This window comes from Acinetobacter sp. MYb191, assembly GCF_037572605.1.
Lineage (GTDB): Bacteria > Pseudomonadota > Gammaproteobacteria > Pseudomonadales > Moraxellaceae > Acinetobacter > Acinetobacter johnsonii.
This window is the reverse complement of record NZ_JBBGZP010000005.1, coordinates 229,396-338,615: the sequence shown is the minus strand read 5'-3', so window position 1 is coordinate 338,615 and position 109,220 is coordinate 229,396. Positions and strand designations below refer to the sequence as shown.

The 109,220-nt window shown below is 43.1% G+C and carries 92 protein-coding genes and 6 tRNA genes (1 of these 98 running past the window's edge); 54 read left to right on the top strand and 44 right to left on the bottom strand.

The features are described 5' to 3' along the window. From WH214_RS01645 to WH214_RS01585, 13 genes are all read left to right on the top strand, one after another. Positions 1 to 746: EF-Tu C-terminal domain-related protein (locus WH214_RS01645; RefSeq protein ID WP_339992740.1), on the top strand; the 746-nt coding region annotated here is incomplete at its 5' end. A gap of 48 nt (positions 747 to 794) precedes the next feature. Then, positions 795 to 870: transfer RNA gene (locus WH214_RS01640), tRNA-Trp, on the top strand. Positions 871 to 946: 76 nt separating this feature from the next. Continuing rightward, positions 947 to 1,387, top strand: coding sequence for a preprotein translocase subunit SecE (gene secE / locus WH214_RS01635; protein WP_004692774.1), 441 nt, complete (start codon positions 947 to 949; stop codon positions 1,385 to 1,387). A 7-nt stretch (positions 1,388 to 1,394) separates the two neighbouring features. Then, entirely contained in the window at positions 1,395 to 1,928 is a 534-nt protein-coding gene (nusG, locus tag WH214_RS01630; RefSeq protein WP_004692772.1) for a transcription termination/antitermination protein NusG, read from the top strand. A gap of 118 nt (positions 1,929 to 2,046) precedes the next feature. After that, complete coding sequence (gene rplK, locus WH214_RS01625) at positions 2,047 to 2,475, top strand: 50S ribosomal protein L11 (RefSeq protein WP_004668262.1); 429 nt, start codon at positions 2,047 to 2,049, stop codon at positions 2,473 to 2,475. Between the two features lie 3 nt (positions 2,476 to 2,478). Next, positions 2,479 to 3,174 (top strand): 50S ribosomal protein L1, encoded by a 696-nt coding sequence (gene rplA, locus WH214_RS01620; protein ID WP_004692770.1) that lies wholly within the window; start codon positions 2,479 to 2,481, stop codon positions 3,172 to 3,174. A 301-nt stretch (positions 3,175 to 3,475) separates the two neighbouring features. Continuing rightward, entirely contained in the window at positions 3,476 to 3,982 is a 507-nt protein-coding gene (gene rplJ / locus WH214_RS01615; RefSeq protein WP_004692769.1) for a 50S ribosomal protein L10, read from the top strand. Between the two features lie 48 nt (positions 3,983 to 4,030). Then, positions 4,031 to 4,396 (top strand): 50S ribosomal protein L7/L12, encoded by a 366-nt coding sequence (rplL, locus tag WH214_RS01610; RefSeq protein WP_004692767.1) that lies wholly within the window; start codon positions 4,031 to 4,033, stop codon positions 4,394 to 4,396. Between the two features lie 301 nt (positions 4,397 to 4,697). Continuing rightward, positions 4,698 to 8,786 (top strand): DNA-directed RNA polymerase subunit beta, encoded by a 4,089-nt coding sequence (rpoB, locus tag WH214_RS01605; RefSeq protein ID WP_062035236.1) that lies wholly within the window; start codon positions 4,698 to 4,700, stop codon positions 8,784 to 8,786. 141 nt (positions 8,787 to 8,927) lie between these two features. Continuing rightward, positions 8,928 to 13,127, top strand: coding sequence for a DNA-directed RNA polymerase subunit beta' (gene rpoC, locus WH214_RS01600; RefSeq protein WP_010325734.1), 4,200 nt, complete (start codon positions 8,928 to 8,930; stop codon positions 13,125 to 13,127). An 88-nt stretch (positions 13,128 to 13,215) separates the two neighbouring features. Next, the gene (locus WH214_RS01595; RefSeq protein WP_339421824.1) at positions 13,216 to 15,396 is read left to right on the top strand and encodes a tetratricopeptide repeat protein; all 2,181 of its coding nucleotides are present in this window, start codon (positions 13,216 to 13,218) and stop codon (positions 15,394 to 15,396) included. 388 nt (positions 15,397 to 15,784) lie between these two features. Then, positions 15,785 to 16,324, top strand: coding sequence for a hypothetical protein (locus WH214_RS01590; RefSeq protein ID WP_339421823.1), 540 nt, complete (start codon positions 15,785 to 15,787; stop codon positions 16,322 to 16,324). Positions 16,325 to 16,475: 151 nt separating this feature from the next. Then, complete coding sequence (locus WH214_RS01585) at positions 16,476 to 16,832, top strand: DNA transfer protein p32 (RefSeq protein ID WP_176537023.1); 357 nt, start codon at positions 16,476 to 16,478, stop codon at positions 16,830 to 16,832. A 49-nt stretch (positions 16,833 to 16,881) separates the two neighbouring features. On the opposite strand, the gene WH214_RS01580 is transcribed toward WH214_RS01585, so the two are convergent. Continuing rightward, positions 16,882 to 17,367, bottom strand: coding sequence for a DUF4442 domain-containing protein (locus tag WH214_RS01580; protein WP_004978660.1), 486 nt, complete (start codon positions 17,365 to 17,367; stop codon positions 16,882 to 16,884). 116 nt (positions 17,368 to 17,483) lie between these two features. On the opposite strand from WH214_RS01580, the gene WH214_RS01575 reads away from it, so the two are divergent. The 5 genes from WH214_RS01575 (at position 17,484) to htpG (ending at position 23,375) form a co-directional block, all read left to right on the top strand. Then, positions 17,484 to 18,347 carry an alpha/beta fold hydrolase gene (locus WH214_RS01575; protein WP_339421822.1) on the top strand — a complete coding sequence of 288 codons (864 nt, stop codon included), beginning with the start codon at positions 17,484 to 17,486 and terminating at the stop codon, positions 18,345 to 18,347. Positions 18,348 to 18,519: 172 nt separating this feature from the next. Further along, positions 18,520 to 19,932 carry a Na+/H+ antiporter family protein gene (locus tag WH214_RS01570; protein WP_087011145.1) on the top strand — a complete coding sequence of 471 codons (1,413 nt, stop codon included), beginning with the start codon at positions 18,520 to 18,522 and terminating at the stop codon, positions 19,930 to 19,932. Between the two features lie 316 nt (positions 19,933 to 20,248). Continuing rightward, positions 20,249 to 20,851: an OmpW/AlkL family protein gene (locus WH214_RS01565; RefSeq protein WP_201953338.1), complete on the top strand. Its 603-nt coding sequence runs from the start codon at positions 20,249 to 20,251 to the stop codon at positions 20,849 to 20,851. 161 nt (positions 20,852 to 21,012) lie between these two features. Continuing rightward, the gene (locus tag WH214_RS01560) at positions 21,013 to 21,357 is read left to right on the top strand and encodes a lysozyme inhibitor LprI family protein (protein WP_339421821.1); all 345 of its coding nucleotides are present in this window, start codon (positions 21,013 to 21,015) and stop codon (positions 21,355 to 21,357) included. Positions 21,358 to 21,455: 98 nt separating this feature from the next. After that, positions 21,456 to 23,375, top strand: coding sequence for a molecular chaperone HtpG (gene htpG / locus WH214_RS01555; RefSeq protein WP_339421820.1), 1,920 nt, complete (start codon positions 21,456 to 21,458; stop codon positions 23,373 to 23,375). Between the two features lie 180 nt (positions 23,376 to 23,555). Here the strand turns inward: htpG and WH214_RS01550 are convergent, their stop codons facing one another. The 4 genes from WH214_RS01550 to WH214_RS01535 all read right to left on the bottom strand — a co-directional run bounded on the left by WH214_RS01550 (position 23,556) and on the right by WH214_RS01535 (position 27,452). After that, positions 23,556 to 24,707, bottom strand: coding sequence for a hypothetical protein (locus WH214_RS01550; RefSeq protein ID WP_339421819.1), 1,152 nt, complete (start codon positions 24,705 to 24,707; stop codon positions 23,556 to 23,558). Positions 24,708 to 24,784: 77 nt separating this feature from the next. Then, a complete protein-coding gene (locus WH214_RS01545) occupies positions 24,785 to 26,827 on the bottom strand; it encodes a hypothetical protein (RefSeq protein ID WP_339992735.1) in 2,043 nt (680 codons plus the stop codon). A gap of 10 nt (positions 26,828 to 26,837) precedes the next feature. Continuing rightward, the gene (locus tag WH214_RS01540; RefSeq protein ID WP_339421817.1) at positions 26,838 to 27,017 is read right to left on the bottom strand and encodes a hypothetical protein; all 180 of its coding nucleotides are present in this window, start codon (positions 27,015 to 27,017) and stop codon (positions 26,838 to 26,840) included. A gap of 273 nt (positions 27,018 to 27,290) precedes the next feature. Further along, complete coding sequence (locus tag WH214_RS01535) at positions 27,291 to 27,452, bottom strand: hypothetical protein (RefSeq protein WP_004692748.1); 162 nt, start codon at positions 27,450 to 27,452, stop codon at positions 27,291 to 27,293. 459 nt (positions 27,453 to 27,911) lie between these two features. On the opposite strand from WH214_RS01535, the gene WH214_RS01530 reads away from it, so the two are divergent. Next, the gene (locus WH214_RS01530; RefSeq protein ID WP_339421816.1) at positions 27,912 to 28,112 is read left to right on the top strand and encodes a dodecin family protein; all 201 of its coding nucleotides are present in this window, start codon (positions 27,912 to 27,914) and stop codon (positions 28,110 to 28,112) included. A gap of 96 nt (positions 28,113 to 28,208) precedes the next feature. On the opposite strand, the gene WH214_RS01525 is transcribed toward WH214_RS01530, so the two are convergent. Continuing rightward, the gene (locus WH214_RS01525) at positions 28,209 to 28,901 is read right to left on the bottom strand and encodes a DsbA family oxidoreductase (RefSeq protein WP_339421815.1); all 693 of its coding nucleotides are present in this window, start codon (positions 28,899 to 28,901) and stop codon (positions 28,209 to 28,211) included. A 235-nt stretch (positions 28,902 to 29,136) separates the two neighbouring features. Between WH214_RS01525 and WH214_RS01520 the strand changes: the two genes are divergently transcribed. From WH214_RS01520 to WH214_RS01510, 3 genes are all read left to right on the top strand, one after another. Next, complete coding sequence (locus WH214_RS01520; protein ID WP_339421814.1) at positions 29,137 to 29,652, top strand: hypothetical protein; 516 nt, start codon at positions 29,137 to 29,139, stop codon at positions 29,650 to 29,652. A 147-nt stretch (positions 29,653 to 29,799) separates the two neighbouring features. Beyond that, the gene (locus WH214_RS01515) at positions 29,800 to 30,549 is read left to right on the top strand and encodes a hypothetical protein (protein ID WP_339421813.1); all 750 of its coding nucleotides are present in this window, start codon (positions 29,800 to 29,802) and stop codon (positions 30,547 to 30,549) included. Positions 30,550 to 30,661: 112 nt separating this feature from the next. Beyond that, positions 30,662 to 30,934 (top strand): hypothetical protein, encoded by a 273-nt coding sequence (locus WH214_RS01510; RefSeq protein WP_126038546.1) that lies wholly within the window; start codon positions 30,662 to 30,664, stop codon positions 30,932 to 30,934. A 57-nt stretch (positions 30,935 to 30,991) separates the two neighbouring features. On the opposite strand, the gene WH214_RS01505 is transcribed toward WH214_RS01510, so the two are convergent. Then, positions 30,992 to 31,690, bottom strand: a complete 699-nt coding sequence (locus tag WH214_RS01505) for a hypothetical protein (protein WP_339421812.1) — start codon at positions 31,688 to 31,690, stop codon at positions 30,992 to 30,994. 283 nt (positions 31,691 to 31,973) lie between these two features. On the opposite strand from WH214_RS01505, the gene tehB reads away from it, so the two are divergent. After that, on the top strand, positions 31,974 to 32,837 hold the full coding sequence (gene tehB, locus WH214_RS01500; protein WP_339421811.1) for an SAM-dependent methyltransferase TehB: 864 nt from the start codon (positions 31,974 to 31,976) through the stop codon (positions 32,835 to 32,837). Positions 32,838 to 32,983: 146 nt separating this feature from the next. On the opposite strand, the gene WH214_RS01495 is transcribed toward tehB, so the two are convergent. From WH214_RS01495 to fadB, 4 genes are all read right to left on the bottom strand, one after another. Then, entirely contained in the window at positions 32,984 to 33,151 is a 168-nt protein-coding gene (locus tag WH214_RS01495; protein ID WP_224467646.1) for a hypothetical protein, read from the bottom strand. Then, positions 33,141 to 33,854, bottom strand: a complete 714-nt coding sequence (locus WH214_RS01490) for a hypothetical protein (RefSeq protein ID WP_339992731.1) — start codon at positions 33,852 to 33,854, stop codon at positions 33,141 to 33,143. Before WH214_RS01490 ends, WH214_RS01495 begins: the two co-directional genes overlap by 11 nt. A 398-nt stretch (positions 33,855 to 34,252) precedes the next feature. Continuing rightward, positions 34,253 to 35,425 carry an acetyl-CoA C-acyltransferase FadA gene (fadA, locus tag WH214_RS01485; protein ID WP_004692736.1) on the bottom strand — a complete coding sequence of 391 codons (1,173 nt, stop codon included), beginning with the start codon at positions 35,423 to 35,425 and terminating at the stop codon, positions 34,253 to 34,255. A 12-nt stretch (positions 35,426 to 35,437) separates the two neighbouring features. Beyond that, positions 35,438 to 37,591 carry a fatty acid oxidation complex subunit alpha FadB gene (gene fadB / locus WH214_RS01480; RefSeq protein WP_004978714.1) on the bottom strand — a complete coding sequence of 718 codons (2,154 nt, stop codon included), beginning with the start codon at positions 37,589 to 37,591 and terminating at the stop codon, positions 35,438 to 35,440. Positions 37,592 to 38,070: 479 nt separating this feature from the next. Here fadB and lpxO point away from each other — a divergent pair, with 479 nt between their 5' ends. The 6 genes from lpxO (at position 38,071) to pgsA (ending at position 43,672) form a co-directional block, all read left to right on the top strand. Then, positions 38,071 to 38,985 carry a lipid A hydroxylase LpxO gene (gene lpxO, locus WH214_RS01475; protein ID WP_339421809.1) on the top strand — a complete coding sequence of 305 codons (915 nt, stop codon included), beginning with the start codon at positions 38,071 to 38,073 and terminating at the stop codon, positions 38,983 to 38,985. Positions 38,986 to 39,202: 217 nt separating this feature from the next. Further along, positions 39,203 to 39,610, top strand: a complete 408-nt coding sequence (locus tag WH214_RS01470; RefSeq protein WP_087011168.1) for a PH domain-containing protein — start codon at positions 39,203 to 39,205, stop codon at positions 39,608 to 39,610. A gap of 156 nt (positions 39,611 to 39,766) precedes the next feature. Next, positions 39,767 to 40,111 (top strand): DUF2185 domain-containing protein, encoded by a 345-nt coding sequence (locus WH214_RS01465; RefSeq protein ID WP_078425760.1) that lies wholly within the window; start codon positions 39,767 to 39,769, stop codon positions 40,109 to 40,111. 159 nt (positions 40,112 to 40,270) lie between these two features. Continuing rightward, the gene (uvrC, locus tag WH214_RS01460) at positions 40,271 to 42,070 is read left to right on the top strand and encodes an excinuclease ABC subunit UvrC (RefSeq protein WP_339421808.1); all 1,800 of its coding nucleotides are present in this window, start codon (positions 40,271 to 40,273) and stop codon (positions 42,068 to 42,070) included. Positions 42,071 to 42,183: 113 nt separating this feature from the next. After that, the gene (locus WH214_RS01455; protein ID WP_339421807.1) at positions 42,184 to 42,978 is read left to right on the top strand and encodes a thioesterase family protein; all 795 of its coding nucleotides are present in this window, start codon (positions 42,184 to 42,186) and stop codon (positions 42,976 to 42,978) included. A gap of 106 nt (positions 42,979 to 43,084) precedes the next feature. Beyond that, positions 43,085 to 43,672 (top strand): CDP-diacylglycerol--glycerol-3-phosphate 3-phosphatidyltransferase, encoded by a 588-nt coding sequence (pgsA, locus tag WH214_RS01450; RefSeq protein ID WP_004692729.1) that lies wholly within the window; start codon positions 43,085 to 43,087, stop codon positions 43,670 to 43,672. Between the two features lie 53 nt (positions 43,673 to 43,725). On the opposite strand, the gene WH214_RS01445 is transcribed toward pgsA, so the two are convergent. Beyond that, a complete protein-coding gene (locus WH214_RS01445) occupies positions 43,726 to 45,528 on the bottom strand; it encodes an ABC transporter ATP-binding protein (protein WP_339421806.1) in 1,803 nt (600 codons plus the stop codon). Positions 45,529 to 45,656: 128 nt separating this feature from the next. On the opposite strand from WH214_RS01445, the gene WH214_RS01440 reads away from it, so the two are divergent. Continuing rightward, on the top strand, positions 45,657 to 46,289 hold the full coding sequence (locus WH214_RS01440) for an alpha-ketoglutarate-dependent dioxygenase AlkB family protein (RefSeq protein WP_339421805.1): 633 nt from the start codon (positions 45,657 to 45,659) through the stop codon (positions 46,287 to 46,289). Positions 46,290 to 46,295: 6 nt separating this feature from the next. Here the strand turns inward: WH214_RS01440 and WH214_RS01435 are convergent, their stop codons facing one another. Continuing rightward, positions 46,296 to 47,066 (bottom strand): IclR family transcriptional regulator, encoded by a 771-nt coding sequence (locus WH214_RS01435; protein ID WP_004692725.1) that lies wholly within the window; start codon positions 47,064 to 47,066, stop codon positions 46,296 to 46,298. A 448-nt stretch (positions 47,067 to 47,514) separates the two neighbouring features. Here WH214_RS01435 and WH214_RS01430 point away from each other — a divergent pair, with 448 nt between their 5' ends. Genes WH214_RS01430 through WH214_RS01420 form a run of 3 tightly spaced genes read left to right on the top strand, consistent with a single transcriptional unit; the run spans position 47,515 to position 50,848 of the window. Next, positions 47,515 to 49,596, top strand: a complete 2,082-nt coding sequence (locus tag WH214_RS01430) for an FUSC family protein (protein WP_339422956.1) — start codon at positions 47,515 to 47,517, stop codon at positions 49,594 to 49,596. A gap of 2 nt (positions 49,597 to 49,598) precedes the next feature. Beyond that, a complete protein-coding gene (locus WH214_RS01425) occupies positions 49,599 to 49,805 on the top strand; it encodes a DUF1656 domain-containing protein (protein ID WP_004692723.1) in 207 nt (68 codons plus the stop codon). 35 nt (positions 49,806 to 49,840) lie between these two features. Continuing rightward, positions 49,841 to 50,848: an HlyD family secretion protein gene (locus tag WH214_RS01420; RefSeq protein WP_339421804.1), complete on the top strand. Its 1,008-nt coding sequence runs from the start codon at positions 49,841 to 49,843 to the stop codon at positions 50,846 to 50,848. Between the two features lie 124 nt (positions 50,849 to 50,972). On the opposite strand, the gene ruvX is transcribed toward WH214_RS01420, so the two are convergent. From ruvX to recN, 3 genes are all read right to left on the bottom strand, one after another. After that, positions 50,973 to 51,416, bottom strand: a complete 444-nt coding sequence (gene ruvX, locus WH214_RS01415) for a Holliday junction resolvase RuvX (RefSeq protein WP_004978741.1) — start codon at positions 51,414 to 51,416, stop codon at positions 50,973 to 50,975. After that, positions 51,409 to 51,963 carry a YqgE/AlgH family protein gene (locus WH214_RS01410; protein ID WP_004692720.1) on the bottom strand — a complete coding sequence of 185 codons (555 nt, stop codon included), beginning with the start codon at positions 51,961 to 51,963 and terminating at the stop codon, positions 51,409 to 51,411. The genes ruvX and WH214_RS01410 overlap by 8 nt, the downstream gene beginning before the upstream one ends. A gap of 112 nt (positions 51,964 to 52,075) precedes the next feature. Beyond that, positions 52,076 to 53,737 (bottom strand): DNA repair protein RecN, encoded by a 1,662-nt coding sequence (gene recN, locus WH214_RS01405; RefSeq protein ID WP_339421803.1) that lies wholly within the window; start codon positions 53,735 to 53,737, stop codon positions 52,076 to 52,078. A 392-nt stretch (positions 53,738 to 54,129) separates the two neighbouring features. Between recN and ppnP the strand changes: the two genes are divergently transcribed. From ppnP to WH214_RS01390, 3 genes are all read left to right on the top strand, one after another. After that, on the top strand, positions 54,130 to 54,453 hold the full coding sequence (gene ppnP / locus WH214_RS01400; protein WP_004692718.1) for a pyrimidine/purine nucleoside phosphorylase: 324 nt from the start codon (positions 54,130 to 54,132) through the stop codon (positions 54,451 to 54,453). Positions 54,454 to 54,595: 142 nt separating this feature from the next. Then, the gene (rlmB, locus tag WH214_RS01395; protein ID WP_004978746.1) at positions 54,596 to 55,345 is read left to right on the top strand and encodes a 23S rRNA (guanosine(2251)-2'-O)-methyltransferase RlmB; all 750 of its coding nucleotides are present in this window, start codon (positions 54,596 to 54,598) and stop codon (positions 55,343 to 55,345) included. A gap of 32 nt (positions 55,346 to 55,377) precedes the next feature. Continuing rightward, positions 55,378 to 56,295 carry a DMT family transporter gene (locus WH214_RS01390; protein ID WP_339421802.1) on the top strand — a complete coding sequence of 306 codons (918 nt, stop codon included), beginning with the start codon at positions 55,378 to 55,380 and terminating at the stop codon, positions 56,293 to 56,295. A 13-nt stretch (positions 56,296 to 56,308) separates the two neighbouring features. Here WH214_RS01390 and coaE read toward each other — a convergent pair whose 3' ends face one another. From coaE to pilB, 4 genes are read right to left on the bottom strand one after another with little or no spacing between them, the layout of a single operon-like run. Beyond that, positions 56,309 to 56,908: a dephospho-CoA kinase gene (gene coaE, locus WH214_RS01385; RefSeq protein WP_259234669.1), complete on the bottom strand. Its 600-nt coding sequence runs from the start codon at positions 56,906 to 56,908 to the stop codon at positions 56,309 to 56,311. Positions 56,909 to 56,914: 6 nt separating this feature from the next. Continuing rightward, entirely contained in the window at positions 56,915 to 57,775 is an 861-nt protein-coding gene (locus WH214_RS01380) for a prepilin peptidase (RefSeq protein WP_339421801.1), read from the bottom strand. Further along, positions 57,775 to 59,001, bottom strand: a complete 1,227-nt coding sequence (locus WH214_RS01375; protein WP_339992723.1) for a type II secretion system F family protein — start codon at positions 58,999 to 59,001, stop codon at positions 57,775 to 57,777. Before WH214_RS01375 ends, WH214_RS01380 begins: the two co-directional genes overlap by 1 nt. 30 nt (positions 59,002 to 59,031) lie before the next feature. Beyond that, complete coding sequence (gene pilB / locus WH214_RS01370; RefSeq protein ID WP_234965190.1) at positions 59,032 to 60,744, bottom strand: type IV-A pilus assembly ATPase PilB; 1,713 nt, start codon at positions 60,742 to 60,744, stop codon at positions 59,032 to 59,034. 279 nt (positions 60,745 to 61,023) lie between these two features. Here pilB and tpiA point away from each other — a divergent pair, with 279 nt between their 5' ends. The 11 genes from tpiA (at position 61,024) to WH214_RS01315 (ending at position 68,271) form a co-directional block, all read left to right on the top strand. Then, on the top strand, positions 61,024 to 61,815 hold the full coding sequence (gene tpiA, locus WH214_RS01365; RefSeq protein ID WP_339421800.1) for a triose-phosphate isomerase: 792 nt from the start codon (positions 61,024 to 61,026) through the stop codon (positions 61,813 to 61,815). A 13-nt stretch (positions 61,816 to 61,828) separates the two neighbouring features. Beyond that, entirely contained in the window at positions 61,829 to 62,158 is a 330-nt protein-coding gene (gene secG / locus WH214_RS01360) for a preprotein translocase subunit SecG (RefSeq protein ID WP_004692710.1), read from the top strand. Positions 62,159 to 62,211: 53 nt separating this feature from the next. Then, positions 62,212 to 62,296, top strand: a tRNA-Leu gene (locus WH214_RS01355). Positions 62,297 to 62,345: 49 nt separating this feature from the next. Next, positions 62,346 to 62,422: transfer RNA gene (locus tag WH214_RS01350), tRNA-Met, on the top strand. A gap of 73 nt (positions 62,423 to 62,495) precedes the next feature. Continuing rightward, a tRNA-Met gene (locus WH214_RS01345) sits at positions 62,496 to 62,572 on the top strand. A 66-nt stretch (positions 62,573 to 62,638) separates the two neighbouring features. Continuing rightward, positions 62,639 to 62,715, top strand: a tRNA-Met gene (locus tag WH214_RS01340). 89 nt (positions 62,716 to 62,804) lie between these two features. After that, a tRNA-Met gene (locus tag WH214_RS01335) sits at positions 62,805 to 62,881 on the top strand. Positions 62,882 to 63,109: 228 nt separating this feature from the next. Beyond that, the gene (gene rimP / locus WH214_RS01330; protein WP_004692708.1) at positions 63,110 to 63,634 is read left to right on the top strand and encodes a ribosome maturation factor RimP; all 525 of its coding nucleotides are present in this window, start codon (positions 63,110 to 63,112) and stop codon (positions 63,632 to 63,634) included. A gap of 39 nt (positions 63,635 to 63,673) precedes the next feature. Further along, complete coding sequence (gene nusA, locus WH214_RS01325) at positions 63,674 to 65,158, top strand: transcription termination factor NusA (protein WP_339421799.1); 1,485 nt, start codon at positions 63,674 to 63,676, stop codon at positions 65,156 to 65,158. 9 nt (positions 65,159 to 65,167) lie between these two features. Next, complete coding sequence (gene infB / locus WH214_RS01320; RefSeq protein WP_010325772.1) at positions 65,168 to 67,867, top strand: translation initiation factor IF-2; 2,700 nt, start codon at positions 65,168 to 65,170, stop codon at positions 67,865 to 67,867. Beyond that, positions 67,867 to 68,271, top strand: a complete 405-nt coding sequence (locus WH214_RS01315; RefSeq protein ID WP_004978763.1) for a ribosome-binding factor A — start codon at positions 67,867 to 67,869, stop codon at positions 68,269 to 68,271. Before infB ends, WH214_RS01315 begins: the two co-directional genes overlap by 1 nt. Positions 68,272 to 68,663: 392 nt before the next feature. On the opposite strand, the gene WH214_RS01310 is transcribed toward WH214_RS01315, so the two are convergent. From WH214_RS01310 to WH214_RS01235, 16 genes are all read right to left on the bottom strand, one after another. Continuing rightward, complete coding sequence (locus WH214_RS01310; protein ID WP_004692702.1) at positions 68,664 to 69,062, bottom strand: Na+/H+ antiporter subunit G; 399 nt, start codon at positions 69,060 to 69,062, stop codon at positions 68,664 to 68,666. Between the two features lie 11 nt (positions 69,063 to 69,073). Then, positions 69,074 to 69,349 (bottom strand): monovalent cation/H+ antiporter subunit F, encoded by a 276-nt coding sequence (locus tag WH214_RS01305; protein ID WP_004692700.1) that lies wholly within the window; start codon positions 69,347 to 69,349, stop codon positions 69,074 to 69,076. Further along, entirely contained in the window at positions 69,346 to 69,867 is a 522-nt protein-coding gene (locus tag WH214_RS01300) for a Na+/H+ antiporter subunit E (RefSeq protein WP_005400935.1), read from the bottom strand. The genes WH214_RS01305 and WH214_RS01300 overlap by 4 nt, the downstream gene beginning before the upstream one ends. Before the next feature lie 2 nt (positions 69,868 to 69,869). Continuing rightward, positions 69,870 to 71,678 (bottom strand): monovalent cation/H+ antiporter subunit D, encoded by a 1,809-nt coding sequence (locus tag WH214_RS01295; RefSeq protein ID WP_259233736.1) that lies wholly within the window; start codon positions 71,676 to 71,678, stop codon positions 69,870 to 69,872. Next, on the bottom strand, positions 71,678 to 72,043 hold the full coding sequence (locus WH214_RS01290; protein WP_004692695.1) for a Na+/H+ antiporter subunit C: 366 nt from the start codon (positions 72,041 to 72,043) through the stop codon (positions 71,678 to 71,680). The genes WH214_RS01295 and WH214_RS01290 overlap by 1 nt, the downstream gene beginning before the upstream one ends. Position 72,044: 1 nt before the next feature. Then, entirely contained in the window at positions 72,045 to 74,885 is a 2,841-nt protein-coding gene (locus WH214_RS01285; protein ID WP_259233735.1) for a monovalent cation/H+ antiporter subunit A, read from the bottom strand. 361 nt (positions 74,886 to 75,246) lie between these two features. Further along, positions 75,247 to 76,611 carry an ATP-binding protein gene (locus WH214_RS01280; protein WP_339421798.1) on the bottom strand — a complete coding sequence of 455 codons (1,365 nt, stop codon included), beginning with the start codon at positions 76,609 to 76,611 and terminating at the stop codon, positions 75,247 to 75,249. A gap of 38 nt (positions 76,612 to 76,649) precedes the next feature. Then, complete coding sequence (locus WH214_RS01275) at positions 76,650 to 78,152, bottom strand: AAA family ATPase (protein WP_339421797.1); 1,503 nt, start codon at positions 78,150 to 78,152, stop codon at positions 76,650 to 76,652. Between the two features lie 11 nt (positions 78,153 to 78,163). Next, a complete protein-coding gene (hisIE, locus tag WH214_RS01270) occupies positions 78,164 to 78,946 on the bottom strand; it encodes a bifunctional phosphoribosyl-AMP cyclohydrolase/phosphoribosyl-ATP diphosphatase HisIE (protein ID WP_339421796.1) in 783 nt (260 codons plus the stop codon). A gap of 189 nt (positions 78,947 to 79,135) precedes the next feature. Then, positions 79,136 to 80,422, bottom strand: coding sequence for an FAD-dependent oxidoreductase (locus tag WH214_RS01265; protein ID WP_339421795.1), 1,287 nt, complete (start codon positions 80,420 to 80,422; stop codon positions 79,136 to 79,138). Between the two features lie 12 nt (positions 80,423 to 80,434). Beyond that, positions 80,435 to 80,611 carry a hypothetical protein gene (locus WH214_RS01260; protein WP_339421794.1) on the bottom strand — a complete coding sequence of 59 codons (177 nt, stop codon included), beginning with the start codon at positions 80,609 to 80,611 and terminating at the stop codon, positions 80,435 to 80,437. A 72-nt stretch (positions 80,612 to 80,683) separates the two neighbouring features. Continuing rightward, positions 80,684 to 81,760, bottom strand: coding sequence for a patatin-like phospholipase family protein (locus WH214_RS01255; RefSeq protein ID WP_339421793.1), 1,077 nt, complete (start codon positions 81,758 to 81,760; stop codon positions 80,684 to 80,686). Between the two features lie 217 nt (positions 81,761 to 81,977). Further along, positions 81,978 to 83,543: an ABC1 kinase family protein gene (locus WH214_RS01250; RefSeq protein WP_339992721.1), complete on the bottom strand. Its 1,566-nt coding sequence runs from the start codon at positions 83,541 to 83,543 to the stop codon at positions 81,978 to 81,980. A 12-nt stretch (positions 83,544 to 83,555) separates the two neighbouring features. After that, positions 83,556 to 84,245: a ubiquinone biosynthesis accessory factor UbiJ gene (locus tag WH214_RS01245; protein WP_339421792.1), complete on the bottom strand. Its 690-nt coding sequence runs from the start codon at positions 84,243 to 84,245 to the stop codon at positions 83,556 to 83,558. 23 nt (positions 84,246 to 84,268) lie between these two features. After that, positions 84,269 to 85,213 (bottom strand): bifunctional demethylmenaquinone methyltransferase/2-methoxy-6-polyprenyl-1,4-benzoquinol methylase UbiE, encoded by a 945-nt coding sequence (gene ubiE, locus WH214_RS01240; RefSeq protein ID WP_039890287.1) that lies wholly within the window; start codon positions 85,211 to 85,213, stop codon positions 84,269 to 84,271. A gap of 167 nt (positions 85,214 to 85,380) precedes the next feature. Then, positions 85,381 to 86,085: an FFLEELY motif protein gene (locus WH214_RS01235; RefSeq protein ID WP_004978789.1), complete on the bottom strand. Its 705-nt coding sequence runs from the start codon at positions 86,083 to 86,085 to the stop codon at positions 85,381 to 85,383. 195 nt (positions 86,086 to 86,280) lie between these two features. On the opposite strand from WH214_RS01235, the gene pap reads away from it, so the two are divergent. After that, a complete protein-coding gene (pap, locus tag WH214_RS01230) occupies positions 86,281 to 87,708 on the top strand; it encodes a polyphosphate:AMP phosphotransferase (protein WP_336956512.1) in 1,428 nt (475 codons plus the stop codon). 637 nt (positions 87,709 to 88,345) lie between these two features. On the opposite strand, the gene WH214_RS01225 is transcribed toward pap, so the two are convergent. Next, complete coding sequence (locus tag WH214_RS01225; protein WP_234963127.1) at positions 88,346 to 88,888, bottom strand: hypothetical protein; 543 nt, start codon at positions 88,886 to 88,888, stop codon at positions 88,346 to 88,348. A 178-nt stretch (positions 88,889 to 89,066) separates the two neighbouring features. Between WH214_RS01225 and WH214_RS01220 the strand changes: the two genes are divergently transcribed. From WH214_RS01220 to recD, 3 genes are read left to right on the top strand one after another with little or no spacing between them, the layout of a single operon-like run. Next, a complete protein-coding gene (locus WH214_RS01220; protein ID WP_339421791.1) occupies positions 89,067 to 92,747 on the top strand; it encodes an exodeoxyribonuclease V subunit gamma in 3,681 nt (1,226 codons plus the stop codon). A 3-nt stretch (positions 92,748 to 92,750) separates the two neighbouring features. Continuing rightward, positions 92,751 to 96,503, top strand: a complete 3,753-nt coding sequence (locus WH214_RS01215) for a UvrD-helicase domain-containing protein (protein ID WP_339421790.1) — start codon at positions 92,751 to 92,753, stop codon at positions 96,501 to 96,503. Between the two features lie 39 nt (positions 96,504 to 96,542). After that, positions 96,543 to 98,327: an exodeoxyribonuclease V subunit alpha gene (gene recD, locus WH214_RS01210; RefSeq protein ID WP_339421789.1), complete on the top strand. Its 1,785-nt coding sequence runs from the start codon at positions 96,543 to 96,545 to the stop codon at positions 98,325 to 98,327. 698 nt (positions 98,328 to 99,025) lie between these two features. On the opposite strand, the gene WH214_RS01205 is transcribed toward recD, so the two are convergent. Next, positions 99,026 to 100,324: a serine hydrolase domain-containing protein gene (locus WH214_RS01205; RefSeq protein WP_339421788.1), complete on the bottom strand. Its 1,299-nt coding sequence runs from the start codon at positions 100,322 to 100,324 to the stop codon at positions 99,026 to 99,028. 251 nt (positions 100,325 to 100,575) lie between these two features. Here WH214_RS01205 and rpsO point away from each other — a divergent pair, with 251 nt between their 5' ends. The 3 genes from rpsO (at position 100,576) to WH214_RS01190 (ending at position 104,570) form a co-directional block, all read left to right on the top strand. After that, positions 100,576 to 100,845 carry a 30S ribosomal protein S15 gene (gene rpsO, locus WH214_RS01200; protein WP_004692669.1) on the top strand — a complete coding sequence of 90 codons (270 nt, stop codon included), beginning with the start codon at positions 100,576 to 100,578 and terminating at the stop codon, positions 100,843 to 100,845. A 260-nt stretch (positions 100,846 to 101,105) separates the two neighbouring features. Next, a complete protein-coding gene (pnp, locus tag WH214_RS01195; protein WP_171054252.1) occupies positions 101,106 to 103,193 on the top strand; it encodes a polyribonucleotide nucleotidyltransferase in 2,088 nt (695 codons plus the stop codon). Between the two features lie 141 nt (positions 103,194 to 103,334). Further along, on the top strand, positions 103,335 to 104,570 hold the full coding sequence (locus WH214_RS01190) for a magnesium transporter CorA family protein (RefSeq protein WP_004692666.1): 1,236 nt from the start codon (positions 103,335 to 103,337) through the stop codon (positions 104,568 to 104,570). A 120-nt stretch (positions 104,571 to 104,690) separates the two neighbouring features. On the opposite strand, the gene WH214_RS01185 is transcribed toward WH214_RS01190, so the two are convergent. The 6 genes from WH214_RS01185 to WH214_RS01160 all read right to left on the bottom strand — a co-directional run. Continuing rightward, positions 104,691 to 104,951: a YdcH family protein gene (locus WH214_RS01185; protein WP_004692664.1), complete on the bottom strand. Its 261-nt coding sequence runs from the start codon at positions 104,949 to 104,951 to the stop codon at positions 104,691 to 104,693. Positions 104,952 to 105,023: 72 nt separating this feature from the next. Continuing rightward, complete coding sequence (locus WH214_RS01180) at positions 105,024 to 105,380, bottom strand: chaperone modulator CbpM (RefSeq protein WP_004978810.1); 357 nt, start codon at positions 105,378 to 105,380, stop codon at positions 105,024 to 105,026. Between the two features lie 10 nt (positions 105,381 to 105,390). Next, positions 105,391 to 106,344 carry a DnaJ C-terminal domain-containing protein gene (locus WH214_RS01175; protein ID WP_339421787.1) on the bottom strand — a complete coding sequence of 318 codons (954 nt, stop codon included), beginning with the start codon at positions 106,342 to 106,344 and terminating at the stop codon, positions 105,391 to 105,393. Positions 106,345 to 106,487: 143 nt separating this feature from the next. Next, a complete protein-coding gene (locus WH214_RS01170; RefSeq protein WP_126038458.1) occupies positions 106,488 to 106,940 on the bottom strand; it encodes a DUF2147 domain-containing protein in 453 nt (150 codons plus the stop codon). A gap of 199 nt (positions 106,941 to 107,139) precedes the next feature. Continuing rightward, entirely contained in the window at positions 107,140 to 108,015 is an 876-nt protein-coding gene (hslO, locus tag WH214_RS01165; protein WP_339421786.1) for an Hsp33 family molecular chaperone HslO, read from the bottom strand. Positions 108,016 to 108,065: 50 nt separating this feature from the next. Beyond that, on the bottom strand, positions 108,066 to 109,220 hold the 3' portion of the coding sequence (locus tag WH214_RS01160) for a monovalent cation:proton antiporter-2 (CPA2) family protein (RefSeq protein WP_339421785.1). The gene runs 687 nt beyond the window's last position; the window shows 1,155 of its 1,842 coding nt (coding positions 688-1,842); its start codon lies off the right edge, out of view; it ends in the stop codon at positions 108,066 to 108,068.

Here is a 109,220-nt window from a genome sequence, read left to right as displayed (position 1 = left end):
TAGTAGAAATGGAAGTTCGTGAACTTCTTTCTACTTATGACTTCCCAGGTGATGACACTCCAGTTATCCGTGGTTCAGCTCTTCTTGCACTTAACGGTGACGCTGGTCAGTATGGCGAAGAAGCAGTTGTTGCTCTTGTTGACGCACTTGACACTTACATTCCAGAGCCAGTACGTGCAATCGACCAAGCATTCTTAATGCCAATCGAAGACGTATTCTCTATTTCTGGTCGTGGTACAGTAGTAACTGGCCGTGTAGAAACTGGTATTGTGAAAGTAGGCGAATCAGTTGAAATCGTTGGTATCCGTGATACTCAAGTAACTACAGTTACTGGCGTAGAAATGTTCCGTAAACTTCTAGACGAAGGTCGTGCGGGCGAGAACTGTGGTGTTCTTCTACGTGGTACTAAGCGTGAAGACGTACAACGTGGTCAAGTACTTGCTAAACCAGGTGCAATCAAGCCGCACACTAAATTCGATGCAGAAGTATACGTACTTTCTAAAGAAGAAGGTGGTCGTCACACTCCATTCCTTAACGGTTACCGTCCACAGTTCTACTTCCGTACAACTGACGTAACTGGCGCGATCAAATTACAAGATGGCGTTGAAATGGTTATGCCTGGTGACAACGTAGAAATGTCAGTAGAATTAATCCACCCAATCGCAATGGACCCAGGTCTACGTTTTGCGATCCGTGAAGGTGGTCGTACAGTTGGTGCTGGTGTAGTTGCTAAAGTAACTGCATAATTATAAAATAAAATTACAAATTGGGGTTTCGGCTCCAATTTGTTTTGCAGGTCAGTAGTTCAATTGGTAGAGCGTCGGTCTCCAAAACCGAATGTTGGGGGTTCGAGTCCCTCCTGGCCTGCCAACTTTTTTATAAAAGACGCTTGATGTCGGCAAAACTGGTCATATAATAAGTCGCGAAACCTACGACGAGTACAAAAATGTCGAATGAAAAATTACGCGACGCACAAAGCGACGCGGCAATCCCTCAAAGAAATAATTCTGCTGAAGTAGTTAAATCTGGTTCTCCCCTAGACGTCGTCTTATGGATTATCGCATTGATTTTATTAATTGGTGCGACCATGGTGAATCAACACCTACCAGCGTATTGGGCACCAGCCAACGATATCTGGGTGCGCGTTGGGGTAATTTTGGCTTGTATCATCGTGGCATTCGGTTTATTATACGCCACCCATCAAGGCAAAGGCTTTGCTCGTTTGTTGAAAGACTCACGAATTGAGCTGCGTCGAGTGACTTGGCCAACGAAGCAAGAGACCATGACCACATCTTGGCAGGTGCTTGCGGTTGTAGTTGTTGCATCCATTTTATTATGGTGTTTTGACTACATTTTGGGCTGGTTAATGAAGTTTATTATCGGGTAAGAGAGCTATGAAACGTTGGTACATTATTCATGCCTATTCAGGCTATGAAAAACAAGTGATGCGTTCACTTAATGATCGAATCCAGCGTAGCGCTGTAGCCGATAGCTTTGGTGAAGTCCTTGTTCCTACCGAAGAAGTGGTAGAAATGAAGGATGGTAAGAAACGTAAATCTGAACGTAAGTTCTTTCCAGGCTATGTATTGGTCGAAATGGAAATGAATGATGAAACTTGGCACATTGTTAAAGAATGTCCAAAAGTTTTAGGTTTTATTGGTGGTACGGCTGAGAAACCGGCGCCAATTACCCAACGTGAAGCAGATGCGATTCTTGCTCGTGTACGCAATACTGGTGAAGCACCACGTCCGAAGACGATGTTTGAACCAGGCGAAGAATTACTCGTAATTGACGGTCCATTCACAGACTTTAAAGGTGTGGTGGAAGAAGTTCTATACGAAAAGTCACGTTTAACGTTGACCATTAATGTATTTAATCGACCAACTCAGGTTGAGCTGGAATTTCGCCAAGTCGAAAAATCAGTTTAATTGGATATGGTTGAAAAACGCCTGGCTTATTTATAAGTCAGGCATTGTTGTTGTAACGGTATCGTTACTTAGAAATTGGGGAGCCTTCATCGGCGTTTGTACCCAGAGGTAATTTGAAATGGCTAAGAAGATTGACGGCTATATCAAGCTGCAAGTTCCAGCTGGTAAAGCGAATCCATCTCCACCGATTGGTCCTGCATTGGGTCAACGTGGTGTTAACATCATGGCATTCTGTAAAGAATTCAATGCTGCGACACAAAAACTTGAAGTTGGTTTACCAATTCCAGTCGTGATCACTGTGTACAACGACAAGTCGTTCACATTCATCATGAAAACTCCTCCTGCATCTATTCTTCTTAAGAAAGCTGCTGGTATCCAAAAGGGTTCTGCTGTACCTAACAAAACTAAAGTTGGTAAGTTGACTCGTGCTCAATTGGAAGAAATCGCGACTACTAAAGAACCAGATTTAACTGGTGCTGATTTAGACGCACGTGTTCGTACCATCGCTGGTTCTGCACGTTCTATGGGCTTGGAAGTGGAGCTATAAGACATGGCAAAGTTAACTAAACGTCAAAAAGCCATTGCTGCTGCTATTGAAGCAAACAAAGTTTACACTTTAGAAGAAGCAGTAGCTGTTCTTGCTGGTCTTCCTGCTGCGAAATTCAAAGAATCTTTGGATGTTGCGGTAAACCTAGGTGTTGACCCTCGTAAATCTGACCAAGTTGTTCGTGGCGCGACTACACTTCCTGCAGGTACTGGTAAAACTGTACGTGTAGCTGTGTTTGCTCAAGGCGCTGCTGCTGAAGCTGCTAAAGCTGAAGGCGCGGACATCGTTGGTTTTGATGACCTTGCTGAAAGCATCCAAGCGGGTAATCTTGACTTTGACGTAGTGATTGCTGCTCCTGATGCAATGCGCGTTGTTGGTAAGTTGGGTACGATTCTTGGTCCACGTGGCTTAATGCCAAACCCTAAAGTGGGTACTGTAACTCCTGACGTAGCTGGTGCAGTTAAAAATGCAAAAGCTGGTCAAGCACGTTACCGTGTAGACAAAGCGGGTATTATCCACGCTGCGATCGGTCAAGTAGATTTCTCTGCTGAAGCTGTTCGTCAAAACGTTGAAACTTTGATTGCAGACTTGAAAAAGTTAAAGCCTGCGACATCTAAAGGTGTATACATCAAAAAGATCACTTTGAGCTCAACTATGGGTCCTGGTCTTGTTGTTGATGTAAGCAACGTTTCTAACTAAGTTTTACTTAGACAGAATTTTAAAGCCCTGAGTAATATTTGAAGCGCTGCTTCAAATATTACGCAAGAGAAACCAGTTTCGGACTACTTGCAAACTTAGGCAAACTTTGAATTGGTAAATGTAGATTTATCAGCGTCAAAGACCTCAGGCGAGAGTAATTTCGATTACTTTCTTAATTTCCCAGCCTGAGTAGACGCGGTGGTGTGATTTGTTCATCCTCCGCGTGTAAGTTCAGTGATGAACTTGCGAATTGGGAGTGTACTTCGCGTAAGTACATAAATCACCGTTAGGAGGTTTTACAATGGCTCTTCTTATCGAAGGCAAAAAACAGATCGTTGCTGAAGTAACTGAAGTTGCTTCTACTGCGTTTGCTGCTGTTGTTGCTGACTACCAAGGTTTAACTGTTGAGCAATTAACTGCTCTTCGTGTTGAAGCTCGTAAGTTAGGTGTTGCTACACGTGTTGTACGTAATACTTTGGCTAAACGCGCTCTTCAAGATACTCCATTCAATATCTTGAACGACAACCTTGTTGGCCCAACAATTTTAGCTTTCTCAACTTCTGCAGATGATATGGGTGCTGCGGCACGCTTATTCGAAGAATTTGCGAAAACTAACAAAGCATTTGAACTTAAAGCTGCTGCATTTGAAGGCAAACTTTATCAAGGCGAAGAAGTTAGCGTTATCGCGAATCTTCCAAACCAAGAGAAAGCGCTTACTATGCTTGCAAGCGTTCTTCAAGCTCCTATTTCGAAATTGGGTCGCTTACTTACAGCGCTTCAAGAGAAAAACGAGTCAGAAGCTGCATAAGCTCAAACTTAAACACACATCATTCAATACCCATTTGGAGTTACTCTCATGGCTTTAACAAACGAAGAAATCTTAAACGCAGTTGCTGAAAAAACTGTTCTTGAACTTGTTGAACTTATTTCTGCTTTCGAAGAAAAATTCAACGTATCTGCTGCTGCTGTAGCTGTAGCTGCAGGTCCTGCTGCTGCTGCTGCTGAAGAGCAATCAGAATTCAACGTTGAGTTGACTTCTTTCGGCGCGAACAAAGTAGCTGTGATTAAAGCAGTTCGTGAAATCACTGGTCTTGGCTTGAAAGAAGCTAAAGACATGGTTGAAGGCGCTCCTTCAGTTCTTAAAGAAGCAGTTTCTAAAGAAGAAGCTGAAGAACTTAAGAAAAAACTTGAAGAAACTGGTGCTACTATTACTATTAAGTAATGTTACCAGGGGGGGAATATTAATTTCACCCCAAAAATTGGCTGATGGCTCTTGGGTCATCAGCCTTTTTGCGTTACAATAATCGGCTCGATTTTTGTTTGCTTGGTGGAAAATCCATCAAATTAAAATAAAGAAAAGAATCAAACGCTTACCAATATTTTTCAAATTTAAAAATATTGGTAAGCGTTTCAATACCACTGAAAATTGCAGCATTTGTAAAAAGTGGTGGCCATATCGGCCTGCGTAATTCCTTCTGAGCCCGTTCTGCAGGCGGGCTCGGTTTACTTTCCGAGGACTCCAGATGGCATACTCATATACCGAAAAGAAACGGATCCGTAAGAATTTTGGTAAATTGCCTAGTGTTATGGATGCTCCGTACTTGCTCGCGATTCAAGTCGACTCGTACAGAACATTTTTACAAGATGGCAAATCACCAAAAAACCGCGAAGATATCGGTCTGCAAGCCGCGTTTCGTTCAGTTTTTCCTATAGAAAGTTATTCTGGCAATGCTGCTTTAGAATTTGTTGAGTATAGTCTTGGTAAGCCTGAGTTTGATGTACGCGAATGTATTCTTCGTGGCTCAACTTATGCAGCACCAATGCGCGTAAAAATTCGTTTGATCTTAAAAGATCGCGAAACTAAATCAATTAAAGACGTGCGCGAGCAAGAAGTGTACATGGGTGAAATGCCACTCATGACCGATAACGGTACATTCGTTATTAATGGTACTGAGCGTGTAATCGTATCTCAATTACACCGTTCACCAGGCGTGTTCTTTGACCACGATAAAGGCAAAACCCACTCTAGTGGTAAAGTGCTTTATTCTGCACGTATTATTCCTTACCGTGGTTCATGGTTAGACTTCGAATTTGACGCAAAAGACCTTGTGTTTGTGCGTATTGACCGTCGTCGTAAGTTACTCGCGACTGTGGTTCTTCGTGCTTTGGGTTATAACAATGCGCAAATCTTAGACTTATTCTATGAAAAAGTGCCTGTATACCTAGACATGGGTAGCTACCAGATTGACCTTGTTCCAGAACGCTTACGTGGTGAAATGGCACAATTTGACATCGTAGACAATGATGGCAAAACCATTGTTGAGCAAGGCAAGCGTATCAACGCGCGTCATGTGCGTCAAATGGAAGCTGCTGGCCTAGAAAAGCTTTCTGTGCCTGATGAGTACTTATACGAGCGTATTACTGCAGAAGACATTCCACTTAAAGATGGTGATGTGATTGCAGCAAACACCTTGTTAAGCCATGAAATTATGGTGAAATTGGCTGAAGGTGGTGTTAAACAATTTAACATTCTATTCACCAACGATATCGACCGTGGTTCATTCGTTGCAGATACTCTACGTGCAGATACCACGACAGGTCGTGAAGAAGCATTGGTAGAAATCTACAAAGTAATGCGTCCAGGCGAGCCACCAACGAAAGAAGCGGCTGAAAACTTATTCAATAACTTGTTCTTCTCTTCTGAACGTTATGACCTCTCTCCAGTCGGTCGTATGAAGTTCAACCGTCGCTTGGGTCGTCCTTACGAAGTGGGTACGGACCAGAAGTCTCGTGAAGTTGAAGGCATTTTGTCGAACGAAGATATCACTGATGTACTCAAAACATTGGTTGAAATCCGTAACGGTAAAGGTGAAGTCGATGATATCGACCACTTGGGTAACCGTCGCGTGCGTTCAGTAGGTGAAATGACTGAAAACCAATTCCGTGTTGGTCTAGTTCGTGTAGAACGTGCTGTTAAAGAACGTTTAAGCCAAGCTGAAACAGATAACTTGTCTCCGCAAGATTTGATCAATGCGAAACCAGTGGCTGCTGCAATCAAAGAATTCTTTGGTTCAAGCCAGTTATCTCAGTTCATGGACCAAAACAACCCATTGTCTGAGATTACGCACAAACGTCGTGTATCGGCGCTTGGTCCCGGTGGTTTGACACGTGAACGTGCAGGCTTTGAGGTACGTGACGTACACCAAACTCACTACGGTCGTGTATGTCCAATTGAAACGCCGGAAGGTCCAAACATTGGTTTGATCAACTCGCTTTCTGTTTATGCGAAATGTAACAATTTCGGTTTCTTAGAAACACCATACCGTAAAGTGGTTGATGGTCGTGTAACGGATGAAGTTGAGTATTTATCTGCAATTGAAGAAGTAGGTACTGTGATTGCACAGGCCGATTCTGGCGTAGATAAAGACGGTAACTTAACAGAAGAATTTGTTTCTGTACGTCACCAAGGTGATTTCGTACGTATGCCGCCTGAAAAAGTGACGCATATGGACGTTTCTGCACAGCAGGTTGTTTCTGTTGCTGCATCACTAATTCCATTCCTTGAACACGATGACGCCAACCGTGCATTGATGGGTTCAAACATGCAGCGTCAAGCTGTGCCTACATTGATTGCTGACAAACCGCTTGTAGGTACAGGCATGGAAGCAAATGTAGCGCATGACTCTGGTGTGTGTGTGATTGCGGGTCGTGGTGGTCGTATCGAGTTTGTCGATGCTTCACGTGTCGTGATTCGTGTCAACGAAGACGAAATGGTTGCAGGCGAGGCAGGTGTAGATATCTATAACCTGATCAAATATACACGTTCGAACCAAAACACTTGTATTAACCAAAAAGTTCTTGTGAAACTTGGTGATAAAGTGGGTCGTGGCGATGTATTGGCTGATGGTCCATCAACAGATGGCGGTGAGCTTGCACTCGGTCAAAACATGCGCGTTGCGTTCATGACGTGGAATGGTTACAACTATGAAGACTCGATCTTACTTTCAGAGCGCGTACTTCAAGAAGATCGTTTAACCTCAATTCACATTCAAGAATTATCATGTGTTGCACGTGATACGAAATTGGGTGCGGAAGAGATCACAGCGGATATCCCGAATGTGGGTGAAGCTGCACTGTCTAAGCTTGATGAATCAGGTATCGTATATATCGGTGCTGAAGTGACTGCTGGCGATATCCTTGTAGGTAAAGTAACGCCTAAAGGTGAAACACAGTTAACACCAGAAGAAAAATTGCTTCGTGCAATCTTCGGTGAAAAAGCAGCTGACGTAAAAGACTCATCTTTACGTGTTCCATCAGGTACCAAAGGTACAGTGATTGACGTTCAAGTGTTTACACGTGATGGTCTTGAAAAAGACGAACGTGCTCAAGCAATTGAAAAAGCTCAGCTTGATTCATACCGTAAAGACTTGAAAGAAGAATACAAAATCTTCGAAGAAGCAGCACGTGAACGTATTGTTCGTTTGTTGACAGGTCAAGAGTCTAACGGTGGTGGTACAACCAAGCGCGGCGATAAGCTTTCTGCTGACGTATTGTCTGGTTTAGAGTTGGTTGATTTACTTGAAATCCAACCGACTGATGAAGCTATTGCAGAGCGTTTAACTCAAATTCAAGTATTCTTGAAAGAGAAGAGTTTTGAAATTGATGAGAAATTTGCAGAGAAAAAACGCAAACTTTCTACAGGTGATGAATTAACAACAGGTGTATTGAAAGTTGTTAAGGTTTACTTGGCTGTTAAACGTCGCATCCAACCGGGTGATAAGATGGCGGGTCGTCACGGTAACAAGGGTGTTGTTTCTAACATCTTACCTGTTGAAGACATGCCGCACGATGCCAATGGTGTTCCAGTCGACATCGTATTGAACCCACTGGGTGTACCGTCACGTATGAACGTGGGTCAGATTCTAGAGACTCACTTAGGTATGGCAGCGAAAGGTCTTGGCGAAGAAATCGACAAGATGTTAAAAGCGCAACGTACTGTACTTGAGCTTCGTGGATTCTTAGACAAGATTTATAACAAAGTTGGTGGCGAGCAAGAAGATCTTGATAGCTTAACTGATGATGAAATTTTGGTGCTTTCGGGTAACTTACGTGCGGGTGTTCCACTTGCAACGCCAGTATTCGATGGTGCTGAAGAATCACAAATTAAAGACTTGTTAGAGCTTGCGAACATTTCACGTACTGGTCAAACAGTATTGTATGATGGTCGTACAGGTGAACAGTTTGACCGTCCTGTAACTGTAGGTTACATGTATATGTTGAAACTGAACCACTTGGTAGATGACAAGATGCACGCGCGTTCTACTGGTTCTTACTCATTAGTAACTCAACAGCCGCTTGGTGGTAAAGCACAATTCGGTGGTCAGCGTTTCGGTGAGATGGAAGTCTGGGCGCTTGAAGCATATGGCGCAGCTTACACGCTTCAAGAAATGCTTACTGTTAAGTCGGATGACGTTGAAGGTCGTACCCGTATCTATAAGAACATTGTAGATGGTAACCATTATATGGACCCAGGTATGCCTGAATCGTTCAACGTATTGACCAAAGAGATCCGTTCTTTAGGTATCAACATTGAACTGAAAAATGGTGACTAAGTTTCTCCATTGAATCTCCCCAATCTCTCTTGTTCAAAGAGAGGCTTCCTCGAAAGGGAAGCGGGGAGATTTCTCAGTTAAAAAACAATATTTGTGACCCAGTTGTGTAGTGAAAGTCTCCACAACACACGGAGAAAAAAATTGAAAGACTTGCTCGATATCATGCGCAAAAAGACGGATTCAGATGGTCATGCTCCAGTTGAGTTTGATCGCATCCGTATTGGTCTTGCGTCACCAGAAATGATTAAGTCATGGTCTCATGGTGAAGTTAAAAAGCCTGAAACCATTAACTATCGTACGTTCAAACCAGAACGTGATGGTTTATTCTGTGCCAAAATTTTTGGCCCAGTCAAAGATTACGAATGCTTGTGTGGTAAATACAAGCGTATGAAATACAAAGGCGTCATTTGTGAAAAATGTGGCGTTGAAGTAACAACTGCGAAAGTTCGTCGTGAGCGTATGGGTCACATCGAGCTGGCTTCTCCAGTTGCACATATTTGGTTCTTAAAATCACTTCCGAGCCGTATTGGTCTATTATTAGACATGACTTTACGTGATATCGAACGTGTATTGTATTTCGAATCTTACGTAGTAACTGACCCAGGTATGACTCCATTTGAGAAATACCAACTTTTAAACGATGAAGAATACTTCAACGCTTTAGAAGAACACGGTGATGAATTCACTGCGAAAATGGGTGCAGAAGCTGTTCAAGACTTGTTAAAAGACATCGATCTTGAAAACGAAATTTCACGTTTACGTGAAGAAATTCCAAACACAACGTCTGAGACTAAGCTTAAAAAAGCATCGAAACGTTTGAAGTTGATGGAAGCGTTTAAAGAGTCAAACAACAAGCCAGAATGGATGGTGATGAATGTACTTCCAGTACTTCCACCAGATCTTCGTCCGTTAGTACCACTTGAAGGTGGTCGTTTCGCGACTTCTGATTTGAACGACCTTTACCGTCGTGTGATCAACCGTAACAACCGTTTAAAGCGTCTTCTTGACCTTGCAGCGCCAGACATTATCGTACGTAATGAAAAACGTATGTTACAAGAGTCTGTCGATGCATTGTTAGACAACGGTCGTCGTGGTCGTGCAATCACGGGTTCGAACAAGCGTCCATTGAAATCTTTGGCTGACATGATCAAAGGTAAACAAGGTCGTTTCCGTCAAAACTTACTTGGTAAGCGTGTTGACTATTCGGGTCGTTCGGTAATTACTGTAGGTCCTACTTTACGTTTGCACCAATGTGGTCTTCCGAAGAAAATGGCACTTGAATTATTCAAGCCATTCATTTTCGCGAAACTACAAGCATCTGGCCAAGCAACAACCATTAAAGCTGCGAAGAAAATGGTTGAGCGCGAAACGCCAGAAGTTTGGGACGTTCTTGCTCACGTGATTCGTCAACACCCTGTGATGTTGAACCGTGCGCCTACACTTCACCGTTTGGGTCTTCAAGCATTTGAACCGATCCTGATTGAAGGTAAAGCGATCCGTCTTCACCCACTCGTTTGTGCTGCGTTTAACGCCGACTTCGACGGTGACCAAATGGCGGTACACGTACCATTAACGCTTGAAGCGCAGTTAGAAGCGCGTGCGTTAATGATGTCGACCAACAACATCTTGTCTCCAGCGAACGGTGAGCCAATCATCGTACCGTCTCAGGACGTTGTCTTAGGCTTGTATTACATCACTCGTGATGCGATCAATGCCAAAGGTGAAGGCATGGTGTTTGCAGATACTCACGAAGTTAACCGTGCACTTGCAACAGGTCAGGTAAATTTACACGCTCGCGTAAAAGCACGTGTACACCAGACTGTGATTGATGAAAATGGTAACCGTGAACAGCAAACAATTGTTGTGGATACAACACCAGGTCGCTGCTTACTTTGGGAAGTTGTGCCAGAAGGTATGGATTTCCAACAAATCAACGTTGAGATGACCAAGAAAAACATCTCTAAATTGATTAACTCTTGCTACCGTAAATTGGGTCTTAAAGATACCGTGATCTTTGCTGACCAATTGATGTACTTAGGTTTCCGTCAAGCGACACGTTCAGGCGTATCGGTAGGTATGGAAGACATGGTTATTCCACCTGCGAAGTACTCAATTATTGAAAAAGCGGAAGTTGAAGTTCGTGAAATTGAGCAACAGTTCGAACAAGGTTTCGTAACTGCTGGTGAGCGTTATAACAAAGTTGTCGATATTTGGGCACGTACCAACGACCAAGTAGCGAAAGCGATGATGGACAACTTGTCTTTTACCACTGTTAAAAACAAACAGGGTGAAGATGAGAAGCAAAAATCATTCAACTCGATCTATATGATGTCTGACTCAGGTGCCCGTGGTTCGGCAGCTCAGATTCGTCAGTTAGCGGGTATGCGTGGTTTGATGGCGAAACCAGATGGTTCGATCATTGAAACCCCAATTAAAGCGAACTTCCGTGAAGGTTTGACAGTACTTCAGTACTTCATTTCAACACACGGTGCACGTAAAGGTTTGGCCGATACAGCACTGAAAACAGCAAACTCTGGTTACTTGACACGTCGTCTTGTAGACGTAGCGCAAGACTTGGTAATTACTGAGCCTGACTGTGGTACTTTGGGCGGTCTTGTAATGACTCCGTTCATTCAAGGCGGTGACGTAATCGAGAACTTAGGTACTCGAGTACTGGGCCGTGTTGTTGCTGAAGATGTGAAGAAAGCAGGTTCTGACGACGTTATCCTGCCACGTAATACTTTGATTGATGAGAAACTTGCAAACTTCCTAGAAGAGCAAGGTGTCGATGAAGTTAAAGTACGTTCAGTGGTTGCGTGTGAATCAACATTCGGCGTATGTGCGAAATGTTATGGTCGTGACCTTGCACGTGGTCATCAGGTGAACCCTGGTGAGTCGGTGGGTGTTATGGCTGCACAATCGATTGGTGAGCCGGGTACACAGTTAACAATGCGTACCTTCCACGTAGGTGGTGCTGCAAGCCGAACGTCTGCTGCAAACAGCGTACAAGTACGTAACAAAGGTACCGTACGTTTCCACAATGTGAAAACAGTACAACATGCCAAAGGTCACTTGGTATCGACTTCTCGTTCAGGCGAAATCGGTATTGCGGATGATTTAGGTCGTGAGCGTGAGCGTTATAAACTGCCATACGGTGCGTCTATCTTGCTGAAAGATGGCGAAGCTGTAGAAGCTGGCGGTATCGTGGCGACTTGGGATCCGCACACCCACCCACTTGTAACAGAGGTTGCAGGTAAAGTGCGTTTCAGCCAAATCGCTGATGGCGTAACTGTTACATCGAAAACTGATGATGCAACAGGTATGACGACGATTGAAATTTTACCTGTGACTGCACGTCCTGCGTCTGGTAAAGATTTACGTCCTGCGGTTGTTCTTGATACGACGGATGGTGGTGAGCAGTTCTACTTCCTACCACAAAACACGATTCTTTCTGTCCGTGATGGCGAAACAATTGGTGTAGGTGACGTTATTGGTCGTGTACCACAAGAAACTTCACGTACTCGTGACATTACCGGTGGTCTACCGCGTGTAGCTGACTTGTTCGAAGCGCGCAAACCGAAAGAGCATGCAATTCTTGCTGAAATTTCAGGTGTTGTAAGCTTTGGTAAAGAGACTAAAGGTAAGAACCGTTTAGTGATTACTCCAGATGATGGTTCTGAGATTTACGAAGAACTGATTCCAAAATGGCGTACCATGAACGTGTTCGAAGGCGAACATGTGAACCGTGGTGAGACTGTTTCTGACGGTCCACAGAACCCACATGACATCTTACGTTTGAAAGGCGAAGTTGCGCTGACCAACTACATCGTGAACGAAGTTCAAGACGTCTACCGTCTGCAAGGTGTAAAAATCAACGACAAGCACATTGAAGTGATCGTACGTCAAATGTTGCGTAAAGTTGATATCACTGATGGTGGTGATACAAGCTTCATTAAAGGCGAGCAAGTGGATTACATCCGCGTGATGCAAGAGAACCAAGCTGTTCTTGCGCAAAACAAGTTCCCAGCGAAGTTTGAACGTCAATTGATGGGTATTACTAAAGCGTCGCTTTCTACTGACTCGTTCATCTCTGCTGCATCGTTCCAGGAAACCACACGTGTGTTGACTGAAGCGGCTGTAACAGGTAAAGAAGATGATTTACGTGGCTTGAAAGAGAACGTAGTTGTAGGTCGTTTGATTCCTGCAGGTACCGGTCTTGCGTATCACTTAGAGCGTCGTCGTCAAGAAGCTGAAGCTGCAGAGCATGAGCTTGTAAATGACTTCTCTGATGTTGATCAAGCATTAAGCCAAGCATTTAGCGATGAGTTTAACGGTCTATAATTAGCCCTTTAAATGCATGAAAAAGCCACCTTCGGGTGGCTTTTTTTATATACTTGAAAAATAATATTTAATTTTTTTGGGGGATATAGTGAATTTAGAAAAAGAACTAGAAGATTTAGAGATCGAAAGTATAAAAATAAGTGCTTTGGATAAGCATTATGAAGATTTTAATCGAGGATTAGAGGCATATGATAATGGGGATCATGAGCAAGCTATTTTATGTTTTAAACAAATTACTACAGAAATTGATAGTGAATTATATGCAAAAGCACAGTTAGTATTAGGAATGATTTATGCTGAGAAAGACCACACTAAAGGTGCTATTGAATGCTGGAAGCAAGTACCAGAAAGTGAGATGGATATATATGCACAAACTCAATTTAATTTAGGGATTATTTACCAAAAGTTAGGAAGTTATGAAAAAGCAATAGAATACTGGAAACAAGTTCCAAAGACGAAAAGTGATTTGTATGCAAATGCTATTTTTAATATAGGTATTGTATATCAAGAACAAGGAGATCTTGAGAAGGCAATAGAGTTTTGGAGACAAGTACCTGACAATGAAGTTCAGACTTATGCCCAAGCCCAATTTAATTTAGGACTTGCTTATCAAAAGTTAGATGATTGTGAAAAGGCAATAGAACACTGGAAAAAGATACCAAAGAATAGAAGTGCTTTGTATGCAGATGCTATTTTTAATATAGGTATTGTTTATCGAGAACAAGGAGATTTAAGGAGGGCAATAGAATTTTGGAAAAAAGTACCTGACAGTGAAAGTAAGAACTATGCCCAAGCTCAATTTATTTTAGGTTTGACTTTCCAAGAACTAGGAGATATCAAGAAAGCAATAAAGCATTGGAATAAGGTATCTGAAAGTCAAATAAAATTGTATGTTCAGGCCCAGTTTAATTTAAGTGCGACATATGAGATATCTCAAAACTTTGAAAAGGAAATAGAACATTTATTGCGAGTACCTAGCAGTGAGGAAAAGTTTTATGCTCGAGCACAAGTAGACTTAGGTACTTCATATCAAAAGATGGGGAATATTGATAAAACAATAGAATGTTGGCAAAAAATTCCTGATAGTGCAGGTGAGGATTATGCAATAGCTCAATTAAAGTTAGGTTTTTTATATTATGATCATAAGAAAATTGAAGAAGCAATTTCATGTTGGCTAAGAGTGCCTAAGAGTGAGTTTAATGAATATTCTTTAGCCCAACTATTACTTGGTATAACTTATTTAGATGAAAATGATGTAAATGAAAGAATTTCGAAGTTAGGTAAACATTTGCCTAATATTTCTCAGGAAGCTGAAATTTATAAAAATTTTGGTTATCATATTAGACTTACTTTAAAAATTTTAAATACTATAAGTGATAATAAAAAAATTGATTTTATTGAAATTTTTGAAAAAGTAGAGCAACTATTAAAATACCTGCATGTAAATTCTGAATATGAAAATTTAATTGCCCATTACACTAATTTAACTGTTTCAAAATTATTACTTTCACAAGATAAAGATCAAGAATTTAAATCTCCATTGAGGTTAAATACGATTAACTTGATGAATGATCCTGAGGAAGGCTTATTATTGAATAAATTATTGTGTGTTAATGAAGAAATTACCACTCAAGACTTGGCCTTTATTGCTTGTTTCACTTTACATCATGACTCATTGAATCAATTTAGGCTTTACTCTAAAGAAGGTCAGCAAGAGGCTTCGGGGTTAAGTTTGGTTTTAAATAAAAACTTTTTTTCTAAAGAGCATGATGTGGCACGAATTTATGAAAAAATAGAGTTTGTACCATATAAGAATATAAGTATAGAACAAAAGGATATGGAATTATCAGTTGATATTAATAAAATTGATGCTAATAAGTTTGAGGATATTAAACTTGCAACGATGCCACTTTATCGTTGTATTTATTTTGATCCTACATCAGGTCTCATTAAGATAGCACAACGTGAAGAATGGAGTTTTAGGCGAGAATATAAAGTAGATTGTGAACATCAATGGTTCGATGAAAATCCAAATGCAGATAAAAAATGGAAAGAATATATTAATGGACGGAAAGAGACTAAAAAATATCAGAAGTTGATTGGTATTAAAGAGATTGAAGTGAATGTTCGTGATGGTTTAAAAGCTCTATCAGAATCAATTAAACAAATACAAATTGACAGTTTAAGTAGCGATGAAAAAGAGCTTCTAGCAGAAATTCTTTTACCTTTGCGCTATTTAATGAAACATATGGCATTTAAAGAAGAATAAGAGTGCCGAATTGTTTATGTAACGCAAATGGATAATCCCTTAATACAATATGATGAAAAAATTAATCGTATATTTGTGGATTATGCTCCGTCAATCATGGAATATCTAGAAAAAATATATTTAGCACCGAAAGCTTCAGGTGAAAAAATGGTTTTTGAATACTTATGTTCTCGCGGCCAAATAATTCGAAAAGGTAAAGAGGCAGTCAAAGTCAAAATCTCACAAAATCCATTTCGTTGATTTAGCCACCTTCGGGTAGCTTTTTTTTGTCCTTTTGTTACAAAAGAGGATTTAAGCTTTTATAAATTTCACATTTTTCCTATATTAAAAATATAAGTACACAAATCTCCTTACTACATTAACGATTAAAAAATAGAGGTGGTTCTACATGAAATTGACATCAAAACTATTGGGTTTAAGCTTCTACGCATTTGTGAGCCAAACAATGGCAGCGCCGATGCCGAACACTATCACCGTGGAGGATAAGGCGGTTGTGCCGATTGTCAAAACACAGATTATTCGCAGTGTCGCGGGTCAAGATCCTGTGCGGACGACCGAAGCGACTATTTTTGAAGTGAAAAATGGCGGTAAAGATATTGTGGCACGTGAAGTGGTTCTCGAAGAAAATGCTAGCCAATTTTCAGATAAAAAAATGTCTGCACCGATTGTGCAAAAGGGTAGCGTGATTGTTCCGATATCCAAAGTTGAAGTGAAATCGACTTTGAGTCAAGGTGGTGTAGTCCTCGCAGAAGGTAAGCAAGTTGACGCACAAGGGGTTGAGTTTAAGAAAGGGCAGGAACCTGTACGTAAGGAGCTAAAACTGGATCAAGTGAAAGATCCGAATAGTCAAGAAAGTGTGACGCGTGCAGTGCTCCAAGAAAATGGCACCACCACCAAAGATGTGGTTGTGGTGAAAGAGCCTGAATAAGCTTGAGTTGAATATACTGTATGAGGCCCTCTAAGGAGGGCTTCTTGCTTACAAATTCTCAGCAATAGCACCTGTAATCGTAACATTTCACGGGTTTTAAGTTCATACTGATCTTTTATGCTGTAAGAAATAGCCAATAAGGACAGATCTCATGAAAAAGTATATGAGCATTATTGCAGTGGCAGCTCTTTCGACGATGCTGTTGGCAGGTTGTGAAAATATGAGCGCTTCAGAGCAACGTATTGGGACAGCGGCTTTAGGCGGTGCAGTAGGTGGGGCTGCGGGTAATAGCCTCGGTGGCGGTGTAGGCGCAGCTATTGGTGGTGGTGCTGGCGCGGCTGTGGGCAGTAAAGCTCAAGGTGGCTCAAACCGTAATGCAACTTACAGTGGTGTTGGCGGTGCGATTGGTTCAGCAGTGGGTAAAAGCGTGTTTGGTGGTAATACCGGCGCTGCCATTGGTGGTGCCATCGGCGGTGGCGCAGGCGCAGCAATTGAAGAACGTAAATAATGTTTTAAGTTCAAATGTCCAAAAAAAGCACTTCATGGAAGTGCTTTTTTTATAGCTGTGCCGGTTTAGGTTTTTTACGACGGATATATAAAGTCTTTTCCACTTCTGCAATTCGAATGCCCGCTTCATCATAAATATTTAAGGTATAAATACGATGTACGGGGGCATAGTTGTCGGCTAGTTGTTTCACGGTCGCGATTTCTTGGGCATCAAGGTGAAAGTCTGCATAGACTGTACTGCGCCCTGGGCTGAGAAATTGGATAGAGGCGGCTTTGTCCCAGACAATATACTTATTGCCTAAGTGGTGCATCAGCAGGGTCATATAAAACGGGTCGACCATTGCATATAAACTCCCGCCAAAATGTACGCCGACAATATTTCGATTTTGTCGAGTGAGGGGCATTTTGACGCGAATGTGGTAGTGTTTAAGGTCAAATTTTTCAATTTGAATCCCTGCACCTTTAAAGGGGGCAAAATGATTGAGAAAGTATTTCGCGACAATCGGCTGTGTCACAAGTTTTTTTAAAATGCTCATTTCGGTCAATGGTATCTGATTAACTTCTATCCATACTAGAGAAGATCAAATCAATTGGCATTGATCGTTTTGCCAGTAAAGTATAAAAAACAGTCAATAACAATAAGGAGCTGAATATGGAGCAGCAAAGTTACTGGGTACAAACCACAGACCAACAAAGACTTTATGTGAAAACATGGGGCAATCCGAACAATCCTGCACTGGTCTTGGTGCATGGCTATCCAGATAATCAAGAGGTCTGGGAGCCTGTGATTGGGCATCTGGTGCAAGATTATTATATTGTGACCTATGACGTTCGCGGTGCAGGGATGTCGAGTGTGCCGCGTCGTACACGGGCCTATGCCTTGCCTCAGCTATCGCTAGATTTGGAAAGTGTGGTGAATAGTGTGATTCCGCAGCGTAGCTTTCATCTAGTTGCGCATGACTGGGGGTCGATTCAGTCATGGGAGTCCGCGACTGAGCCAAAATTTAGAGAGCGTATGCTGTCATTTACCACTATTTCAGGCCCATGCTTAGACCATGCTGCATTTTGGATGCGTGAACAGTTCAAACAACACAAGCCTCAATTTTTTAAGCAGTTAACGAAGTCTTGGTACATTGCGGCCTTTCAGTTGCCTTTTTTAGCACCGACTGTATGGCAGTTTTTTAGTCCTGAGCATTGGGGCAAAGTTTTATCGCGTTTAGAAGGACGTTCAGACTTACCGCTGAATCATCATATTGCTGCCGATGGTAAACACGGGGTTGCACTCTACCGAGCTAACTTTATTCCACGTCTGACGAAACCCAGAGAACGCTTTGCCATTTGTCCCGTACAGGCGATTGTGTTGGAGCAAGATCAATTCGTGAGTCCCGCTTTGATCGATGAAATGCCGAAGTGGGTCGAGGATTTTCAACGGGTGAATGTAAATGCCAACCATTGGGCAATCTTGAGCCAGCCTGAGACCATAGCGGGTCTAATTAGCAATTTTGTACGTAAATAATCTCCTTCTTTTACGCTTGCTGTAGTGCTAAAACTAGCCTACAGCAAGCCTGTCCTTATGCAATAGTCAGACCCTAAAGTCACGTAATGGCCGTGGATAAAGCTGATCAAAATACAGTTTCAGCCTATTGGATCTGCTAAAATAGCGTTTTTTTTATCATCTTAAGTTTTCCATGAATGCAGTAGTAATTGCGATTGCCGTGATGTTTATTCTGTCACTGGCACGAGTTTCTGTTGTTCTGACTTTGGTCATTTCAGCAGTTATTGGTGGATTGGTTGCGGGGCTCAGTCTGTCCGATACCGTGAGTGCATTTAATGCAGGTTTAGGTGATGGTGCTGAAGTGGCTTTAGCCTATGCGGTACTCGGTGCCTTTGCTTTGGCACTGTCAAAGTCAGGCTTACCCGATTTATTGGCACATAAACTGATTGGTTTATTGGGGGTAGAAGTTTCACATCAACGTGCGCGTAAAGTGAAATACCTACTGCTGACGATTTTACTTGTTGCGGCCATTTGTTCTCAAAACTTAATTCCAGTCCATATCGCATTTATTCCAGTATTGGTTCCGCCACTGTTAAAAGTGATGAATCACTTGAACTTAGACCGTCGTGCGGCAGCCTGTGTGCTGACTTTAGGTCTGGTCGGCACCTATATTTTCCTGCCTGTTGGTTTTGGTGCGATTTTCCTTGAACAGATTTTGATGGGCAATATCAACAAGATTGGTGCTGCATATAATTTGCATGTTGAACGTTGGATGATGCCAATGGGGATGGCCATTCCTGTTCTGGGCATGGTGATTGGTACTTTAGTGGCAGTATTCGTCAGCTACCGTAAACCGCGTCATTATATTGATCGTGAAGTGGTGCGTGTGACCACGATTGATTTAGATAAACCCGTTCGTGCAGGCGAAGTGAATTTTGCGCAAGATGCGGAAGAATTAAAACGCGAAGCCGAAAATGTCCCTGTGATTGCGAAGAAAACAATCATCATGGCGATCCTTGCGATAGTTTTGACCCTGATTGCGCAGTTGTACTCAGGTTCAATGATCTTAGGGGGATTGGTCGGTTTTGCTGTGTTGTCTGCGGCAGGTATTTTTAAATGGCAAGAAGCCGATGATGTCTTTGTGCAAGGCATGCGCATGATGGCTTTGGTCGGGTTCATCATGATTTCTGCGGCAGGTTTTGCCTCTGTGATGACTCATACTGGTGATATTAACCAGCTGGTCAATGGTGTGGTGCACGTGATTGGGGATAACCATGCTTTAGCGGCGTTCTTAATGCTATTCATTGGTTTATTTGTGACGATCGGTATTGGTTCATCATTTTCAAGTGTCCCAGTCTTGGCTGTGATCTATGTGCCACTTTGTGTGCAGTTTGGTTTCTCACCCCTTGCGACTGTGGCGCTGATTGGTACAGCAGCAGCACTCGGTGATGCAGGTTCTCCAGCTTCAGATTCCACTTTAGGCCCAACAGCAGGTTTGGGTGTGGATGGGCAGCATGATCATATTTGGGATACGGTGGTGCCGACCTTTATTCACTTTAATATTCCGCTCATGATTTTTGGTTGGATTGCGGCCATGGTGTTGTAATTCAAAATCCAATGATTATAAAAGGGCGATTTTAAAATCGCCTTTTTTATTATTTATTCAGATTAAAATAATCGGGTTTATAATGTTAATTCGGATTAAAAAGGTTGGGATTAAAATGTATTTATTTTGATTTTATATTATTAATTTAAAACCAACTAAAATAGTCTATTTAATATTAAAAATTATTAAAAACAATTATTTAAAAAAAGCATTTAAAATACATTATTATTATAATTGCATATTAATTACACTCTTGTTTATGATGAGTTAATGTTAATTTTTATATTAATTATTTTACAAACAGAGGTTGTTTGAAATGTTGAAGCAAATTGCTCTAATTACATTAATGGGTCTTTCTGCATCTGCTGCAATGGCAGGTCAATGGCAAGTCAAAGTCGGTGGATCTGCAATTGCGCCAACGCAGGACACGAAAATTGCGAATGGTACATTAACGGTTGAAGCAGATAGCGAACTCGCGTTTACGCCATCGGTTGAATATTTCTTTAATGACAATATTTCTGCAGAACTGCTATTGGCGACGCCAATTAGCCATGACGTGACAGTAAATGGTAGCAATGCTGTAAAACTTAAGCATTTGCCGCCAACAGTGACTGCAAAATATAACTTTAAAAATTCAACAGGTTTCACGCCTTATATTGGTGTCGGTGCAACAGCATTTATTGCTTGGGATGAAGAAACTTCAGGTGTACTCGCAGGCACTAAAGTTAAAGTCAAAGACGACTACGGCTATGCTGCACAACTTGGTTTTAATTACCAACCTGCTGATGCGAAAAACTGGGGTGTGTTTGTCGATGTTCGTTATGCAGACTTAAACCCAAAAGTTGAAACTGTGGTTGAAAACTTTAAATTAGATATCGATCCAGTGATTTATACCCTCGGTTATAGCTACAAATTTTAATAATCAAAAGTAGCTTTTTTAAGAACCTCATCAATGATGGGGTTTTTTTATGCAAAGACTAAAGTTGAATAGTGGTCAAAGCTGAAATAAATCACGATGATTCAGTATTAAAAGAAAATCATCTATAGAATGGATGGAAATAGAATAAGAGAGTTATAAAAATGAAAGCTATGCTCGGGATCGGTTTAGTCTGTAGTTTGGCGTGGAGCATGCATGCTCAAGCGGCCAGTTTTAATTGTGATAAAGCGAAAACGACGACGGAGCACGCGATCTGTGAACATCGCCAAATCAATGACGCCGATGTGAAAATGGCCACCACTTATACCATTTTAAAACGCCTTGTTCCGATGGGGACGCGTGGCATGATTCAAGATGAGCAAGTGAAATGGTTGAGTCTCCGTGACCGTTGTGGTGCTTCACAAAATTGCCTCATGGATGTGTATAAAATGCGCCAGCAGCAGTTAGAGCTGAATTTAGATCGTATTTACCGTCAGGGCCCATTTTAAAAAAAGCAAAAAAAGTTGTGATTGCTATTGAAAAACGTATCGCTCACTCCAATTCATTAAGCATTCTCTATAAGACTTAATACATTAAGGAGCGATTGATGAGCGAGCAAAACGCACATAAACATAGTTTCCAAGCTGAAGTGGCTCAGCTATTACATTTAGTGACGCATTCACTGTATTCAAATCCTGACATTTTCCTACGTGAATTGATCTCAAATGCGTCCGATGCCTGTGATAAATTGCGTTTTGAAGGCATTAATCATCCTGAATATTATGAAAATGACCCAGACCTACATGTGCGCGTCAGTTTTGATGAAGCCAATCAAACACTGACCATTTCAGATAATGGGATTGGTTTAACTGAACAAGAAGCGATTGACCACTTAGGTACGATTGCTAAGTCTGGAACCAAGGACTTTATGTCTAAGCTCACAGGTGACCAGAAATCAGATGCACAACTGATTGGTCAGTTTGGTGTCGGTTTCTACTCGGGCTTTATTGTGGCTGACAAAATTACCGTAGAATCACGCCGTGCAGGTGCGGGTCCTGATCAGGCGGTACGTTGGGTCAGTGCGGGCACGGGTGAGTTCGAAGTCGAGCAGATCCACAAAGACAGCCGTGGTACCGATATTATTTTACATTTGCGTGAAGATGCGTTGGACTATTTACAGTCGCATAAAGTGAAGCAAATTATCAATAAATACTCAGATCACATTAGTCTGCCGATTGAGATGCAAAAAGAGGTTTGGCAGCAAGAAGAAGCGGTGGAAGGTGAAGAGCCAAAACCAGGTCAGTATGTGAAAACGGGTGAGTGGGAAGCGATTAACTCAGCCAGCGCTCTGTGGACACGTAATAAAAATGAAGTGACTGAAGAGCAGTACGTCGAGTTTTATAAGAATCTCAGCCATGATTTTGAAGCTCCACTGGCATGGGCGCATAACCGCGTTGAAGGTAGTACCGAATATACGCAGTTGTTGTATGTACCGAGTAAAGCTGCTGCGAATATCTTTACCCGTGAAGCCAAAGCGGGGATTAAGCTCTATGTGAAACGTGTCTTCATTATGGATGATGCGGATAATTTGATTCCAAACTATTTACGCTTTGTTCAAGGGGTAGTCGATAGTGCCGATTTACCATTGAATGTCAGTCGTGAGTTGTTACAAGAAAGCCGTGATGTGAAAACCATTCGTGAAGGGAATGCACGCCGTGTATTGACCATGTTGGATGCTTTAGCCAAATCGGAAGATGAAAAAGATCAAGAGAAGTTCAAAACCTTCTACCGTGAATTTGGTTCAGTGTTGAAAGAAGGTTTGGGCGAAGACTTTGGTAACCGTGAGCGTATTTTAAAACTTTTACGCTTCTCAACTTCAAACAATGATGCGGTGAGCACTTCTTTGCAGGACTATAAAGCGCGTATGCCTGAGGGGCAAAAAGCGATTTACTATGTGACTGCAGACAGTCTCAATGCTGCGAAGAACTCGCCACAACTTGAGCTGTTTAAGAAAAAAGGCATTGAAGTCTTACTCATGGCAGACCGGGTCGATGAATGGGCAATGGAATTTGTGCATGAGTTTGATGGCACATCAATGCAAAACGTGGCGAAAGGTGCAGTCGACTTAGGTGATTTACAAGATGCCGAAGAGAAGAAAGCACTTGAAGCAGCCGCAGAGCAGTTTAAACCTGTGGTTGAAAAACTGTCTGATTCATTGAAAGCCAAGACCAAAGAAGTACGAGTGACCACACGTTTGGTCGATTCACCTGCATGCTTGGTGACAGGTGAGGGAGAGCTTTCTCCACAACTGATTCGTATGCTGCAACAAGCGGGTCAGGCTGTACCTGAAAGCAAGCCAATTTTGGAAATTAACCCAGAGCATCCATTGGTGAGAAAATTAGAAAATTCGGCACAGTTTGATGACTTGGCCAATGTAATTTTTGACCAAGCGGTGATTGCTGAAGGCGGCTTACCTGATGATCCTGCCGAATATATCAAACGCATTAACAGCTTATTGCTTCAATAAGCTATTAAATGTTTAAAAAAAGCCTATCGCTAAGATAGGCTTTTTTTATGTCAACCCTTTGGACGAAGAACCTTAATGTCTGTTGAACGCATCGATTAAATAGGCAAAAAGAACCTGATGTGGATATCCGTGGATAAGTTTGGACTTATCCACAGATCAGCCTAAATAATAGCCGTGTTATTAAAATAAAGCCTCAAAACGCACTAAGGCACTGACGTAATGGCTGCGGTCTTCACGGTGATCGTTAAAATAATTTAAATCGCCTTGGATATAAAACCACTCGCGTAAGAAGGGTTGACGCCACGAGACAAAAGGCCCCCAACGGTTCAAACGTAGGTCGTCGTTGTTGTAGAAACCGCCAGTGTAAATGCCGTAGTTAAAGCGATTGCCATGAAAGAATTGGTGTTGCCTAAAGCTATAGTTATCCCAGAGTAGATCATCATCTTGATCATCTGCATAGGTCAGGCTGAACTGATTGGATAAAAAGGCTTGATTGGGGCGTGCATGGATCAGCTCTAGGTTAGTACGTAAATAATTTTCACTGTCGATACCATAACGATAAATCTGTTCAGCATAAGCGCGAAAATCATTGTCGAGTTTCCATTCTCTCGATAATTTGATACGCGCGTAAATATCATCCCCTGAACGGACCCCTAGGTCGAAATCGGTTTCAAAAGGCAGGCGATCTGACAGTTGTGACCACCTTAATGCTATTGAACTATTGGCATCACGGGTTTGGCGACGGTCGAAGGATTTGTCGTTGTCTGGACTAGGCGGGTTTTCATTGGTAATCGCGACATTGTTTTGCAGTTCATTATCTAAAGAGTCATCCCCAAACACCACACTGAGTTTATGTTCTAAGGTTGGAAGTTTAACTCGACCCCGAATACGCGGTTTTACATCATATTCATCATGTTTATTCCAGCGGTTATCGACCAAGACACGTAATGTGGCTGTAGCTGGTTTTTTAGGATCGGTTTCACCAAACCAATTGTCCATTTTGGCGGCTGTTCGGTCTGCCCAGTTTCGAACTTCTTTTTGTTGGCGGTCAACCCACGTGCGCTCTTCAGTGAGGTCAGTCGTGGGCACAATCAGCTCGTCCGACTCTTCAGGTAAGACGGTTGGAAGTGAGTCAATCCACTGTGGAATTTGATATAAAAGTCCACTACCTCTGGGGGGCGATGCGATTTTGTCAATTTCAGCCACGTCGTGAGGTGGCACAAAATGTTGTGTGCTGTTGGTATTGCTTTCCGCCCAAGCCACGTTGACGTATGTACCTAAACTTAGGCAGAAAAATAAAGAGATGGATCCCACATGTTGAGTTCTTAGCATGCTTTCGTACTTTATTGTTCTTCGATGTTTTAGTGTTGTAAATTTCACATAAGAACACAAGTAGAAAATACAAAACTCTACAACTCGATGCTCAGCTGTTTTTGAATAGAATCAAATAATTGAAACACAGTGATAGGTTCAGGCAAAGTGGAAATCGTATTTTGAATCAGTTGCCAACTGACGCCGTGCTGTCGGTCTAAGACCAAGCACGGATACGCGATGTCGGTACGTGAGAGCTCTACCCGCTTTTGACCATGAATTACTCGAATTTTTTGTCGTTCTTTTAACACTAAAATGGGCGTATTTACGTCCGCGGGGCTTTCTTCAAAATGAATGAATTTACGGCTATTGAGGAGATCGACCAGAATAAATGGGTGATAGTCTTCAATGTGCCATACCAATTTGGCCTGTTGGGTATACAGCTGAAAAATCGAAAACACATCATGCATGTGAGTCTGTAGCTGATCCCATTCAATTTCGCGAATGGCTGCGAGTTGATGTTGACCACTCTGGGCAAATTGTTGGCTCAGGCGAATGGCTTCTGTAGGACTGTCAGCACCAAATAGAGCCAAATACTTAATAAACCTTCCGTGCTGATGGGTCTGTTCTGCCAAATAGATGGGATAGTCCAAGCAGTGATCGAGTTGGTCGCTGTGGATCAGAAACTCGATATTTTGATTGATCTCAATGTGCCCTGAAATGTCGAGGCCATACAGCTTAGGGTCTAAATTTGGTTGATGCAGCGTGTGCAATTGCGCTTGATATTGCCCCAGATTAATCTGTGTGGGCAGTAGGGGTTGCGCAGCAGTGGCCGATGTTTCTGAATTTTCTGTATGGCTGTCCTGCATAGCAGGGCATGGTGCTGTCGCTTCGCTTTCAAGTGGATTTTGCTGATGAGATTCAGATGAAATGTCTGTGTCTTGTGGTTCAGCCAAGATCGATCGCCTTTGGATAAAGTCCTGAATGGCAAGCGTTGAAATAGATGCACTTGGCTTAAGGTCAAATCGAATGGGTACAACAGCATCGATTATCGACTCTTCCTGAGGTGGACATAGCTCATTACTTAAAAGTGACAGATTGCTGAGAATCAAATGATTTTCTGGTAATACTTCAGGTTGAGGCTCTAAATCTGTTTGTACGCTATCGAACTGATTTTCAGGTTCCTTATCTTGTTTGATACTTAGTTCAATAGCATTGATTGGGACGATATCTTCTACAGTGTTTTGTTTAAAAGACCTGAGTTCGGTTCCTTCAATTTGAGTTGCATTTGGGTTGCTGCCGAATGTAGGTTGAATTTCCGTATTGAAATGAAGCGCTGCTTCAGCCTTAGATAAAAGCAGACTAGACTCAGGACTAACTTTGGGGAAGGAGGGCTCAGACCCTTGGGTTCGTTCGGCCGATGTATCACCATCTGTAGCAATGTTTAAAAGCTCAATACCCATGAAAACAAAAGCGTCAGTAACCACATTGTCCTGTGCGCGCCCTATATCCGTTTTCTTAGCGAATATTGTTGCAACGGGCAGGATAAACTGGTCTCGTGCAACTTCTGCAACTTCTGCAACTTCTGCAACTTCTGCAACTTCTGCAACTTCTGCAACTTCTGCAACTTCTGCAACTTCTGCAACTTCTGCAACTTCTGCGGATATTTCTGGTGTGGTAAGAGAATGTGTGTTGTCGGGCTGTTGAACGCTTTGTGCATGGCTCAAAAACCATTGGTAGGCGTGTTCAAACTTTATGTGCCATGGGCTGCTATACAGTGTAGGTGGGGTGCTTTGAAAAGCAATTTGCCAACCTAAACCTGATTTATATAAAACACCCCATGCGAAAGCCGCCTGCTGTTTTAAGGCATCGGTTAAAGCAGACTCATATTGAAATAGTCCAATATAGGCATGCTGGTAGGGGCTTTGTTGTATCCAGCGTTCAGCCGCAGCTTGAGGCTGAGTCAGCGCCTTATAGGCTTCGAGTTGTTTTTGAAAAATGGGTTCATCACAGAGTGCAAAAATTTCGCGGATGCGTTTTTTCGAGCGCGCAATTTCAAAAAAAGACAGAGGTTTATGCTCCAAACCATCAATCAATTGATGCAGTTCTTTGATCAGCAGTGCTTTTTCGATTGCTTTCATGCGCTGAACTCTAAAGTTGTTTTTGTGCTTGTTCCAAGTAGCTTGCCAAAACCATATTGATGGCCAGTTCAAGTAATTTATATTCGGCTGAAGTCGGCTGCGTATACTGCTGTGCAAACGAAATCAATTGATCAAGATCAATGGCTTGGGGCGTAATACGGCCTTGGATGAGGGCTTGTAAATTTTGCATAGGCATGTGCTATTGAGTGCATTTAATTTATTGGTTTTGGATTTCAGTCTTCTTGTTTGATCATAATTAGAAAAGAATAAATAGGCAAAAATTATTCTGCATGTGATACGAGAAAAGGGTGGTGAAAAATGTAGATAATTTCGATCTCAGCACAGATTGAATTAAATATTTTTGCCCTAGAGGGTTCATAGCGGAAATTTTTTGTCAGTTCTTTGCAATTTTGGTCAAAAATAGGCAATCAACATTGCCTATTTTTGACCAAGTCAGCGCAAATTACGCTTCTTGATGTGGTGCAGCCGCAGGAGCATCAGCCGTTGCAGTTTGAGTGTCTGCTGGTTTTTTTACAGGAAAATCTGGAACAAAAACAACTTGTGCAGAAACAGTTGCAGAAAGAGCCATTACAGCGACAGCCAAAGCATATTTAACAGCGTTCATGATATTTCCTCTAAAAAGGAGGTCTCACTAAGGAGACTGGGAGTTTTAAAAAGATAAATTTCGCATGAATAATATCAAAAAATGATCGATTTAAGCGCTGATTTAGGCCAGTAAAAGATGAATGGTGAGTTCATTTGTTGTTAAAAAACAATAAATTAGAATAAATGCTCTAGCTTGGTATAGAGTTTTTACTCCAGAGCTAAGCTATTTGAATTTAAAGTGAAAATTTAGATTTTCAAGTTTGAAAGGAAGCTTGAAAGTAGGTATTTTTTTTCTGAAATGAGACCTGAAAAAGGACGTAGAGTTACATGATTAGTTGTTTAAATATTCACCATTTTGAAGTCTTTTGATTGTGCACACTGTGTAAGTTTTTGCTGTGGAATGTTTAAGTCATCTATTTTTGATTAAAAATTCACCTAAGATGAACAGGCAAAAACAACAATAGCTGAGGACAAACAGATGGCCATTGCAAAAGTGGTAGAAGTCAATTCAAGCAGTGCGAAAAGTTTTGAAGATGCGATTCAGACAGGGATCGCAAAAGTCACCGAGACGGTGAAGAATGTTCAAGGTGCTTGGATCAATGAACAAAAAGTGGTAGTTAAGGACAACCAAATTGTAGAATATCGGGTCAATCTTAAAATTAGTTTCTTGGTCGATTAAAGACAGATCAGTTTTTTTAACTTATAAAAAATCCCCGCAGGTCGGGGATTTTCTCATCTATGGATAGGGCTCAGTTAAGCTCTGAACCGAGAATCCTTATGATGATTGTTTTGGTGTTTCACAAGACTCATCGGAACACTGTGCCGCATTATTTTCTTCTGCTGGCATTTGTGCTTTTTCAAGGACTTGTAAGAATACGTCACGCGGCTGCGCACCTGCTAAAGCCACACGCTGATCGAAAACAAAGAAAGGTACACCCGTTACTTTCAGTTGTTCACGCGCTACTTCTTGGTCAAACTTCACGAAATCTGCGTATTCGTCAGAATCCAGCACATCATCTACTTCAACTGGGTTTAAGCCAATACGAGAGGCCACATCTTCAATGGTTTCACGCTCACCAATTGGTAAGCCTTGCGTCATATAGCTAAAGAAAAAGGCTTCTTCAGCTTCATTGCCTAAACCGTGGCTTTGAGCAAGGTGGATAATACGGTGTGCATTGAAACTGTTGCCTGAATTGGCATTTTCCCAGTTAAACTCAATGCCTTCTTCCGCAGCCATTTTGGCAATATTACGTTGCATCTCTTCCACTTCAGCCACTGTGCGACCATATTTTAGTGCGAGACGTTCTGAGTTCGAAATTTCTTGGCGTACTGGTGCATCTGGATCCAGTTCAAAACTGTGCCAGTGCACTTCCAATTCAACACCAGCCTGTTCAGCTGCCGCTTCTAAACGTTTTTTGCCAATATAACAAAAAGGACAAACAACATCTGACCAAATATCTACACGCATGGGATTTCTCAAAATAGTAAAAAGAGCAACTAAGGAAATGATGGGGATGAGTTATAAAATTTAAAGCAGGGCCATTAAAAAAAGCTGTTTCGCTATGGATTCAATCAGTTGAACCCTCTGGGCTTGACCGTTTATCTGACAACTACGCAGCACAAAGATCGAAAAATATACAATAGGGTGAAGGCGCTCAGTTTGAGTATGCCTTTTTATATCTCTTATCATTTGGGATTGTTTTATGAAATTTTTAAATTCTCTTCCGGTTTTTTGTTGCGCTCTTCTTTTTATGCCAACTTTGCTGCAAGCCAATGGTGAGATCGTGAGTCTACCGACTTTTAAAACCATGGCGGAATCAGAGCTACGTGCTGAAACGGGCGTGGTTCCTTATCAACAGGATGAAAATATTCGTAAAGCCTTGCAGCACCGTATTGTTCAGTTACAGGATGATGCGCAGTCTTTTGTGGTCGATCCGACTATCACTCAAAACATCGATATTTTGCCCCCTGCGGTCACCGCAGATCTAAATTCTGTGCCGCCTTTGTTACGTGAGCATGTCTTGAACATTGCCGCTGGTTTGCAGTCGTCTAATCCAACTGAAGGTTTGTATATCATGTTGCAGCCGTTTGGCATTGACCGTAATGCGACCAATGTACAAATTGCCCGTGAACAAATTTCGATTGGGCAGATTGATCGGAATTTTATGCAAGGGATTCAACAGAATAGTCAGCAACCGAGAACAGCTCCAGCGAAGTAACACGTCCTTATTCGTTTATCGCCAGTACATTCCTCATCCACTTGGGGAAGGTACGGCCTTAGGGTCCTCAAATATCGATAACATGTTGAAATATTGATCATGTGCCTTTATTTGCTATGATGAAAAGAAATGAAGAGGAAGCTGAACATGCGACGTATCGTGTTGATTTTAGTTCTTGCGACCAGTGCCGTTTTTGGTTGGATGTTTTATCAGTATTCTCAACAACAAAAAGAGCAGCAGCAGCTACAACGCTATGAAACGGTGCTGTATGAAAAGACCGAACAAATTTACAAACAAGCTCAAGATTGGACCACACCAATTCAAGTCGATGTAAAAGACCCACGTCTGACAGGTGACTATCAAATTATGGCGGAGTTTGTGCTTAGTCATATGCTGCAAAATGCCGAAGCGCGTAATCAATATCTGCGAGATTTAAAAGCCTTAAATTGGGATCAATTTTTAAATATTGACCGATTAAGCAAAGACAAAAAGAACAATTATGCTGAAACGGAGCAAATGCTAAAAGACGTACATACTGTTGTCGATAGCTATGCACAGCAGGTTGAACAACGTCAAAAAGAGGCCATTGCTCAGGCCAAAGATTTAGCAATATCTTCGCGGTTCCGCCATCAACTGACCGACAGCATGAAAGCCAGTGAAAAAAGCCATGAAGCCACCCGCCTGTTTAGTCTTGAGCAGCAGAATTTAGCCAAGGCGGATCAAATTTTCTTGGTGCTGAAAAATAACCAATGGGAAAAGAAAAATAACACCTTTATGTTTTATGAAGATGTACCACTACAGCAGTTTAATGCGCTGTATAAAGAGATTTTGGCATTGAATAGCCAAATGCAGCAGGTCGAAAAACAGACCCAAAAAGAGGTGGAACAGAAGTTATAACACCGTGCAAAGATGACAGTCTTGTAAGCGGACTGTCATCTGTTGTTCAAAATTGGCTGCTAGAGTAAAAGTATCACAACGATGACGACTTTTCAGTGCAGGCAGGTGAGTCATGAAAACCATACACGTTTTTGATGATATTCAGCATGTGTATAGTGAGTTTGTAGAAAATAAAAACTATCCAAAATTAGAACGCTTAAGCAACTGGGGGAAGAATCGATTTTTCTTCAACCAATATTTCAAAATGATCGAAGACTGGCACCACACCGAACAAATCGTGATTCAGTTCAACCAACAGTACTTCAGTCTAGATACGGGCAGCGCGCCTGACTTTATGGACAAAGAAAAGTATATGGCTTGGTTGATGGGCGAGCTCTTAATTTAAATCCTTCACAAAACAGCACAGCGCCTGATTCGTTCTAGGCGCTGTACTGTTATTGTCTTAATCAAAAATTTTATCGGCCGCTTGGAAGGGTAGACTGACCACATCAATTGCGACGGCAAAAGGCAGTAACACTAATTTTTCAAAAGGATTCATGCCCGACTTCGATTTATAACTTTCCTCTTGATGGGTATAAATGCTCACCTGATAAGGCTTACTCAAGGCTTTTAAGGAGGCTAAATTGTTCGCCGCAGGATAGACCACACCTGCCAGTTTGATCTCGAAACAGAAACGCTGTGCAAACATGCGTTCATCACTGGAACTTGAACATTCCTTCGCGCCATTTTGAATAAAAAACTCCAGATCTTTCTTGCTGATGTCTTCTTTGAGCTTCACATAGGACAGAGGTAATGTCCCTGTAAAATGACCATCATTCTTTTCTGAATAGAAACTTAGTTCTCGGGTCACTTGAATATTTTTCGGCTCCAGTTTTCCAATCAAGCTGACAAATTGAGGCCCACCTTGGGTAAGGACATAACTTTTTTGTTGGCCTGCAATCACTAAACTATGTGCAGGTAAATTTGGCAGAGGCTGAGCAGGTTTGCCAAAAGCCACCACTTGGTCTTCGATTAAGGTGACTTTGTTGGTACGGGTATAGGTTTTATTGTCTTTGGTCATCAGGGTTTTGGTGGCACAGCCTGTGAATAATGTTCCCATGACGCCTAAGCAGATGATGGTTTTTAAAGGTGATGCAAACATCGATAGACTCCGACTCATTTGAAATATAGTTAAGCTGAATTTTTATTGTCTTTAAGCCTATCATTAAAATGTTCAAAAAGTCGTCAAAGCTCAAAAGTTTAAAGTCATGAAAGCTCTATGAGCCGCTCAATGCAGTAGGGCGACAGATTTTATTTCTTATCCATCTACTGGTTTTAGATACTGAATGAATGTTAATTTGGGCCTGAACTGGCTATGATCATGCAGGCGCTTGATAAAAACGATGGACTGGCGAATACGTCATAACAAGGTGGGGACTAGGCTGATGCAAGACTTGATTTGTTATAAAAAACTTCCTGTGTGGACTGCGCAGTCCATTCCGCAAGGGTTTAAAAATCAACACAATACCAAAGCGGGTACGTGGGCAAAGCTAAAGATTTATCAAGGTGAGCTGAGTTTTGCTTTTCTAGATGAGGCAGGTCAAGTGCAATCTGAACATCTGTTTACAGCTGAGCAACAGCCACCGTTTATTCAGCCTCAAGCATGGCACAAGATTGTTTCGACCAGCGATGACATAGAGTGTCAGTTGCAATTTTACTGTACCCCGCAGGATTATTTTTATAAGAAATATCAGCTTTCACCTACACATTCAGAAATTTTGGCGGCTACGCCGTATTTACACGGTGGTCGGGCTTTGGATGTCGGCTGTGGACAAGGGCTAAATTCGCTGTACTTAAGTCAGCAGGGCTTTGAGGTGGATGCTTGGGACGTGAATCCGCAAAGTTTGCAAAAACTACAGCAGATTATAGATGCCGAAGGTATTCAAAAGATTCATCTGCAACAGCGTGACCTCAATGCTGACCCAAGCATTACAGGTACATACGACTTTATTTGTTGTACGGTCGTGATGATGTTTTTAGAAGCGCCAACTGTGAAACCATTGATTGCGCAGATGCAGCAAGCCACAAATGTAAATGGGTTGAATTTGATTGTGTGTGCCATGGATACCGATGATATTCCTGCGCAGCCTGACTTTCCATTTGCGTTTAAAGCAGGAGAGTTAAGTGCTTTGTATGAGGGTTGGAACATTGTTAAATATAATGAAAATGTAGGTGAGTTACATCGAGTCGATGAGCAGGGCAATCGGATTAAGCAGCATTTTGCGACCTTGTTGGCGCAGAGTATTTAATATTGGTTGTTTAAAAATATTGTGATTTGAAACTTTGTTTTTGGATAATATTTAATTCACAATGAAAATCCCTCTCCGTTTTATGGAGAGGGTTAGTGTGAGGCTTTTCTTAAAAATTTATCATATAAATTAAATTGGGATAATCCTTAATCATTTTTTCTTGTGGCATTATTTTTGCTGAAATTTTCTAAAATTTTATTTAATTCAGCAATTTTGATCTTTAAATTTTCAATTTCTAATTCTTTCTTAGCAATATCTTCTGGTTTATTGGAGAGTGTGGTTGTATTCTTTGAAGTATGAGTTTTATGCTGCATTATTAGTCTCCACAAGAAACTTTTGTTTTAGTATGTCTAAAGAAATTTCTACAAGTAATCTTTGAGCATATATACCTAATAACCATTTGTAGAATTCTAAATCCTCTATCTTAAAGGACTGAGCTTTATTGCAAGAGACGGTTATTACATAGATTACTTCTTTTGTTAAAGGGTCTAAAATTGGATAACAAATTTGAGACCCACTTTCATTTTCAGGAGTTTTTCCTTTAACGTAATTTCTAGATGTAGAGGGTTTAGCAACTTCTGCAAAAGTATCTTCAACAATTATAACAGTTTTGGATTCGATACTTCTTTTAATACAACTAGTTTTAGCATTCAAAATATTTATTTCAGTTTTTGGTCCAATAGTAGCTTGTAAATAGTTTTCCCAATCTACACAAGATTTGTCTTTAACTTTCATCAGACCAACTTTTATAAGTGAATTTTGGAATTGGAGTTCAATATGGCTCTTTAATGCTTGAATAATAATATCTTTTTGCAAATTTGGTTGGGTGATAATATTAAATATATCATGATACGAGGTAGTTGTTCTTAATGTATCAATGAATCTTTTGTATTTTGCCTGTACAACGATTTCTAAAGTCTGAATTATAGAAATTGCATGCTGTTTGCTTAAATCGGGTGGAGGAGGAGGGGAATATTCTGCAATATCTTTGATATGGGAATAAAGAACCGCAGTCATTCCGTATATTACAAAGGATAAAATAATAATCCATGCCTGGTATTCACCTAGAAAACCACCAAAATTTCCTAAATTGTTTTTTAGCTACTTAGCTAAGTTGTCATTGCTAAAACTAGAGTTAATGAAGAAAACAGGTAGACCATAAAAAATAGGAATAACAAACCATTTAACCCAAGCCTTATTCACCTGTTTCACTATCAATTTGTAAAAACTTGTTCTTTTGGGTTTTTCTATAGTAAATTTTTCAATTTCTTCAGGTGTCATCTAATATTTCTATTTGTTTGTAATATAATGATAATTATATAATAGATATTGGTTTCTTTTGATAAATTTAATCAATTTTCTCAAAAAACCCCGCAATAAGCGGGGTTCTTTTTATCTCAGTATTTAACTAAATATTAAACACGTTCGATAATGGTCGCGATACCTTGACCCAAACCGATACACATCGTCGCAAGACCAATTTGCGTATCTTGTTGTTCCATCACGTTCAACAACGTCGTTGTAATACGTGAACCAGAACAACCCAATGGGTGACCCAATGCAATCGCGCCACCGTTTAAGTTAATGATGTCTTGCTTCTCATAAACACCTAAGCCCTTCATTACTGACAAGCCTTGAGCAGCAAATGCTTCATTTAACTCGATGGTTTGGATATCTGCCATGCTTAAGCCAGCACGTTTAAGCGCTTTTTGAGTTGCAGGTACAGGACCATAACCCATGATCGCAGCATCACAGCCTGCAACCGCCATAGAGCGAATCACAGCACGTGGCTTAAGACCTAAAGCTTGAGCACGCTCAGCAGACATCAGTAGCATTGCAGATGCGCCATCAGACAAAGCTGAAGACGTTGCTGCTGTTACCGTACCGCCTTTCGGGTCAAATACAGGACGTAAACCTTTGAATGCTTCAAGGTTTGCATCTGGACGAATCACTTCGTCGATGTCGCAAAGGATTTTGAAGCCATTGGCATCATGACCTTCAACACCCACGATTTCGTTTTTGAAACGACCTTCTTGCGTTGCAGCCCAAGCGCGGCGGTGAGATTCAACACCGAATGCATCTTGTTCTTCACGCGTAATGCCGTTCATACGACCTAACATTTCAGCCGTTAAGCCCATCATGTTAGACGCTTTTGCATAGTGCTTAGATGCTTCTGGGTTGAGGTCGATGCCGTGCATCATGCCTACGTGGCCCATGTGCTCTACACCACCAATAATGAAGATATCACCTTGGTTGGTTGCAATCTGTGCAGCAGCGGTGTGAAGCGCTTGCATAGATGAACCACAAAGACGGTTAACTGTTTGACCTGCCACAGTTTTTGGAAGGTCAGCCAATAAACCAATGTTACGGCCAATGTTCATCCCTTGTTCTAGAGTCTGGTTTACACAGCCCCAGATCAGGTCTTCAACTTCATTGGTGTCAAACTGGTTACGAGCAACTAAAGCACGAACCAATTCAGCCGATAAGCTGTCAGCACGTACATTGCGGAACATACCGTTTTTGGTTTTACCCATTGCTGAACGTACGCCATCAACGATGACAACGTCACGTGGATTTAAAGTAGCCATTCACGTTGCTCCTTAACCGTAGAATTTTTTGTTGTTAGCAGCCATGTCACGCAACATTTGTGGCGCTTCATAAGCCTTACCTAAGTGTGCATATTTGTCGCAAAGTGCAACGTATTCAGCAACACCTGTTTGGTCGATGTAACGGCATGGACCACCACGGAATGGAGGGAAACCTACACCCATAATCATTGCCATATCTGCTTCAGAAGCAGTCGCGACGATGTTGTCTTCTAGGCAACGAACAGTTTCGTTACAGAAAGCAAGCATCATACGGTCAATGATTTCTTGAGCATCAAACTCGCGTTTTTCTGCAGTTGCCACAGTAGCAACAAGCTCATACGCAGTTGGATCAACCACTTTGGCTTTTTTGCCTTTACGGTCAAGTTCGTATTTGTAGAAACCAACGTCGTTCTTTTGACCCAAACGTTTGTTTTCGTACATGATTTCGATTGAACCTTTGAAGTCTGGCTTCATGCGGTCAGGGAAACCTTCAGCCATGACTTCTGCACCGTGAACGCCCGTGTCGATACCAACAACGTCGATTAGGTAAGCAGGACCCATAGGCCAACCGAATTTTTCCATCACTTTGTCGACTTGTTGGAAGTCAGCACCGTCTTTCAATAGCAGGTCAAATGCACCGAAGTAAGGGAACAATACGCGGTTGACAAGGAAACCTGGGCAGTCGTTTACAACGATTGGTGTTTTACCCATTTTCTGAGCAAGAACTACAGTGGTCGCAATCGCTTCAGCCGAAGTCTTCTCACCACGGATCACTTCTACCAATGGCATCATGTGTACTGGGTTAAAGAAGTGCATACCGACAAAGTTTTCAGGACGTTGTAGGTTTTCAGCCAAACGTGTGATTGAAATGGTTGAAGTATTTGAAGCAATGATCGTGTTGTCACGAACGTTCTTCTCAGTTTCAGCAAGTACAATGCCTTTTACTTTTGGATTTTCAGTTACTGCTTCAATCACGATGTCCACTTCTTTAAACTCGTCATAGCTTAAAGTTGGACGGATGCGCGCAAGCGTTTCACCCATTTGAGCAGGTTTCATCTTCTTACGTTCAACTTGTTTGGTCAGTAAGCCATTGGCTTCTTTCATACCCAAAGCAAGTTGCGGGTTACCAATGTCTTTCATGATGATTGGTGTGCCTTTGCTTGCCGCTTGGTAAGCAATACCGCCACCCATGATACCCGCGCCTAATACAGCTGCTTGGTTTACAGGGTGCGCACCTTTTTCATATTTCTTCGAAGTTTTCTTCACCACTTGGTCATTGATGAATAGACCAATTAACGCATTTGCTTGTGGTGTAATGGCTGCTTTTGCAAAACCAGCCGCTTCAGCTTGAAGTGCTTCATTACGTGGAAGGCTTGCACCTGCTTGTAATGAGTCAAGAAGAAGTTTAGGCGCAGGGTATTGAGCAGGATTTGCTTTTGCAAGAACTGCACCTTTCGCCGAGTTGAACGCCATCATTTGTTCGATTGGGTTCAATTTAACTGGGTCAAGTTTTTCCTGGCGTTTTGCTTTCCAGTCTACACGGCCAGCAAGGGCTTGTTTAACCAAGTCAATCGCAGCGTCTTGTAGTTTGTCTGCAGCAACAACCGCATCAACCGCACCGTCTTTCAGTGCCGCAGCAGGTTTTTTAGGATTAGCCATGGCCATCCATTCAACTGCATTGTCGATACCAATTAGACGGCTTAAACGAACCGTACCACCGAAACCAGGGAAGATGCCCAGTTTGATTTCAGGAAGACCGACTTGAGCCGCTTCTGACATCACACGATAGTCACACACGAGACACATTTCAAAGCCACCGCCCAATGCCATACCATTGATCGCTGCAACTTTAGGAATCTCTAAATCTTCAAACGCGTTGAAGATGTCGTGAACAGGCAATGCCCAATCCACAATCGCTTGTTCGCCTTGAGCGAAGTTTGCACCAAATTCAGTAATATCTGCGCCAACGATAAATGTAGATTTAGCCGAAGTAACGATTAAGCCTTTGATGTCACCGTTTGCTTTAACAGCGTCAATTGCAGCTTTGAAATCTTCAATCGTTGCACGGTTAAATTTGTTGACCGACTCACCTTGTAAGTCAAAGCGGAATTCTGCAATTCCGTCCGAAAGCATTTGGACGGTAATGGCATTGCCAGCGTGGATCATGCCTGATCTCCTTTATTTTGGAGGACTTCTAAGTTGATGTTGTGAAGCGAGTACGTCATTCCTACGTACATCTATGCTCCGCCAATCTTACGATAACTATATCGAAAAAGAACATAACAAGTTGTATCAAGCCGTGACGCAAGGGTCATCTATTTTTATTCAATTATTTCGTGTGCTTGCGTGATGTATTTTTGAATGATGCGGCCTAAATAGAGTGAAGTTTTTGTTTCATTTAAGATTTTTTATGGATGAGTGCTCAAAAAATGATTAGACAGCATCCTTATATTTCAAGTCAACCTTTGCGCCGATTTTGGCAATTTAGTCAATGCTGCACTTGCAGGTAAACCCAAACAGAATGAAAACTTGTGATGAAAAGCTGGAAATAGGACGTACTTTGCAGCCTATGTTACAATTCGCAGTCTAGACCGAATACCGGTCTTTTTCTGTTATTTCGTTTTCTTTGGTTTCCAGGTTTTCATATGATTAAGTGGATCATTCTGGCGATTTTTATTCTTTCTGCACTTTATATTCAGCAACGTGGGAAGGTTCGTCACTCGTTTTATCGTCAATTTTTCGATCATTCAACGATTCTTGCACCGATTAACTACCTCATGTACATGTTTTCAAAGGTGCCGAATCAGCCCTATATAGACACTCAGCATTTTCAAGATTTAAAAGTGTTGGATGAAAACTGGGAAATGATTCGTGATGAAGCAAAAGTTTTATATGAAAAAGGCGGAATTAAAGCATCGAGCAGTTATGATGACTTGGGGTTTAATTCCTTTTTCAAAACAGGCTGGAAGCGTTTTTATCTGAAATGGTATGACTCTGCGCATCCGTCAGCCGCTGAACTTTGTCCAAAAACGACGGCGTTGCTGAAAACCTTGCCGACCATTAAAGCTGCGATGTTTACCGAACTGGCTCCAGACAGCCGTTTGGTTCGTCACCGTGACCCCTATGCGGGTTCATTACGTTATCACTTGGGGCTGATCACACCGAATGATGACCGCTGCTTTATTGATGTGGATGGTCAGCGCTATTCATGGCGTGATGGTGAAAGTGTAGTCTTTGATGAAACTTATATTCACTATGCAGAGAATAAGACCGATCAAAACCGCATTATTTTCTTTGCCGATGTCGAGCGTCCGTTAAAGACACGCTTTATGGAACGTTTCAATCACTGGTTTGGTAAAAAAGTGATGACCGCTGCCAGCTCTCCAAATGAAGCAGGGGATCAAACGGGTGGGCTGAATAAAGTCTTTGGTTATGTCTATCAAGTTCGGATCAAAGCCAAAGCTTTGAAGAAAACCAACCGTCAACTGTACTACTTCTTAAAGTGGTTCCTGATGCTCGGAATTTTCTTCCTGATCTTTGTTCGACCTTATGTGTTTTAAAGCACTTTAAACGCCCTGAGGGGCGTTTTTTATTTGGACAGAAAAGGGGAAGTCTATCTGCCCTTTTGATTTTTCTATTTATTTCAAGGCTTACAGTGGATTCGAACCACGCATGGCTTTATGCTTTATGCAGTTAAAACTAAAAACAACATGAGCGCGTATCTGTGTCATTTTTAAGATCGCAACTTATAACTTAGATAAAGCATGAGGTTTCAAGGTGCAAAAGTTTCGTTCGAAGATGGACTGGTGGTTTTTGGGGTTTATTATTGCGATGTCAGGCCTGTTGGCCCAATTGATTTTGACTACCTATGGCAAAGGCATTTTGATGCAAAATCTTTTGTTCGTTGTGGTCTATGCTTTGACTATTGTTTTGCTGTGGTGGCCGCTGTGGAGTACTCGCTATGTGGTCGATCAGGAGCAACTGACAATTCGCAGTCTCTGTTTTAAGTGGGTCATTCCCTTAAGCGCGATACAGTCGGTTTCTGAAACAGATAATTCCATCAGTTCACCTGCTTTGTCTTTGGATCGTCTAAAGATTGAGTACTTGAAACAGGGCCAAACCAAAACCATTTTGGTGTCACCGAAAGACAAAGTCGCGTTTAAAGCTGCGTTAAAATTGTCATAAATACAGCCTTAGGCACGTTGCATGCTTTACGGGCCTAAGCGAGTGAAAGCCTTGTTCAAATATGCCGTGAGGACTAAAGTAAAATAAGCTTGAGTCCTGTTTACCCCTACAAACCTCCACTTGCAAAACGTCTACTTGCCGTTGAAGGATATGCTTATGAAGTCGTATCAATTGAGTCCGACACAAATTCAAACTTTAGTACCGCATATGGGAAGTTGTATTGCATCAGATATGATTACGGTGCAAGGCCTAAAAGTGGCCTACATGTACCGTGAAGAAGCACAATCTAGCGATGAAAGTGGTTGGGTGTTTTTATCGGGTGAAGAAGGAGATGACTATATTGAAGACCCTGAAAATTTAGGTTTTTATGAGGTCAATGTGATTGCCAATTATGATGCGGACATCATTGCTCACTTAAATGCGCCTGCGGGAAGTCACTTTGCCCGCAATGAACAAGGTGTGTTTGAACGGATCGATTTTGAAGCGATGGATCTGGAGTAAGTCTTCAACCTCAGCATCAATGTCTTTTGCCAGCAGACTGGTTTTGAAATGCACTTTCATGTGCTTGAAATGCGTCAGACCTGCCCAATCTAAAAGACAGATCAAAGGCTAAGCCTAAGCAGAACAGTTGACGGCGAGCCGAGAAAATTAGGGAACCCTGTGAACGAAAACGCACGAGAACATATCGAAAAAATTTTAGCCAATATGACCACACTGCCGGGCGTTTATCGCATGCTCGGCAAAGACGGTGAACTGCTGTATGTGGGCAAAGCGAAAAATTTAAAAAATCGTGTTTCTAGTTATTTTGTCAAAACTATTGGGCACCCGAAGACCCAAGCTTTGGTGGCGCGTATTTATGACATCGAAACCTTAGTTGTTCGTTCCGAAACTGAAGCGCTGCTGCTTGAACAAAACCTGATTAAGCTGCACCGTCCACCGTATAACATCATGCTCAGGGACGATAAATCCTATGTGTATATCTTTGTCTCTGCCGACAAACCTTATCCACGGATTGCATCGGGTCGAGGCAAAGGCAAACACCAAGTTGGGAAGTTCTTTGGGCCGTATCCGAGTGCTTATAATGCACGGGATACTTTGTTGGTTTTGCAAAAGCTGTTTAATGTTCGTCAGTGTGAAAATAGCTATTTTTCACAGCGTAAGCGTCCTTGTTTGCAGTATCAAATCAAACGTTGTTCAGCGCCATGTGTGGGACTCATTAGCCCTGAAGAGTATAAAAATGATGTCGATAACTCGATTCGTTTTTTACAAGGGGACACCAAAGAGCTGAATCAAGAACTGATTGCGAAAATGGAGCAAGCGGCCGAAGCCTTAGAATTTGAAAAAGCGGTGTTTTATCGTGATCGTATGGCGCTGCTACGGGATGTCCAGTCTCAACAAGCCATTTATAAGCTCAAAGGTGAGGCCGATATTTTAGCGATTGCCTATCAGGCAGGAGTGACCTGTGTGCAGATTATGCATGTGCGTAACGGGAAAATGCTCGGAGGTAAAAGTTACTTCCCAGATATGCTCGGAGATGATTTGGGGCAAATGCTAGCCGACTTCATAGCGAACTTTTATTTCCAAGTGGCGGATGAAGTACCCTGTGAGTTGATTGTAAATGTCGAATTGTCCGATCGAAAAGAACTGGAACAAGCGTTACAACAACAGTTTGATAAGAAAGTACAGATTAAACATAGCGTGCGTGAAACACGTGCAGAATGGTTAGAGTTGGCACAGATGAATGTGCAGCATGCGATCAAAGGGCAATTGGCCAATCACTTCGAACTGAATGAGCGTTTCCATCAACTTGAACAAGTGGTGGGGCGTCCGATTGATCGGATCGAATGTTTTGACATTTCACATACCATGGGTGAAGAAACCGTGGCTTCCTGTGTGGTATTCGACAGTGGCGGCATTCGTAAGCGCGATTATCGTCAGTTTTCAATTCAAGACATTACCGCTGGTGATGACTATGCCGCAATGCGTCAAGCGCTGACCCGTCGTTATAAAAAAGCCATGCTGCCTGATTTATTACTGATTGATGGTGGTAAAGGACAGTTGCATATGGCGATGGACGTCATGCAAGAGCTGGGTTTAGAGGCCTTTATGGTCGGGGTGTCAAAAGGCGAGGGGCGTAAACCGGGCCTTGAAACCCTACACTTTACCGATGGAACTAAAATTCAGTTGCCTGAAGATCATAAAGCATTGCATTTGATTCAACAGGTGCGTGATGAGGCGCATCGCTTTGCGATAACCAAGCACCGAGCCAAACGTGATAAAAAACGGGGTTCATCGATTTTGGAAGTAATTCCAGGTTTGGGACCGAAACGCCGCCGCGATTTGTTGACGCACTTTGGCGGGATTCAAGGTGTGTTAAAGGCTTCCGAGAAAGACTTAACCGTAGTCCCCGGTTTGGGCGAAGTGATGGCCCGTACTATTTATAAAGTCTTGCATGAATAGAACCGCATCTACTGCGATGGCAAAAGTGCTCATTGACGCATGGGTCATTGATCATTCACATTGGTTGAATTGTGTTGTAAAGATATAGACGGAATTTAAAACAAGGATGCCACATGTCGCTTCAACACAGTTATCAAGCTTTAGAAGAACAAGAATGGATTGATATTCCTACAGGCTGGTTACAAGGACGCACGATTTATGGGGGACTAGTCGCAGGTTTAATGATGCAAAAAGCATTGTTGACTCTTGCCGATGACACGAAGCATTTACTCAGTTGTAGCGTGACTTTTGTTGGCCCAGTACAACAGGCCAAAGTTCGTTTAACCAGCGAGATTCTACGTCAAGGTAAGTCGGTTACGACCTTGGAAGTACGTTTATGGCAAGATGATGCAGTTCAAAGCATTTTAGTGGCAAGCTTCGGGACACAGCGTGAATCAAGTATCCATGTGCATCAAGAACCTGTAGCGCCAGCGTTTCCATCGGTTGATGGTTTCACAGCAGTACCGCATCATCCGCTTGCGCCTGAGTGCTTTAAGCAGCTGGATATGGTTTGGGTGACAGGGCAGTATCCATGTACAGCCAGCCCAAAGCCTGACTTTTCTGGCTGGTATCGCTTTAATCCAGACTTACATGAAAATCGAGACATGACCGTAGCCGACCTCATGGTGTCGATGGATATTTGGCCACCAGGGGTGCTACCGATGTTTAAAAGTATGGCACCCGCCAGTTCGCTAACATGGCATTTGACCTACGTGCATCCGTTGAAAAATCAGTTACACGATTGGATGAAATACCATGTTGAAACGCAATATGCTGCGGATGGATATTCCACCGAAGCAGCCTATTTGTGGGATGATCAGAATCGTTTAATTGCAATTTCACGTCAAACAGTTACCGTGTTTGCCTAGTGACACCTTAGGTCAATTCGTATAAAGTGGGCGCTATTAACGATGGATTAAACCTCAAAAAAGTGTGCATTTTCATCGTACATGAGGGAAACAACTGGCGGTGTTTATGACTACAGGTCGCATCCTGAATATTCCTAATATCTTGACCTTGGCGCGTATTGCCTTAATTCCGGTCTTTTTGTTGGTGGCCTATTGGCCCCCTGTAATGGGTATCGCTGAACAAGCGGTAAGTATGTCTCGTCATATTTTGTTGACGTCTATTTTTGTCGTTGCAGCGGTGACAGATTGGTTCGATGGTTATTTGGCGCGTACTTTAAATCAGACCTCTGCATTTGGGCGTTTCTTAGACCCTGTTGCGGATAAATTGATGGTGGCAGCGGCACTGATCGTGTTGGTACAGTGGAAACCTGAAATTTCGATGGCATTTGCGGCGATTGTGATTATTTCCCGTGAAATTACCGTATCAGCACTGCGTGAATGGATGGCAGAATTAGGTGCACGTACCAATGTAGCCGTGTCTACGGTCGGGAAATATAAAACAGCTTTTCAAATGATTGCGATTACCGTGTTCTTACTGAATTGGCAGCCGCTTGAAATGTTGGCTTATGCATTGTTGTATACCGCAGTAATTTTGACTTTGTGGTCGATGTTTATTTACCTCAAAGCAGCTTGGCCGTATTTAAAACAGCCTTGATTGTTAGATTTTTAAGAAGCTCCTGCGGGAGCTTTTTTTGTACCTGAGATTCATTAGCTATGCGTTTCTTCCTCAGTATCATCTTCAAAAGTCTTGGCAATTTTTTCAATATTGAGGCTCTTGGCCATGGCATCGAAAATTTCTTTATAGATACCATCCTGACGGTACAGCGCTTCATGTTCCCCATGTTCTGCAATACAGCCTTCCTTCATGACATAGGTATAATCGGCATCGATAATTTGTGACAAACTATGCGAAATAATAATCACCGTTCGCCCTTGTTTGATCTCATCGAGGCTCTGTTTAATTTGCTCGCTAGCAATCGCATCGAGGCTGGCAGTTGGTTCATCGAGAAAAATAATCGGTGGGTTTTTGAGGAACATGCGTGCCAGTGAAATACGTTGTTGCTGCCCACCTGAAAGCATCAGTGCATCGGATTGGTAAGCTGAGGGTAGCTGCAAAATTTGTTCATGAATAGAGGCTTTTTCTGCGGCAGCATAGACTTCGTCATCACTGGTATTGATTTTTCCATAGCGAATATTGTCTAAAATACTGCCTTGAAAAATATGATTTTTCTGTAAGACGAGGCCAATGTGATCGCGTAAATAGGCGGTGTCGATGTCTTGTAAATCAATTCCATCGAGTTCAATTTTTCCTGCTTCGGGCTGATAAAATTTATCTAATAGGCTAATTAAAGTGGATTTGCCTGCACCAGATAAGCCCACCAACGCTGTAATTTTGTTGGGTCGAATTTCCATGTTGATTTTTTTTAATGCGTGATGACCATTGGGGTAGAAAAAATCGACATTCTTTAGGCTGAATTTTCCCTGAATGACGGGTTTGAGCGCACCACTTTGCTCGATTTCATCATCGGCTTCTAAAATTTTAAAAAAGCTTTCCGCGTAAATCATTGCATCATTCACTTCATCATAAATACGGTGTAATGAACGAATTGGCGCAGAGACATTATTAAACAGCAAAATATGAAACATGATCATACCGATACTCATCTGTCCATCGAGTACAAAGTACGCCGTGAGGATGATGATCAGCACAATCCCGATTTGTTCAATAAAGGTCTTTAAGCCATCAAATAAGAAACTGAGTTGTCGTGTTTGCATTTGGTTATCGGTCAGTACTTTTTGCAATTTAAGTTGTTTGGTCGACTCAATGGACTCTCGGTTAAAGGACTTAATCACGCTAATCGACTGGATAATACTGAGAATGCCTTGGCTCTTTTTTTCACGGCCATCACGCAGGTTGCGCCGCCATCCGCCCAGTTTTTTAGCTTGTTGGAAGGTCAGCCAAAAGTAAATTGGGATAATACTGGTCGCCACCAAACCGACGTAGAAGTTGGCATAGTACATCAGCCCCAGTGCCACAATGGCACTGCTAAAAAGTGGCAAAATATCGATAAAAAAGATTTGTACCAGACGGGTGAGTGAACCAATGCCACGGTCAATTCGCGTTTGTAGCTTACCTGCTTGGTTTTGATCGGCATTAAAAAAAGCCAAACGGTAGCTGAGAAATTTTTCGATAATGCTTTGCGCCAAGTCTTGCGATACCAGAATGCGGAGCTTTTCCCCATAAAACTTTTGACCAAACTGCACCAAGGCACTGATGATTTCTTTACTGAGTAAAATCACAGTAATGGTGATCAAAATATGGAGGCCTTCGGTCAGTCCTTGGCCTTGTTCGACCAGACGGTTGATACTGTCGACAGCGTATTGCAAAGTTAGAGCATTGACCTGCGCGGTGAAGGAACCAATCAGCGTCAGGATCAAGGTCGCAATCACCAATATTCGATAGGGACGAACAAAGGGGCGAAGCTTTTGAAACAACTGCCAAAGGTTCATACATGCTTCTTTTTATTGTGAAAGTTCACATGAGTGTATGCATAAGGAGGCTAGGCGACAAGCTGTGACTTTGTTTTGATTTGTGTCGTTCTGAATTCAGTTAAACTGTTTGCAGAGGAGGAAAAGTCATGACCTTAGATCTGTTTAGTCCTGAACCGCAAGCAAACTTGCTCCCATTCGATGGGCAGGTGCAGGACTTGGGCTTGATTTTAACTGCGAAGCAAAGTGCGAAATATTTGGATTATTTTTTAGCACATTTGGCATGGCAACCTGACGAGGTCGTACTGTATGGCAAACGTTATGTCACAGAACGAAAAGTGGTGTGGTATGGCGATACTGAGTACCAATATCACTATTCGGGGAGCGCCAAGCAAGCACTGTTATGGCATCCCGCTTTGTTTCGTTTAAAACAACATATTGAGCAACTGGTGGGACATCCATTTAACTCATGCCTAGCCAATTTATATGAAAATGGCAGCCAAGCCGTGGGCTGGCATAGTGATGATGAGCCTTCACTACGTTCGCCGCAGCAAGAAAATGTGGTGATTGCCTCACTCAGTTTTGGTGCAACCCGTAAGTTTTGCTTTAAGCACAAGTTTAAACCAGAGAAAGTCGAGCTGATGTTGCACAGCGGGCAATTGATCGTGATGCGTGGACAGACCCAGCGCTACTGGAAACATGCTTTGATGAAATCCAGCAAAATCACTGAGCCGCGTCTGAATTTAACCTTTCGCTATTTCTATCCAGCGCTTCAACGCTAAGGAAAATTAAGCCTCAATATTATGCAATAGATGGCATTTCTGTTCGATCTGTAAGGCGCTATGTCTTAATATTTCGACCATTTTTTTCAGATCGACAAATTCAAACCGGTTTTTCGAAGCCAATAAGGTCAGTGCCAACGGTGTATCTTTGGGTGAAAATTTGACAGGTACAGACAGACTGGCAAGGTTGGGGTCAAACTCGCCATTGGAAAAATAATAGCCCTGTTTCTTAATGGCTTTCATTTTCTGTAAGAATTCATCTTGGCTCGCGGCAAAATTGACCTCGGCCAGCTGAGCCGAAAATTTTTGATAATATTCAATAATTTTAGCTTTGCTGAGCTGTGAAATCACCACTTTAGGCGATGAACCCAAATACACGGGACGTGGGCAACCGCGCCCATAAGAAAATAACTCAAGGTCTTTAAAGACTTCACCATATAGGTCAATACAGTGCTCTGCGTTGAGCTGGGTGAGGATACAGCAAAACTCCGTTCGCTCAACGATGTCTTGCATAAAAGGAATGCTGATTTGTAAGAGTGGGTCTGTGGTTCGAGAGATATAGTCCAACACAGCAATTTGAGAGCCTAAAGTATAGTCACCACTGGTTCCACTTAAGCGCTGTAAAAGTCCTGCGGATACCAATTCCTTTAAATAACGATAACTGGTGGGCTGTGATAGTCCCAGTTCGGCACTGATGATATCGACATTGATAATCGGGCGTGACACAGAAAAGAGGTCTAAGACAGTGAGAATTTTACCGAAACTTGAAAGTGCCATAAGAACCTACTTAGTCAAAATAAATGCCATTTGAACGACAGTTACTATATAACAAAAACCCTAGACTCGACATGGCTTTCGTTCTGAGCGCATGGCTTTCATGGACTTTTATCAGCATTTGTAACGCAATAAAAAGGGTGAAATATGATCTTAAAAATGTGTTAATTATCATATTAAGATATTTTAATTGACAAAAATCCATATTTTTGGAAAAATTATCATTATAAATGTCTTTTAATGAATAATGCTTTTGTTATTTATTGAGCTATTTTCTTTCCTTTCAACATGGCGCTGTCTTTGACCATGTCTGCAAAAGACTTCATTTATTTGAATTATTTTTTCATCCGTCTTCGCATGAGGTGAGGACGAAGTGATGCTGTTGGTCTGAGCAATGCTGTGTGGAAGAGTTGTTTAAATGTTGTCATTCAGCGCATTTAGAGATGAATTTATGTTCCTCACCAAACAGTTACTCGCATTCCGTCCAAATAAATTGGACTGGATTTTTGCGACGAAAACCTTTTTGGCAGGCATGCTTTCACTTTATGTCGCATTTTCATTAGATTTGGCTTATCCCATTTGGGCGATTGGAACGGTCTTCGTCATCGCAAACCCATATGCGGGTATGACCTCCTCAAAAAGTCTTTATCGGGTGTTGGGAACGTTGTTAGGGGCGATTGTTTCGATTGCAGTCACGCCAAACCTGATCAACACTCCTGAATTGTTCACATTATTTTTAGCCACATGGGTCGGGTTTTGTCTATATTTTTCATTGTTGGATCGGACGCCGCGTAGCTATATTTTTATGTTGGCGGGTTATACCACGGTCATTATTTGCTACAACATTGTCTATAACATTGAAACCACTTCCATGTTTGATATGGCGATTGGTCGCTGTATTGAAATCACGGTGGGAGTACTGTGTAGTGCAGTGGTGAATGCGGTACTGTTTCCCATGCATATTGGTCCCGTAGTCAAAACCCGTGTTTCACAGACTTTTCAAGATACCCGAGCGGTTTTTGATCAGATTCTGACAGATGATGTCAAGGCCATTAATTACAGCACTACGCTTAGTCATATCACGCGGGATATTGCCGATATTCATGTGATGGCCGTGCACTTGAGCTATGAAAAATCGACCTTGCAGGGCATGACCAAACCGCTCCAAGAAATGCTGCATCAACTCAGTATGTTGGTGACAAACTTGGTGGCCATGGCCGAGCGAATTCAGAAGTTAGATCACATTGACTCACGCTACCGTCCAGCTTTAGAAAAGGTGCACGCACAGATTGTAAAATTTTTACAAAGTGATCAGGTCATTTTAGAGCAGGACTTAAATCAGCTACCTGAGCAGTTTGAGTCGAGTTTTCAAGCCGTGTTTGATAGTGCCTTGCCACAGCAGCAAGTCATGTTGGCCAGTTTAAAAATGGATGTGCGTCATTTCACCCAAAATATACGTGCCATTAAATTGATTTGGCAGCGTATCCAACAGGGGGATGACAGCTTACCCGCAATCGTGACCCCAATTAGTACAAACTATCCCAATTTACATCGAGATCATGGCGTAGCCGTGCGTGGTGGCATTTCGGCTTTTATTGTGGTGCTTGTGGCGACTGGTTTTTGGATTATCAGTGGTTGGAAAGCGGGTTTTATGATGGCAGAGATGGCCGCTATTTGCGCCTGTATTCTGACCAGTATGGACAATCCTGTTCCTGCCTTAAAAATCTTTATCCGTGCCAGTGTGTATGCGGCGATTATTGTCTTTATTTATGCTTATGGCATCTTTCCGCACATCAGCGCTTTTTGGATGTTGGCTGTGGTGTTGGCTCCTTTTTGTATGTACTGTCTGATGCTGTTTTTACATCCACCACTCACGGGTTTAGCACTACCTTTGATAATGGGTGTGGTCATGGGCCTAAACCTGCAAAACCGTTATCACCTTGACCAAGTGATGTTTTTTGATGCATCGATTGGGACGGTGCTTGGTCCCATCATTTCTGTCTATGTGATTCACTTGGTGCGTGCGATGTCGCCGGACATTACCGCCAAGCGAATCCTGTCTTTACATTATAAAGCGATACGACAAGCGCTTTACTTGCCTTATGGGGTGGAATTTAGAGTGCATTTGCGCAGTATGTTGGATCGGATAGGCGTACTGAATACCAAGTTGGTACAGTCCGATCGCTTGAAGCAAAAAATCAATTTGGCTCTGATTGAATCCAGTGCGGTGATTGATTTAACTCGGGTGCAAGAACTGATTGAAAAAATGCCTATGCAGGCCTCTATCACGCTGCATCTACAAGAACTACAAAGCCAAATGGATGCTTATTTTCACGCTAAAGAATTAGACCATAGCGACCTACAGGTCAGACAACACATTTTGGACAAAATTCAGATCATTCAGGCCGAGCTTATACAGCTGCAAGACCTAAGCATTGCTCGGCGTTTGCAAGTTTCACTGAATAATATTCAAAGCAGTCTCTGTCATGCGACATGGGATGAAATGTCTCAAGTCTGTTTGCTGGGAGCATAACGATGGGTGAACTTAATATCTATGGTGTGTATGTGCCAGTTTTGGTCATTCAGGCGGTATTGGCCTACATCGTATTACGGTTACTCATGCGGGTGACCGATCCTTGGGTCGACAAAGGCTGGATTTTTTTACCCAGTATTTTTTATTTATGTCTCTACATTACTGTGCTTGGCGTAGTCCATTGGGGTTTTATCGTGAGCTTTGCCTAAGCGCACATCTGATTGAAATGAATGAGGTAAAAGAAATGGCATCCTTTGATTGGCGTAAACTGAGCCGTCCCATCACTTTAGTACTGATTGCGGGTATTGCGATCGCGGTGCTCGTGCATCTTTGGCATTATTATAATGCTGAACCGTGGACACGTGATGGGCGGGTTCGTGGTGATGTGATTCAAGTGTCTTCCGATGTTTCAGGCTTAGTCACTGAAGTTTTAGTGCACGATAATCAAAGCGTCAAACAAGGGCAGGTGCTGTTTAAAATTGATGTGGCACGTCAGGCACTTGATGTGGAACAAGCCAAATCAGACTTGGCTAAAGCCAAAGCCAGTTTGGCCGCCGCCGAAGCGGAGCTGTTTCAAAGCAAGGCCAATTTGACCAAATCACAAGCCAATAGTCACTTGGCCGATAAAAATGCACAACGCTATGCCAATTTGATGGATGGTGCTATTTCAAAGCAAGAACAAGATCAGATGTTTGCTGTACGAGATCAATCGCATGCCGAACATGAACAAATGCAAGCGGCGATTCAGCAGGCCAAAGCCAATATTGCGCAGCAACAGGCATTAATCGACGTAGCCACCAGTAATTTACATTTGGCTGAATTAAACTTGAACCGTTCCGAAGTCGTGGCACCCGCCGATGGCACACTGTCTAATTTTGAGATGAAAGCAGGGAATTATGTCAAAGTAGGGCAAGCGGTAGCAGCATTATTAGATCGCTCACAGCTTTATGTGGTCGGTTATTTTGAAGAAACCAAGTTAAATAAAATATATTTGGGTGCGCCCGCGACTGTACAGTTGATGGGGGACTCAAACATCTTAAAAGGACATGTGCAGGGGATTGCTTCAGGCATTGAAGATCGTGAACGAACTACAAGTACAGGTTTATTGGCCAATGTGAACCCAACCTTTAGTTGGGTGCGTTTAGCGCAGCGCGTTCCTGTGAAAATTGCACTGGATGATATTCCGAAAAATGAATTGGCATTTGTCGCGGGGCGAACCGTGACAGTACATATTACCCAGTCACAGCACTAAATTGACCTCTGTTCATTTCAAAAAAAAGCATCCAATGAGGATGCTTTTTTTTGAACGCTATTTGATGTGTTGAGATCCGACTCCAGTCATAAAAACCATGTCATCTGTTTTAAGAAAGGCTTACTTAAGGTGTCAGACCTTCAGGATTGCGATACCAACTTTCAATAAATAATGTTGCGGCAAGACTATCAGCAGAAACTTTTTTGCCTCGGCCTTGCGCATGGTAATGGCTCAGCTCATCACGGGCTGCACGAGTACTTAAGCGTTCATCCACCATCCATGTTTCAATATTGGTTTGATGGCGTAAACGACGTGCGAACTTACGTGCTCGAGCAGATAATTCGGACTCGCTATCATCCATATTGAGTGGTAGACCGACTAAAAATACATTGGGTTGATATTGTTTAATAATTTTATGCAGTTCATCCCAATTGGGGATGCCATCTTTCATTGGAAACAAAGCCAAAGGTGTTGCACTTTCAATCAGTGCTTGACCGACTGCCATGCCCATTTTTTGTGTACCAAAATCAAATGCCATAATCATTTGAGGTGTGTTTAAATCAGGCATGTCCAATCTCAGAAGACAACCAGGTTCGGTCCAGCCCGAGCTTTTTATAGGCTGCGTCCCAACGGTCGTCATAAGGAATATTAAAAATCAAATCCATATCAGCATCGCAGACTAGCCAATCACCACGAGACAGCTCATCTTCCAATTGGTTTTTGGTCCAACTGGTATAGCCCAAAGCAATTTGATAGCGACCCACACCTTCATTATGCGCAATCGCATCTAAAATATCTTTAGACGTGGTGATACAGATATTTTCGCCCACAGCAATCGAAGAGTGCCATGTCGGCTGGCCCGTATGTAAGACAAAGCCAGCTTCTGGACGCAAAGGCCCGCCTTGGAGAACATCGTGTGGTCGTACGTGATCGGCTTCAATTTCAAGATCATTGAGCAGTTCTTTGACTGAAAGTCCTGAAGGGCGGTTGATGATGATGCCTTGAGCACCTTCCTCATCGTGTCGGGCCAAATAAATCACGGTATGGGCAAAGACTTCATCTGCCATATCGGGTGGGGCAATGAGACATCGATGCGTCAGATATTGTTTGCTCACCTAAAGGCTTCTCCTTGAAATTAAAATGCTTCTAGTCAAATGTTGTTATCTACCACGTTACTAGACTAATGCACTTTCTCCAAATCTTTTTTTGTGATCCAGTCTACATAAATTAGGCAGATTGAAACTTCAACTGACGTAATTGCTTGGCATGTTGCAGCGTGGTGTCATTGATTTCAACGCCACCTGTCATGCGTGCGAGCTCATCGATACGCTCATCTTCTTCTAAGTTTAAAATGGTACTGCTGGCAGGGTCGGTCTGACGTTTTTTCACCAACAAGTGCTGGTCAGACTGTGCAGCAACTTGAGCTTGGTGGGTAATACACAGAATTTGCACATGCGAACCCAAGTCGGCCAAGAGACGACCGACAATTTCGGCTGTGCCACCACTAATGCCGACGTCAATTTCATCGAAGACTAAAACTTCAGCTTCGGTTTTTTCAGCATTCATCACTTGCATCACCAACGCGATACGTGACAACTCTCCCCCTGAGGCAACTTTGGCTAATGGTTGCGGTGGAATGCCTTTATTGGCGGTGAACAGTAATTGGATAAAACTTAGGCCTTCACTAGAAACCTGCTCCATTGGTTCAAACTTAAACTCAAAGTGCGCTTCAGGCAGAGCCAATTGTTTGACCTGTTCGGTTAAATGTTTTGCCAATGGTGCGGCTGCATCGCGACGAATTTGGTCAAGGTACTGGGCTTTATTTAACAGGTCCTGATGCGAGACTTCAACTTGCTCAGCTAGTGTTTCTGGATCTTCTAATAAATGGAGCTGTGCCAGTTCAGATTGCCATTGTTCATGCTCTTGTTTTAAGTGTTCTGGCTGCGTGCGGTACTTACGGGCAAAACGGTGGAACATCTCAAGTTGGGTGTTTAACTCTTCCATGCGTTCTGGGTCATAGCTTTGACGGTCAATAAACTGACGGAGATTGGCCGTGGCATCGTCAAGCTCACTTTGTGCATTCAGCAAAGAAGTATGAATCTCGGCCAACTGTTCACTACGTCCTGCATGTGACTCTAAGCGGCGAATAATACTGGAAATTTCTTGATTAATATTTTGTTCAGCATCATCTAAGGCCGTAACAGCATAGCTACAGTCCTGCATGATGTTTTCATGATGTGACAAGCGGTCGAACTCTTGTTCAATCTCTTTATAGTCGATTTGTACCACATCTTCGAGTTCTTCTAATTGTAAACTCAAAGTATCCATACGCTGTTTACGCGTGGCTTGAGCATCCAATGCTGCTTGGTGCTGACGAATGTCTTTTTGCCATGTGCTATAGGCTTCACGCACAGCTTGCGCTTCTGGGTAGAAGTTATGATAGAGGTCTAACCAGCGTCTTGGATAAGGCGGCTCTAATAGCTGTTGTTGACTGTGTTGACTATACAGCTGTACCAGCAAACGCCCGATTTCTTTCAATTCAGCTAAGCTGCTCGGACGACCATTAATCCATGCTTTGCTACGGCCAGTGGCAAAAATAACCCGTCTTAGATGAATTTCTCCTGACTCATCATCTAACTCATGTGCCTTTAACCATAAGGCTTCAGGACTGTGCTCTTGATAGCTGAAAATAGCCGTGACATCGGCTTTATCTGAACCGAAACGGACATAGTTGGTATCGGTACGTTCTCCCAGACAGGCGGACAGGGCATCTAGCAATAATGATTTGCCTGCACCTGTTTCCCCAGTCAGGACATTAAAACCTTGATCGATATCAAGTGCTAAGTGATCGGCTAAAGCAAAATTAATTAAAGTTAAATGTGTCAGCATAAACGCATCCGAGCTGCGAAAAGTTTTAGTTTAAGATAGTGAAGTTTTATTCAGCCGACAAGACGGCAACGCTATTCGTTTTGTGCAAAGTCGGCTTATTTTAGCGTGAATCTGAAAGTCGACCTAGCAGATTTTTTTAAATCCGACTGTTATAGCAAACACAGCACAAACAAGTGGGTATGCGGTGTATACAGAAAGAGCACGACTCAGCGAGCGGATCGCATCGGCAAAAAACACGCCAAAATAAGCTAGACAGTGAGGCAATTGTACGATGGTCGGACTTTAACAAAATATTGATTGAGGAGAATAAAACATCGATTGATTAGTTAATCGCACATCTTTAAACTAGCGAATCAATACGAATATAAATGCGCATTATCTGGAGTGTACGCATGTCAACTCAGTTCGACCATGTCTCTGTCATTAAAAAATCCAATGTTTATTTTGGCGGTTTATGCATCAGTCATACTGTGCAATTTGAAGATGGCACCAAAAAAACGTTAGGGGTTATTCTTCCGACAGAGCAAGCTTTGACGTTTGAAACACATGTAGCAGAGCGTATGGAAATTATTTCAGGAGAATGTCGTGTACAAATTGCTGACAGCGAAGAGAGCGAATTGTTCCGCGCAGGTCAGTCTTTTTATGTGCCTGGCAATAGTCGTTTTAAAATTGAAACTGACGAAGTGTTGGACTACGTGTGCCATCTAGAAGGTTAAGCTTTCACCTGATACTCGCCAAGTAATTTCGAGCGAAATCGGTTAAACTATCCGTTGCACAGCAATCCTGTAAAGTCAGCTTTACAGGATTTTTATTTTGGCACATCGTGTCGATGGTCATTTATCTTTTTAGAGGTCCTACATGGCTAAACCTGAATATTTCTATGGCGTTCATTCGGTGGAGTCATTGTTGGAACTTGAACCTGAGCGCGTACTGACGCTTTTTACCTTAAAAGGGCGCGACGACCAGCGTTTAAAGCGTGTACTTGAGTTGGCTGAACCGTTTGGTATTAGCGTACAACAAACCGGTCGTGATCGATTAGAAAAAATGGCTGGCTTGCCGTTCCACCAAGGAGTTGTGGCTGCGGTCCGTCCTAATCCAGTTTTCAATGAAAAAGATTTAGAAGCCTTACTGAAACAATCGCCAAATTGTTTATTGCTGGGTTTAGACCAAGTCACCGATCCGCATAACCTCGGCGCATGTATCCGTACCGCGGCTGCAATGGGCGTTGAGGCCGTGATTGTGCCTCGTGATCGTTCTGCAAGTTTGACCCCGACCGCGCGCAAAGTTGCGGCAGGTGGTGCGGAAAAAGTCAAATTTATCCAAGTGACCAATTTGGCTCGGACTTTAGCGCAAATTAAAGATGAGTTTAATGTGCGTGTGGTCGGTACCATGTTGGATGAAAAAGCCTTGCCGCTACAAGAGTTCGATTTTACTGGAACGGCTGTATGTGTGGTGATGGGCGCTGAAGACACTGGTCTGCGTCCAATTACCCAGTCTCAATGCGATCAAACGGTTTATATTCCGATGGCGGGCAATCTACAAAGTTTGAATGTCAGTGTAGCAACGGGTATGGCTTTGTATGAAGCATGCCGTCAACGTAATGTCTAAGTTTTTTTAATTCCTGATTCAATGTAAGCCCAATGATGACCCCTCAAAAACAAGGCTATGTCTTTATTGCCATCACCATGTGTATTTGGGGGGGATTTACCTTAACGGCGCGGCTCAGTGCCAATTGGGGCATTGGTGCGTGGGATATTACCGCCTTACGTTTTCTCTTGGCGTTTTGCATCTTAATGCCAATATTGATCTATAAAAAAGATACCGCCTTTTTGTGGAAGAAAGAGCCTTTTATTTTGGCGATGATTGGAGGGGTGTGCTACTGCATCACCGCTTATAGCGCTTTTCATTATGTGCCTGCGGCACATGCTGCAATCTTTCTCAATGGCTGTATTCCGCTTTGCACGGCTGTCGCAGCTTATCTTTTATTTCGACAACCATTTGATCGGCATACTTGGCTCAGCCTTAGTATTATGTTGCTGGCACTGGCGGCTATGAGTGGGCTGATGTATCAAGAAACAGGTATCGCCTTTAGTTTAGGTGATGGCTTGTTTTTCCTCAGTGCCGTGCTTTGGGGAACATTTACCGTTTTATTGAGACAATGGAAGCTGTCGGCATGGCACTCGATGGCAGGTGTTGCGATTTGGGCTGCGATTGTTTTTGTGCCAATTTATGTTTTATTCCTCCCCAAAACCCTAGCGCATGTGCAACCTGTGCAATTGATTGCTCAGGTGGTATTTCATGGCGTGTTTGTGGTCATCGTGGCGACCCTCACTTATGTGGAAGCCATTAAGCGTTTGGGGGCATTTAAAACAGGCAGTATTGTGACGTTGGCGCCTTTTATTGCTGCGATTATTGCGGTTCCTTTGCTCAATGAGCCTTTGAGTGTTGCGATTTTATGTGGTCTTGTGGGAATGGGGATCGGGGCCTTACAACCGTGGCGTTGGATACGGCAGGACAGTCTGAAAGCCCAACTTGAACAACAAAAAAAGCAGTCATAGTCGACTGCATTTTTTAGACTTCTGAATGGGCTAGATATTTTAAATGCAACGGTCTGAGTTGTGCGTATAAGTGTTCTAGGTGTCCATCATTTACCACGATATCATCGGCTAATGCTTGTTTTTGTTCACGGGACATTTGCGTTTTAATGATGGTTTGAATTTGCTCAATGGTTTGATGGTCGCGCTGTGAAGCGCGGAGAATCTGGATATCAATTGAAGCATCGATCAGAAGCGTATGTTGCGTCAGTTCATGCTGATTGGTTTCAAAAAGTAGCGGTGAAACCAAAATCGCATAAGGGCTGGTTGCAGCTTGTAATTGTTGCTTGATGGACTGACGAATTGCAGGGTGGGTGATCTTTTCCAATTGCTTACGGGCAGACGGGTCCTGAAAAATGTGTTCACGTAAAGCGCGTCGATTCAGTTCGCCATTGTCCATTAAGGCCCACTCGCCGAAGCTGCTTCGAATTTGCTGAAGTGCAGGCTGACCTACAGCAACAATCTCTCTAGCCACCACGTCAGCATCAACCACTTGAATGCCTTGTTGTTCAAACCAGTGGCTTGCGGCAGATTTTCCACTGCCAATCCCGCCTGTCAGACCTAAAATAAATGACATATTATTTTAATTGCCTAAATATATTTTCATAATTTGCTCACCCCACAAAAAGGCAATCCATCCTGCGATGGCAATATATGGGCCAAAAGCAAAAGGCTGATTTTCTTTACGCACTTTGAGCAGAATGATGCCGATAATGGCACCTACGAAAGAGGACAGTAGCACAATCAGCGGCAGCAGCAAAGGGCCCATCCATGCGCCTAAAGCAGCAAGTAACTTAAAGTCGCCATAACCCATACCTTCCTTGCCTGTGATGAGCTTAAACAGATAGTAAACAATCCATAAGCATAAAAAGCCAATGATATAGCCCCAAATAGCCATCGTTGGTGTGGTGTAAATCGCATAACTATTGACCCCTAAGCCTAGACCTGCAAGGGTGAGGGTATAGCGATCAGGTAAAAGTTGAGTGTCAAAATCAATAAAAGTTAAGGCGATTAAAATGTAAGTGAGTACGAGACCGAACAGCATTTGGACTGTTGGACCAAATACTGCAACCACGACCAATGCACAAATGGCGGTCAGGAGTTCAATCGCAGGGTAGCGAATACTGATCGGGTTATGGCAAGTGCCACACTTTCCTCGTAGCAGTAACCAACTAATCACAGGGACATTTTGATACCAGCGTATGGCACTTTTACATTTGGGGCAGGTCGAGGCAGGCTTGCTCAACGAGAGTTTCGTTTCATCAATAATAGGCTGTTCAGGATGAAGCAGAAGTTGGCAGTCGGTGCTCCATTCTTGTTCCATCATTTTTGGAGTGCGATAGATCACTACATTCAGGAAACTACCAATGCACAAACTAAAAACTCCAACGGCGAAATACAGCGCCATTGGAGTATTGATCAGATAGGAAATTATTTCTTGCATTAAACCACAGAACCCATTTGGAAGATTGGTAGATACATGGCAATTACTAGGCCACCTACAAGTACACCCAAGACTGCCATGATGAGAGGCTCCATCATTGCCGTTAATCCATCTACCGCATTATCGACTTCGTTTTCATAGTGAGTTGCAACTTTATCCAGCATGGCATCGAGAGCACCAGATTCTTCACCAATCGCTACCATTTGTACTGCCATTGATGGAAATTTATTGGTGGCACGCATCGCGAATTGAAGTTGTTGCCCTGTTGCGACATCTTCACGGATCTTCATCACAGCTTCTTCATAGACTACGTTATTGGTTGCACCCGCGGTAGATTCGAGGGCATCAATTAAGGGTACACCTGCCGCAAAAGTTGTAGAGAGGGTGCGGCTATAGCGCGCGATAATTGCTTTATAGACTAAATCACCAAAAATCGGGGCTTTCAGTGCAGCTTTATCCAACATGTCACGAAACTTTTTACTACGCTTTTTGGTTTCGAGTAAAGCTGTAATCACAACACCAACGACAATAATCAAAATGAACCAGTATTTCTGCATCCATTCAGACATATTTACCACCATTTGGGTGAATGCAGGTAAGTCTGCACCAAAGGAGCTGAATAAATCTTGGAACACTGGGACAACTTTGACCATCAAAATAATAGTCACGATCACCGCAACCACAACGACGGTTGCTGGGTATTTCATGGCTTTTTTAATTTTTTGTTTCAGTAATTCACTTTTTTCTTTATAGACCGCTACACGATCCAGCATGGTCTCAAGCGCACCTGATTGTTCGCCTGATTCAACCAATGAACAGAATAAGTTGTCGAAATATTGCGGATATTTTTTGAGTGCTCCAGCAAAGGTATTACCGCCTTCAACTTCACCTTTAATGCCGAGGACAACTTCACGCATAGATGGGTTTTCTAGGCCTTCAGCCACAATTTCAAAACCTTGAACCAGCGGTACACCCGCTTTCATCATGGTTGCGAGCTGTCGGGTGAAAATTGTGATGTCCAGTGTCGTGACGTTTTTTTTGATTTTCCCTTCAAGAATATTCTTTTTCTTTTCTCGAATACTCTTGATGGTAATCCCTTGTTTGCGCAAAGTAACTTTGGCGAGGGCGAGATTACGTGCAGGCAATTCCCCTTTAATTTTTGCCCCTTTACGATCAATCCCTTCATAATTGAAGGTTGGCATCATCTGTGCTTTTTTGACAGCCATGCATTTATCCTTATTCTTTCAATATTTTAACTATTCGCTGGTTACACGATTCACTTCTTGTAAGGAAGTGACCCCCTGCATAACCTTGAGTAAACCTGAACGACGTAAATTGTTAAATCCTAATTTTGCAGATGCTTCAGCAATCTGTAAGGCATTGCCATCTTCCATAATAATTTTTGAAATTTCTGGCGTGACTTTCATGACTTCATAAATACCAACACGTCCTTTATAACCTTCACGGCACTCAGCACACCCCACAGGTTGATAAACTTTGAAGTCTGGATCTTTGATATCTGTGGAGGTAAAGCCCATTTCGAGCAAGCTCTGTTCAGGAATATCGACAGCGGCTTTGCATTGACTACATAAACGGCGCGCTAAGCGTTGTGCAATTACCAAATTGACCGATGTCGCAATGTTAAAAGATGGAACCCCCATATTGCGTAAGCGGGTCAGGGTTTCAGGTGCACTATTGGTGTGGAGTGTCGACATGACCATGTGACCTGTTTGCGCGGCTTTAATCGCGATTTCAGCCGTTTCAAGGTCACGAATCTCACCCACCATTACAATATCAGGATCCTGACGTAAGAAGGACTTCAGCGCAGCAGAGAAGGTGAGGCCGACTTTATTGTTCACATTGACCTGATTAATGCCTTCTAAGTTAATTTCAACAGGGTCTTCCGCAGTTGAGATATTGGTGTCTTCTTTATTTAGAATATTCAAACCTGTATACAGCGATACCGTTTTACCTGAACCTGTCGGGCCAGTAATTAACAACATGCCTTGCGGTTTGTCTAAAGCCTGCATAAACAGGTCTTTTTGATTTGGTTCATAACCTAAAGCATCAATCCCCAGCATAGCACTGGATGGATCGAGAATACGTAGAACCAGCTTTTCGCCAAACAAGGTTGGAAGTGAGTTGACACGGAAGTCGATGGCTTTGCTTTTCGACAGCTTTAATTTAATTCGGCCATCTTGCGGGACGCGCTTTTCAGAGATGTCCATTTGTGACATAACTTTTAAACGTGAGGCAAGACGAGTCGCCAGTTGTAGTGGAGGACTGGCAATATGACGCAGAACCCCATCTACTCGATAACGGACACGGTAAGATTTTTCATAAGGTTCAAAGTGCAAGTCTGATGCGCCCATACGAATCGCATCGATCAGTAATTTATTGATGTATTTGACGATCGGAGCTTCATCCCCTTGAGGCGAGTCATCTTCTTCGTCATTGGAGTTCTGATGGTCTTGCTCTAAGTCTAAATCAATATCTTCATCAGAAAATTCAAAGCTATCGGCTTGCGCGAAATTTTGTTCGATTAGTTTTTCAAGCTGAGGATGTTCAACAATAATCGCTTCAATGTTCATTTTAGAATTGAAACGAATCGCGTCCATTGCATCCATGTTGGTTGGATTGCTGGTGGCTATATAGAGTATATTGCCACGACGGTAAATCGGCAACACACGATGCTTGGTGATGAGTTTGTCTTCGACCAGATCTCGTAGAATTTGTACCGAATCATAGACACTTAAGTCAAAAACAGGCTCTCCAAACTCCAAAGAAATCGTCTCAGCGATCATTTGTGGGGAGAGTTTATAATTTTCAATTAGATAAGGAACGATGTCTTGCTGAGCCTTTTTTGCAGAGAGCATTGCCTGCTGCATATTTTCAGCAGTCACGCGTCCGTCTTCGACTAAGCGTCGAATGAAGCCTGTGAACTTAGGCAAACCATTTGATACTGACATTCCCCAGATCCTTAACTTCTCAATTGTTTATAATTGGTATCGTAAAATTATACTTTTGTTGCACAAAAATACCATATCTGAAAGTGTTGTCACCACCTTAATATCGATTAAAAGCATGAACTGGTCGTGATAGCAGGCGATTTTTTTACAAAAAGATGTCTTTATTTTCATTCGTATTATTTTGATTGCCGAAGAAATTCTAGAAGAAAACTATCTTTGAAAAATAAATACCGTGTAGAATGAGGCCGTTTTAATGAACTGTTTTGAATAGGGTGCTGTATGTCGGGTTCGACGATTAAGCCATGGGTTGTCGGCAATTGGAAGATGAACCCAATGCAGGCAGATGCCAAGCAATTACTTCAAGAATTTAAACAGCTCTTGCAAGAGAATGAAATAGCAGAAGAAAAATGTAATATTGGACTTGCGCCTGTGACGCTAGCTTTGACTTCAATGCAGGCTGAATTGGCGAATGCTGCACGTTCAGTTTTTACTGTAGCGCAGGATGTATCGCGTTTTGGTAACATGGGTGCATATACGGGTGAGGTGAGTGCAGAGCTGCTCAAAGATAGTCAAATTGAATATGTTTTAATTGGTCATTCAGAACGTCGTGAATATTTTGCTGAAAGCGCAGCAATTTTAAATGCGAAAGCTCAAAATGCCTTAAATGCGGGTTTAAAAGTCATTTACTGTGTCGGTGAAAGCCTAGAACAGCGCGAATCTGGTCAGGCAGAAGTAGTCGTTTTACAACAAATTTGCGACTTGGCCAGTGTGGTAACGGCAGAGCAGTGGCCTCATATTGTGATTGCCTACGAGCCAATTTGGGCCATTGGTACAGGAAAAACTGCTTCACCAGAAGATGCGCAAACCATGCATGCTAAAATCCGTGAAGGCCTCACGCAAATTACCAGTCATGGCGCGAACATGGCCATTTTATATGGTGGTAGTGTAAAAGCTGAAAATGCAGTAGAGTTAGCGGCCTGTCCAGATATCAATGGTGCACTCGTCGGTGGGGCATCTTTAAATGCAACGTCGTTTTATAAAATTGTCGAAGCATTTGCAAATACAAAATAATTAGGAGTTCAGCATGCAAACTTTTGTGCTGGTAGTACATATTATCTTAGCTGTGTTGATGATCGTGCTGATTTTGGTCCAGCATGGTAAAGGTGCAGATGCTGGTGCTTCGTTTGGTGGTGGCGGTGCTGCAACTGTATTTGGTGCATCAGGTTCAGGTAATTTCTTGACCCGATTGACTGCGGTTTTGACGGCCTTGTTTTTTATCACCAGTTTGTCACTTGCTGTGTTTGCCAAAAAGCAAACCACAGATGCCTATAGCTTAAAGTCAGTGCAAACGACAAGTTCTGCACCTGCACAATCGACTGAAACTTCGCCAGCTGCACCTAAAACAAGCGAATAATTGGAATTAGTCCTTTCTTTTTTGTGACGATGCTACTAGAATGCGTCACAGCTGCGGTGGTGGTGGAATTGGTAGACACGCTACCTTGAGGTGGTAGTGCTTTCGGGCGTGGGGGTTCAAGTCCCCCCTTCCGCACCAACTTATGAATCCAGAAGATTAAGTTGGTGTATGCAGCAAATTCTGTTGATGCGGGATGGAGCAGTCTGGTAGCTCGTCGGGCTCATAACCCGAAGGTCGTTGGTTCAAATCCAGCTCCCGCTACCAATCAATCTTATTTTAGAAGCAAACTAAAGTGAGTAGCTTAAGTGATTAAGTTAAGAATATTTTTGCGTTTTGTTGCGGGATGGAGCAGTCTGGTAGCTCGTCGGGCTCATAACCCGAAGGTCGTTGGTTCAAATCCAGCTCCCGCTACCAATCTTATTTTAGATGCAGACTAAAATAAGCAGTTTAAGTCATTAGGCTGAAAAAATTGCATTTTGTTGCGGGATGGAGCAGTCTGGTAGCTCGTCGGGCTCATAACCCGAAGGTCGTTGGTTCAAATCCAGCTCCCGCTACCAATTTGATTTAGGTGCAACTAAATCAGAGCAAGTACGAAGTATTTAGATTGAAAAATAGTTCATATTTGTATATAATTTTTGCACGTTGATGCGGGATGGAGCAGTCTGGTAGCTCGTCGGGCTCATAACCCGAAGGTCGTTGGTTCAAATCCAGCTCCCGCTACCAAGTTTCTAAAAAGAGGCTCACAACAAGGTGGGCCTTTTTGCACAGTGGATATTAATTTTCTGTGCAATAATTGGGGCGATTACGCCCTTTTTTATTGGCTATCGTGTAGTGTCGATGTGAGCCGGATACGGTGAAAGTCAAAGTGTCATGTTCCACTACTACTATAGTTTGTATTGGCTTGTAGTGGTCTGTTTCGGCCATTGAATCGCACAAAAATGACGAGAGTAAATGAAGCTATCAAATAAAACTCAAGCACTCCAAGACTTAATTGCTCCTGCAGTGCAAGCCTGTGGTGTTGATCTTTGGGGGATTGAATTCCTTCCTCAAGGAAAACGTTCTTTATTGCGCATTTATATCGACAAAGCTGTCGACGAAAATGCAGAACCCATCATCAATGAAGATGGTGAAGAAGAGCAGGGCCGTGGCATCGGCGTACAAGACTGTGTACGCGTGACCCAGCAAGTCGGCGCAATGATGGATGTCCATGATCCAATTTCAGGTGAATATGCACTTGAAGTGTCATCTCCGGGTTGGGATCGTCCATTTTTCCAACTTGAACAATTACCTGCATATATTGGTCAACAGATCGCTTTCCGTTTGATCAGTGCAGTCGATAACCGTCGTAAATTCCAAGCTAAATTGGTTGCTGTAGATCTTGAAGCTGAAATGATTCAAGTCGAAGTGGAAAAGCAACAGGTGCTTGAAATCGATAGTAATAATATTGATAAAGCCAATTTGGTCTATCAAGATTAATTCATTTAATAAATAAGAATCTGAACGAATAGGTGGCTTATGGCACGTGAAATTCTTACCGTAGTTGAAACGGTTAGTAATGAAAAAGGTGTACCTCGTGAAGCGATTTTCGAAGCCTTAGAACAAGCGCTTGTTGCTGCGACTAAAAAGAAATTTTACGAAGGAACAAACTCCGAAGAAGCTCAGCTTCGTGTAGAGATTGATCGTAAAACGGGCGAATACAGCACTTTCCGCCAATGGGAAGTGGTTGCGGATGAAGATCATGAAATGCCAGCATGTCAAGATGCGATTTCAGATGTTGATCCTGCACAATGGTCGATTGGTGATATTCGTGAGCTTGAAGTGCCTTCAATTGACTTTGGTCGTATTGCGGCGCAAATTGCAAAACAAGTCATTGTTCAAAAGATTCGCGAAGCTGAACGTGCGCTGATTGCAGATGCCTACGAGTCTAAAGTGGGTGAGTTGATCTACGGTGAAGTGAAAAAGCAAACCAAAGATGGCTTTATCATTGACCTTGGCGATAACGCAGAAGCGTATCTTGCACGTGAAGAAATGATTGCAAAAGAAATTTTGCGTCCGAAGCAACGTGTAAATGCGATTTTGTTTAATGTGAACCGTGAAGGTCGTGGTGCACAATTACAATTGTCACGTGCCAAGCCTGAAATGCTCATCGCTTTGATGAAGAAAGAAATTCCTGAAATTTCTGAAGAAATCATTGAGATTAAAGCGGCAGCGCGTCAACCTGGTGTTCGTGCTAAAATTGCTGTGAAAACCAATGATCATCGTATTGATCCAGTGGGTGCATGTATTGGTATGCGTGGTACACGTATCCAAGCAGTTCAGCAAGAATTGAACGGTGAGCGTATTGATGTTGTTGTATGGTCTGATGATCCTGCGCAGTACATTGCAAGTGCTTTAGAGCCGGCAGATGTATCGGGTATTGTGATTGATGAAGAAGAACGTACAGCGGACATTATTTTCGCAACTAGCGATCAATTAGCGCGTGCGATTGGTTCACAAGGTCAAAACGTACGTTTAGCCTCTGAACTTACAGGCTACAAACTCAACATGATGCTTGAAGATGAGTATCATGCTCGTCAGCAAAATGAAGCACAACAATACTTAGACCTATTTGTATCGCGTCTAGATATTGAAGAAGATTTGGCAATGGCATTGGTTGAAATGGGCTTTACTTCTTTAGAAGAGATTGCTTATGTTCCAGCTGAAACATTTGACGAAATCGAGCTAGATGCTGAAGTTGTTGAATTACTTCAAAGTCGTGCCAAAGAAGTTGCATTGGCTGATGCATTACTGCAGCAAGAAAACATCCAAGATCCAAGCGCGGAACTCGTTGCAATGGAAGGGATGACGCAAGAGATTGCTTATGCACTTGCAGCACGTGGTGTCATCACAATTGATGACTTGGCTGACCAAGCGACTGACGATATTGCTGATATTGAAGGTCTGGGTACAGAGAAAGCGGGTCAACTTATTATGAAAGCGCGCGAATCATGGTTTAACTAGGAGATCTACATGACGGATAAGACGATACAAGAGTTAGCTCTCAGTGTGAACCGCCCTGTTGAGAAGCTCCTAGAGCAGGTTCGTGATGCTGGTTTACCACAGCGTAAATCGGACGATATAATCTCTACTGAACAACAAGATGCCCTCGTGCACCATTTGAAGAAAATTCATGGTCAAGACGATGGTCAGGCAGGAAAAATCACGTTGAAACGTAAAACGACCAGTACCGCTAAAGTAGCGAGTACCTCAGGTAAGGCAAAAACGATTAATGTAGAAGTTCGCAAGAAACATACATTTACCAAGCCAGATCCAGAACAAATTAAAGCGGAAGCTTTGGCAAAAGCGCAAGCTGAGCAACAGGCTCGTGCGAACGTTCAAGCTATGGTTGAACCAAAAGCTGAAACTCCAGTAGTAAATAAAGCGGCTGCAAACTTTGAAGCGATGCGTGCTGCTGCAAAGCAAGAAACGACGAAGCAAGAAGTAGCAAAAGCTGCGGTAGTTGTGAAGCGTAAATCAAACAATAAGCCTGTGGTTAAAGCACAAGTTAAAGTTGTTGAAACACCTGAACAGAAAAAAGCACGTGAAGCTCAAGCCGCTCAATTAAAAGCGACTGAAGAAGCAGCACGTCGTAAGGCAGCTGAAGAAGCGCAGCAACGTACACTTGAACAAATGCGTCAAATGGCATCTAAGTATTCAAACGAAGATGCAACTGCGACCATTCGTGTAGTGGATGATTCTCCACTTGCTGCGGGTCTAGTTGGCCAAGCATATGAAGACTCATTTGCGAAAGAAGACCGCGAAATCAAACGTGGTACCAATACGCCAGCTACACGCGCACCGAAGAAAGGTGGTCGTCGTGGTGAAGAGCAATCTTTCCGTGATAACTCGCATAAACGTGGTTTGAAAACAAGCTCTGCAAACAAGCATGGCTTTGAAAAACCGGTTAAAAAGCAAGTTTATGATGTTGAAATTGGTTCAACCATTGTGGTTGCTGACTTGGCTGCGAAAATGGCAGTTAAAGTACGTGAAGTAATTAAGTCACTCATGAAAATGGGTGAGCTTGTTACTCAGAACCAAGCGATTGACCAAGAAATTGCAGCATTAATCGTAGAAGAAATGGGCCATAACCCAGTTCTTGTATCGGATACGCAAGCTGAAGATAACTTACTTGAAGCAGCAGAAGAAGCACGTGGCGCTCAAACGACTCGTCCTCCTGTTGTGACCATCATGGGCCACGTTGACCATGGTAAGACATCGTTACTTGATCGCATTCGTCGTTCAAAAGTGGCAGCTGGTGAAGCGGGTGGTATCACTCAGCACATCGGTGCGTACCATGTTACGACTGATAAAGGCATTATCACATTCTTAGATACTCCGGGACACGCAGCATTTACTGCAATGCGTTCACGTGGTGCGAAATCGACAGACATCGTGGTATTGGTTGTTGCAGCGGATGATGGTGTAATGCCACAAACAGCTGAAGCGATTGATCACGCACGTGCTGCAGGTACGCCGATTATTGTTGCAATCAACAAGATGGATAAAGAATCTGCTGATCCAGATCGCGTATTGAATGAATTGACTGTCAAAGAAATCGTGCCTGAACAATGGGGCGGTGATGTTCCTGTTGCAATGGTTTCAGCACATACAGGTCAAGGTATTGATGAGCTTCTAGATATTATTTCAATCCAAGCTGAATTACTTGAACTGAAAGCATCTGAAGAAGGTGCTGCTCAAGGTGTCGTGATTGAAGCACGTGTAGACAACAGCCGTGGTGCGGTAACGTCTATTCTTGTTCAAAACGGTACATTGAAAGTAGGTGACCTTGTTCTTGCAGGTGCATCTTACGGTCGCGTACGTGCGATGACAGATGAAAACGGTAAACGTATTCAATCTGCTGGTCCTTCAATTCCGGTTGAAATTCTAGGTCTACCTGAAGCGCCAATGGCAGGTGATGAAGTTCTTGTTGTAAATGACGAGAAAAAAGCACGTGAAGTTGCCGATGCGCGTATGGATCGTGAACGTCAAAAACGTCTTGAGCGTCAAAGTGCAATGCGTCTTGAAAATATCATGGCGTCTATGGGCAAGAAAGATGTGCCTATCGTCAATGTGGTATTGAAAACTGATGTACGTGGTACATTGGAAGCATTACACGTTGCTCTTGCTGACCTTGCAACAGACGAAGTTAAAGTTCGTGTTATTGGCTCAGGTGTTGGTGCGATCACCGAATCTGACGTGACACTAGCTGAATCTTCTGAAGCGGTACTTCTTGGCTTTAACGTACGTGCGGATAATGCAGCTCGTCAAAAAGCGGATGCTGACGGTATCGATATTCGTTACTACTCAATCATCTATCAATTGATTGATGATGTGAAAGCAGCGATGAGCGGTAAGCTTGCACCTGAACACCGTGAAACAATTTTGGGTGTGGCTGAAGTACGTGAAGTGTTCCACTCAAGTAAGTTTGGTGCAGCAGCAGGCTGTATGGTACTTGAGGGTATGTTACACCGTAATAAACCAATTCGTGTCCTTCGTGATGACGTGGTGGTGTTCCAAGGTGAGCTTGAGTCACTTCGTCGCTATAAAGAAGTGGTTGAAGAAGTTCGCGCAGGTATGGAATGTGGTCTTGCGGTTAAAGGTTATAAAGACATCAAAGAAAAAGACAAGATCGAAGTCTATGATGTTCAATTGATCAAACGGAGTCTTTAATGGCGGGTAGTCAACGTCTTAAGCGCATGGCGGATACAGTACAACGTGAGTTGTCTGAACTGATTCGTCAAGAGTTGAAAGATCCACGCTTAGGTGGTCTCGTGACCATCTCTGCGGTGAAGGTTAGTCCAGACTTAGGTTATGCTGAAGTATATGTGACTGTGATGGGCCGTGAGCTTGGCGATGAGCAAAGTGAAGCAGCCAATAAAGAAACGCTAGATGTGCTGAACAAAGCATCTGGTTTCTTGCGTCACGAACTCGGCCGTCGTATTAAGACACGTATTACACCGCGTTTGCGTTTCCATTACGATAAAACCAATGCATATGGTAACTATATGTTTGGCCTGATTGCTGAAGCAGTAAAGGATTTACCCGCTGACGAAGCAAACAAAGATGATGAATAATTCAGTCTAACTGAATCAAAAAGCCACCTTCGGGTGGCTTTTTTTATGCGGAGTAATGGCTGGAGAGCTAGATCAAGACTTAGAGGTGTTGTACAGGATTATGGTGGGGGATAGAGGGTTAAACTTTTAGGGATTATTTTGACTATCAAGTTGCTGTGGATTGGTATTGGCAATGATTTCCTAGTGGGACACTTTGATCATTTTAATTTTTGAGTAGCTCAAGTATCAAGCAGATTGATCAGTCCACCTGTGTTGGTCAATGTAATGGATGCGACACCATCTAATACGTTTGAACATTATCATCATCACAATGTAGCAATTAGCGCAACACCACCATGTCAATGCTGAAGCGCTAGAATGTATTTATTTTATTTCCTTAACACCACAAGCATTTAAAGACGATGTTCAGTGTCTTCATGCTTATTGCTAAAAGCTCTGCGACGAGTACGTTGCCAAGGTAGTGGACGGTTGAGTGCTTCTGGAACGTCGCCACTTAGCGAACGTAAGCGCAAATGTAGCGCCGCTTGTGCCATCAAATTCGCCGATACGGGTGCGGTTAAAAAGGCAAACAGCGTTAATAACAGCTCAGCAAAACCAAAGCGTCCTTGGAATGCGGAATAGATCATTGCCGCGATCAAGAAGCTCCCTAAGCCCAAGGTACTGGACTTGGTTGGGGCATGCAGGCGCATGAATAAATCGGGCAGGCGCACCATTCCAATCCCTCCGACCAGCATGAAGAAAGTACCGATCATGAGAAAAATGGAGACTAAAATTTCCATCGTAAGTTGCATCGATCTCGCTCCTAGTCAATCACATGACCTGAGGTGAAGTAGCGTGCTAAAGCGGCTGTAGAGACAAAGCCGAGCATCGCAACCAAAAGAGCACCTTCAAATAATGAAGTGCTGGCCCAATAAATGCCTAAAATAATAATGAGGCAGATTGCATTTAAAAAGAGTGTATCGAGTGCTAAGAGTCGGTCTACAATCGATGGGCCGATGATTAGGCGAATTAAGCACAGCAACATTGAAATGGTGACAGCGATTAAACAAATCCCGAGGGCATAAGGCAAAATGGTCATGCTTTGTCTCCTGCTTCGACACCAAAAATTTGCATCAACGGTTTTTCATAACGCGCTTTGATATTTTCAATCTCGGCATTTTCATCATCGGTGCTGAGGGCGTGAACTAAAATGTCCCCACGATCTTGATCGATGCCTGCTGAAACAGTGCCTGGTGTGGTGGTAATAATCATCGCGAGTAAGGTGTTTACCTCCTCATGTTGTGTTTCCAGCGGAACGCGAAACCATTTGGGTTGTAGACGATCAATTGGGCCGAGGACCAATTTAGCCACTTGAATATTTGACACCACAATGTCGTATAACACCACAAAAAATAGTTTCACCGCCGCTTTCCATTCAATATTTGGAGTATACGTAATGAATGGTCTGATCAGACGCGGAATAAAAATAGCCAGTAAAAATGCCATCACTAAGCTGGCTGCATCGACACTATGTGCCAACATCACCCAGCTCAGCGCAACAATCACCGAGACAAAAGGGTGGGGTAACCAACGCTCCAAAAACGACGTTTTTTTCATGTTTAAGGCTCCACCATCGGTTGTAGGCTTTCAGCATCGGGATTCACTTCAGCCTGTTGTTGCTGTTGCATTTGGCGTTTTTTGTATTCGGAAATATGCTCGCCTTCCAGTGTTTCTTCTGAAATTAAATATGGAATCAAATGTGCATTCGGATCTACCCGTTCGCCGCCATATTTGGTTTCAGGTAAATTATCACTGTCGAAAGGTTGTACGCTAATGGTTTGTCCATGCTCATCAATTTTGAGCAAAGTCTGTTCATAGAGTGCATTGTTTTGGATTTGCTCAGCCGTTTGGTAAGTGTACTTTTGAATTGGACCTGCAAATACCATATAAGCCATTAAACCTACCAACAATAGATAAATGGTTTTGTCATTGCGCTTCGGCGCTTGTTCAGGCAAAGCTTGGTACGCGGCATAAGCAGCTTCATCAGGGTTGTCTTCTGGTTTGGTTGCACGCCAAAAAATCACGAAACCCACACGTGTAAACGCAATAATACTCAATAAGCTCACCACTAAAACGGTCACAATAATCAGCAATTGATACGGTGAGTGTGCGGTGGCTTGGAGAATAAATACTTTGCCTAAGAAACCACTAAAGGGTGGTAAACCTGCCATCATCAAGGCGATGGTGAAATAAGTTAACGCCAACACCTTATGCTGTTTCATTTGCGGTGCAATTTTAAAATGGTCTTTAAACTCACCGCGTTGAGAGGTAATCCAACCACTTAAAATGTAGAAAGCTGCCGCAATAATGGTACTGTGCACCAAATAATACAGTGCCGCCGCCCATGCCAAGGTATTGAACAGAGAAATGGCGATTAAAATCGTGCCCACAGAAGACAAAATCATAAAGCCAATGAAACGACGTAAGCGTTCCGCACCCATTGCACCAATCACACCATAGACTGAGGTAATTAAACCAATCGGCAATAAAATGTATTGCAGAATTTCACGGCTAATTGCATCGTCAAATACGGTGCCATTAACACGTAAAATGGCATAAATACCGACTTTGGTCATGATGGTGAACAGGGCTGCTACAGGAGTGGTTGCAACCGCATAGGTTTTTGGTAGCCAAAAACCGACAGGTAGCATGGCTGCTTTAATGCCAAAGACTGTAAATAACAATAGCCCACCAGCAACGGCGATACGATGTTGATCGCCTTCTAACAATGGCATCAGACGTGCAACATCCGCCATATTGAGGCTACCGACGCTACCATAAATCATGCCAAGGCCAATCAGAAACAGGGCTGATGCCAACAAGTTAATGGTGACATAGTGAATGCCGAGTTGAAAACGCGCTTTGCCTTGGCCATGCAGTAACAGGACATAAGAGGCCATCAACAAAATTTCAAAGAATACGAACAGGTTAAATAAGTCGCCTGTCAGGAAGGCACCGGTTAAACCCATCAGTAGGAAATGGCACATGGCATGGAAATAACGGCCACGTTCATCCCATTCTTTACTGGCAAACCACATCACTGGCACAGCTAAGCCGTAGGTTAAAACCAGCATCAGGGCAGACAGTTGGTCGAGGACCAAAACAATGCCAAATGGCGCTGCCCATTCACTCAGGTTATAAACACTGATTTGCCCAGAGCTGGCAAAGATCAGATAGTTGACCGCTGTAAATAAGCCCAACAGGCCAGAGGTATAACTAATGCCTCGACGCCAAGGTTGTCGCCAGTCTTGTGCTAAAGAACCTGATCCAGGATTGCCCAGTAATACCAAAATAAAGGCAGTAATGGCAGGAATTAAAATACTAAAAATTGGGGTATGTTCGGTCCAAAATTGGATGAAGTCATTCATTATGGCTCATCCTCACGTGGGTCAATTTGTGGTATTTCTTCTTTAGAGTCAACGTGGTCGGTTCCTGTTTCATAACGACTGCGTAAAGCCAGTTGTACAATAAACGCCGTGGTAGCAAAGCCAATCACAATCGCGGTTAACACCAAGGCTTGTGGCAAAGGGTCAGTGGCTTTGCTGGCTTCCGTGAGTACTGCGGGTGCATTAAGTTGAAGTCGCCCCATGGCAAATAAAAATAAATTGACGGCATAACCAATCATGGCCAAGCCAAGTACCACAGGGAAGGTACGGGCACGTAAAATCAGATAGATGCCTGTGGCAGTCAACAGACCAATAGCGGAGGCAAGTAACAGTTCTAAACTAATCATATTAATCCCCCTTTGGTACTGGACCAGACATACTAGAGTGACGCGAGTCCCCGAGTACTGAAATAAGTAGCATGGTTGCACCTACGACCGTGATATAGACCCCGACATCAAACAGTGCAGCTGTCGCTAGGTGCATTTCGCCTAAGATCGGTGGCGACACATAAAAGTGTGCACTGGTGAGAAATGGACGTCCCCAGAACCATGCGCCTAAGCCTGTTAATCCTGCAATGACCAGACCGGTTCCAATCCAGATTTCATACAAACGACCTGACTTGGCTTTGAGCAGTTGTTCTGCATGATCTTGACCGAGTGCCATGTACTGAATAATTAAGGCCAAAGCGGTAATCAAACCCGCGATAAACCCGCCCCCAGGCAGATTGTGTCCACGCAGGAAGATATACAGACTGACCACCAAGGCAATCGGTAAAATCCAAGACGCAGTAATGCGAAGCATCAACGGAGAGGGATTAAAACGGTAACTGAGACCTTGGGTCATGGTGGTGCCGTGGGTACGCATACCATCCATTAAGCACAGTGCGCCAATGCCTGCGATACCAAGGACGGTAATTTCACCGAAGGTATCGAAACCACGGAAATCGACCAAAATCACGTTGACCACGTTGGTACCGCCGCCTAATGGAATCGACTGCTGCATGAAGAACCATGAAATGGAGTTGTGATCACGGGTCAAGATGAGCCATGTGATCCATGCGATGCCGAGCCCGCCGCCTATTGCAATGAGGGCATCTCGCCAACGACGTGAAACACTCGACTCATAGGGAGTAAGTTGCGGTAAGAGCGATAAACTCATTAATAACAGTACGGTGGTGACTACATCGACGGTGATTTGTGTCAAAGCCAAATCAGGTGCAGAGAAGCAGATAAAGACCATAGTCACGACTAAACCAATCGCGCCACTGATCAATACTGCTTTAATCCGTTCGTGGTGGAACCACAACATCATCCAGCACGAAGAGAATAACAGTAGCCATAGTACGACCGCTAAAGCAGGGGCATGGGTGAGTTCACGGGTACCTGTGGTCAGCCCTTGTCCTAAAAATGGAAGTGAGACTATGGCAATACTGAAGACCACAATCCAAAGAATATAGCTTTGTAATTTACCGTTTTCAGTCCAGCGTTTAAATTTGCGTGAGTTGAGCAAAAGTGACTTAAGGAATAAGTCAAAGGCAACTCGACCTTGTAGGCGACCTAAATATGGATCGAGATCAATTTCTCGAATTTTGCCACCCTTCGCTAGACTGAAATAGAAAATCAGACCGCCAATCGATGCAATCAGGCTCATCAATAATGGCATGTTAAAACCATGCCATAGAGCAAGATGTACGCCTTCAAAGTCCATCACTTGGGTGCTGGCGCGTGCTGTGCTGTTGACGATATTTTCAACCAAGAGAGCAGGGAATAAGCCGACTAAAATACACAAAATCGCCAGTAAAGTGGCCGGTGCACGCATGCCAAACGGCGGCTCATGCGCATCTTTGTTGGGAACTTGTTTGCCCACTGGGCCATCGAAGAAAACCCCATGTACCAAACGCACAGAGTAAGCGACTGCAAAAATGCCCGCCAGTGTCGCGACAATCGCCGAGCAGATGAGCACAGGACCAGACAGATTGCTAAGCAGCTCAGTAAAGAACATTTCTTTAGATAAGAAACCGTTGGTCAAAGGTACGCCAGCCATCGATGCAGCAGTGACCATCGTCAAAGTGGCCGTATAAGGCAACAGTTGCCATAACCCACTAAGCTTACGTAAATCACGTGTGCCTGACTCATGATCGATAATACCTGCGATCATAAACAGCGCTGCTTTAAAGGTGGCATGGTTAATAATATGGAAAATAGCCGCAGCCACAGCCAATGGTGATCCGATTCCCAAGAGACACATGATCAAGCCGAGATGGCTAATGGTTGAATAGGCCAATAAACCTTTCAGATCTTCTTTAAAGATGGCAAAAAACGCAGCCATACACAGGGTAAATAGGCCAATAAAGGTGACCAAATTATGGAACAGTGCCGCACCCGCAAAAATGGGTAACAGTCGTGCTACCAAGAAAATACCCGCTTTTACCATGGTTGCTGAGTGTAAATAAGCAGACACGGGGGTCGGGGCTGCCATCGCGTTGGGTAACCAAAAATGGAATGGAAATTGCGCACTTTTGGTAAAAGCACCGAGTAAAATCAGCAGCAACGTAGGAACAAATAAAGCATGACTTTGAATTTGTGCTGTCATCGTCAAGATTTGATCAATCTCGTAGGTACCTGTGATTTGGCCGAGCAAGATGAAACCACCTAGCATGGCTAATCCGCCCATACCCGTAATGGTCAATGCCATGCGTGAGCCACGTTGTGCTGCGTCGTAATTGCTCCAATAACCGACCAATAGGAAAGAGGAGATACTGGTCAACTCCCAAAAAACGAGGAGTAAAATTAAATTATTGGAGAGTGAAATTCCGAGCATGGCTGCCATGAACAACATGAGCAGTAGATAGAGTTTGTTGAGAGAATTTTTTGGGCCTAAATAAAAATAGGCATAAATATAAATGAGCGTCCCGATGCCACTAATCAGTAAGGCAAAGAGGAGGCCTAATGCGTCTAGACGGAAGCTGAAGTCAATTCCAAGCTGCGGCAACCATGACCACGACTGCGTAATGACAGCGCCATTAAACACCTCTCGTGCTTGGGTCAGTAATAAGCCTAAACTTGTCATACTGACCCCAATAGCTGCGAAGGCGGTTAGCCTGCGTGAGCTCTGCTTCAGTAATGAGACAAGGGTTGTGCCAAGTATTAACGGTAACAATATAATAATCGGTAGCACACTCGTTTCCATTGTCGTGAATAGGTCAAAACCTATTGGTGAATCTCATCTTTCAAGGATTACAGGACTGCAAAGAGCAGCCCAAGAGTCTCAATCTTGAAAGCCAATGTGAAATTTAAAAATAATGAAGTTGTGTTGCGCAACTCATGAAGCGTTATAGCAAAATCCGATTTCAGTTAGAAATTTGCAAGTAAAACCGATCATATAACATGACTAAAACAACATCAATCTTTTTTGCGCTGACGCAAAACATTATACGCGTGATGGTCATTTCTTGGTGGATGACAGGTACTTTCTCAGTGCAATAAATGTAAAAAAGCGACCATTGGTCGCCTGTTTTTGAGGGTTGAAATAGATATGCTTATGAAGCAGGCTAAGTTAATGGATTTGCCGATGAAGCATCATCTTCAGCACTGAGTAAAGCAATTAAATGCTGTTGCTGTTCGGGAGAGAGTTGCTGTTGAATCTGTGTGAATAATTCAGCCACACTTAAATCTTGGGGTTCAGCCGCAATCGGTTCGGTGCTTCCACTCATCGCTTCATGATTGGCAAGGTTTTGGTAAATTACATCGAACTGATGTTGCAGTGGTTCGAGTTGGATCGGACTTAATTGCTTATTTTCCAGTTTGAGGCATTGAAACTCACTGGCTTGTTCCAGCAACTCACTTCGGTTGCCTGAGGCGATAATTTGTAGTCGAGGAAAAGCCTGATTTAAACGTTTTAAAATGACTTGCGCCATATTTTGATCCAATTGATGATCAATCGCATCAATTAATAGTACGCCGTCACCTTCTAAACAAGGGAACAGGCTTTCAGGGTTGAGTAGGCATAAACGTCGCACAATATCGCCAACGAGCGCCACCCAGTTGCGGATACTATTGGAAAGCTGTTGATAGAGCATGCTGTTGCCATGGTAGCGCACCATCAGTTGTAACTTGGGATGATATTGCAGATAAAGATCTTCTATTTCGGGCAGAACGGTTGCTAACGCTTGCTTGAGTGCTTGTAGGCTGGGCGACTGGATATGTGCTTGAGCCTGAGCCAGTTTATAGCTTAAGGGAATATCGGGTGGCATGCTTTTGGGCTGATGCAATATCGTTTGTAAAAACTGTGCAGTTTGCGCATTTTCAATATCGCTGATTTCACGAAACCACTCAAAGAAGCGCGCAAAGGTGGTATAGGGAATAGCTGAAATTTCATAGGCATGTGCATGTTGGAAAATCAGGGGATTGTTCTTGCTGAGAATATTCATCTCATTGACAAAACGTTCCGCAGGATAATACGCAATCAACGGTAAACCTTGCAGTGGATCTTGTAACGTTGCCTGCTGATATAGATTGACCAGTTGTTCGAGTTCCAACGTTTCAACTCGACTGATGCCAATCCCTTGTTGGTTTAAGGTTTTGTAGAGTTGCCATGTATAGGGTTCGGTCGCAGTATCGGCTGCCGTAGGTTTGAGAGCATACAGCTCAGCGGGCACAGCAACTTGAATCTCAATTTTAGACTGTAGGCGGTTCAGCATAATGTCGTGATCTAACATCACCACCCCTGCAGAGCGTAAATCTTTATAACGGGCTGCAAACCAAGTCAGAGCCTGATAGCTAAAACGTAAGATCGAGGTCTTGCCTGAGGCTTGATCACCTAAAATTAAAGTGACGGGTTTATCGTGATAAGAAAAATCGACTTTAAGGTCAGCAAAATGCAGGATGTGTTTCAGGTGAATCGATTGAATTTTCATAGAACACCCGCAGCGGTTGTGACTATTTTTACATTCGACTATCCAACAACTTTACGTAATGAGCTTGGCATTTGTTTTTTTAGCTGTTGCATCAGGTCGTAAATGTGATGGATATTTAAACTTACTTTAGCACGTGTACAGGCCACGTAAAGCAGTCTTAACTCTTCATCACTAATTTTATGGTCTTTGTCGTTGACCTTAAACTGGTAATCATCTTCGATGTGAACGCGGTTCCACTCTAAGCCCTTGGCTTTGTGTGCGGTGGAAATAATATAATCCGCTTGTTCAATCGGCGTAATCTTCGCGAGGGCTTTTTTGAGTGGATCGGTGCCATGATCATCCACCAATTTTACTAAAGGCTTGATGTCACTGCCGTCATTGGTTTCGCAATATTCATGTACATCATGCCAAGAATTAAACCAGGACAGTTCAGGCACATCGGTGACGCGCTTGCCTTGTTTCAGCATTGCGGCAGCATCGACAAAGCGGTTCAGTTTGACATGGTCGGCTTGTAGGCTGACTTTGTCGCCATGGACCAATCCTGAAAGCAACAGTTCCATAGCGCGCGCATTGGTGCGACATAAAATCGCATCGCGCATTTTGGTATGAGGTTTGTTGACCACTTTGGAGTTGAGTAGAGGGTTGCCCATGAGCGGCACGGTTTCATTCAAGGCGCCTAAAATAGCATTGGCATGCAATGCAATCTCTTCACCAAAACGAAACGAGGTGGTAAGGCGTGACTCAGGCAAAGGCAGTTGTTGCATGGCATTGACTGCGCCGCGCCATGCATAAATCTGTTGGTGTGCATCTCCGACATAGATCACTTGTGTATTGCGCTGTTTCAGTAAGATGCCCAACATCAGTGGGTCAGCATCTTGTGCCTCATCAAACAACACATAGTCACTTGGGATATTGGGTTCAGACAGCGCCCACAGTTTTAAATAAATATCGTGACCAATCCCAGCCTGATGATTGGGATCGATCGACTCTAACCAACGACGTTCAATGGCAGGGTAGAGGTGCTTTTGTAGTGAATCGATATCATCGGGATGTAACCAGCTCGGTGCTTGTAAATGTCGCGGTGCTGGGTACTGAGAACTGGTTGAACAGAAGTGACTCACGGCATTCGCCACAAGGCTGGCTAAGCGTGAGGGCATCAACACATATTTTTCATAACGTCCGCCCATCATCCGTCTTAAGGTAATGGGTTCAAGGCGATATTCTTTGGCGATAAAACTCGGACTTAAACGAGGCAGACGAAGTTTGTCCGTCACTCCACGTGGAACACTGCGAAAAGCGAGCGAGTGGAAGGTTCGGCAGTCGACATTGCCATGAAACTTCGTTTGCGCTTCGCTGGCAATGGCTTTGTTGAACGCTAAATACATGCCTCGTCTTTGCGGCATGGCATCGCTAATCATTTGCAGTGTGGTGGTTTTACCTGTGCCTGCATAAGCAATTACTTTAAACGATTTGCCCAGACGTGCGTTATCAATGGCAATGGCTTGCTCATAAGTCGCGCTCGGTTTGATGATATTCGACACAGGCAATAAACTTAGTGGCTGCGGTTGGCTTTTTCAAGCAAACCAGAAAGCCCTTGACGACGTGCCAATTCATTAAGAACCACTTGAGGGTCTAAGTCGAAATAGCCTAAAACCACAATCGTATGGAACCAAAGATCCGCCACTTCATAGATCAAATCATTTTTATGGTCTTCATTGGCTTCAGACTTAAAGTCTTTCGCGGCAATCACGGTCTCAATGGCTTCTTCACCGACTTTTTCTAAAATTTTGTTGAGACCTTTGTGGTACAGCTTCGCGACATAAGACGAGTCTGGATCAGCGGCTTTACGCTCAGCCATCATTTGGCCGAGGTAGGACAAAACTTCAATTTGCTCAGACTGCGCCGTTGAGGTATTCATCGCCAATGTATGTGGATTTTTCGATTTTTCACCATAAATCGCGTTCGGGTCTTTGAGCTGTGCATCTACAATTTCCCAGCCATTTGGCGTGAGTTTACGGTAGAAGCATGATTCACGCCCTGTGTGGCAGGCAATCCCGCCATGCTGTTCAATTTGTAACACGATTACATCTGCATCGCAGTCGAGACGAATTTCGTGTACGGTTTGAAAATGCCCAGACTCTTCGCCTTTGTGCCATAACTTGTTGCGCGAACGAGAGAAATACACGGCTTGGTTTTTCTCGGCCGTCAAAGCTAAAGCTTCGCGGTTCATCCATGCCACCATCAAGACACGCCCCGTTTGGTGATGCTGTGCAATGGCAGGGACTAAACCTTGTTCGTTAAATTTTACTTCATCGAGCCATTGCAAATTGTTCATAAGATTTCACCAAGCGAATAAATATTGAGAGTGTTACGAGGTTAACGTAGCGCGCTATAGTCTACGTGATTTAAACAGAATAGAGGAGAAACTTTCTACAGTTATCTCACAGTGGCTTAATTGATGTATTTTAGAAATTCAACTATCCGTCACCCATCCAAAGCGGATGACGATGATTGTCTTCGCATTCTACACAGAATGATTGTTTTGTTTTGCAATATCCCGATAGTTCATTTGACTGAACATGCCTAATTTTAAACCTGAAATCGTCACCGCCATTTCTTTACGGAAATAGGGAATTCGATACATCCAAGCAAAGCTTAAATCACGTAAACCACCTGCCCACCATAGGTCAGATTGGTAAAGTGGTGTGAGTAAACGACTTAAAAATTGATAGAACGCCGTCGAACTTTGACGGTGTTGATGGTAAGTTTGCCAGAGTTGAACATAATTAAGGGCTTCATTTTCTCTTGCACTTTGAACCGCTTGCCCCAAAGCCCATGCATCTAAAAGGGCCATATTTGCACCTTGCCCCAGTTGTGGACTCATCGCATGTGCTGCATCACCCATGACACCAATACGACCCTCACCAAACTTAGACAGTACCACATCACGATAATTTGCAGTTAACCATTGTGATTTTTGTTCAGGCTGGGCAATGACTTGTTCTAACCAATCCGCAGCAGGTTTCCAACGCTTAGACACTTGGTTTAACCAGTCTGAGTGAGCTTGTGAGTTGTGTAGGAAGTTATTCAGTTGATGGCTTGGAAGACTCCAAAACACACTCGACAGTCTTTGCTTGGGTTCATGCGGGACTGTACCGGTTGGTAAGATTCCCATCATGATTTTAGAGCGATCATGAAACTGATGTAAAATTTCTGTATCTAATTCAAGACATTCTGGAACAATTGTCCATTTGGCTCCCCAAGGATAAGCTTGATCAACCTTTACCCATTCTTTCGGTCTTAAAAGGCTACGTGCGCCATTGGCAATGATCACAGCATCAAAAGCTTGATCAAATGATTCACCATCTTTACTACCCAAAACCCGAACTTGATTGGATGTTTCTTCTAATTTCTGAATGTCGGTATTCATATACCACCTAATGAATTCTGGATATTCACGGCATTTATTTTCTAAAACATGACATAACGTTGCTCGATGAATCCCTACACCATAAAAATCAGGATGCGCTTGTTGATAATGACTATTGACCAGTAAATTTCCACTTGGTAACTGACCTTTGAGCCCAGTGACTTTTGCACCCAGTCTTAAAACTTCATCTAAAATGCCTAAATGCTCAAAAACAGCTAAACCAGAGGGCTGTAATAACAGTCCTGCTCCGACAGGTTCAAGTTCTGAGGCTTTCTCTAAAATACTGACTTGAATATTTTGTCGAGCCAGTAAAATCGCAGTGGCTAACCCTGCGGTTCCTGCACCGATGATGGCGAAGTGGGGTGGGTGATTAGAAATCATAGATCAAATGATTTAACCATTGTCTAAAATGAATGTATGACGAATATCATCAGGTTTTTTTAATTGGTCGATGTTGATTTGAATGGAATCCTCTAACGAGCTTGCAATCACATTTCGTTCCCACGATTCACTTTGTAATTCAATGATTTGACCATACTTTTCTTGTTCACTTAAAATTATTGTTAGCATAGAAAAAATGTAATCTCGATTTTTCTTTATTTGGTCAGATTAAACAAGATTACTTTCATGCGCAAATTTTGTTTATAAATCTTGTATGACCTGTGCAAAATGCTGTTTTTCCACCATTTCCAAGAACTCATCGCCTAAGCGCTGACTTTCAGAAATACATTGGTTCCACATTTGAATGCGCTGTTTTTGGTCGAGTCCTTTGAGGGTGAAATCTTTACGGTCGGGCAGGCGTCCTAAAGGTAAGCTCTGTAAATAGTCTTGGGACGGAGACAATAGTAGCGTACGGGCTTGATTTTCAGGATTGGCGCGACGTTTAAACAGTTTATCAAACCAACCGGGCGTAATGCTGTCCGTAAAGTGTGGATAAAGCACAATGCCTTGACTCTCAAAAGGCAGATCGATGTGATAATCAATCAGACCACCATCACGATAACTACCTTGTGGTGCATCTGGAATATCGCGAATTGCGGACATCACGCCTGGAATAGAGGCTGAGGCAATCAGCCAAGGCAGAACGTTTGCAGCGGTGAGACTGTGGTAATGAGTGAGGAAATCATCTTCTACTTTAAATTGTTTGCCATTGTTGGGCTGACTAATTACCCGTTGCATAAAGTGGCGGCTATGCTTTCGCGCAACAGCGGTTGTACCGATGATACCTGCGACAGAGGCCAAGAGCGGGAGAACTTGGTCACTTTGAAAGATGTGTTGAGCCTTAATCGACAGTACCGCGAGGTGGTAATCGGGATGATTGACCAATTCCGCTTCTTTGTCTTGTACCAAGTCGAGCAGCATGCCACGGCAAATATCACTGACTTCTTGACGCTGCATTTTTTTGTCAAAATACAGGTTAGTATAGAGTTCACCTAAACGTTCGGTACCTGCTTTTGCACCGTGCGCTAAGATGCTGGCAAAGCGCCAACTGCCAATGGAAGAACCAATCAAAGTCCGTCTTTGTGGTGCATGGGCAAAGAATTCACCAAAAATGGCTTGGTCTAAACCTTGAATCCCGATGCCTTTGGGCCCACCTGCGGCGCCGGGTACAATATCGACCTGATCCGCTTGTAAGCCTTCGCTTTGAATCAGTTGACGTGCTAATTTACCTGCACGAATGCTTAAAGCGGGAGGGTGTTTCTGCAGGATTTGAGTCATCGTGATCATTCAAAAGAGACAATATGTATTGTCATTTTAACTGGCGAGAGAATGAGCACATTGGCGAAAGTGATCCAATAATGACTTGGGAGTCACTTCCTACATAGAAGTTAAACATAAAAAAAGCCTGAGAGACTCAGGCTTTTAATACAGCAGAAAGCGTCTATTTAAACACGCGCCACACCGCCAGTAAGCTGGTGAGTACAATTAAAATCACTTAAATAAACCAAGGCGAGATAATCGCAATCGACAGTAAAATGGCCATGAGACTGCCAAAAATCCAACTGCGTTTTTGCTGATGCTCCATTTGTAGGCGCATACTTTGCAGTTCATTGAGCTGTTTAGCATGCCAAGCTGATTGGTTTTTGAGACCATTTAAGCTATCGACCAACAGCGTCGGGAAGTCTTGTGCCCCTAAAAGTAAGTCCGGAATTTTTTGTCCCAGCTCTTTTAGGTTCTTCTGTGGATTCATTTGCGCTTTGATCCAATCGGTCAGGATTGGCTTTGCCAAACTCCAAATGTCCAGCTCTGGGTAAAGGTCTGTCCCTAAACCCTCAACATGCACGAGGGTTTTAAGCAGCAGCATCAGCTGTGGTGGAATTTCCAAATGGAAGCGTCGTGCAATATCCATCACTTGAATCAAAATGCCCGCGAAGTCCAATTCATGCATAGGTTTGGACACCATTGGCCCGACCGTGCGACGCATTTCACGTGCTAGTGCATCTTGGTCTGTGCCCGGTGGAATCCAACCAGCTTGATGCACGATTTGAATCAGTTGCATAAAGTCGCTGTTCATGACCGCAAGCAGCATACGTGCCACGGTCATTTGGTCATGCTTCGACAACTCACCCATAATGGCACAGTCCAGCGCAATATAGCGGGGTTGGCTTGGGTTTAGGGTTTCAACGAAGACATTGCCCGGATGCATGTCGGCATGGAAAAAGTTGTCACGGAAGACTTGGGTAAAGAAAATGGTTAAGCCTTTTTCCGCCAGATCTTTACGATCCATTCCCAGCTTTTCGAAGGTTTCAATGTCTGAAATGGGAACGCCGGTAATGCGTTCGGCCACCATCACGTCTTTGCTGTCCATATAGACTTCAGGCACATACATCATGCTTGAGCCTGTAAAGTAATGACGCATACGACGGGTATTGTCGGCTTCTAAGGTCAAATCCAGTTCATTTAAAATGACTTGACGATAGTCCTGAATAATTTCAGATAAGTGCAGTGCACGCGCGGCTTCTAGGCGTTTTTCCAGAAAATTGCCCAGCCATTCTAAAATTTCAAAGTCTTGTAAAATTTGACTACGAATAGCGGGACGGGTGACTTTCACCACCACTTCGCGCCCATCATGTAAAGCGGCTGTATGTACTTGAGCAATCGAGGCTGCTGCCAAAGGTTGTTCGTCGAAGCGTGCAAACAGCGTGTTTACATCGGCTTTCAGTGATTCTTGAATGCGCATTTTCGCCACATCAGAACCAAACGGTTTGACACGGTCTTGGAGTAAAACCAGTTGTTGTAGTACTTCAGGTGGAATTAGGTCACGACGAGTAGACAGCAGTTGTCCCATTTTAATCGCCAGTGGTCCCATTTCCTCTAAAGCTTGTTTGAGCTTCAGTGGGTTTTTACGTTCACGACTGGACCATGCCGCTGGGTGCATACGAATTACACCCAGCGCATGACGCGCTTTTTCAGGCAATTCTTCCGCAGGAAACAACGTGTCGAGTCTATAGTGCGCGGCAATGCGCCAAAGTTCGAGTAAACGTGAAACGTGCGGAATCATATATGTAAATACCTAGTTTTGAGTTGAGTCTTGAGTGTCAATCTGTGCTTGAAGCTGTTGAATTTTGGCTTCGGCACGATCTAAGTTTTGATTAAGAATACGGGTATCTTGATGCAGATCATCCATTTGCCAACGTGGGGCAAATAGACCACTGTCTTCTTTTAAGGCATCTTCAGCAAAAAACAAATGACTTTGTAAGGTCTGTTTGATGTGCTTCGGTGCCAGTTGGATTTTGGCCAATTCATGCGCCAAACTTGGGCCAATCCATGGGCTTAAATGCGCAGCCAAGTCAGGCTCAGCTTGTTGCATAATCCGTTGAATATCTTGCAGAAGGTGATAATCGCCTTGGAGCGGGATATTGCCAACATCATCCGCTAGTAAAAGCTTGAGCAGCTCAACCACATTGGCCACCGTTAAAGTTGCGGTTGCTGGGGTGTGAGACTGAGCTTGATCAAACCTTGCGAAGCTTGATCGCTTCTCATGTTCAAAAATGGACGCTGTTTCACTATGCCCCGTAACGGTAGGTTCTAAGCGCACTTTAGCTTGGTCAAAGAACACATCTACAGACAGTTGCGGGGACGCGATCACCACACGTAACATCTTGCCTTGTAGTTCATTGAGCTGGATGCGAGTGATCGCATCCAAATTAATCACATGATGAATTAATCGTTCAACTGCACCGAGTGCCAGAATCGACCACATAATTTGCCCTTAAACGTTTAATTTTAAAGTTTAAAACCACGGTGTACAGCAACGATACCACCTGTTAGGTTGTGATAGTCGCAGTTTTGGAAGCCTGCATTTTCCATCATGCCTTTTAGCGTGCGTTGGTCTGGGTGCATACGAATGGACTCGGCTAAATATTTATAGCTTTCTGAGTCATTGGCAATAATTTTACCCATGATCGGCAGTGCAGTGAACGAGTATAGGTCGTATAGTTTTGAAAATGGTTCAAACACAGGTTTAGAGAACTCTAATACCAGTAGGCGACCACCTGGCTTAAGCACGCGGTACATCGCTGCGAGTGCAGCATCTTTATCGGTCACATTACGTAGACCAAACGAGATCGTGAGTAGGTCGAAGCTGTTGTCTTCAAATGGCTCTAGGGTTTCAGCATTGGCTAATACGAAGTCAACATTGGTACAGCCTGCATCAATTAAACGATCACGCCCCACATTCAACATCGATTCATTAATGTCTGAAAGTACCACATGACCAGTAGGGCCGACTTCACGACTAAACACTTTAGCCAAGTCGCCTGTCCCGCCAGCAATATCTAGCACGCGTTGACCACGACGTACCCCTGACATATTGATCGCAAAGCGTTTCCATAGACGGTGAATACCAAAAGACATCAAGTCATTCATAATGTCGTATTTGCTGGCAACCGAGTGGAAAACTTCCGCCACTTTTTGAGCTTTATCTTCACTGCTCACCGTCTGGTAACCAAAGTGTGTGGTATTGCCAACGTTGCCTGTGTTAGCACCGCGAGGAAGATTGTATTTGGGTACAGAACCCGTCACTGGGGTATCAGTCAACTGTTGTTGTAATGATTTTTGCTGACCTTGCGCCGTACCTTGGGGTAATGGTTCAGTTAAAAATGGACTCACTTTGTCTGTGTTTTGTGCCGACTCTTGAGTAGCGGTAGGCGTTTGATTTTCATTCGACATGGGAGTCACTCCTAACATAGCAATAGGGTAAATGTTGCAGTGCATGCATGATGACAGATTCTAGGACGTTGTACAGTAACCATCATGCAATTGTGCTGAATAATATACAGAAAAACAGCATAGCAAAGCTGCTGCTGACTTATTTTTATCAAGTCATTCGTTGAAATTTACTGAAAAGGATACAAATGTCCCGCATGGACTTTATCAATAATTTGACGTTCCACCGCCGTAAAGTCTTTCACAAATTTCTCTGCCGACTTTAGCGGTTTCATAGCCAAAAAGCCATCCTGCATAAATTCATACATGACATTGAAGTTATATTTGTTGGCAGTCCCTTTACACATCTTAAAAGCGGTATAGACCATAAAAGAGCGCATGTATTTATCGAGGTTTTTACCCAATTGATCGAGTAAATATAGCTGTTTCAAGCGTTCTTCGCCTTGTTCTAGTTTTAAATAGGCTTGGCGCATCAAATCATCGGTTAAGGCTTCAGAGGGATGGTGATCTTTCAGCAATTGCATTGCCACTTGTTCATCCAGTCGCACCGCCAAAATCGCCAACTCAACCCCAGAGGTACCGGTTTTAATGGCATTTTCAGGAATTAATTTCTCCGCTTTGTGCGCATATTTGCTCAAGCGCGCGATTTGTCCTGCCAAAGCATCAAAATCTGGGCCACCATATAAACGGTTGATAAAATACTCGGCCATCAAGAGGTTCTGTTTTTCTGCGAAAGCACGGTTATGCGTGCGTTGCATCCGTTGCTTTTGCCAGACTTGCACATCTTGTAAACGTTGGAAGAGCACCGAATCTTGATGATAATGCAATTGGTAATACTGTTCTAAAAGCTCATCGAGGGCGGCGAGTTTGGACATTTGCTGTCTCAGTTCTATTTAAAGATAGCTAAATCTTAGTGCGTGATGACGGAACTCGCTATGACAAAGTGACAAAAAAACTATTTATTTGTGGTCAGTTTGATGTAGAAGTAGTCAAAAGATGCATGTGAAAATCATCTAGATCATCATTTTTTAGGATCTAATGATCTGATTAAATAGAAAAAAGGAGGGGTAATGGATACAGAAACGATCGCCAGTACAGTGCTGAACGAAGAACAGCTTTCACTGGACTTAATTGAAGCGCAATATGCGTTGATGAATACCCGTGATCAGAGCAATGCAAAAAGTTTAGTGATTTTGGTCAGTGGAATTGAACTTGCGGGTAAAGGCGAAGCGGTGAAACAGCTGCGCGAATGGGTCGATCCTCGTTTTTTATATGTCAAAGCCGATCCACCGCACCTGTTTAATCTAAAAGAACCGTTTTGGCAGCCCTATACTCGATTTGTACCTGCCGAAGGGCAAATTATGGTGTGGTTTGGTAACTGGTATGGGGACTTGTTGGCTACGGCCATGCATGCTTCAAAGCCTTTAGATGACACTTTGTTTGATGAATACATCAGCAATATGCGGGCCTTTGAGCAGGACTTAAAAAATAATAACGTAGATGTCTTAAAAGTCTGGTTCGATTTGTCGTGGAAGTCTTTGCAAAAGCGTCTGGATGACATGGACCCGAGCGAAGTGCATTGGCATAAATTGCATGGGCTAGACTGGCGTAATAAAAAACAATACGACACTTTGCAAAAACTACGTACGCGTTTCACCGACGACTGGCAAATCATTGATGGTGAAGATGAAGATTTGCGTAATCATAATTTTGCACAAGCGATTTTAACGGCGCTGCGTCACTGTCCAGAGCATGAAAAAAAGGCCGCGCTAAAGTGGCAGCAAGCGCCGATACCAGATATTTTGACTCAGTTTGAAGCCCCTCAAGCTGAGGATGCAAACTATAAGGCAGAGTTAAAAAAACTCACCAAACAAGTGGCCGATGCCATCCGCTGTGATGACCGAAAAGTGGTGATCGCTTTTGAAGGTATGGATGCCGCTGGTAAAGGTGGTGCGATTAAGCGCATTGTGAAAAAGCTCGACCCGCGAGAATATGAAATTCATACCATTGCCGCACCTGAAAAGTATGAGTTACGCCGTCCTTACCAGTGGCGTTTTTGGAGCAAATTGCAGTCGGATGACATCACTATTTTTGATCGAACGTGGTATGGACGCGTTTTGGTAGAACGGGTAGAAGGCTTCGCAACCGAGGTGGAGTGGCAACGCGCTTATGCGGAAATCAATCGTTTTGAAAAAAACCTCAGCAACAGTCAAACCGTACTGATTAAGTTTTGGCTGGCGATTGATAAAGATGAACAAGCGGCGCGTTTTAAAGCCCGTGAAAGTACCCCGCATAAACGCTTTAAAATTACCGAAGAAGATTGGCGCAATCGCGACAAATGGGATGACTATTTAAAGGCAGCCGCAGATATGTTTGCACATACCGATACAGGTTATGCGCCTTGGTATATTATTTCCACCAATGATAAACAACAGGCGCGAATTGAAGTCTTAAGGGCAATTTTAAAACAGCTCAAAGCGGATCGCGACACAGATTAAAAGCATAAAAAAAACGGTCATTTGACCTAATGTCAGTTAGTTAAGTCGTTTCGTATTAACCTTTTTAACTTTTAACCTGAGCTCGACAAAAATACGATACACGGAAATGTCATCTGCAACCTGCATGGTGTAAGTAAAATAATGTTTCTGCGATTTATTTTAATAAAACCAAAAACAGAACAGGTTTTGCAGATAAAAATAGTTTTGCCTACTTTCCCCGAAAGAAAAGTAGGGCGAGCCTCTGGATAGTGATGAAATTGGATAAGAGCCTGATAAGACTCCGCCAAGAGAATTATTTTTCAATAAGTTGGTGGAATATGTAAGTCGATTTCAGATTAATTTTTTTGCTCTTTATTGCGGAGGCTTACCGCTTAAAGTCTAATTTTGGGAGTTCTTTCTGTTCTTTTGTTTAGCCAAAAGAACCAAAAACATTTGTCATTCGCAAAACCTGTTCAATTTTTGTATATAAAACAACTTTTATTGCAAAAACAGTCCATTTCAAAGGCGGAGCAGGTTGCGAATGACGTTGTCGCGTATCGAAGAGGATTTAGAGTTTAAAAAGACATGCCAGTCGGCTTTTTCATTGACTGGCATTACGGTCATTTGACCGTTTTTTTATAGAGGCAGATTTAGTTCTTTAACCCAAAGGAATTTGGGTTACTGGCGCTGCAACAGGGACTCCTTGTTCAACGGCTTGTTTTAGTTGAATGCCTTTGGCGAGCTTATACGACTCCTCCACATGGGTTTCTGCAATTTTTTTCATCACGACATAACCCAAGCTGGCCGCAATCATTTGTCCACCAAGAGGAATGAATTTGGTGACTTGTTTGGTGATGTATTTGGCTGCCATGTTATTGAGAGACTTCTTCACGGCTGTACGTGCCACCACTAGTCCAGAGAACTCCACACCACGTTTACGTAGTTCTGACCAATGTATTTGCTTGGTTTCTGGGTCGTAGACACTGACTTGTTCAGGGGTTAAACCAAAGCGGGCGTTAATTTCGGGAATCAACTGTGACAATATGCCCACATCAATCACCACATCGAGGAAGGGGACTGGAATAACCGCTGCACCTGCGGAAAAATAGGCGCGCTTTTTGACTAAATCCAAACATTCTTCGCGGATTTGTTCTAAATTTAAAGAGGGATCAATTTTTTCTGGAATGTGCTCTAATTTCATCTTCTAAACCCTAAAATATCCTGATTCACATTGATTCTAGTTTTGCTTAAAGTACGTATTTTAAAGCAAATTTTAAATAGAAATATGTCATCAAAGTGACATAGACAGAACCAGAAGTATAGTCAATAATCTGTGTGGTTTTGTAGATTTTTCATAAGATGGTCATTTGAGGGGAAACATGGCAATACACGTAATACAAAGTCAGCGTATTGATGTTCTGTTGCAGGCCATGCAAAAAACCGTCTTTAAACCAGCCAGAAATGCCTTTCAAGTGCTGCAAGCCCAGCATTTTATTGTACCTTCGCCTGCGGTTGAGGCGTGGCTAACGCAAAAGTTGGCGGAACAGCAGGGCATCAGTGCCAACACGCAGTTTCATCATCGTATACGTGGTTTTCAATGGTCGGCTTATCAGTGGGTTTTGGTCGATCAAAAAGATGAAGTCCGTAAAGCCAATATTCCGCGATTGATTATTAAATGGCGCGTCTTCCAAGCCTTAAAAGAATTTATACAAGCCGAGCTGAATCCTTTAGAGGTTGCTCATCCGTTATATCCTATTATTCAGCGGATCTATGCCAGCGCTGACCGTTTGCAACAAGGCATTGATAAACAGCTCAAAAAGCAAAGCATGTTGTATTGGGTGGCGGAGCAGGTTTCACGGTTATTTAGTTTTTATATGGACTATCGTGGGCATTGCACCAAAGGTTGTCCACCGCAAAATTGTCGTTGCCAGACGAATTGGTTACAAGCGTGGGGCAAGAATCAGCCACTCGATTTGGAGCAGATGTTCTTTAAAACCCAGCAAGAACTCAGTGCTTTTCAGCTTAATCAAGCGCATGAATTGGAAGCATGGCAGCGTTGGCTCTGGCAAGTGGTGTTCCATGCTGACTTTGAACAAATTCAGCGTATTGATACTGCATTTTGGGACTTGCTCGATCAAGCAGAGACCCGAGACGCTGCACTTAAAAAGTTGCCTGCGCAGTTGGTGGTGTTTACTGTTTTAGATTTACCGCCAAAGCAATTGGAGTTTTTACATCGATTGGGGCAATACCTCGATATCTTTATTTTTCACTATAACCCATCACAAGAATACTGGGCAGACAGTGTCGATCCCAACTGGAAAGCGCGTTATGACGCACGGGTGAAGCAGCGTTTTATTGAAAAAAATCCAAATGCTAATGATGCAGAGATTCAGCAGTTTTTTGATGAGTTTACCCTCAATTTTAATGCAGAAACCCGAGAGTCTCGCCATCCTTTACTGACCCGATTTGGTAAACAAGCGCGCGACCATTTCTCTTTACTTTCCAGCCTTTCTTCAGGTGAAGACGGGGTGTGGGCCGATGTCTTTGTTGATGAATATCCAGAAACTTTACTCGGTAAAATTCAGTCCGATGTCCTGTATTTGGTAGAGCCTACGCAGCATCAGTATGCCTTGGCTGAACAGGATGATTCGATTCAGATTCATGTTTGTCATTCCAGCCTCAGACAGCTTGAAGTCCTCAAAGATCAACTGACGCATTGGTTGGCTCAGGGCACGGCTGATGCAACGCGACGTCCAAGCGATATTTTGGTGTTGACGCCCAGTTTGACTGAGCTAGAACCTTTTATTCGCAGTGTTTTTGCACCTCCTCCGCATGAGCGTGAGGCCTTGCAAAAGGGCCACCAACTGAGTAAAGACAGTATTTATCTGCCGATTAAGCTAGCTGGCGTGACTCAACTCGATGCCTTAAATGCATGGCGTGCTGTGTTGGGACGGATGGTCTTGGTGCGGGGGCGTTTCAGTATTGAGGACTTTGCCGATTGGCTCAGTTTAAATGCAACGCAGCAACGTTATGGCTTAGACATGAATATGATTGAGCGGATGACGGAGCTTTTGATCAACGCGGGCTTTAAGCGAGGATTGGATGCTGAACATTTAAAACGCAGTTTGGCCGAAGGGGATGATGACTATCGTTATAGTCTGAAGTTTGCCTTAGATCGTTTGGCTTTAGGCGTCGCTGTACCAGAGCATGTGCTGTTTCATGAGACCTTAAGCTATGCCCAAGTACAGTCGAGTGATTTTGAGCTAATTGGTGTTTTGATTGAAATTTATCAGGATTTTAAACACCGTTCCGAGTGGATGATCGCGCATGAAATTGGACAACGGACGACTGCGGAAACTTGGCTGAATCGTTTGATGGAGGATATCCGCGAGTTTGAAGCTGCGGGTGTTGAGTCTTTGATTGCAGTGTATAAGATGGTCAAAAAACAAGAACGTATGCTGACCTTGGCGAGTTTCTATGATGAACACGATCATCATGCACTGCGCAGTTTAAGTTTACCTTTGCCTTATGTATTAGAAGAAATCCAAAAGACCTTAGAAGCGCAACTGGATTATGCAGAACCGACAGGGCAGATCACATTTAGTCAAATTGGTCAGATTCGACCTGTGCCGTATAAGTTGATCGTGATGTTGGGCTTGGACAGTGGCAAGTTTCCCAACCGCAGTGCGCATTTGCCTTTTGACCTGATGGACTTGCTGAAGCCACAACTGGGGGATCGTTCCCGTTTGGAAGATGATCAAGGGGCTTTTCTAGATGCCTTGTTGTTGGCACAAGAGAACTTATGGTTATTTTATAATGGCTTTGATATCAACGATGGTGAAGTCCGTGATCCGTCTACAGTGTTACAAGAATTGATTCAGCATATGGACTTTATTGTTCAACCTGACACACAAAGCAAGAGTGCCAACGCAACGGTTGATCAGCATGGTGTGACTGTCCCTGCGCAGTTGGCATCGCTGTATCATGTTCATCCTTTATTGCCTTTTGATCCGCGTGGTTTTGAGTCTGAGCACAGTATTCGTTTTCAAGACCAATGGTTTCAAGTCGCGAAACAATTGCAACATGCATCGGGACAGCGGAGCAGTTGGGTCAACACACCTTATCCAAAATTAGAGCAAGACATTCAAGTGCTCGACAGTCAGCAGTGGATTCAAGACATCACTTTCCCTGCAAGGCTGTATCTCAAGACTTTAGGCGTGGAAAACTTAAAACCAGAAGAGATTCCTGCAACGCAAGAACCGTTACTGCTCGATGGTTTAGGACGTTATGCCATCCGTCATTTTTTACAACAACATGAAGCAAAAGCAGATGCCAATCTTCTGATGGATCAACTGCCGATTGGTAAAGTTCAAGATGGGGTCTGGCAAATGAGCGTGCTTGAACAGCAGCGCTTGCTAGCACGTTTACAACGTTATGCACCCGAGGCCACAGCCACGACCCAACAAGTCTGGAAGGTGAGTGAACATTTACAAATCAATGTCACCCTAGCCAAATACAGTGCTGAAAAATGGGTCAGCATAGAAGCATCCAGTGCCAGAGCAAAGCGCCGTGCCAAAGTTTGGTTAGAGTATTTACTGTGGCTGGCTTATGTCAATTTGGGTGAGGGTGGACAGCAATATCAACGCATCGTGGTGTTTAGTGACCGAACCATTTTATGTACTGGCGTGAGTTCAAATCAGGCGCGTGAATGGCTCAAACCTTGGTTGAAAGCATGGGAGTATGCACAAACTCAGCCTTTGGTTTTACCTGCGGCCTTGTTGTTGAAAATTGCAGAGAAAGATAAAACCCATGAATGGCAATTGAATGATCAGGAACAGATGGTGATTGCGGACATGGACGCCATTTATAAAGTGTGGGAAGAAGATGGTCGCTTTAGTGGTTTTTCAATGACTGAAAACGAAGCCAATAAAGCACACCGCGACTGGCAGTTTATTCTACAAGAGCAGGATGCCAAAGCATTACTTGCCCATGCCTGCGAGCAGTTTTCTTATGAACTATATCATCCGATATTTTTGCATCAGCAAAGCCTTGAGGACTAAGTCATGACAGCACAGTCTCAGGCCACCACATCGAACATGTCTTATCAACCCATTGCCGATATGAGCTTTCAGGGCTTACATTGGATTGAAGCTTCAGCAGGCACAGGCAAGACTTTTACCTTATCCAGTTTGATGGTGCGTATTTTTCTTGGGGCCTATTTGCCGAATCAGGTCATTGCAACCACCTTCACCCGTGCTGCCGCTGCGGAGCTGAAAAGTCGCGTTCGGGCTCGTTTGATCGAAACTTTACGTTATTTTGAAGGTTGTCAGAGTCTGACCGAGCGAGAAATACAGGCCAAAATAGCTGTTGAACAAGATCCGCTTTTTATCAAGGTACTCACAGAATACGCACAGCGGGTCGGTTTTGCCCAAGAGCGGTTGAAGTTGGTGATTGATCAGTTAGATGAGCTATTTGTCGGGACATTGGACAGTTTTAGTCAAAAGTTACTGCGTGAGTTTTCTTTTGAAAGTGGCAAGATTGAGCGTGCAGATATCACCGATGATGCGCAGAGTTATACTCAACAGCTCATTCATGATGTCTTACGCGAGTGGATTCAGGCACAGCCGCAGCCTGTGGTGAATTATTTACTGTTAAAACAAAAATTAAAAACCGAACAGGCCTATGTACCGATTGTTGAAAATAGTTTGAACTTTGCATCGGCACAGTTTCAACAGGTGGAAAAACCTGTGCTTGATTTGACGCAATTTGAGCAGGCCATTGATCAATTTATCGCGCTGGATGAGGCACAGATTGAAAGCTTGAAAGACTATTATGCCCCCGAAGGGCAATACCATGCAGTGTTGGGGAAAAAATGGCGTACCAATGCCCTGATGCAGCGCATTCTATGTCAGGACTTACCTGCTTTTTTGACTGCGCTGAAAGAGCAGCGGGCTTATGCCTTATTTGCGCCACATTTTGAAAAAACCTTAAAGCACCTGACTGACCTCGCAACGAAAAAAGTCTTAAACAAATGTGCTGTAGATGTTCTGGAACAGTTTGAGCAGCATCCTGTGTGGCGACAGGTCCGCAGTTTCTTAGACGCATTGGCAGAGCTAGAGCTCAATTTGGATGTGCTGGATGCGTATTTGAAATATCACTTAAGTTCTGAAGTGAAAAAGCGTTTACCACAAGTCTTGCAGCAAAAGAGTGAAACGACTTTTGCCCAGCAAATCCGTACCTTGTCAGAAGCCTTACAGGGCGAGCAGGGCAGGCGCTTTGCTCAGTTTGTACAGGCACGCTATCCACTCATTTTAGTGGATGAGTTTCAAGACACTAACCAAGACCAAGATGACATGCTGGCGCGGATTTGGCGTGATGCCCAGCGCTATCATCAAGGTTGTATGATTATGGTCGGTGACCCGAAACAAGCCATTTATGGCTTTCGTGGGGGTGACATGCTGACCTATAACAAAGCACGTTTAGATGTTTTGGCAAAACACGGTCAGCAGTATAGTTTGAAATATAATCATCGCTCTGTGCAAAAGCTGGTACAGGTGGTGGATGCTTTATTTCAACGCCAACAGGGCTTTGGTGAGCAGGTCTATTACCAGCCTGTAGAAGCAGGGACTCGACCACATCCCGCTTTAGTTGATGCACAGGGTGAAAACCATATACCGCTGCGTTGGCTATTACTTGAAGACAAAAAAAATGAAGCTCAACAAGTGGCATGGAAAATTCGTGATTTAATCAACCAAGGCATTCAACAGCAACTCTATGTGGCAAATGATCCGCCACAGTTTATGGGGGCAAATGATATCGCGGTGTTGTCGAAAAACCATGATGGCTTGGACAAAGTTCAGTTTGAACTAGAGCGTTTGGGAATTTTGGTCAACCGTCCGTCTAAACGCAGTGTGTTTGAAAGTCAGGTCGCGAAAGATGTCGGTGCGTTATTGACCGCAATGATGCATCCTTTTGATGAAGCCAAAGTTCGCCGTGCGCTTTTGAGCCGGCTGTTGGCGATTGATTTAAAACAGTTACTGGAACTGGAAAAACAAGCCAACGGTTTGAGCCAGTTTATGGCGGATTTTGATGACATCCGCGACATGTGGATCAATAAAGGCTTTTTAAGTGCATGGCAGTACGCTTTAAACCTGTTTAAAGTGTGGAAAAACTTGGTGGCTTACCAAAGCCGAGACAACGAACGGACTGTGGTTAATCTTCGACATTTGACTGAGTTGTTGAGCCAACATAGTGAGCAGTTCCAAGGCGCGCAGAAACTGTATCATTGGTATCTCAAACAGTTACATTTGCCTGCGGAACGTGAGTGGGAGTTGGAACGCAAACTCTCCAGCGCCACAGGCGTACAGCTGATGACTATTCATCAGTCCAAAGGTCTAGAGTTTAAAATGGTGTTCTTGCTGGGTGCCGACAAAGACTTTAAGGAAATGAATAAAACCTTAAACTTTTCAACACTGGAACAGATCAATCCGACGACAGGGCAGAGCGAGTTACAGCGCATCGTGGCAGTAAATGATGCCAACCTGTTAGACCCAGCCGCGATTGATCAACACAATGAGCGAGCCGAAGCAGAACAGCATCGCTTATGGTACGTCGCACTGACCCGTGCGAGCCACCGCGTGTATGCCTTACTGCAAGATCAGGAATATAAATCAAATACGGCATTGGCATTTTGGCGTGGCCAAGCCGGTAATCTGTTTGAACATCCTGCCAGTGGTGATGAGGTGCTGCTGACTGAAAAGCCGATCCGTTTACAGCCAGCGGAGCAGCAAGAGATCATTCAGTTACAAGCTTTGGCGTTTCCTGAACAGCGTTTTTATCCACGTTCCAAAACCAGTTTTAGCGCGTTGGCACAGCATTTGAGTCGCAAAGAGGCAATGGATGCCTTAGCGGTTTTGAGCGAGAAAGTGGGCAGTGCGGATGACGAGATGAATCATCCTGTGCTTGAGGATGTGGAACTGAGTCAGCCTTTGGCATGGATTAAACGGCAGTTTCCAATGGGGACGACTGCGGGAACCTTCCTGCACGAAATTTTCGAGCATATTGACTTTCAGGACTCACGTGACTGGGGACTGGAAATTCATCGTCGTTTTAAAAATGATAGTCCCTTACTGTGGCAAGAGTTATTGGGCAAATATCAACACGAGTTTGGACAGGATGATGAAACCCAATTGGTGCTGTGGATGCAAGCGTGGTTAGCAGATGTGCTAGAAACGCCTTTGCATGCAGGTTTTCAGTTGAAGCAACTCAAAGCCGATGAACACTTGGCTGAGTTTCCTTTTTATTTGTCATTGTCCGATCATGTGCTGGCGATTAAACGCATACAGGCATTGTTTCAAGAATACGGCATTGATCTGCTTGACTTAAATGAAGCCAATTCTGCTCGTTACCTGACGGGTTCGATTGACTTGGTTTATTTTGATGGTCAGCGTTATCACATCGCCGATTATAAAAGTAATTTCTTAGGGGCGGATCAGCAGAGCTACAATCATGACGCAATCGAATTGAATATGTCACATGCCAGTTATTGGTTGCAGGCGGGCTTATATTTGGTGGCTTTGCATCGCTATTTAACAGTAAATTTGCTGGACTATGACATTGAAGAACATCTTGGACAGGCGAGTTATCTCTATTTGAGAGGGATGAATGGGCAGCCCAATCAAGGGGTTCTAAGTTGGCATGCCAGCCCAGAGTTTATTTTAAGACTAGATGCCATCTTGGGATATTTTGCTGAAGATACTTCTACTGAAAATCATGTAGGCAAAACTTCTGAATTAAGTGAAATTAGTCACTCATAAACAAAGAATTAAGTTGTGGATAACTTTGAGGATAACCGTGTGGAAAATGTTCATAAAGCCAGTATTGATCAGGCTGCCGTGGTAGACACATGGTTAACGCGTTGGAGTCAGTTTATTCAGCAGTCACCACTGAGTAAAACAGGGCACACCGAAGCGCGTAGTGAAATGATTCAACAGGTTCTTGAAGCCATGCTACGCGGTGAGAGTTGTATCTCGGTTGCAGCTGAAGCCCTCACAGTCTTAGATGATTTGGTGATGGATGAACAGCAGGCACAGCAACAAAAAGCGCCGTTTGTTTACGATGAACAGCAACTATATCTGTATCGTTATTGGGCTTTAGAGCAGTCCTTGGCCCAGCAAGTGGCACGGTTAAAACTACAAAACTTAACGCAAGTGGATATTTCAGCTTATGCCCATTTACTTGAAGATCCACACCAAAAACAGGCTTTGGTTATGGTGGCTGAGCAGGCGCTCGCGATCATTACAGGTGGTCCGGGCACAGGGAAAACTTATACCTTGGCGCGTATTATTGCGGTGCTCAAACAAAGTCTGCCTGATATTCGTATTGCGATGGCTGCACCGACAGGTAAGGCGGCGCAGCGGATGAAAGAAGCCCTGCAGAACTCTTTTCAGGATGAAAAGTTACAAGACTTCATTACCCCAGATTTGAAAAACTTAAACCCTGTGACGCTACATCGACTTTTGGGTCTTGGGAATACGCAGCAACCGCGTTTTCATAGCAGACAACCTTTACCTTATGATGTGATTGTCGTTGATGAAGCGTCAATGCTGGATTTAAATTTGGCGCAGATGCTCTTTGCTGCCATGCCGAATCAAGCCCGTTTGATTTTATTGGGAGATGCCGATCAGTTGGCTTCTGTCGATGTTGGCTCTGTGCTCGCCGATTTACAACAGGTTCCAGCTTTGGCTGAAAATAGAGTCAATTTGGTCAATAGCCGTCGTTTCAAATCAGATGCACGAATTGGAAAGTTGGCACAATTTATTCAACAGCAATCTTGTTTTGACTCAATGACGCATCCTGCTGAAAAACAGAGCGTATTGCATACTTTTCAACAGCAAGTGGTACATGCCACGACGTTGAAGGCGGTTGAGTTGGATCAGGTCAAGGTCGATTATTTACAACTTGAATTGTTGCCCGAGCAGGCTTTATCTGTAGAGCAGTTGCAGCATTATTATGATCTGTTGATGCTTGGCTTTCAGGGCTATGTCGAGGCTTTAAAGCAATATCAGCAAAATCCTAATGAGTCTCTCGTGCCCAAAGTGATTCAACATTTTGATGATTACCGTATTTTGGCCGCCATACGTCACGGCCATTTCGGCTTAAAACAGCTCAATCTGCAAATCGAGCAACGTCTATTAGAACAATCAAAACAAATCAAGCAGGGTGAGTGGTATTTAGGACGCCCTGTGATGATGACCTATAACGACTATCAGTTGGGGGTGTCGAATGGCGATATTGGCCTGTGTTTACAGCGTATACAACAAGGTAAGTTGCAGTTTGAGGTGTATTTCCCTAGTTTGGATAAATGGGTGGCCGCGACACGGTTACCCAAAAATATTGAAACGGCTTTTGCACTGACCATTCACAAATCTCAAGGCTCTGAGTTCACCCATACCGCGGTGGTTTTAGATCGGCAGGCTGAAAAATTACTCAGTAAAGAGTTGATTTATACCGCAATTACGCGGGCGAAAAAAGTGGTCAGTTTACTGGTCGATGCCGATGCATTCGTACATGCTATGGTGACTCGAACCACCCGAGAAAGTGGTCTATCAAGAAAAATTAATCAACAAATTCAATTGTGAAGATTTAATAAACAAATAGGAGCTTTGTACGAAATGGCTTACAGGGATTCAGGAGATTTGCGCATAGAGCTTTGCTGAGGATTTTGAGAAGATGGCTTCACATAAAGAGCTCAACACGGAATGTTGGGTATAATCGCAAAAAGATAATAATAACGTCAGTAGACAGCGAACTTACAGTGAAGTAGGTGAAAGAGGAAACTTACAGCCGCTAAGCCTTGTAGTTTTGGGAGAGACTACAAGGCTTTTTTATATCTGATAAATTGGCAAAATGTGACAAAAAATAGCCATTCATTCCTCGAAGCATAAAATACAGTCATAGATTAAATATCAAAGAGATACTGTCTCAGTATTGCACGGCTTATGCTTTTTTAAATTTAGTTCTTATGTCTTTAAGTGCCTGTTTTTGATTTATTAAATTTTTACTACTGCATTTTTTAGAGGGATTTAAGTTGAATAATGGAGAAAATGAGGAGTTTGTGTAAGCAATCGCTTACATGAAGATGAGTGAAATACGACTTTTTTCTTCTGTGTGATGTGGCAAAATCTGTCACATAAGGATGTAAATGATTAAACATGGAATGTTTAATACAAGACGCGGAAAAGCGCATTATTATAATGATAACCAAAACAACAAGAACAAAAATAAAAGAACACTACAGCGCAAAAAAGCCCAAGTTTACTTGGGCTTTTTTTTATGCTCAGACTAAGTCTGTTTCGCTTCGATCGGTTGCAAATAAGGAGCGACGTTGGTGCTTTAAGATTTTGGGACAATGCTTTGATATTTGATAAAGCATTTTCGCTAAAGCAGGTAAGTGGGTCCCGACGACAGATTTTCCTGTGGTTAATAGCGATACACTAATATCACGTTCTGGATCGGCCCAGCAGAGAATATTGGAAAACCCGAGATGTCCAAAGGCTTGCCCAGTCATGGGTCCAAATAACCCAATAGGATTACTCCCTAACATTGGGCCTAAGGCATAACGCATCGGGACTAATAATGTCCGATCTAAACTGACTCCTGACGTGGCCAATGTCGAGCGAAATACCGTTTGGGCACTCATGATTTGTTTGTCTTGGTATTCGCCACCACTCAAGAGCATTTCAAAGAAACGACCAGCTTGTTCCGCACTGGTATAAATGTTGCCCGCTGGGCAAATCGTGTCCATAAAGCGCGCATCATTGGTCACATCGACGGCCAACTGTAAACCACCGCCCAGTACCCGATTAAGATAATGGTCTGTGCCTAAACGTGGATGTAGACCTGTGGCATAGTTTAAAGCGACATCCGCTCGATACTTAGGTTTTAGGCCATAGTTAAAGTAATCTAAGCCCATGGGTTTTTCGATATTTTCGGCAAGAAATTCACGGGCCGTTTGACCTGTTACCCGCTTGATAATTTCCCCTAAAATATAACCTGACGTCACGGCGTGATACGCCAGATGTGTGCCTGAGGCTGAAACGGGTTGTGCAGCATAAAGACGTTCTAAAATTTGATCTTGATTAAACAACAGTTCAGGTGTGACTTTACTGTCAATGCGAGGAATGCCACCACGATGAGCGAGTAAATGGAAAATGGTGGCACGACGTTTACCGTTTACGCCATATTCGGGAATATAGTGGCTAATCGGATCGAGTAAATTCAGATCACCGCGTTCATCCAACATATGAATCAGCATGGCTGTAACGATTTTAGAGGCGGAAAATAAGCAAACTGGGGTATCGGGTGTGCCAATTTTCGCATCTGCCGCTAAACCATCGGCTGAATTGCCTTGCGCATAACCAATGCTGCGATTTAACAATATTTGTCCCTGACGACGTAAACAGAGGCTGATGAACGGGTAGTTTCCTGTTTTATATAGAGACTCTACACTGGTCCAAATGCTTTGAATTTGTGCGTCATTCATGCCACCCAAGGTAGCGCAGACCTCATTCTTAGAACGAATCACGTGGTTGAGGTCATGGGGGACATAACAGGTATTGGCAGATAAAATTTTCACAAATTTCTCTCTATTTTTCGTTTTTATTGGGTCTGAGTCTGATATTGAAAATCAGGATTGTCATTATTGTGCATGATTTGTGCAAAGCCGTCAGTTGCTGAATTGACTGCGAACATAAAACATTTTTGCAATATAGCGCTAGATCCCTTAAAATAATGCCTTGCTGTAGTGATGCACGGCAGTCAACTTGGTTTTGAAGAATCAATTTGATTTGTATCAAATGTAACTTATAAGCATCTCGGAGAAATCGAATGGCTTTAACAAACGCAGATCGCGCAGAGATCATTGCTAAATTTGCTCGCGCTGAAAACGACACTGGTTCACCAGAAGTTCAAGTAGCTCTTTTAACTGCTCAAATCAATGATTTACAAGGTCACTTCAAAGAGCACAAACACGACCACCATAGCCGTCGCGGTCTTATCCGTATGGTTAACCAACGTCGTAAGCTTCTTGATTACCTTAAAGGTAAAGACGCTACTCGTTACAGCGACTTGATTGCTGCTTTAGGTTTACGTCGTTAATTCGATTAAACTTTTATTTTCGGACTATCGCATTTTGAATGCTTTATTACTGAAAAAGAAAGTCTACCTTGCTTCTGTGAGGTAATGGGGAAGGGGCGAATGTTTCGCTCCTTCTTTGTGTCTTAAAATCATATTTTTAGTCTCTGGTGAGGTCGGCTTCTAAGCTTTGTCATTTATACAGTTGCCTGAAATGGCAATGTGAATGCCAAACCTTAGGGGTCTCCACTAGAATAAAAATCAGGAAAGAAAAATACATGTCTATGTTTAATATTATTCGTAAAGAATTCCAATATGGTCAACACACGGTTGTTTTAGAAACTGGTCGTGTTGCTCGTCAAGCAAACACTGTTGTGATCACCATGGGTGGTGTACAGGTTCTTGTTGCAATCGTTGCTCAACCAAAAGCAAAAGCAGGCCAAGACTTCTTCCCGTTGACTGTTAACTACCAAGAAAAACAATATGCTGCAGGTCGTATCCCAGGTGGTTACGGTAAGCGTGAAGGTCGTCAGTCTGAAGCTGAAACTTTAATTTCACGTCTTATTGACCGTCCAATCCGTCCATTGTTCCCAGAAGGTTTCTACAACGAAATCCAAGTAACAGCGACTGTTATTTCTTCTGATAAAACCATGGAAGGCGATATCGCTGCAATGTTGGGTGCTTCAGCTGCGATGTCTATTGCTGGTGTTCCATTTGCAGGCCCAATCGCAGGCGCACGTGTTGGTTTAATCAACGGTGAATACATCCTTAACCCAACTTTAGAACAGCTTAAAGAATCTGATCTTGACCTTGTGGTTGCAGGTACTGAAGCTGCTGTATTGATGGTTGAATCTGAAGCGAAAGAGCTTTCTGAAGACCAAATGTTAGGCGCTGTACTTTTCGGTCATGACGAAATGCAAATCGCAATTCAAGCGATTAAAGAATTTGCTGCTGCTGCGGGTGCGGTTGAATCAACTTGGGTTGCGCCAGTTAAAAATGAAGAGCTTCTTGGCAAATTGAAAGATGCATTTGAAGCGAAAATCTCTGAAGCGTATACCATTGCTGTTAAGCAAGACCGTTACGCAGCATTAGATGCACTTCACGTAGAAGCTGTTGCTCAGTTCGTTCCTGAAAATGATGAAACTGGCATTGCTGCTGAAGTTGACGAATTATTCGAAGATTTGAAATACCGTACGGTACGTGACAACATCTTGTCTGGTAAACCACGTATTGATGGTCGTGACACGAAAACTGTTCGTGCCATTGATGTTCAAGTGGGCGTATTAGGCCGTGCACACGGTTCTGCATTATTCACACGTGGTGAAACTCAGGCGTTGGTAACTACCACTTTAGGTAATACCCGTGATGCGTTGATGGTTGATACCCTAGCTGGTACTAAAACTGACAACTTCATGTTGCACTACAACTTCCCTGCATACTCTGTCGGTGAAACAGGTCGTGAATCTGGTCCTAAGCGTCGTGAAATCGGTCATGGTCGTTTGGCGCGTCGTGGTGTTCAAGCAGTTCTTCCTGCGGCTGACCGCTTCCCGTACGTGATCCGTATCGTATCGGATATTACTGAATCAAACGGTTCATCTTCAATGGCTTCTGTATGTGGTGCTTCATTATCCCTTATGGATGCAGGTGTTCCATTGAAAGCGCCAGTTGCAGGTATTGCAATGGGTCTAGTGAAAGAAGGCGAGCGTTTCGCAGTTCTTTCTGACATTTTAGGTGATGAAGATCACTTAGGTGACATGGACTTTAAAGTAGCCGGTTCTGCGAACGGTATTACTGCACTTCAAATGGATATCAAGATCGAAGGTATCACTGAAGAGATCATGGAAGCGGCATTGAACCAAGCGTATGCAGGCCGTATGCATATCTTGAATGAAATGAACCAAGTGATTTCACGTGCTCGCCCTGAAATTTCAATGCATGCACCGACATTCCAAGTGATCAACATCAACCCAGACAAGATTCGTGATGTAATTGGTAAAGGTGGTGCAACCATCCGTGCCATTACTGAAGAAACCAAAGCTGCAATTGATATTGAAGACAACGGTACCGTTCGTGTATTTGGTGAAACCAAAGCTGCTGCTGCTGCTGCGGTTGCAAAAATCCAAGCACTGACTGCTGAAATTGAACCAGGTACAATTTACGTTGGTAAAGTCATTCGTATCGTTGAATTCGGTGCGTTTGTAAACATCCTTCCAGGTACTGATGGCTTACTTCACATTTCACAAATCTCGAACGAGCGTATTGCAAACGTGGCAGATGTGTTGAAAGAAGGTCAAGAAATTAAGGTACAAGTTGCGGATGTAGACAACCGTGGTCGTATCAAATTGACGATGAAAGACATCGAACAAGTTTAATCTCTTGTCAATTCACATGGTGTTTGCCATGTGAATTGAGTTGTCTGAAAAAGCCTTGAGCTTGGCCAATGTAAACTTTGGCTTGCTCAGGGCTTTTTTTATGGCATCATGCTGGCTAAGACAGACAATAATAAATGAGATATGCAAAGCTATTATTTCTATCAACATCCCACCGCACAGCATACTTATGTGCAGAAACAGCCGATTGCAGAGCAGGAAGCCGAGTTTATTTGGGTGGAGTGTAGCCGTGACGATGTGGTCAATCGGGCAGAACATTGGCAGCAGGACATTTATGCGGCAACGGGACTGTGGATGAATGAATATCATCTGCGTGACATTCTAAATTTAGAACATCCTTGTGCCTTTGACACTTTGGAAGATTATGACTTGCTGATCTTTCGTAAGTTGATCACACCCGATGACCAAATCAAGCTTGATACGCAAGCGACTGAAAAACATGAACGGGTTTTTGGTCTGGCGACGACCCCGATTAGCTTTATGCTCACGCCGCAAGTCTTGATTACGGTTAGAGAGCAGGGCAATAAAGAAGTTGAAAGCTATATTCAGCGTATGGAAACGGTGTTGAGCCGTCCGATTGAAGAACATAATAAACCCCGAAAACTACCTGCAACGCCTTTAGATTTGACCTTGAGACTCCTCAATAACATGGTGGATGGTTATCTCGATTTACGTGTTCCGCTGACACGTCGAGTGGAGTTTTGGCAGCAAGAGCTTTTACAAGGGCATCGCCGTTTTACCAAGTGGCATCAACTGTTGCAAGAGAATATGGCTTTCCAACAAGTGGAAAACTTGTGTGAAGAACAAATTGAGACTTTGCAGGAATTGCGTGATGAAATTGTCGATAATTATTCGCACTTGAAAGGGAAAAAGCGTAGCGAAAAACAAGACATCATGCTGGTACGTGTCGATGATTTAACCAGTCATATTGAACGTATTCAAAAGCATACCATTCGTTTGAGAAATGCAGTGCAAGCAGCTATCGATTTGCATTTTTCTGCCATTGCCAATCAAACTAATGAAAATATGCGGATTTTAGCCATTATTACCGCAATTTTTGCGCCATTGACCTTACTGACAGGCGTGTATGGTATGAACTTTGAGTTTATTCCGGGGCTGAAGTCTCCAACAGGATTTTGGATCATGTTGGGTATCATGTTAATGACGACATTGATTTTACTGTATTATTTTTATCGACGTCATTTGGTTGGGCGTGGCGAAAAAAGTGTCATCGATATGTTGGCACAGCAGCATGCGGATCAACATATGAATTTATTTTGGTTCATCGATTATGAGCCGATCAAGCAAACGGTGAAGGGCACCATCAAAGATTTAGAGAAAATCACCAAATTAAAATAATTCGGTGATTTTCCACATAGACCATTAAAGCAAATGGGCTTTAAGGTGTTTCTTTACATGCTGACGCTATCCTTGTTCAATTTATTATTCGGATATATGGGCGTCGCAGGGAGATTTAATTTAAGAAGTTTTTAACTGGGCTCCTTTTAAAATCCGATAAAGCTGATCTTTAATGAACAACTTTTTGCGTTTGAGGGGCTCAATCTCTCCACGATGAATCCTGACAGGGTCTTGTTCGAGTAAACAAATTTCCTGATCGAGAGCTTCATGGTCGTCAAACATTTTAGAAAAATGCGGATTGTCTTCTCTAAGCTGTTGAATCATGTCTCGGTATTCAGGAAACATGAGCTTAGTCTTTTTATTACAAACTTTGAGTTTCATGGTTGCCGTCTAATCCTCTTATTCAAAAATAAAAAAAGAAAGAAAGGCATGCGCCAATCTTTCTTTATAGAACTAGTGTTGAGTCGTTTGAACTGGGTCAGTGAGATGTAAATGTTTTACTTCACGACGAAGTTTTTGAACTTCCTCAATCAAATCCAGCATCATTGCGACTGCAGTAAAGCTGGCATCAAAGTCACGTTGTAAGCGATAGGCTCGCCGTGCACGTGAGACATCATCACCAAAAAATTGGTGAATGCGGTTATCGGGTCGGTTAGGCAGAATGTCATATTCCAACAGCTGTAAAACCCATTCAGGACTTTGTCCGCAGGCTTCAGCAAAATGCTTTAAATCAAAGCTATGTTGTTCATCAACAATTTCAGCGTGTCGACATCCGTCTAAAATAATTTCACGATATTGAATAGTCGTCATAATTTTCTCCTTAAGACTGACGCGGCTTAAAGTGAGGGAAGGCTTCAGCAAAGGCTTGGTAGGCTTGCTGTTCTTGCTCACTCTGCGCAGGAGGTTGAACAATGTTTAAAATTAAATATAAATGTCCTGCCGTTTTGGCTGGAATCCCCTGATCTTTTAAACGGAGTTGCTGCCCCGTTTTGGCATTTTTCGGAATTTGAATTTGTAATGTCCGACCATTGGGTAGTGCGGCGGTGATGCTTTGCCCCAAAGCAGCTTCCCAAGGACTAATGTTGAGTTGGTGATAGACATCAACTCCTTCAACGCGTGTGGTCTCCGTATCTTTGTAATAAATTTCGATATACAGGTCGCCATTTTCACCGCCCTGAATACCCGACTGTCCTTGACCACTTAAGCGAATTTGTTGCCCTTCTTTCATGCCTTTAGGGATTTTAACTTCCAGCGTTTTACGCTGAATTTCTGCTTCACTATAGGCATTTAAAGTGGGAATCTGTAAGGTAATGGTTTGGGTGGTACCGTGGAATCCAACCTCAAGATCGACCTCTAAACGCGCATGTTGGTCTTCGCCTTTATGGCGTGAGCTATTTTGGCGTTGATATTGATAGTTTGATCCTCCAAAACCTGAACCAAAACGCCCAAATAAGTCTTCAAATCCTGAAAAATCATGTGCCTGTTGTCCGCCTTGGGCATTTCGAAATGCTTCTTCAAAACCGCCAAAGTCTGCATTGGGGTTGAATTGCTGTGAGCCTTGTGGATGATCGAGTTCAAAGTCATATTCTGCTTTTTTCGTTTCATCACTTAAGGTGTCATAGGCGACATTCAATTCTTGCATCCGCGCTTCAGCATCAGGCTCCTTACTGACATCGGGATGATACTTACGTGCCAATTTTCGATAGGCTTTTTTAATTTGTTCGGCGGTCGCATCTCGCGTTAAACCGAGTATTTCATAATGGTTCTTCGGCATAAATAAGATTAAATAAATTGATTAAGTTTTAATCATTATTCAGCCTTTCAGCAGATTTCAACAGTAAAGATATGTTCCTTATTGTTTCAAAACATGACAAGAAAAAAGCCCCGATGAAAGGGGCTTTGATGGATGAGGGATACTTAATATTTGACCCATGTGATGTTGCGCCCACCGCCATTTTCGGTCGACGTTCCTCGAATTCGTAAGTGCTTACCATTGTTGCTGAGTCGTGCATATGCGTCATAACGTAGCCCTGTGAAAGGGTCGAGGAACTGTCCATGGCTATAGGTCGAATCTTTGGCATTGTCTAACTGCAAATGGCTGAGCGTTGTCATGCCGACGATGGGTTGATTTTTATTGACCCCATCACACTTGCTACAGTTTTCTATTTTTACCGCACCTGGAATTTCACGCGTACTTACGATGACTGCTTTATAGCTATTGTTTTTGTCTTTTTCAATCATGACGTCACTGAGAGAGTATCCTGTTTTATCATCGATAGTTTTCCATTTTCCGACCAAAGGATCAGTTGCTGCAAAACTGGAGAAGGCACATAAACTGCTGAGTACGAAAAGACTGCAAGAAAATTTCATGATGATAAAACCCCAATGGAAGAGAAAAATAAAGACATATAAAAATTATGGGTTTATTTATAACGAAATTTAAGCGGTGTGACCAGTGAAATATCTATGAATAAAAGTGATGAATCATTTGAATTATCTTATTTTTATGAGAACAAAGGCATAAAAAAAGAGCAGTTCAGCTGCTCTTTTTTTATTGCACATGACGTGCTTAGCTTAAGTGTTCACCAAATAAACCTAAGGCTTCTTCTGCACTAAAGCTGTATTGCGTGTTACAGAACTGGCAGTCCATGGTAATCGGGTTTTGATGTTCTAGCGTTTCACGAACGGCTTCGGCGCCAATTTGTTCAAGCGCTTGAGCACAACGTTCTTTAGAACAGGTACAGCCAAATTTCAGTACTTCAACTTCAGGCAAGCGTACTTCTTCTTCGTTGTATAAACGGTAAAGAATTTCACTGGATTCTAAATCGGTTAACTCTTCGATTTTGAGCGTTTCAGTCAACATGGTCAGGCGTGGCCATAAGTCTTGATCAACACGTTCTTGTTCCTCTTCACTGTTACGTGGTAACAGCTGAATGAGTAAACCGCCAGCACGTTGGGCTGAACTGGCCAAAACGATACGCGTTGGAATTTGGGCAGATAGGTCATAATACTGCATTAAACAACCTGCAAGATTTGGCTTGTCTAAAGCCACAATCCCTTGATAACGCTCACCAAATTCTGGCTCAATATTAATAAATAGTACAGGGCTAATGAGGGTGCTCAATACCGTACTGCTGCTGTCAGCAGCATTAAAGCGTGAATCCGTTTCATAATCCGCCAAGGCACGCACTTCACCAAGGTGATTACATTCAGCCATGGCCCATTTGAAACTACCTGAAGCCTGAATTTGTAAACTAATACGGCCTTTAATTTTTAAAGTACTGGCAAGTAATGCCGTGGCACTGAGCATTTCACCTAACAGCACTTGGACTGCAGGTGCATAATCACGCTGCGCCAAGATGGTTTGTAGGGTTTCTTCTAGATGAACCACTTCACCACGAACAGGACTATCTTCAATATAAAAGCGTTGACGCAAATCAGACATAAATTTCTCCAATATCCTGTCTTAATGGTGACGATATTGTAAAACACAAGTCATTTTACTTCATCCCGTGTTACATCTATTCGGTCATGTTGTAACTCACGTTGTAGGTCAACACCCACAGGGCTTTGGCGTAATTGGGTATCACTTTCAAATAAGTGTTCTAATTCGGCCAGAGCATTCCGATGTGTTTCATACACCTTCTGTTCATCGTTATAAATACTTTGCTGCTGCGCGAGCAGTTTTTCATCATAATCGCGAAATAACTCAATGCTCTTATAGGCATCTTGTTCTGCAATGCCTAAATTACGCAGGGCAAAATAGGCCATCCCTAAAGACGATAAATAGGTTTCACGCCAAATATGTTCCACCCCTAAGTCACGTAGTAAATGTACATGATGTCGATCGCGGGCACGGACCAGCAAGTTTAAATCTGGATAATTGAGCCGGATATGGCGTGCCACATTCATCGAGTCTTCAATATCATCAATGGCTAACACAAACACTTTGGCATGTTCTATACCTGCTGCACGCAGGATATCGGGTTGAGTGGCATCACCATAGTAGAGTTTACCGCCATAGTTGCGAACGAAATCAACCTTGTCGATATTGCTATCAATCGCTGTGAAGGTTTGGTGTTGTAAGTGAACCAAACGCGCCACAATTTGTCCGACACGGCCAAAGCCAGCAATGATCATCGGGTTATGCTGTTCAGGAATCTCATCATAGACGGGTGTGGTTTCTTTTTCGAATAGTGGCACCACCCACGAACTCATCAGCCAGTACAGAATAGGCGTCAGAATCATCGACAATGTCACGATCAAATTGATCGGCTCTAAAATGGCCTGCGTAATCACGTGTTCACTCATGGCAACATTGAGCACCACAAAAGCAAACTCACCGCCTTGTGCCAAACAGGTGGCCAGCATCAAACTATTGCGCCATGAAAACTCGAAGTAGCGAGCGATGGCCGTTAAGGCCAGTAGTTTGACCAACATCAGCAATAACGCACCGCCAATAATCAGACTTGGGCTTTCCCACAGGAGCGAAACTTGCGTGCTCATCCCGACGGTCATAAAAAATAGACCGAGAAGTAGACCTTTAAATGGTGCAATACTGGCTTCCAGTTCATGACGGAATTCAGAGTCAGCTAGAAGTACCCCAGTTAAAAATGCGCCCAAGGTGGTACTGATGCCTAAGACATCCAT

Bases quoted from the DNA above. Each gene is read 5' to 3' on its own strand.
- WH214_RS01570 (WP_087011145.1), top strand. From the start codon at position 18,520: ATGAATGCAGTAGTAATTGCGATTGCCGTGATGTTTATTCTGTCACTG.
- WH214_RS01180 (WP_004978810.1), bottom strand. From the start codon at position 105,380: ATGACGACTATTCAATATCGTGAAATTATTTTAGACGGATGTCGACAC.
- secG (WP_004692710.1), top strand. From the start codon at position 61,829: ATGCAAACTTTTGTGCTGGTAGTACATATTATCTTAGCTGTGTTGATG.
- nusA (WP_339421799.1), top strand. From the start codon at position 63,674: ATGGCACGTGAAATTCTTACCGTAGTTGAAACGGTTAGTAATGAAAAA.
- hisIE (WP_339421796.1), bottom strand. From the start codon at position 78,946: ATGAACAATTTGCAATGGCTCGATGAAGTAAAATTTAACGAACAAGGT.
- rimP (WP_004692708.1), top strand. From the start codon at position 63,110: ATGAAGCTATCAAATAAAACTCAAGCACTCCAAGACTTAATTGCTCCT.
- WH214_RS01305 (WP_004692700.1), bottom strand. From the start codon at position 69,349: ATGACCATTTTGCCTTATGCCCTCGGGATTTGTTTAATCGCTGTCACC.
- WH214_RS01590 (WP_339421823.1), top strand. From the start codon at position 15,785: ATGAAATTGACATCAAAACTATTGGGTTTAAGCTTCTACGCATTTGTG.
- pnp (WP_171054252.1), top strand. From the start codon at position 101,106: ATGTTTAATATTATTCGTAAAGAATTCCAATATGGTCAACACACGGTT.
- WH214_RS01495 (WP_224467646.1), bottom strand. From the start codon at position 33,151: ATGCAGCATAAAACTCATACTTCAAAGAATACAACCACACTCTCCAAT.
- WH214_RS01190 (WP_004692666.1), top strand. From the start codon at position 103,335: ATGCAAAGCTATTATTTCTATCAACATCCCACCGCACAGCATACTTAT.
- WH214_RS01560 (WP_339421821.1), top strand. From the start codon at position 21,013: ATGAAAGCTATGCTCGGGATCGGTTTAGTCTGTAGTTTGGCGTGGAGC.
- tpiA (WP_339421800.1), top strand. From the start codon at position 61,024: ATGTCGGGTTCGACGATTAAGCCATGGGTTGTCGGCAATTGGAAGATG.
- WH214_RS01520 (WP_339421814.1), top strand. From the start codon at position 29,137: ATGAAATTTTTAAATTCTCTTCCGGTTTTTTGTTGCGCTCTTCTTTTT.
- WH214_RS01235 (WP_004978789.1), bottom strand. From the start codon at position 86,085: ATGTCCAAACTCGCCGCCCTCGATGAGCTTTTAGAACAGTATTACCAA.
- rpoB (WP_062035236.1), top strand. From the start codon at position 4,698: ATGGCATACTCATATACCGAAAAGAAACGGATCCGTAAGAATTTTGGT.
- recN (WP_339421803.1), bottom strand. From the start codon at position 53,737: ATGCTGACACATTTAACTTTAATTAATTTTGCTTTAGCCGATCACTTA.
- WH214_RS01545 (WP_339992735.1), bottom strand. From the start codon at position 26,827: ATGAAAGCAATCGAAAAAGCACTGCTGATCAAAGAACTGCATCAATTG.
- infB (WP_010325772.1), top strand. From the start codon at position 65,168: ATGACGGATAAGACGATACAAGAGTTAGCTCTCAGTGTGAACCGCCCT.
- rplL (WP_004692767.1), top strand. From the start codon at position 4,031: ATGGCTTTAACAAACGAAGAAATCTTAAACGCAGTTGCTGAAAAAACT.
- WH214_RS01490 (WP_339992731.1), bottom strand. From the start codon at position 33,854: ATGACTGCGGTTCTTTATTCCCATATCAAAGATATTGCAGAATATTCC.
- WH214_RS01565 (WP_201953338.1), top strand. From the start codon at position 20,249: ATGTTGAAGCAAATTGCTCTAATTACATTAATGGGTCTTTCTGCATCT.
- fadA (WP_004692736.1), bottom strand. From the start codon at position 35,425: ATGGCTACTTTAAATCCACGTGACGTTGTCATCGTTGATGGCGTACGT.
- WH214_RS01445 (WP_339421806.1), bottom strand. From the start codon at position 45,528: ATGAACCTTTGGCAGTTGTTTCAAAAGCTTCGCCCCTTTGTTCGTCCC.
- WH214_RS01380 (WP_339421801.1), bottom strand. From the start codon at position 57,775: ATGCAAGAAATAATTTCCTATCTGATCAATACTCCAATGGCGCTGTAT.
- WH214_RS01550 (WP_339421819.1), bottom strand. From the start codon at position 24,707: ATGCTAAGAACTCAACATGTGGGATCCATCTCTTTATTTTTCTGCCTA.
- WH214_RS01585 (WP_176537023.1), top strand. From the start codon at position 16,476: ATGAAAAAGTATATGAGCATTATTGCAGTGGCAGCTCTTTCGACGATG.
- WH214_RS01390 (WP_339421802.1), top strand. From the start codon at position 55,378: ATGATGACCCCTCAAAAACAAGGCTATGTCTTTATTGCCATCACCATG.
- WH214_RS01525 (WP_339421815.1), bottom strand. From the start codon at position 28,901: ATGCGTGTAGATATTTGGTCAGATGTTGTTTGTCCTTTTTGTTATATT.
- WH214_RS01535 (WP_004692748.1), bottom strand. From the start codon at position 27,452: ATGAACGCTGTTAAATATGCTTTGGCTGTCGCTGTAATGGCTCTTTCT.
- WH214_RS01505 (WP_339421812.1), bottom strand. From the start codon at position 31,690: ATGTTTGCATCACCTTTAAAAACCATCATCTGCTTAGGCGTCATGGGA.
- WH214_RS01465 (WP_078425760.1), top strand. From the start codon at position 39,767: ATGAAGTCGTATCAATTGAGTCCGACACAAATTCAAACTTTAGTACCG.
- WH214_RS01420 (WP_339421804.1), top strand. From the start codon at position 49,841: ATGGCATCCTTTGATTGGCGTAAACTGAGCCGTCCCATCACTTTAGTA.
- WH214_RS01255 (WP_339421793.1), bottom strand. From the start codon at position 81,760: ATGACTCAAATCCTGCAGAAACACCCTCCCGCTTTAAGCATTCGTGCA.
- WH214_RS01310 (WP_004692702.1), bottom strand. From the start codon at position 69,062: ATGCAACTTACGATGGAAATTTTAGTCTCCATTTTTCTCATGATCGGT.
- fadB (WP_004978714.1), bottom strand. From the start codon at position 37,591: ATGATCCACGCTGGCAATGCCATTACCGTCCAAATGCTTTCGGACGGA.
- WH214_RS01225 (WP_234963127.1), bottom strand. From the start codon at position 88,888: ATGAAATTAGAGCACATTCCAGAAAAAATTGATCCCTCTTTAAATTTA.
- WH214_RS01515 (WP_339421813.1), top strand. From the start codon at position 29,800: ATGCGACGTATCGTGTTGATTTTAGTTCTTGCGACCAGTGCCGTTTTT.
- WH214_RS01265 (WP_339421795.1), bottom strand. From the start codon at position 80,422: ATGATTTCTAATCACCCACCCCACTTCGCCATCATCGGTGCAGGAACC.
- ppnP (WP_004692718.1), top strand. From the start codon at position 54,130: ATGTCAACTCAGTTCGACCATGTCTCTGTCATTAAAAAATCCAATGTT.
- WH214_RS01185 (WP_004692664.1), bottom strand. From the start codon at position 104,951: ATGAAACTCAAAGTTTGTAATAAAAAGACTAAGCTCATGTTTCCTGAA.
- WH214_RS01245 (WP_339421792.1), bottom strand. From the start codon at position 84,245: ATGTGGTCGATTCTGGCACTCGGTGCAGTTGAACGATTAATTCATCAT.
- WH214_RS01215 (WP_339421790.1), top strand. From the start codon at position 92,751: ATGACAGCACAGTCTCAGGCCACCACATCGAACATGTCTTATCAACCC.
- WH214_RS01220 (WP_339421791.1), top strand. From the start codon at position 89,067: ATGGCAATACACGTAATACAAAGTCAGCGTATTGATGTTCTGTTGCAG.
- tehB (WP_339421811.1), top strand. From the start codon at position 31,974: ATGCAAGACTTGATTTGTTATAAAAAACTTCCTGTGTGGACTGCGCAG.
- WH214_RS01175 (WP_339421787.1), bottom strand. From the start codon at position 106,344: ATGCCGAAGAACCATTATGAAATACTCGGTTTAACGCGAGATGCGACC.
- WH214_RS01170 (WP_126038458.1), bottom strand. From the start codon at position 106,940: ATGAAATTTTCTTGCAGTCTTTTCGTACTCAGCAGTTTATGTGCCTTC.
- WH214_RS01315 (WP_004978763.1), top strand. From the start codon at position 67,867: ATGGCGGGTAGTCAACGTCTTAAGCGCATGGCGGATACAGTACAACGT.
- WH214_RS01540 (WP_339421817.1), bottom strand. From the start codon at position 27,017: ATGCAAAATTTACAAGCCCTCATCCAAGGCCGTATTACGCCCCAAGCC.
- htpG (WP_339421820.1), top strand. From the start codon at position 21,456: ATGAGCGAGCAAAACGCACATAAACATAGTTTCCAAGCTGAAGTGGCT.
- WH214_RS01510 (WP_126038546.1), top strand. From the start codon at position 30,662: ATGAAAACCATACACGTTTTTGATGATATTCAGCATGTGTATAGTGAG.
- WH214_RS01375 (WP_339992723.1), bottom strand. From the start codon at position 59,001: ATGGCTGTCAAAAAAGCACAGATGATGCCAACCTTCAATTATGAAGGG.
- rplJ (WP_004692769.1), top strand. From the start codon at position 3,476: ATGGCTCTTCTTATCGAAGGCAAAAAACAGATCGTTGCTGAAGTAACT.
- rplK (WP_004668262.1), top strand. From the start codon at position 2,047: ATGGCTAAGAAGATTGACGGCTATATCAAGCTGCAAGTTCCAGCTGGT.
- coaE (WP_259234669.1), bottom strand. From the start codon at position 56,908: ATGTCATTTATTTTAGGTCTGACAGGCGGGATTGGCAGTGGAAAATCT.
- WH214_RS01575 (WP_339421822.1), top strand. From the start codon at position 17,484: ATGGAGCAGCAAAGTTACTGGGTACAAACCACAGACCAACAAAGACTT.
- WH214_RS01430 (WP_339422956.1), top strand. From the start codon at position 47,515: ATGTTCCTCACCAAACAGTTACTCGCATTCCGTCCAAATAAATTGGAC.
- rlmB (WP_004978746.1), top strand. From the start codon at position 54,596: ATGGCTAAACCTGAATATTTCTATGGCGTTCATTCGGTGGAGTCATTG.
- WH214_RS01300 (WP_005400935.1), bottom strand. From the start codon at position 69,867: ATGAAAAAAACGTCGTTTTTGGAGCGTTGGTTACCCCACCCTTTTGTC.
- rpsO (WP_004692669.1), top strand. From the start codon at position 100,576: ATGGCTTTAACAAACGCAGATCGCGCAGAGATCATTGCTAAATTTGCT.
- ubiE (WP_039890287.1), bottom strand. From the start codon at position 85,213: ATGTCGAATGAAAATCAAACGCCTACCGCTACTCAAGAGTCGGCACAA.
- pgsA (WP_004692729.1), top strand. From the start codon at position 43,085: ATGACTACAGGTCGCATCCTGAATATTCCTAATATCTTGACCTTGGCG.
- WH214_RS01440 (WP_339421805.1), top strand. From the start codon at position 45,657: ATGACCTTAGATCTGTTTAGTCCTGAACCGCAAGCAAACTTGCTCCCA.
- WH214_RS01455 (WP_339421807.1), top strand. From the start codon at position 42,184: ATGTCGCTTCAACACAGTTATCAAGCTTTAGAAGAACAAGAATGGATT.
- secE (WP_004692774.1), top strand. From the start codon at position 947: ATGTCGAATGAAAAATTACGCGACGCACAAAGCGACGCGGCAATCCCT.
- WH214_RS01530 (WP_339421816.1), top strand. From the start codon at position 27,912: ATGGCCATTGCAAAAGTGGTAGAAGTCAATTCAAGCAGTGCGAAAAGT.
- pilB (WP_234965190.1), bottom strand. From the start codon at position 60,744: ATGTCAGTATCAAATGGTTTGCCTAAGTTCACAGGCTTCATTCGACGC.
- WH214_RS01580 (WP_004978660.1), bottom strand. From the start codon at position 17,367: ATGAGCATTTTAAAAAAACTTGTGACACAGCCGATTGTCGCGAAATAC.
- WH214_RS01295 (WP_259233736.1), bottom strand. From the start codon at position 71,678: ATGAATGACTTCATCCAATTTTGGACCGAACATACCCCAATTTTTAGT.
- WH214_RS01435 (WP_004692725.1), bottom strand. From the start codon at position 47,066: ATGGCACTTTCAAGTTTCGGTAAAATTCTCACTGTCTTAGACCTCTTT.
- lpxO (WP_339421809.1), top strand. From the start codon at position 38,071: ATGATTAAGTGGATCATTCTGGCGATTTTTATTCTTTCTGCACTTTAT.
- rplA (WP_004692770.1), top strand. From the start codon at position 2,479: ATGGCAAAGTTAACTAAACGTCAAAAAGCCATTGCTGCTGCTATTGAA.
- WH214_RS01280 (WP_339421798.1), bottom strand. From the start codon at position 76,611: ATGAAAATTCAATCGATTCACCTGAAACACATCCTGCATTTTGCTGAC.
- hslO (WP_339421786.1), bottom strand. From the start codon at position 108,015: ATGTCTGATTTGCGTCAACGCTTTTATATTGAAGATAGTCCTGTTCGT.
- WH214_RS01290 (WP_004692695.1), bottom strand. From the start codon at position 72,043: ATGATTAGTTTAGAACTGTTACTTGCCTCCGCTATTGGTCTGTTGACT.
- WH214_RS01285 (WP_259233735.1), bottom strand. From the start codon at position 74,885: ATGGAAACGAGTGTGCTACCGATTATTATATTGTTACCGTTAATACTT.
- pap (WP_336956512.1), top strand. From the start codon at position 86,281: ATGGATACAGAAACGATCGCCAGTACAGTGCTGAACGAAGAACAGCTT.
- ruvX (WP_004978741.1), bottom strand. From the start codon at position 51,416: ATGCCTGATTTAAACACACCTCAAATGATTATGGCATTTGATTTTGGT.
- WH214_RS01260 (WP_339421794.1), bottom strand. From the start codon at position 80,611: ATGCTAACAATAATTTTAAGTGAACAAGAAAAGTATGGTCAAATCATT.
- WH214_RS01250 (WP_339992721.1), bottom strand. From the start codon at position 83,543: ATGATTCCGCACGTTTCACGTTTACTCGAACTTTGGCGCATTGCCGCG.
- WH214_RS01425 (WP_004692723.1), top strand. From the start codon at position 49,599: ATGGGTGAACTTAATATCTATGGTGTGTATGTGCCAGTTTTGGTCATT.
- nusG (WP_004692772.1), top strand. From the start codon at position 1,395: ATGAAACGTTGGTACATTATTCATGCCTATTCAGGCTATGAAAAACAA.